This is a genomic window from Methanosarcina sp., assembly GCF_028693135.1.
Taxonomy (GTDB): domain Archaea; phylum Halobacteriota; class Methanosarcinia; order Methanosarcinales; family Methanosarcinaceae; genus Methanosarcina.
This window is the reverse complement of record NZ_JAQUVZ010000006.1, coordinates 1-115,343: the sequence shown is the minus strand read 5'-3', so window position 1 is coordinate 115,343 and position 115,343 is coordinate 1. Positions and strand designations below refer to the sequence as shown.

General features: G+C 42.9%; 87 protein-coding genes, 4 tRNA genes and 8 pseudogenes. 63 read left to right on the top strand and 36 right to left on the bottom strand.

From position 1 onward, the window contains the following. Positions 1-250 precede the first annotated feature (250 nt). From PHF18_RS04710 to PHF18_RS04700, 3 genes and pseudogenes are all read left to right on the top strand, one after another. Positions 251-1,066, top strand: a complete 816-nt coding sequence (locus PHF18_RS04710) for an IS5 family transposase (RefSeq protein WP_300099009.1) — start codon at positions 251-253, stop codon at positions 1,064-1,066. A 104-nt stretch (positions 1,067-1,170) separates the two neighbouring features. Further along, positions 1,171-1,707, top strand: a pseudogene (locus PHF18_RS04705) (transposase). Positions 1,708-1,923: 216 nt separating this feature from the next. Next, the gene (locus PHF18_RS04700) at positions 1,924-3,381 is read left to right on the top strand and encodes a UDP-N-acetylglucosamine 2-epimerase (RefSeq protein ID WP_300099006.1); all 1,458 of its coding nucleotides are present in this window, start codon (positions 1,924-1,926) and stop codon (positions 3,379-3,381) included. A 33-nt stretch (positions 3,382-3,414) separates the two neighbouring features. Here the strand turns inward: PHF18_RS04700 and PHF18_RS04695 are convergent, their stop codons facing one another. From PHF18_RS04695 to PHF18_RS04630, 14 genes and pseudogenes are all read right to left on the bottom strand, one after another. Continuing rightward, complete coding sequence (locus PHF18_RS04695) at positions 3,415-4,902, bottom strand: lipopolysaccharide biosynthesis protein (RefSeq protein ID WP_300099003.1); 1,488 nt, start codon at positions 4,900-4,902, stop codon at positions 3,415-3,417. 260 nt (positions 4,903-5,162) lie between these two features. Next, complete coding sequence (locus PHF18_RS04690; RefSeq protein ID WP_300099000.1) at positions 5,163-5,906, bottom strand: TIM barrel protein; 744 nt, start codon at positions 5,904-5,906, stop codon at positions 5,163-5,165. 28 nt (positions 5,907-5,934) lie between these two features. Then, positions 5,935-6,990, bottom strand: coding sequence for a pseudaminic acid synthase (gene pseI, locus PHF18_RS04685; protein WP_300098997.1), 1,056 nt, complete (start codon positions 6,988-6,990; stop codon positions 5,935-5,937). A gap of 3 nt (positions 6,991-6,993) precedes the next feature. Then, positions 6,994-7,557, bottom strand: a complete 564-nt coding sequence (gene pseH, locus PHF18_RS04680; protein ID WP_300098994.1) for a UDP-4-amino-4,6-dideoxy-N-acetyl-beta-L-altrosamine N-acetyltransferase — start codon at positions 7,555-7,557, stop codon at positions 6,994-6,996. A gap of 460 nt (positions 7,558-8,017) precedes the next feature. Then, positions 8,018-8,743, bottom strand: coding sequence for an acylneuraminate cytidylyltransferase family protein (locus tag PHF18_RS04675; RefSeq protein ID WP_300098991.1), 726 nt, complete (start codon positions 8,741-8,743; stop codon positions 8,018-8,020). A gap of 6 nt (positions 8,744-8,749) precedes the next feature. Beyond that, positions 8,750-9,880: a UDP-4-amino-4,6-dideoxy-N-acetyl-beta-L-altrosamine transaminase gene (gene pseC, locus PHF18_RS04670; protein WP_300098988.1), complete on the bottom strand. Its 1,131-nt coding sequence runs from the start codon at positions 9,878-9,880 to the stop codon at positions 8,750-8,752. 42 nt (positions 9,881-9,922) lie between these two features. Next, positions 9,923-10,549: a pseudaminic acid biosynthesis-associated methylase gene (locus PHF18_RS04665; protein ID WP_300098985.1), complete on the bottom strand. Its 627-nt coding sequence runs from the start codon at positions 10,547-10,549 to the stop codon at positions 9,923-9,925. 39 nt (positions 10,550-10,588) lie between these two features. Then, positions 10,589-10,990 carry a WxcM-like domain-containing protein gene (locus PHF18_RS04660; RefSeq protein ID WP_300098982.1) on the bottom strand — a complete coding sequence of 134 codons (402 nt, stop codon included), beginning with the start codon at positions 10,988-10,990 and terminating at the stop codon, positions 10,589-10,591. A 5-nt stretch (positions 10,991-10,995) separates the two neighbouring features. After that, positions 10,996-11,976, bottom strand: coding sequence for a UDP-N-acetylglucosamine 4,6-dehydratase (inverting) (gene pseB / locus PHF18_RS04655; protein WP_300098978.1), 981 nt, complete (start codon positions 11,974-11,976; stop codon positions 10,996-10,998). Between the two features lie 100 nt (positions 11,977-12,076). Further along, positions 12,077-13,267 carry an N-acetyl sugar amidotransferase gene (locus PHF18_RS04650; RefSeq protein WP_300098975.1) on the bottom strand — a complete coding sequence of 397 codons (1,191 nt, stop codon included), beginning with the start codon at positions 13,265-13,267 and terminating at the stop codon, positions 12,077-12,079. Between the two features lie 1,000 nt (positions 13,268-14,267). After that, positions 14,268-14,591, bottom strand: a pseudogene (locus PHF18_RS04645) (transposase); the annotation flags it as partial. Positions 14,592-14,875: 284 nt separating this feature from the next. Then, positions 14,876-15,280: pseudogene (locus PHF18_RS04640) on the bottom strand (IS5 family transposase); the annotation flags it as partial. Between the two features lie 239 nt (positions 15,281-15,519). Further along, positions 15,520-17,053 (bottom strand): annotated as a pseudogene (locus tag PHF18_RS04635) (IS1634 family transposase). 88 nt (positions 17,054-17,141) lie between these two features. Then, positions 17,142-17,249, bottom strand: a pseudogene (locus tag PHF18_RS04630) (IS5/IS1182 family transposase); the annotation flags it as partial. Between the two features lie 608 nt (positions 17,250-17,857). On the opposite strand from PHF18_RS04630, the gene PHF18_RS04625 reads away from it, so the two are divergent. Then, positions 17,858-19,288: a flippase gene (locus PHF18_RS04625; protein ID WP_300098972.1), complete on the top strand. Its 1,431-nt coding sequence runs from the start codon at positions 17,858-17,860 to the stop codon at positions 19,286-19,288. A 205-nt stretch (positions 19,289-19,493) separates the two neighbouring features. Here the strand turns inward: PHF18_RS04625 and PHF18_RS04620 are convergent, their stop codons facing one another. The 6 genes from PHF18_RS04620 to PHF18_RS04595 all read right to left on the bottom strand — a co-directional run bounded on the left by PHF18_RS04620 (position 19,494) and on the right by PHF18_RS04595 (position 24,193). Further along, a complete protein-coding gene (locus PHF18_RS04620) occupies positions 19,494-20,861 on the bottom strand; it encodes a mannose-1-phosphate guanylyltransferase/mannose-6-phosphate isomerase (protein ID WP_300099123.1) in 1,368 nt (455 codons plus the stop codon). 344 nt (positions 20,862-21,205) lie between these two features. Continuing rightward, positions 21,206-22,261 carry a NosD domain-containing protein gene (locus PHF18_RS04615; RefSeq protein ID WP_300098969.1) on the bottom strand — a complete coding sequence of 352 codons (1,056 nt, stop codon included), beginning with the start codon at positions 22,259-22,261 and terminating at the stop codon, positions 21,206-21,208. A 209-nt stretch (positions 22,262-22,470) separates the two neighbouring features. Further along, positions 22,471-23,220 (bottom strand): arsenite methyltransferase, encoded by a 750-nt coding sequence (locus PHF18_RS04610; protein ID WP_300098966.1) that lies wholly within the window; start codon positions 23,218-23,220, stop codon positions 22,471-22,473. Between the two features lie 9 nt (positions 23,221-23,229). After that, positions 23,230-23,595 carry a helix-turn-helix transcriptional regulator gene (locus PHF18_RS04605; protein WP_300098964.1) on the bottom strand — a complete coding sequence of 122 codons (366 nt, stop codon included), beginning with the start codon at positions 23,593-23,595 and terminating at the stop codon, positions 23,230-23,232. Between the two features lie 100 nt (positions 23,596-23,695). After that, entirely contained in the window at positions 23,696-23,917 is a 222-nt protein-coding gene (locus PHF18_RS04600; protein ID WP_300098962.1) for a hypothetical protein, read from the bottom strand. 102 nt (positions 23,918-24,019) lie between these two features. Beyond that, positions 24,020-24,193 carry a hypothetical protein gene (locus PHF18_RS04595; RefSeq protein ID WP_300098960.1) on the bottom strand — a complete coding sequence of 58 codons (174 nt, stop codon included), beginning with the start codon at positions 24,191-24,193 and terminating at the stop codon, positions 24,020-24,022. Between the two features lie 638 nt (positions 24,194-24,831). Between PHF18_RS04595 and PHF18_RS04590 the strand changes: the two genes are divergently transcribed. Together PHF18_RS04590 and gltA are read left to right on the top strand one after the other, a co-directional pair. Continuing rightward, positions 24,832-25,677, top strand: a complete 846-nt coding sequence (locus PHF18_RS04590) for a sulfide/dihydroorotate dehydrogenase-like FAD/NAD-binding protein (RefSeq protein ID WP_300098958.1) — start codon at positions 24,832-24,834, stop codon at positions 25,675-25,677. A gap of 17 nt (positions 25,678-25,694) precedes the next feature. Then, on the top strand, positions 25,695-27,104 hold the full coding sequence (gene gltA / locus PHF18_RS04585; RefSeq protein WP_300098956.1) for an NADPH-dependent glutamate synthase: 1,410 nt from the start codon (positions 25,695-25,697) through the stop codon (positions 27,102-27,104). Between the two features lie 160 nt (positions 27,105-27,264). Here gltA and PHF18_RS04580 read toward each other — a convergent pair. Continuing rightward, a pseudogene (locus tag PHF18_RS04580) lies at positions 27,265-27,461 on the bottom strand (hypothetical protein); the annotation flags it as partial. 227 nt (positions 27,462-27,688) lie between these two features. On the opposite strand from PHF18_RS04580, the gene PHF18_RS04575 reads away from it, so the two are divergent. Both PHF18_RS04575 and PHF18_RS04570 read left to right on the top strand, forming a co-directional pair. Beyond that, positions 27,689-28,426, top strand: a complete 738-nt coding sequence (locus PHF18_RS04575) for a hypothetical protein (protein WP_300098954.1) — start codon at positions 27,689-27,691, stop codon at positions 28,424-28,426. 5 nt (positions 28,427-28,431) lie between these two features. Next, complete coding sequence (locus PHF18_RS04570; protein ID WP_300098952.1) at positions 28,432-29,358, top strand: hypothetical protein; 927 nt, start codon at positions 28,432-28,434, stop codon at positions 29,356-29,358. A gap of 510 nt (positions 29,359-29,868) precedes the next feature. On the opposite strand, the gene PHF18_RS04565 is transcribed toward PHF18_RS04570, so the two are convergent. The 7 genes from PHF18_RS04565 to PHF18_RS04535 all read right to left on the bottom strand — a co-directional run bounded on the left by PHF18_RS04565 (position 29,869) and on the right by PHF18_RS04535 (position 38,321). Beyond that, positions 29,869-29,940 (bottom strand) — tRNA-Arg (locus PHF18_RS04565). Positions 29,941-30,178: 238 nt separating this feature from the next. Beyond that, the gene (locus PHF18_RS04560; protein WP_300098949.1) at positions 30,179-30,721 is read right to left on the bottom strand and encodes a nitroreductase; all 543 of its coding nucleotides are present in this window, start codon (positions 30,719-30,721) and stop codon (positions 30,179-30,181) included. A 599-nt stretch (positions 30,722-31,320) separates the two neighbouring features. After that, positions 31,321-32,328 carry a ketol-acid reductoisomerase gene (gene ilvC, locus PHF18_RS04555; protein WP_300098947.1) on the bottom strand — a complete coding sequence of 336 codons (1,008 nt, stop codon included), beginning with the start codon at positions 32,326-32,328 and terminating at the stop codon, positions 31,321-31,323. Between the two features lie 453 nt (positions 32,329-32,781). Further along, on the bottom strand, positions 32,782-33,270 hold the full coding sequence (gene ilvN / locus PHF18_RS04550; protein WP_367279142.1) for an acetolactate synthase small subunit: 489 nt from the start codon (positions 33,268-33,270) through the stop codon (positions 32,782-32,784). Continuing rightward, complete coding sequence (locus PHF18_RS04545) at positions 33,267-34,961, bottom strand: acetolactate synthase large subunit (RefSeq protein ID WP_300098944.1); 1,695 nt, start codon at positions 34,959-34,961, stop codon at positions 33,267-33,269. Before PHF18_RS04545 ends, ilvN begins: the two co-directional genes overlap by 4 nt. Before the next feature lie 301 nt (positions 34,962-35,262). Further along, entirely contained in the window at positions 35,263-36,753 is a 1,491-nt protein-coding gene (locus PHF18_RS04540) for a (R)-citramalate synthase (protein ID WP_300099119.1), read from the bottom strand. 482 nt (positions 36,754-37,235) lie between these two features. After that, positions 37,236-38,321 (bottom strand): M42 family metallopeptidase, encoded by a 1,086-nt coding sequence (locus PHF18_RS04535; protein WP_300098941.1) that lies wholly within the window; start codon positions 38,319-38,321, stop codon positions 37,236-37,238. Positions 38,322-38,745: 424 nt separating this feature from the next. On the opposite strand from PHF18_RS04535, the gene PHF18_RS04530 reads away from it, so the two are divergent. The 6 genes from PHF18_RS04530 to PHF18_RS04505 all read left to right on the top strand — a co-directional run bounded on the left by PHF18_RS04530 (position 38,746) and on the right by PHF18_RS04505 (position 44,539). Further along, positions 38,746-39,099 carry a prefoldin subunit beta gene (locus tag PHF18_RS04530; RefSeq protein WP_300098938.1) on the top strand — a complete coding sequence of 118 codons (354 nt, stop codon included), beginning with the start codon at positions 38,746-38,748 and terminating at the stop codon, positions 39,097-39,099. A gap of 179 nt (positions 39,100-39,278) precedes the next feature. Further along, positions 39,279-40,286, top strand: coding sequence for a bifunctional oligoribonuclease/PAP phosphatase NrnA (locus PHF18_RS04525; protein WP_300098935.1), 1,008 nt, complete (start codon positions 39,279-39,281; stop codon positions 40,284-40,286). A 457-nt stretch (positions 40,287-40,743) separates the two neighbouring features. Then, positions 40,744-42,048 (top strand): phenylacetate--CoA ligase family protein, encoded by a 1,305-nt coding sequence (locus PHF18_RS04520; protein ID WP_300098932.1) that lies wholly within the window; start codon positions 40,744-40,746, stop codon positions 42,046-42,048. 85 nt (positions 42,049-42,133) lie between these two features. Continuing rightward, the gene (locus PHF18_RS04515) at positions 42,134-42,571 is read left to right on the top strand and encodes an ACT domain-containing protein (RefSeq protein ID WP_300099117.1); all 438 of its coding nucleotides are present in this window, start codon (positions 42,134-42,136) and stop codon (positions 42,569-42,571) included. A 613-nt stretch (positions 42,572-43,184) separates the two neighbouring features. Continuing rightward, positions 43,185-43,538, top strand: coding sequence for a DUF2103 domain-containing protein (locus PHF18_RS04510; protein ID WP_300098929.1), 354 nt, complete (start codon positions 43,185-43,187; stop codon positions 43,536-43,538). Positions 43,539-43,561: 23 nt separating this feature from the next. Continuing rightward, the gene (locus tag PHF18_RS04505) at positions 43,562-44,539 is read left to right on the top strand and encodes a methanogenesis marker 12 protein (RefSeq protein WP_300098926.1); all 978 of its coding nucleotides are present in this window, start codon (positions 43,562-43,564) and stop codon (positions 44,537-44,539) included. 31 nt (positions 44,540-44,570) lie between these two features. Here the strand turns inward: PHF18_RS04505 and PHF18_RS04500 are convergent, their stop codons facing one another. From PHF18_RS04500 to PHF18_RS04490, 3 genes are all read right to left on the bottom strand, one after another. Beyond that, positions 44,571-45,152 carry a TIGR00288 family NYN domain-containing protein gene (locus PHF18_RS04500; protein ID WP_300098923.1) on the bottom strand — a complete coding sequence of 194 codons (582 nt, stop codon included), beginning with the start codon at positions 45,150-45,152 and terminating at the stop codon, positions 44,571-44,573. Between the two features lie 584 nt (positions 45,153-45,736). After that, the gene (locus tag PHF18_RS04495; protein WP_300098920.1) at positions 45,737-46,165 is read right to left on the bottom strand and encodes a hypothetical protein; all 429 of its coding nucleotides are present in this window, start codon (positions 46,163-46,165) and stop codon (positions 45,737-45,739) included. Next, positions 46,162-46,749 carry a rhomboid family intramembrane serine protease gene (locus PHF18_RS04490; RefSeq protein WP_300098917.1) on the bottom strand — a complete coding sequence of 196 codons (588 nt, stop codon included), beginning with the start codon at positions 46,747-46,749 and terminating at the stop codon, positions 46,162-46,164. Before PHF18_RS04490 ends, PHF18_RS04495 begins: the two co-directional genes overlap by 4 nt. A 1,483-nt stretch (positions 46,750-48,232) precedes the next feature. Here PHF18_RS04490 and cdhA (PHF18_RS04485) point away from each other — a divergent pair. The 7 genes from cdhA (PHF18_RS04485) to PHF18_RS04455 all read left to right on the top strand — a co-directional run bounded on the left by cdhA (PHF18_RS04485) (position 48,233) and on the right by PHF18_RS04455 (position 56,860). Then, the gene (cdhA, locus tag PHF18_RS04485) at positions 48,233-50,650 is read left to right on the top strand and encodes a CO dehydrogenase/acetyl-CoA synthase complex subunit alpha (RefSeq protein ID WP_300098914.1); all 2,418 of its coding nucleotides are present in this window, start codon (positions 48,233-48,235) and stop codon (positions 50,648-50,650) included. Positions 50,651-50,652: 2 nt separating this feature from the next. After that, positions 50,653-51,165: a CO dehydrogenase/acetyl-CoA synthase complex subunit epsilon gene (cdhB, locus tag PHF18_RS04480; protein ID WP_300098911.1), complete on the top strand. Its 513-nt coding sequence runs from the start codon at positions 50,653-50,655 to the stop codon at positions 51,163-51,165. Positions 51,166-51,189: 24 nt separating this feature from the next. Further along, entirely contained in the window at positions 51,190-52,599 is a 1,410-nt protein-coding gene (gene cdhC / locus PHF18_RS04475; RefSeq protein WP_300098908.1) for a CO dehydrogenase/CO-methylating acetyl-CoA synthase complex subunit beta, read from the top strand. A 55-nt stretch (positions 52,600-52,654) separates the two neighbouring features. Beyond that, entirely contained in the window at positions 52,655-53,416 is a 762-nt protein-coding gene (locus PHF18_RS04470; protein ID WP_300098905.1) for a carbon monoxide dehydrogenase accessory protein CooC, read from the top strand. Between the two features lie 247 nt (positions 53,417-53,663). Next, positions 53,664-54,977 carry a CO dehydrogenase/acetyl-CoA synthase subunit delta gene (cdhD, locus tag PHF18_RS04465; protein WP_300098888.1) on the top strand — a complete coding sequence of 438 codons (1,314 nt, stop codon included), beginning with the start codon at positions 53,664-53,666 and terminating at the stop codon, positions 54,975-54,977. 3 nt (positions 54,978-54,980) lie between these two features. Then, positions 54,981-56,390 carry an acetyl-CoA decarbonylase/synthase complex subunit gamma gene (acsC, locus tag PHF18_RS04460; protein ID WP_300098885.1) on the top strand — a complete coding sequence of 470 codons (1,410 nt, stop codon included), beginning with the start codon at positions 54,981-54,983 and terminating at the stop codon, positions 56,388-56,390. A gap of 278 nt (positions 56,391-56,668) precedes the next feature. Further along, positions 56,669-56,860 (top strand): hypothetical protein, encoded by a 192-nt coding sequence (locus PHF18_RS04455; RefSeq protein ID WP_300098902.1) that lies wholly within the window; start codon positions 56,669-56,671, stop codon positions 56,858-56,860. A 612-nt stretch (positions 56,861-57,472) separates the two neighbouring features. Here the strand turns inward: PHF18_RS04455 and PHF18_RS04450 are convergent. Beyond that, positions 57,473-57,754, bottom strand: a pseudogene (locus PHF18_RS04450) (DUF134 domain-containing protein); the annotation flags it as partial. A 2,523-nt stretch (positions 57,755-60,277) separates the two neighbouring features. On the opposite strand from PHF18_RS04450, the gene cdhA (PHF18_RS04445) reads away from it, so the two are divergent. From cdhA (PHF18_RS04445) to PHF18_RS04390, 12 genes are all read left to right on the top strand, one after another. Then, entirely contained in the window at positions 60,278-62,698 is a 2,421-nt protein-coding gene (gene cdhA, locus PHF18_RS04445) for a CO dehydrogenase/acetyl-CoA synthase complex subunit alpha (RefSeq protein ID WP_300098899.1), read from the top strand. 2 nt (positions 62,699-62,700) lie between these two features. Then, entirely contained in the window at positions 62,701-63,213 is a 513-nt protein-coding gene (gene cdhB / locus PHF18_RS04440) for a CO dehydrogenase/acetyl-CoA synthase complex subunit epsilon (RefSeq protein ID WP_300098896.1), read from the top strand. Between the two features lie 24 nt (positions 63,214-63,237). Beyond that, the gene (gene cdhC, locus PHF18_RS04435; protein ID WP_300098893.1) at positions 63,238-64,647 is read left to right on the top strand and encodes a CO dehydrogenase/CO-methylating acetyl-CoA synthase complex subunit beta; all 1,410 of its coding nucleotides are present in this window, start codon (positions 63,238-63,240) and stop codon (positions 64,645-64,647) included. A 55-nt stretch (positions 64,648-64,702) separates the two neighbouring features. Next, positions 64,703-65,464 (top strand): carbon monoxide dehydrogenase accessory protein CooC, encoded by a 762-nt coding sequence (locus tag PHF18_RS04430; protein ID WP_300098890.1) that lies wholly within the window; start codon positions 64,703-64,705, stop codon positions 65,462-65,464. 247 nt (positions 65,465-65,711) lie between these two features. Next, positions 65,712-67,025, top strand: a complete 1,314-nt coding sequence (gene cdhD, locus PHF18_RS04425) for a CO dehydrogenase/acetyl-CoA synthase subunit delta (RefSeq protein ID WP_300098888.1) — start codon at positions 65,712-65,714, stop codon at positions 67,023-67,025. 3 nt (positions 67,026-67,028) lie between these two features. After that, on the top strand, positions 67,029-68,438 hold the full coding sequence (gene acsC, locus PHF18_RS04420; protein WP_300098885.1) for an acetyl-CoA decarbonylase/synthase complex subunit gamma: 1,410 nt from the start codon (positions 67,029-67,031) through the stop codon (positions 68,436-68,438). An 835-nt stretch (positions 68,439-69,273) separates the two neighbouring features. Further along, positions 69,274-70,338, top strand: a complete 1,065-nt coding sequence (locus tag PHF18_RS04415; protein ID WP_300098882.1) for a 60S ribosomal export protein NMD3 — start codon at positions 69,274-69,276, stop codon at positions 70,336-70,338. Next, positions 70,292-71,560 carry an ATP-grasp domain-containing protein gene (locus tag PHF18_RS04410; protein ID WP_300098879.1) on the top strand — a complete coding sequence of 423 codons (1,269 nt, stop codon included), beginning with the start codon at positions 70,292-70,294 and terminating at the stop codon, positions 71,558-71,560. The genes PHF18_RS04415 and PHF18_RS04410 overlap by 47 nt, the downstream gene beginning before the upstream one ends. A 119-nt stretch (positions 71,561-71,679) precedes the next feature. Next, positions 71,680-72,174: a transcription factor gene (locus PHF18_RS04405; RefSeq protein WP_300098875.1), complete on the top strand. Its 495-nt coding sequence runs from the start codon at positions 71,680-71,682 to the stop codon at positions 72,172-72,174. Between the two features lie 10 nt (positions 72,175-72,184). Next, positions 72,185-72,697 carry a TIGR00295 family protein gene (locus PHF18_RS04400; RefSeq protein WP_300099115.1) on the top strand — a complete coding sequence of 171 codons (513 nt, stop codon included), beginning with the start codon at positions 72,185-72,187 and terminating at the stop codon, positions 72,695-72,697. Between the two features lie 254 nt (positions 72,698-72,951). Further along, a complete protein-coding gene (gene psmB, locus PHF18_RS04395) occupies positions 72,952-73,584 on the top strand; it encodes an archaeal proteasome endopeptidase complex subunit beta (RefSeq protein ID WP_300098872.1) in 633 nt (210 codons plus the stop codon). A 112-nt stretch (positions 73,585-73,696) separates the two neighbouring features. Next, positions 73,697-75,610 carry a beta-CASP ribonuclease aCPSF1 gene (locus PHF18_RS04390; protein WP_300098869.1) on the top strand — a complete coding sequence of 638 codons (1,914 nt, stop codon included), beginning with the start codon at positions 73,697-73,699 and terminating at the stop codon, positions 75,608-75,610. 146 nt (positions 75,611-75,756) lie between these two features. Here the strand turns inward: PHF18_RS04390 and PHF18_RS04385 are convergent, their stop codons facing one another. After that, positions 75,757-76,398, bottom strand: a complete 642-nt coding sequence (locus PHF18_RS04385; RefSeq protein ID WP_300098866.1) for an HAD family phosphatase — start codon at positions 76,396-76,398, stop codon at positions 75,757-75,759. 1,016 nt (positions 76,399-77,414) lie between these two features. Between PHF18_RS04385 and ftsZ the strand changes: the two genes are divergently transcribed. After that, entirely contained in the window at positions 77,415-78,596 is a 1,182-nt protein-coding gene (gene ftsZ, locus PHF18_RS04380; protein WP_300098863.1) for a cell division protein FtsZ, read from the top strand. Here ftsZ and PHF18_RS04375 read toward each other — a convergent pair. After that, positions 78,593-78,742: a hypothetical protein gene (locus PHF18_RS04375; protein ID WP_300098860.1), complete on the bottom strand. Its 150-nt coding sequence runs from the start codon at positions 78,740-78,742 to the stop codon at positions 78,593-78,595. The two genes, ftsZ and PHF18_RS04375, sit on opposite strands and share 4 nt — an antisense overlap. Positions 78,743-78,800: 58 nt before the next feature. On the opposite strand from PHF18_RS04375, the gene PHF18_RS04370 reads away from it, so the two are divergent. The 3 genes from PHF18_RS04370 to PHF18_RS04360 all read left to right on the top strand — a co-directional run bounded on the left by PHF18_RS04370 (position 78,801) and on the right by PHF18_RS04360 (position 81,412). Continuing rightward, on the top strand, positions 78,801-80,282 hold the full coding sequence (locus PHF18_RS04370; RefSeq protein ID WP_300098857.1) for a dihydropteroate synthase-like protein: 1,482 nt from the start codon (positions 78,801-78,803) through the stop codon (positions 80,280-80,282). Positions 80,283-80,319: 37 nt separating this feature from the next. Next, on the top strand, positions 80,320-80,778 hold the full coding sequence (locus tag PHF18_RS04365) for a hypothetical protein (RefSeq protein WP_300098854.1): 459 nt from the start codon (positions 80,320-80,322) through the stop codon (positions 80,776-80,778). Positions 80,779-81,283: 505 nt separating this feature from the next. Beyond that, positions 81,284-81,412 (top strand): hypothetical protein, encoded by a 129-nt coding sequence (locus PHF18_RS04360; protein ID WP_300098851.1) that lies wholly within the window; start codon positions 81,284-81,286, stop codon positions 81,410-81,412. A gap of 96 nt (positions 81,413-81,508) precedes the next feature. On the opposite strand, the gene PHF18_RS04355 is transcribed toward PHF18_RS04360, so the two are convergent. Beyond that, positions 81,509-83,539 (bottom strand): sodium-translocating pyrophosphatase, encoded by a 2,031-nt coding sequence (locus PHF18_RS04355; protein ID WP_300099112.1) that lies wholly within the window; start codon positions 83,537-83,539, stop codon positions 81,509-81,511. Between the two features lie 620 nt (positions 83,540-84,159). On the opposite strand from PHF18_RS04355, the pseudogene PHF18_RS04350 reads away from it, so the two are divergent. The 16 genes and pseudogenes from PHF18_RS04350 to PHF18_RS04275 form a co-directional block, all read left to right on the top strand. Next, a pseudogene (locus tag PHF18_RS04350) lies at positions 84,160-84,594 on the top strand (sodium/proton-translocating pyrophosphatase); the annotation flags it as partial. 1,443 nt (positions 84,595-86,037) lie between these two features. Beyond that, positions 86,038-87,171: an MFS transporter gene (locus tag PHF18_RS04345; protein ID WP_300098848.1), complete on the top strand. Its 1,134-nt coding sequence runs from the start codon at positions 86,038-86,040 to the stop codon at positions 87,169-87,171. A gap of 226 nt (positions 87,172-87,397) precedes the next feature. After that, entirely contained in the window at positions 87,398-88,561 is a 1,164-nt protein-coding gene (locus PHF18_RS04340; protein ID WP_300098845.1) for an MFS transporter, read from the top strand. 174 nt (positions 88,562-88,735) lie between these two features. Beyond that, positions 88,736-89,221 (top strand): RNA-binding protein, encoded by a 486-nt coding sequence (locus tag PHF18_RS04335; RefSeq protein WP_300098842.1) that lies wholly within the window; start codon positions 88,736-88,738, stop codon positions 89,219-89,221. A 172-nt stretch (positions 89,222-89,393) separates the two neighbouring features. Continuing rightward, positions 89,394-89,774, top strand: coding sequence for a cell division protein SepF (sepF, locus tag PHF18_RS04330; protein WP_300098839.1), 381 nt, complete (start codon positions 89,394-89,396; stop codon positions 89,772-89,774). Beyond that, positions 89,771-90,421: a ZPR1 zinc finger domain-containing protein gene (locus PHF18_RS04325; protein WP_300098836.1), complete on the top strand. Its 651-nt coding sequence runs from the start codon at positions 89,771-89,773 to the stop codon at positions 90,419-90,421. Before sepF ends, PHF18_RS04325 begins: the two co-directional genes overlap by 4 nt. A gap of 414 nt (positions 90,422-90,835) precedes the next feature. After that, positions 90,836-92,278 carry a proline--tRNA ligase gene (gene proS, locus PHF18_RS04320; protein WP_300098833.1) on the top strand — a complete coding sequence of 481 codons (1,443 nt, stop codon included), beginning with the start codon at positions 90,836-90,838 and terminating at the stop codon, positions 92,276-92,278. A 627-nt stretch (positions 92,279-92,905) separates the two neighbouring features. After that, the gene (cobT, locus tag PHF18_RS04315) at positions 92,906-93,955 is read left to right on the top strand and encodes a nicotinate mononucleotide-dependent phosphoribosyltransferase CobT (RefSeq protein WP_300098828.1); all 1,050 of its coding nucleotides are present in this window, start codon (positions 92,906-92,908) and stop codon (positions 93,953-93,955) included. 1,541 nt (positions 93,956-95,496) lie between these two features. Further along, a tRNA-Asn gene (locus PHF18_RS04310) sits at positions 95,497-95,569 on the top strand. Positions 95,570-95,720: 151 nt separating this feature from the next. Then, positions 95,721-95,795, top strand: a tRNA-Ile gene (locus PHF18_RS04305). A gap of 76 nt (positions 95,796-95,871) precedes the next feature. Then, a tRNA-Asn gene (locus tag PHF18_RS04300) sits at positions 95,872-95,944 on the top strand. A gap of 387 nt (positions 95,945-96,331) precedes the next feature. Next, positions 96,332-97,255 (top strand): aldolase, encoded by a 924-nt coding sequence (locus PHF18_RS04295; RefSeq protein WP_300098825.1) that lies wholly within the window; start codon positions 96,332-96,334, stop codon positions 97,253-97,255. Between the two features lie 232 nt (positions 97,256-97,487). Continuing rightward, positions 97,488-98,921, top strand: a complete 1,434-nt coding sequence (pyk, locus tag PHF18_RS04290) for a pyruvate kinase (protein ID WP_300099109.1) — start codon at positions 97,488-97,490, stop codon at positions 98,919-98,921. 180 nt (positions 98,922-99,101) lie between these two features. Next, positions 99,102-100,013 carry a hypothetical protein gene (locus PHF18_RS04285; RefSeq protein ID WP_300098822.1) on the top strand — a complete coding sequence of 304 codons (912 nt, stop codon included), beginning with the start codon at positions 99,102-99,104 and terminating at the stop codon, positions 100,011-100,013. 944 nt (positions 100,014-100,957) lie between these two features. Further along, the gene (locus PHF18_RS04280; protein WP_300098819.1) at positions 100,958-101,116 is read left to right on the top strand and encodes a tetratricopeptide repeat protein; all 159 of its coding nucleotides are present in this window, start codon (positions 100,958-100,960) and stop codon (positions 101,114-101,116) included. A gap of 185 nt (positions 101,117-101,301) precedes the next feature. Next, positions 101,302-101,649 carry a tetratricopeptide repeat protein gene (locus PHF18_RS04275; RefSeq protein ID WP_300098816.1) on the top strand — a complete coding sequence of 116 codons (348 nt, stop codon included), beginning with the start codon at positions 101,302-101,304 and terminating at the stop codon, positions 101,647-101,649. A gap of 124 nt (positions 101,650-101,773) precedes the next feature. Here PHF18_RS04275 and PHF18_RS04270 read toward each other — a convergent pair whose 3' ends face one another. Continuing rightward, a complete protein-coding gene (locus PHF18_RS04270; protein WP_300098813.1) occupies positions 101,774-102,964 on the bottom strand; it encodes a geranylgeranyl reductase family protein in 1,191 nt (396 codons plus the stop codon). Between the two features lie 448 nt (positions 102,965-103,412). On the opposite strand from PHF18_RS04270, the gene nifH reads away from it, so the two are divergent. The 10 genes from nifH (at position 103,413) to PHF18_RS04220 (ending at position 113,866) form a co-directional block, all read left to right on the top strand. After that, positions 103,413-104,234 (top strand): nitrogenase iron protein, encoded by an 822-nt coding sequence (nifH, locus tag PHF18_RS04265; RefSeq protein ID WP_300098810.1) that lies wholly within the window; start codon positions 103,413-103,415, stop codon positions 104,232-104,234. 26 nt (positions 104,235-104,260) lie between these two features. After that, positions 104,261-104,578, top strand: coding sequence for a P-II family nitrogen regulator (locus PHF18_RS04260; RefSeq protein WP_300098806.1), 318 nt, complete (start codon positions 104,261-104,263; stop codon positions 104,576-104,578). A 24-nt stretch (positions 104,579-104,602) separates the two neighbouring features. Then, positions 104,603-104,980, top strand: coding sequence for a P-II family nitrogen regulator (locus PHF18_RS04255; RefSeq protein WP_300098804.1), 378 nt, complete (start codon positions 104,603-104,605; stop codon positions 104,978-104,980). Then, positions 104,952-106,583: a nitrogenase molybdenum-iron protein alpha chain gene (gene nifD, locus PHF18_RS04250; RefSeq protein WP_300098802.1), complete on the top strand. Its 1,632-nt coding sequence runs from the start codon at positions 104,952-104,954 to the stop codon at positions 106,581-106,583. Before PHF18_RS04255 ends, nifD begins: the two co-directional genes overlap by 29 nt. A gap of 12 nt (positions 106,584-106,595) precedes the next feature. Then, positions 106,596-107,966 (top strand): nitrogenase molybdenum-iron protein subunit beta, encoded by a 1,371-nt coding sequence (nifK, locus tag PHF18_RS04245; RefSeq protein WP_300098800.1) that lies wholly within the window; start codon positions 106,596-106,598, stop codon positions 107,964-107,966. 122 nt (positions 107,967-108,088) lie between these two features. After that, complete coding sequence (gene nifE / locus PHF18_RS04240; protein WP_300098797.1) at positions 108,089-109,633, top strand: nitrogenase iron-molybdenum cofactor biosynthesis protein NifE; 1,545 nt, start codon at positions 108,089-108,091, stop codon at positions 109,631-109,633. Positions 109,634-109,645: 12 nt separating this feature from the next. Beyond that, positions 109,646-111,196 carry a nitrogenase component 1 gene (locus PHF18_RS04235; RefSeq protein WP_300098794.1) on the top strand — a complete coding sequence of 517 codons (1,551 nt, stop codon included), beginning with the start codon at positions 109,646-109,648 and terminating at the stop codon, positions 111,194-111,196. Next, positions 111,193-111,993 (top strand): molybdate ABC transporter substrate-binding protein, encoded by an 801-nt coding sequence (gene modA / locus PHF18_RS04230; RefSeq protein WP_300098792.1) that lies wholly within the window; start codon positions 111,193-111,195, stop codon positions 111,991-111,993. The genes PHF18_RS04235 and modA overlap by 4 nt, the downstream gene beginning before the upstream one ends. A 56-nt stretch (positions 111,994-112,049) precedes the next feature. Beyond that, positions 112,050-112,715: a molybdate ABC transporter permease subunit gene (modB, locus tag PHF18_RS04225; protein WP_300098789.1), complete on the top strand. Its 666-nt coding sequence runs from the start codon at positions 112,050-112,052 to the stop codon at positions 112,713-112,715. Between the two features lie 20 nt (positions 112,716-112,735). Beyond that, positions 112,736-113,866, top strand: coding sequence for an ABC transporter ATP-binding protein (locus PHF18_RS04220; RefSeq protein ID WP_300098786.1), 1,131 nt, complete (start codon positions 112,736-112,738; stop codon positions 113,864-113,866). The last annotated feature ends 1,477 nt before the right edge of the window (positions 113,867-115,343 follow it).

Genomic DNA, 115,343 nt, shown 5'->3' with positions numbered 1-115,343 from the left:
AGAGAGAATACTGAATGGGTTGAAACCGTAGAAGATGGATGGAATGTTCTTGCAGGGGCAGATTATGGAAAGATTGTAAATTCGATTCATGGATTTGATGGGGCTAAAAGGAGAAATAATGCGTTTGGAAATAGGAAAGGCGCTGAGGAGATAAACAACATACTTACCTGAAAGCGCCTTGTATTCTTTGAGGCTGTCTAAGAGCCTATCCGAAAAGTAAAAGAACTGCTATGTATGGTAATTTGTAGTAGTGACAAAACGAAAAACGGGACACGACTACGAGATCTCAGATGGATTCTGGAATATAATCAAATCTTTACTACCACTCCCAAAGCCGAAAAAGAAGCCTGGAAGACCGCGAGAGGATGATAGGAAAATAATTAACGGTATTTATTATCTCCTTCGTACTGGCTGTCAATGGAAAGCCTTGCCAAGATGTTATGGTGCTCCAAGCACTGTACATGATAGATTTCAGGAATGGCAAAGGGCAGGATTATTTGAGACAATATGGCAAGCTGGTCTAATGGAATATGATAATAAAAAAGGGTTAGAGTGGGAGTGGCAATCAATTGATGGAGCTATGACAAAAGCACCATTGGGTGGAGATGGAACCGGAGCTAACCCTACTGACCGTGGCAAAAAAGGAACAAAAAGGAGTATGTTAACTGAGGGTAAAGGCATACCACTTTCTGTTGCCGTGGATGGAGCCAATAGGCACGATAAAATGCTTGTAAAAGAGACTCTTGATGACATAATTATTGAAAGACCTTCACATAAAGTAATTCAGAATATATGCATGGATAAGGGATATGATTATCCTGATATCAGAAAATTGGTTGAAGAATATGGATATACTGCCCATATCCCGAGACGTGGAGAAGAAAAAATAGTAAAAAAGATACCGGGTCATAAGGCAAGAAGGTGGGTTGTAGAAAGGACGCATTCTTGGCTGAATAGATTCAGAAGACTGCTTATTCGATGGGAAAAGAAGCTTGAGAATTACTTTGCTATGCTTCATTTCGCATGCGCATGGATTACTTTCAGAGCTGCGGGACTTTTCGGATAGGCTCTTAAAATTAAATAATCCTGTAACCAGATTGTTCGTTAATGTTGTCAAAACGAAATTGAAGACTTCCTTATCCTAGGGATTTATCTGATAAAGAATGGGAACTGCTTAAGCCTCATATCCCACATCTCCGAACTAATCGAGGTAGAAAACGCGTTCAGTCCTTTCGAGAAATACAGAAACACCAAGAGTACGCGGATATGATGCTGGCAAGAAAGTCAAAGGGAGAAAGTGCCACATTCTAGTGGATACAACAGGGCTACTGTTGATGGATGTAGTTCATGCGGCGAATATTAGGATAGAGATGGTGCTAAACTTGTTCTGGAACAAGTTTAAGGAACATTTTCTCGATTACAGCTTATCTGGGCTGATGCGGGTTATGCCGGTCAACTGGTTGATTGAGTCAAAGTAATGTGTGGTTGGGTATTGGAAATCGTAAAGCGTGATGATGACGTCAAAGGTTTTAAAGTACTTCCTCACAGATGGGGGGGGTAGAACGTACATTTGGATAGCTGGGTCGCTATCGACGTTTGAGCAAAGATTACGAAGGATTTACGAAGTCCAGTCAAGCCTTCATCTATGCTGCTATGATCCGTATAATGAGCAAACGACTGGCTAAGATCAAACCTTTATGTGAATAAGAAACACTTTTAAGACAGGCTCTAAATAATTTAATAATTTGAGTGTAAATTAAATGATATAAAAATCAAAGCTTTTTAGAGAACTATCCTCCGATAAATATAATAGAATAATCATACAAATTTTATCCTGTAACATTTAAATAAAAAATAGATAAAGTAATTTTCAAATTTCAACTGACGCCGATCGAAACCTCACATCCTTTATGGAGTAGCCTTATGTATTTCAATCATACTTTAGAGATTTTAAAAAAATATATGGAAATTGCAAAGAATCTGATATTTCAAAAAAAGGATACGAATTATTTGTTAATGTCCATTGCAATCTCTTGTTATTATATATTAAAATATATCCAATTTAATGTTTTTTTCAATCAGCTTAAAAAAAAGATAATATCTAGAGAGATTGAAATTCTCTTTTCCAGTTCTTTAAATAATTGGAGGGATTATAAACATAAAGATGGTAAAAATTATGAATATGATCTGATGATAGGAGATGTGCTCGAGCAAAGCAAAAAAATGTTTTCTATCAAATGCATTGATAGGGACCCAACAAATAAGTTTAGGAGTAAGAGCGCAACTCTTAATAAATATAGAAATTCTGATGATTGGATATGCATTGAACAATATATAACAATTAAAGATGTTTTCAAGGCTTTCACATATTCCATTCAGTCATTGGTAGGAATGAAAATCGACGACGAATTCAAAAAATATTTTTGCATCATTGGAAGTAAAATTAATGTAAATAGTTATATGAAATTATTAATTTGTAAAAACATACTCCACGAGATACAGCCTAACATTTTGTTGTTAACATGTGAATACTGTCCCTTTCATAAGGAAATGGTATACACTGCTCACCAATATAAAATCCCTACAATTGCCCTTCAACATGGGATAATTACGGATCAACATCCAGGATATATGTATGATGATAAAAGTTTCCGGGCTATCTTACCTGATGTTACGTGTGTTTTTGGGGAGGAACACTACAAATTGCTTGTGGAAAAAAGCATATATGAACCTCAAAAAGTAGTCGTCACAGGCAATCCAAGATATGATATATTGAATTACGCAAAAAAATTGTATTCTAGAGAAGATTTTTTCAAAAGATATAGCCTAAATCCAGATAATAAAATCGTCCTTTGGACAACCCAATGCCACGGTATATCTGATAAAGAAAATAAAAACAATTTCAAAGCAATGTTTAAAACGTTACAAAATCTAAAAGATGTAACCTTGATCATTAAACAGCATCCAGGAGAAGGTGAAAAATATACAAAAATGATCAAAGATGCTTTGAAAAATCATAACTTAAATATTGTAATCACTCCCAAAAATTCAGACACCTATGAACAGCTCTATATGTGTGATATCTTGGTCATAAAAGACTCTACAACTGCAATGGAAGCAGTAGCTCTGAATAAACCTGTGATCGTCTTAAACCTCAGTGGAGAGCCAGATGTCGAAAGATATGTGACAGAGGGTGTAGCATTGGGCGTTTATAATGAAAAAGATCTAAAACCTACTATAGAGGAATTACTGAGAGACGACTTCGAGTTGGCTGAAAATAGAGATAAATACATTGAACAATATTTGTATAAAATTGATGGTAAATCAACAGAAAGAGTCGTACAGCTCATTGAAAAAACCCTTGATGAGTGGGATGGGTAAAAAATATTTAAAGATCTCTGTAATAGAGATATTTCAAACATTCTTTTTTTTGAAACGTCCCCTCATTATTTCTCCAGTGTATATCTTTCCCTGTGTAATCTCTTCGTCTGTAAAAACATGAATCAGCAATAATCCTGTGGGGTATACAAGTATTACTAGACATCTCAATGCGATATCGCACAGGATATCATATTCTGGTAAGAAAAGGGATATTGCATATACAGATATTCCTACAAATAATATCTTGCTAATTCTAAGGTATTCATATTTTATGGGAAAAAGCCTATTGGATAGTAAAAATACTCCAATAAAAGTGAATAAATATGTCATTGCGGTTGCAGCGGCGGCACCAATCATTCCATATTCAGGAATAAGCAGGAAATTTAGACCTATGTTAATTAAGGCCCCTAAAAAAGTAGTAATTGCAAGATATTTTGTTTTTTTCAGAAGGAATATTTGATTTACTACCATGTAATACATGCCATTCAGGACAAATGCCAGAACAATGAAAGGAACAACCTGGGAAGCTTCATAATATGCGGGGACTGTCATGAGATGTATAACATCTTTTGCAAACAATGCGATGCCTACTCCGATGAATCCAATTAAAGCCATATAATATGTGGTTAGAATTGAGAACGTATGTTTTGCCTTTTCACCTTCATCTGTTGCTTTTGACAGAAAAAAAGGAACCCAGGCAAAATTAATGGCTGTAGTAATAAGACTCAGTATTGATCCGATCTGATATCCAAGGGAATAGAGGCCGACTATAGAGAGATTCCAGTACCAGCTTAGGAATAACCTGTCAATAAGGCTGGTGATCCACCCAGCGAGCATATGTGGAATCAATGGTAACCCAAAATAGAATGATTCTTTGAATTTATTTCTATCAAATTTTATTGTAATATCTTTTTTTAGATAACTTAGTGCCACAAAAAAGAAGATTATGCTACATACGAATTGACCTTTCAAACTTCCAAGTGCGCCTTCTCTTTGCATCACAACGAAAAAGATTATTAGTATAGTGGAAATCAGAAATTTTGCTACATTAATTACACTGTAAGTGTGGGCTCTTTCTCTCACCTGCAGAAGAATTAAAGCAAAATTTAAGGGAACACCAAGAAATGCACTCCATATAACTAAGATAAGATATGGATTAAATGGAATGTCAGAGAGAACTATTGAGAAGAAGGAATCTCCCAATAAACAAAGTATGACACATATTGCAAAAGATATCAAACAAACCGAGAGGCAGATAGTACTGAGGTAATCTCTTAATTTAGTTGAATCATGATGATAATCATAATAGAAACGGCCGATTGCCCCCCCTTGTCCAAAAATTAAAAATATTACTAAAACACTACTTACAACCGATGCAATTGATAAGATTCCGTAATCTGCAGGAGTGAGATATCTTGTATATATAGGGAGAAGAAAAAACCCTATTGCCTGAGTTAAAATCGTCCCGATGGCAAATCCAAGGGAATTTTTTGCAAGACGTTTAATATCATTGATAATCATAATAAATCCCGTTTTCTCGATCATTTTTAAATAAATCGTAGGTTCGTCCCTATTTATGGCTTATATATTTTATTTATTGAAGCCAGTTGATTGATATTCATTTTACTTGCAATATGATCTTGTTCATCAGTTTATCTTATAAGCTCTGTATTTAAAAGGATTCAATAAAAGTGAATTGAAGTTACCATCTAATAATATTAAATGTTGGGAGAGTGTCTATTAAATATGGATATTTACCCTTCTCTTTTGATGGGAATAATCTACTTGATAAACGCTTTAATTTTTGTCAAGTTGGCAAGATCCTCATTAAAGGATTCAAGGTTGCTTCTTGGTGTTTCCAAAGTTATGTATTTAGAAAATATGGATGAGACATATTGCATTAAAAACTCGAAGTCATAATTTCCTTCTCCTATCGATAGGTGCTCATCTTTTTCGTTAGCCAAGTTTCCATCTGAAATATGAAAGTAAGAGGGGTTTAATTTTAAAAAATCTTTGATGTATTCTTTGTAGTCTCCGTTTAAACTAACAGCAGCTTTAATTGCATGATTCATATCAAAACAAAACCCAAATTTTGACCCCATAAGTTCCGAAATTTGCTCTGGCGAATAACCTACCATTGCTTCGTCAAACAGTCCAACTTTTGGCATGTTTTCAATTAAAGTCCGTTTGTCGTCGATACATTCCAAAAACTCTCTCGATGAAGCCATAGAACCGAATCCGGGATGAAGAATAATATATCTGGCATTAAGTTGGTCGGCCCACTCAATGCAGTTCTGAATTGTTTTAATGTTATAATCCCTTTTTTCTCTGTCAGCAATGTTCACACCGTGCCTTTCTGTCGTTATGTGAATTGTATAGGGCAGGTCGTAAGAAAGAAATGTATCTATCTCTGTGCCGGGAATTGGAGTCAATTCAATGTATTGAAATACATCATCCTTGATTAGTTGCTCTGCTTGTGGGAGCGTGTCCTGATTGGTGGACCAGAGTTTTAAGCCGAAGTTCATTTATATTCCCCCAAAAAGATTTAAATATTCATCCTATAAGGTCCCAGTTAAGAGGAGTCCCTTTAGTAACAGACTTTGCAGCCTTTTTCCCCAGAACATCATACAGATATTTGGGGTGGAGTCCAAAACCAGGTCTAATGGATCTTATATTTTTCTCAGAAAACACTTCTCCTTCTTCCATATCTTCTACGACAAAAAGGGATCGAGAAAACTCACGGCTTTTCGTCATTTTGTCCGTCAGTTCATAACTGACTTCACCGAGAGCTTTTTCAACTTCCCTTACCGCCTTGACCATTGCCTTAAACTCTTGGGGTTCAAGAGAAAACTCAGCATCTGGCCCGCCTAAACCCCGGTCAAGTATGAAGTGCTTCTCAATTATTTTTGCTCCAAGAACTACAGCTGCAATCGGTACTGATATTCCTAAGGTATGATCTGATAAACCGACAACAACCTTAAAAGTGTCCTTAAGGTTTGGGATTGTGTTTAAGTTTACATCTTCAAGAGGGGATGGATATGCAGATGTGCATTTTAAAAGTGCAACCTGTTTATTTCCCATCCGTTTGCAGGCGTTTACAGCTTCTTCAATATCAGTTAGCGTGGCGATGCCTGTAGAAATAATTACTGGTTTTCCCTTTGAGGCGATGTATTCTATGAGAGGTATGTCAGTAATTTCAAAAGAAGCGACCTTGTAGGCAGGGACGTTCATTTTTTCCAAAAAATCTACGGCAGTTTTGTCAAAAGGAGAGGAGAAACATAAGAGTCCTAAGTCTTCAGCTATCTTTTTTAACTCCGGCTGCCATTCCCACGGAGTGTAGGCTTCCTGATATAGCTTGTAAAGGGTTCTGCCATCCCACAAAGTTCCTTGCTTTATCCTGAAATATTCATTCTCTGAGTCAATAGTTATTGTGTCTGCTGTATAGGTCTGGAGCTTGACAGCATCAGCTCCGGTTTCCTTTATGGATTTTATGGTTTTTACAGCAAGATCAAAATCATGGAGATGATTAGCAGATAATTCTGCGATTATAAATGTATGTTTACTGTTTCCAATTAACTTGTTCCCAATTTTGATTTCCATCTCTTTCATTCCTCATTTATTTATTATCCCCATAATTATGACGTTAAGCCAGTTCCCATCTTTACATACAAATTCCTTAAGTATCCCTTCTTCTTCAAAACCCATTTTTTTGTAAAAATCTATTGCTCTTTCATTATTCTCTATAACTTCGAGCTTCAATGAATGCAGTTCAAAGATATCGAAGGCCACTTTTTTTAGACAATTGCTAAGTAAACTGCCTTTATTCTTCATTTCACAAAATGGATTTGAATATATGCCCAAGTAGGCATTTTTATTTTTTATGTTTATATTGTTTAAGGAAATAACACCTATAAATCCTTCATCTTTATAGACAATCCAGTAAAAATTCTTATTGTCTTTTTGTAAATTTTCTAAGAAATTAAAATGTTCTTCCTGAGAAATAATTTCATCTGAGTACATCCATTTTCTGATACTCTCATCGTTTCTGCATTCTCTTACCATTTCTTTTTCTTCTATTGAAGCATTGATAAAGTTTTTTAAGAGAATCCCTTTAAAAGCAAAGTTTTCTTTTAGATTAATCATTCGTGATCCTTTGTCTAAGAAGTTGATGTACATGAGCTTGTGCCATTTTCTTTAAAATTACTTATTTTTCAATAATATTCATTAATAAGTCTTATTTTGTCAAAAATTTATTTTTAATCAACTATTAGCCCATTTAAAGCTACAATATTTTCTTATTTCTAATTATATTTGTTTTTATTCCTTAAATAATAGAATAATGGGTTTATAGATTTTTAATATTTTCTGAGAAATAATACACTGATCAATTTATAAGTTAAAATTCAAATTATATCATATATTTTTTAATAAATATCTTATTTATTATGTATTTTAGTGAAATTATACTTAATAATTCGTGGAGTAGTGTTTTTTAAAGGCTCTAAACGTAATTTTTAGACTAAATAAGTATTTATAGGTCATTTTTTGGGTTTTAAAGCATTTTTGAAGTTTTTGGTATAAGCTCACATAAGTAAATTTTTGATTTTTTTTCATATTTATATATGCTTTCAATAATCTACTGTAAAATTTGTTGTACCAATGCCCTTTTATTCATCATAATTTCAACAATCTCGAAATCAAATGGCTCATCGATGTCGACTGTCTCTTTCTCTTCCATCACCAAAAAACCAACATTTCCGTCGACGATTTTATTTTTTTCCATTAAAATATCTCTTTTGGTAATATATATAGCCCCATTTTCCTTGAACAAAGGTTTTGTAAATTGTCGGTTTTTCGGGTTTTTTGGATAAAATCTTTCATATTTGCCTTGATTTTCTATCCAGTAGTGCCCCCTGTCTTCTACAACACTTAACACGGAGTCAAGATTTTTATCTTTGATAAGCCTTGCTGCTTCTGATATCCTTGACTGGGACAACATTGGTGATGTGGCATATAACAAAACAACTATATCTGGTTTATAGTCCTCTTTTTTCTCTAGGTAGCTAACTGCATGCTGCAAAACTGGTAAAGTCCCGATTTCATCACCAGCAAGTTCTGGTGGTCTTACAAAAGGAACTTCTGCACCAAACTCTTTTGCAACGGTGGCAATCTCCGGATCTTCAGTGGAAACAATAACCCGGTCAATTTCGTCTACACCAAGGGCGGTTTCAATAATATATCCTATTAAGGGCTTGCCATTTAATTCTTTAACATTCTTTCTTGGAATACCCTTTGATCCTCCTCTAGCCGGAATTATTGCAACTGTTTTGATAACATTCACCTTCTTAAAATGGATTTTCACTACATATTATTCGAATGGATTCCCATCTTTGATAGTTTTCACCACTAACTCAACGTCCTCATTACACATCTTTGGGTAGATGGGAAGGGTGATGATCCTTTTAAAAACGTCCTCAGTTATGGGATAATCATTTTCATCAAAATCAAAATGTTTGCGATAGTAACTAAAATGGTAAGTCGGGATATAATGTACATTCACACCGATGCCGCTTTTCCGCATATATGTGAAGAATTTATCACGATTAACGTCTTTTAACAAAATTGTATAAATATGCCACCCGTGTTTTATACCTTCTTTTGTAACAGGGATTTCCACAAATTCACAGTCTCTCAGTAACTCATTGTAAAGCTCTGCGATCTCCTGGCGCTTTTCTATGAACATGTCCAGCTTCTTCAGCTGAGAGATCCCCAGAGCTGCCTGGATATCCGTCATCCGGTAATTCCGTCCAAGCATTTTCATATCATAGGCCCAGCCCGCATCAGGCCCATATCTCTCAGTTGCACTTTTGTCAATACCATGACTGTGGAGTAGACGAGCTCTTTCTGCGAGTTCGGAATTATTTGTAACAACAGCGCCTCCTTCTCCCGTGGTAATCGGCTTAACCGGATGAAAGCTGAAAACCGTCAGGTCGGCAAAATTCCCTATCTTTTTCCCGTAATAACTGGCTCCGAGAGCATGACAGGCGTCTTCAATGAGATAAAGGTTATATTCTTCTGCTATTTCCTTAATTTCTTTGATATCACAAGGGTGCCCTGCATAATCAACGTAACTTATAGCCCTTGTTTTTGGGGTGATTTTGCGTCGGATATCTTCGGGATCGATATTTCGGGTATCTTTTTGTATGTCTGCAAATACAGGCTTGAGACGATTATAGAGAAGTGCGTTACTGGTAGCTGCGAAGGTAAAAGGTGTGGTAATTACTTCAGATCCTTCTGGAAGATCCAGTGCTCCTACGGCGACATCCAGGGCACTTGTTCCGCTGTTTACTGCCACAGAGTGCTTGCATCCCACGTATTTGCAGAGGGCGTTCTCAAACTCCCCAACTTTCGGACCTGTGGTCAGCCAATCACTACCCAGCACTTTCATGACTTCTTCTTTATCTTCGTTATCAATCCATTGACGTCCATAGGGAATCATTTGCTTACCTCGTAAGAGATGATGTCTTTTTGTCCGGTGCTATTAAAGATTGGATTTTTCTAATAAGAACCACGAAATATCGTCCTGTGGAAAAGTTAAATCACGATGATAAATGAATCCGTAATTGACCAATTTGAGATCTGAAAATTGATCTAACATTTCACCAGCAAAATCTCTTTTAAAGAGCTTTTTTTCATGACCACGGTATGTTATTTTGATAGGAGTCGGATTATAGTATTCAATTATGCAAATGTATTTTTTACTCGTAGTATATAGCAAATTATATACAAAGGTAAGCTGTTCAGGATCTATGTGTATAAGGACACCTTTCACAAAAGTAAAATCCCGTTTGTAATCTGGATTAAAATCTAGTATCGACTGATTGTAAATATTGATATCACTCATCTTTTCAAGAATTGATACAGCCTTTTTGTTAATTTCGATCGCAGATAATTCTACCTCAGGAATCAATTGTTTTATTGCATGAAGATTTAGACCAATGTTGGGACCAAATTCTATAACTGACTTCACACTATCCACATTTTTGAAAATTTGTGAGAATAACGAAATATTGCTTGCCAATATTTTAGCAGTTTGATTTCTCTCAACGTACTCATCTCCAAATTTTCCTGCCCAAAACATTTCTTGTTCAGTTTTATACGATTTCATAAAAATCCTCTAACTACGATTTCATGACAGTTCAAGGAATCATATAGTAACCTTATAGGAAACGGTGTCTTCCTTATCCTCTGGGTTTTTACTGAAAACTATCAAGCTCGCTTCGTGTCCCCAGTTATTTTTTACTGCATGAGCTACAAAAGGTGGAATGTATATCATTTCGTATCCTTTGGCATGTGTATCCAGAATTAGTTTATCTTTTTCTCCGGAAATTACATTCTCCAGACATAGCTCCAGCTTTCCGGAAGCCGGTGCAATCCATTCCTCCTTTATTTTGTGGTAGTGGTTGGCTCTGACCATCCCAGGATTTATCGACACAAGATAAGTGTGTACACAGTTGAAAGGTTCATCGTCATAATTCATTGAGACCAGTTCTGTGAGCCAACCATCTTCTCTCTCATGTTTAACTCTTAATAATTTCGTGAAGAGCATGCTAATCAGCACATATTTTTGAGTTCCTCTTTGGTAAGCCATCTATCGTTGATATCACTTGAATATCTGTACCCTTCTGGGAGCGATTTACCATCAACATGTTTTTCCTTATTCCAGAATGGAAACTCCGGCGCAATTATGAAATAATCAGAGAATTCTTTTGCATGCCTTGCTTCATCTTCGGTAATCATAATTTCATGAAGCTTTTCACCGGGCCTTATACCAACAATTTCTTTCTTTGCTTCAGGAGCAATCGTTTCCGCAAGATCCATCATCCTCATGCTGGGAATTTTGGGAATGAATATTTCTCCACCTTGCATTCTTTCTATTGAATTAAGGACGAAGTTAACTCCCTGATCTAGAGTTAACCAGAAACGTGTCATTCTCTCATCTGTGATAGTCAAAACACCTTTTTTCTTCTGCTCTTGGAAAAGAGGAATAACACTACCTCTGCTACCAATGACGTTTCCATATCTTATACAACTGAACCTTGTTTTTCTTTTTCCTGTGTATGTATTCCCTTGAATAAACAGTTTTTCTGCTACCATCTTGGTAGCTCCATAAAGGTTGACAGGATGAACTGCCTTGTCCGTGCTGATGGCCATCACATCCCCTACCGAGTTATCGATGGCAGCATCAATCACATTCACAGCCCCGTCAATATTTGTCCTTATAGCTTCGATCGGGTTGTATTCACAAGCAGGAACCTGTTTTAAAGCCGCGGCATGTACTACAAGGTCAACACCATTCATCGCACGGTAGAGACGGTCTCGGTCTCTCACATCTCCTATTAAAAAACGAATCCTGTTATCTTTGAATTTTTGTTCCATTATGTACTGGTTATACTCCCCTCTTGAATAGATTCTAAGGCTCTTTGGATTATGCTCTCTAAGAAGGATCTCTGTAAATTTATTTCCAAAAGAACCAGTACCTCCTGTAAGTAATATCGTTTTCCCGTCGAATGCAGATTCTGTATTTTTTTCCATATGTTCACTACCAAACAACAACTATTTTGTATCCTCTTCAAATTGTATGGGCAAAAGTAAATTTCACATATTTGCCGAAAATTTAAGAATTTAACCAAGTCTAAAAAACATCCTCAAGCGACGCATCCAACTTTGGAACTGTATGACAAAAATGTTGTATATTTTCCTGGTTGGAAAATTCTCCCTCGAATTTGAAGAGGATACCTTTTTTAAGTTGCCATCTCTCATCGATGTTTTCAAAAATATCGCGATTCCAAAATTTCTCAACAATATTCCAAAATTGCAGTGGTGTGTATCCTAAAAAGGTTATAAAATCATCCATCGCACGCTGATCCAATTTAGGATCATGCTCTGCAATTAATTTTTTAGCTTCAGGTAAACTAATCAGCCCTTCTCGAACACGTCTACTTACAATATCAGACGTTCGCTGAAATCCAAACTTAGGATATTTCAACCAGAGATGAACCATATATGCTACAGAATCGATCTGTTCAAAATCTTCGATGCAACCTTCACGTTTCCATTCATGAGACAAATCATGGAATCCGTATCTTTTCGCAATATCAAGGTTTTTCACACTACTCCACGGAGTGAAATAGCTCATAAAAATTACTTCAGGATTCACATTCTTTTGTTCTTCAGATGTGGGAACAATAGCATTTACTTCTTTTCTAGAGATGCCTCTCTGTAGCCAAAAATCCATATCAATATTTTCAAATATCTGCGAGATTGTTTCATTTGCTGAATAATTATCCTGATCAGTAGTACCATATTCATACGCTGAATTCTCACCATACACAACAAACGGTATTCCAAATTTCATAGCCATTTTTAGTGGAACTGTATATATAGCAGCTTCTACAAACTTTAAAGGAATACCCATTTCTTCAAATCCAATTTTAGTAACTCTTCTAAATAGGTCGATACTCAAATCAAACTGAATATGATCGCAACCAAATGTATCACCTAAATTTCTGTAATTTTTCAAGCCAGCTTCTGTCTTTGTGAATGGATCACCAACAGTTATCAAAAGAGGGTTCATATCCATTTTAACTTTCATTTCATAAACAAGACGATGGCTATCTTTTCCACCACTTACAGGAATTACACAATCATAATACCCATCAGATCTTCTATATTTATTGCAAAGTTTTCTTAGTTCTTCGAGTCTTTGATCCCAATTGATCATTTTCCTTTTTTCATAGTTTATGCAAGCTTGGCAAACTCCCTCATCATTAAATATAGACCCTGGTCTTGTATCCGGCATCATGCATTTTTTACAATATCGCATTTCTAAGTCCTCATTGGAATTTTATTACATCGGGAGTGCGGAGGGTCACGAATACCTCGCCCTTAACAGGCTGTCCGACAATTACTGGTGATAATATTCAAAATTCTTCTTTTTCGATTTAAAGGCTTTATATGCCTTATTTTTTGCATGTTTTTGCCCTGAAATTGAATTGTCGGACAGCCTCTTTAGGTCGGGGATGAAGTGAACCCTCGCCTCTTTTTGTTTTTGATTTAAATATCTAAATCGTCGCTTCTTTGTAAAATTATCGGAAATCGGACAGGGGCTCGATAGCAGAGTTTCAATAACTTAGATCAAGGAAACCTTGTTAAAGGACACTGTGAATCATTTCCGAGTAACCGGGCGTGCGGCCCATCAGCATACCCCATCCTTTACAGGCTGTCCGACAATTACTGGTGGTAATATTCAAAATCATTCTTTTTCGATTTAAAGGCTTTATATGCCTTATTTTTTGCATGTTTTTGCCCTGAAATTGAATTGTCGGACAGCCTGTTTAGGTTGGGGTGGCTGCACGCAGTTTGATTTTAATAATATTTATTTGACTTGTTTATAACTTACAGCAAAACAACATATAGATTCTGAATTTTTGCCTTATTCACAAACTTCACTTTACAAGTCCCTTAACATTTTTAAATATTGGAGATAAACTTTCGACCAAGATATAGACTGTTTTTTGGGATTAAGAGATTATATATTAGGATTTGTGCACTTGAGGTACATCAAACATATTCAAGTATATTCAAGCACATCAGGCTTTATGATTTTAATTTATAGTTTGAACAATTAAAAGTTTAATGCTATTAAGTTCTCATTTCAACCACGCAAGTCCTATATATTAATGCCTTTTTAGAGTAATATAGGGTAGAAAGTAAATAAATAAGTTTTGCCTCTAACAGTAGTTCCGATTTATTATAGTTCCGAATGACTACTCTCATGATTTTATAGTTTTGTACTTAGAGACCGTCTGAATATTATATATTTCTCATTCGCTTAACGTTTTGATACGACCCAGTCGTCTAATCATTATGTGTATCATCGCAGCATATACCAATGCTTGACTTGATTCTGTCAATCCTTCGTAATCTGTACTCAAACGTCGATAGCGACCTAGCCATGCAAATGTACGCTTTACTATCCATCTGTGAGGAAGTACTTTAAAGCCTTTGATATCGTCGCTACGCTTAACTATTTCCAATACCCATCCACACATTACATTGACCCAATCAACCAATTTACCCGAATAACCAGCATCAGTCCAAATAAGATGCAATCGTGAAAATGTCCCTTTAACTTGTTCCAGAACAAGTTAAGGAATGATAAAAATATAACTTCTAAATTTCAGTGTGGGAATTGATCTATACAGGCTGTCTCAAAACTCAAACCATTTCTACAATTGGATTATGGGCAATGTTGAGTTTAAATCAAATAGGGTATTTTTCCGGAATTCAGATGGTAATTAACCTTATTGTCGGATATTTTAGCCCAATTGTAGAATCAAGTTTACTTTTGATACAGCCTGTATAGTTCCATTTCCCCCAATAACCATTCTTGGCAACAAAATCCCTTGATATTATATTTGAATCATTCCTAAGCCCCATCTCGATCCTGAATATTTGCTGCATGAACTACAACTATTACCAGTAGACCTATTGTGTCCACCAGAATGTGGCGCTTTCTCCCTTTTACTTTCTTTCCAGCATCATAACCGCGCACTCCAGGCGTTTCTGTAGTTTTAACTGACTGGCTATCTAAAATCGCTGCACTCGGTTCTGGTTCTCTGCCATTTGCAATTCTCAGTTCAGTCCTCAGTATAGCATTTATACGTTCCCAAATCCCTTCTAAACGCCACAGGCAGAAATAATGTTAGACAGTTTTCCAATGTGGGAATTCGTGCGGTAACATTCGTCATGCACAACCAGAACGTAGCAAATAGAATATGGCATTCAATATTTCTCGATTGGAATGAACGCGTTTTCGACCTCGATTTGTTCTTGGACCCTAACTTTGACAGATTTCGATAACTAAGACAGTGCAAAGTCACAAGAAACGTCTTGCTGAGATACAATCTAATTTGAAAAAATGAAAATTCATAACTAACATCGAAATCTGTATAAAATTTTAAATTGTATCTACAATTTTGATAGTATCCACTAATTCTCAGAGAATAATCTCTTGATTTTAAGCCAAAATGAGTTTGACAGATAGCATCAATATAAAAAATATTATTATAAATTCTACGAAATCTCACTCATTCTTGTTACAATCAAGCTATTTATCTTGTCAAAATTAGCGAAAATATACTGTTTGACCCCATTTTTCAAGAAATTGACTGTAAGTGTCAAATTCTTCAAGCTTTTTTTGATGAATTTTGTAGACCTATGTTTCAGGTCCTCAAATTCATATCGCATCAGCGATATGAATAACTGGGCAATAAATCCCAGGATAATAGCTCCATAAATGCTATCATCTGACCACACTCTTAACGGCTTAATTTGAATTTCATTTTTTAACGAGTGGAATATTTTTTCAATGGAATCCTTTCTTCGGTATATTTTCAATGCTTCTTCAAGTGTCAAATCCTTGCTTGATTTAAGGCAAAAAAATCCTTCTCTTCCATTAATCAGTGAAGCTTTTAGAAGTTCTATTGCTTCTTCATCACTAAGCTCTTCGAGCTTAGTCCTAAAAGAGTAATCAATCTCAATCAACTCATTATCTATTCTGAACTTCTTAGGAAGCTTTTTCTTGTTTACTATGGCCTTCTGAATCTCTTTTGCTTCCTTTAATTTCGGCTCTTCACCATTTCCCGTGGGTAAGATCAGTTTTAATTCAAGACCGTATGTGTTTTTGTGAGGGTTAAACACACAAAAAAACGAGGAGCCTTAATTTCTTCATAACAGCTCTTGCTTTTGATTCTAACTGTCTTTTCTGTAAAGATTCAGAGAAATAGAAATATTTAATGCTGCTTGGCTTGACTATTTTTATTCCATATAAACCTTCTTCAGGGTTTCTTAGTTCCGCTTTTTCCGGGTCAAATTTCTCAATTATTTTGTCGTCACTTGTGTTCAGTTTCATGGAGGTGAGATACTCCATCTCATCTTCCTGTATTATCTTGATATTTTCTATGGTATTAGCGCCTTTATCAAAAACAATAAGAGAGCCTTTTTTGAGTTTACTTTTCACTTGATTATATGTATCAGAAAAGTGTTCCAGATCAAGAACATTTCCTTTATTCACTGTAAATCCAATAGGTATGTTAATAGGGTCGGAAAGTTCACTAATTCCAACTGTTATTTGCAGCTTATCAGGTCTGTGGTCTCTACTATATCCATATTTACCAAGTTTGGATTTAATCCCGTAAATGACTATACTTGTCCAGTCCAGATTTACGTCTGTGTGTTCAAAATCATATTCCGAAAATAGACAGTTCAAGATATCATAGAGAATTTCCTCTTTGTGACTTCCAATGGTTTCAAGGGTTCTGTAAAGGACTCTTTCGTTGAAGGACTTAAGGTTTAAGAGGTCGAGAACTTCAGCTTGATTCATCCAGTTACTTGCTTCCTTAATACTGAAATTCTCGGTGAGCTTATAGCTCACCAATCCAATCAGTAAACTATTGATGTCGAGGCCTTTACTTTTATACTTGCTAAAAATGCCGAAAAAATTGAGCTTTTCAAAAAAGTATTGAACGGCCATTGTTGTTCCAATAGGAAGACATATATTCTTGTTAGGAATTGTAGGAAATGCTCTTAGTTTTATGTTATTATTCATTGGATCGAATAATACAAAACAAAGAGCACTTATTTTTATTTATCTACCAAAATGAAGTTCAAAATAGTGGAAACTGTCAAAGTTAGGTTGGACTCGGGAAATGAGGTTTAATTAGTCCCCATTCTTTATCAGAGAAATCACTAGGATAAGGAGATCTTTAAGATTGTTTTAGCATTGACGAACAATTTAGGTACAAGGATTATTTAACTTTAAGACACGCTCTTAGAGCCTATCCGAAAAGTCAGTAATGCATGTTGAAAAGTCAAATGATTCTATGATATCACTTACTTTCGGTAGGTCGACATTAGAAATTAGAATATTTTTCTCGATACCGTTTTAGAACATTAGATGACTATTTATTAGGTTTAAAGATGGTTAACGTGTGACCAAACTCTCACGACCTATATAAGCACTGAACCATTTTTTCATTAAAGTTTAGTATGATAGATTAATAATTGGTCATATGTAAACCTAACAAATACACACAATTACGGAGCATCATTTCAAAATCACCATCATCAAAAATCATCAAAAATTATATGTCGACCTGCCGAAGGTAAGAAGTAAGAGCGAGTGTATGAAATTACACATATTTGATGTAATTTCCAAAATATGGCAAAAAACGGTATCATTAAAAATTATTTAGAAAATACAAAACACCTGCCGAATGTAGGCAATAAGATAATAGATAAGCATAAATTCGGGACACTATCAACAATTTAATTATGCAACAACACAGAAATATATTTTTTTACAAAAACAGGCAAAATCATGATTAACCGTAGTACTCTACTTTCTCGAATTATGCGAATAGAACAATTGCGTCGCCAGAGTCTTATAACCCTTTCCACAACAATAATACTCACTGCAATTGGTTTTTTAAGTACGATGTATTTTGCCCATGCTGTTGGAGAATCGGTATTAGGAGCATACTTTCTTTTTTTAGCTTACTTTAACACCTTAACCCTGATCCTGGATGGTGGTTTGGGAGGAGCAGCAGTTAAAAGGATCAGCGAAGGAAGAGAAAAAAACGAATATTTCACGGCTGTTTTTGTATTAAGGATCTTTCTTGTAGGAGTTTCTATAATTGTACTCCTTTTTGCCAGGTCATTCCTTGAGAACATTGATCAATCTGAAACGTATTTATGGCTATTCATAGCTTTAATTATCGGGATTTTCTGGAATAGTGTTTCAAATGGGAACTACGGCTCCGGGAAAGTGGGATTAAATCAAACATGTGGGTTCATAAACAGTACATTATGCGTGGTTTTTCAGGTGATTGCCGTATACCTGGGCTTCGGGGCAAATGGGCTTGCCGGGGGCTTTATTTTTGGGATGATCGCAGCCACTATAATAGGATTTCATTTTTTGGACCTCAGATTTAAAAGATTTAATACCGGGCATTTGAAAAGCATATTTTCATATTCATTCTGGATTTTTTTAGCTTCAAGCGGAAGCCTCGTATTCAGCTATGCCGACACAATAATAATTGGGCAGTTCCTTGAAACGGCCGATGTCGGGATATACAGGGTAGCATTCCAATGTACAACAGCAGCAACCTTTACAACACTCGCAATGAAAACGGTACTCTTCCCAAAAGTGAGTAACTGGAATGCAAACGGAGAATTAAAAATGGCAGAGAATGCCTTTGCAAAAGGCATAACATATTCTTTGCTGCTTGCAGTGCCTGTTTTTGTAGGAGGAATTATACTCGGGGATAAAATGCTCTACTTCTTTTATGGAGAAGGTTTTGCACGGGGAACACAGACATTTTATGTGCTGCTGGCAGTGCAACTTGTAAATGTGTTTATGTTTCTGCAAACCATGTATCTGAATGCTCTAAACCGCCCGAAAGAATCATTTAAAGTAACCGCAATCGCAGCAACCGCAAATATAATCCTTGATTTCATGTTGATTCCGGTCCTTGGGATCCTCGGAGCAGCTGTTGCAACTCTTATTACCATGATCCTGAACTCTTTGCTTGCACACCTGGCATTGAAACGTATGATTCACGTCAGACTTGAATACCAGGAAATAAAAAATATCGTTATAGCGACTATAGCAATGGGACTGGGGGTGGGATGTTATCGGATTTTAGTGCCTCTATCAAACATATGGCTTACACTAATCCCAGTAATACTGGGGGCTATTTTGTACGTTCTCCTGCTCTTAAAACTTGACACCAATATCCGGAGTGAAATAATACAGATCGGAAAGCAAATGGGATTGCAGTAACCCCGTAAAATAAAAATGTTAAGAATACATTCCCCGTCTGCGAAGTAAAGCTTCCGAAAAGAGCAAAAAGATCTCACACAATTACATATCATAAAAAGTTTAGTTAGAGGACGGAACACACGATTCCAGGCTCGTGCAATTCACCTCCCTTTCAACCAGTCCATCTCTCCGGAAACTTACGTTTATGCCAATAGCCTCATCTTTCTCATTTCCTCCCATACTCATCATCAAACCTGACAATGTCCCCTTCGTCCACAAGCTCTCCCAGCTGCACCTCAATAATCTCCAGCGGCACCTTCCCAGGATTTGACAGCCTGTGCTTTTCTCCAGCCCTGATAAACGTACTTTCCCCGGGCCTCAAAAAACATTTGTTACCATTCACTTCCACACAGGCCATGCCCTTTACAACCACCCAGTGTTCACTCCTGTGGTAGTGCAGTTGCAGGCTTAACTTATGGTCAGAAAGCACAGTAATATTCTTTATCTTATGGCCGGGAGAGGAGTCAAGTAGCGTATATGAACCCCAGGGCCGGTAGACTGTTTGCCCGATAAATGCTCTTTCATCGTTCCTGCTTTTCAGATCGGAGACTATTTCCTTTACTTTCTGACTGCTGGATTTAGGGCATATTAACAGGGCATCGCTTGTGTCAACAATAACCATGTCCTTAACATCAATAAGGGAAACGATTTTACCGCATTTTGAATACACCAGATTTCCGTTGGAGTTTAGAAGCATGGGATCGCATTCATGGACCACATTTTCATTGACATCCTTTTCCAGCTCATCATAAATTGCCGCAAAGTTTCCAAGGTCGCTCCATTTCTGGCCCAGTTTTACAACAGCGACTATATCGGACTTTTCCATTATGCCATAATCAATAGAAACCTTATCCACACCCGCATAAATATCATTAATATTGCCCTCTTTCTCAAAGCAGGCAAAAACCGAAGGCGCGTGTTTTTTGACTTCTTCAAAGAAGAGCTGCGTTTCAAAGAGGAACATCCCGCTATTCCAGAGGCAGCCTTCTTCAATGTATTTTTGTGCAGTTTCGAAATCCGGCTTTTCTCTGAATTCCGAAACCCTGTACCCAGGCTCGCAGGACTCTGAGGCTTTAATGTAGCCGTATCCGGTATGAGGGGACGTAGGAACAACCCCGAAAGTGACCAGATAATCCGAAGCCAGTTTTTCAGCTGAAGAAATCGTTGCCATTGCAGATCTATCAAGCACATGGTCGGAGGAAAATACTCCTACGATTGAATTCCCGAATTTTTGTTCAATCTCTTTCATTCCAAAGAAGATTGCAGGAAGTGTGTTCTTGCCTTCAGGCTCAATCAGGACATTCTCAGGAAGAATTGAGTATCCGATTTCTTTGATCTGTCCGATCACGAAAAATTTCTGGGCTTCGTTTGTTACCACAAAAATCTCAGAAATATCTGAAACCTCAAGACATCGAAGCACTGTCTCCTGAAAAAGTGAGGTCTCTCCAAATTTTAAAAACTGTTTGGGATACATTTCCCGGCTGAGAGGCCAGAGTCTCGTCCCTGAGCCGCCTGCAAGAATTATCGACTTAATCCTGTCATCTCCTTTAGGTGTTAGTAAAATACATCTAATCTAAGTAGGCCACACTCTATATAAATACATAGATTGTTTTGAAGTTGAGAAGTTTTTGAAATAATTTTTTGAAATAACCAGATCAAACCAGATCATACCTATTTAAAAACGTGATTATTCAAGCAATATATTAAAAACAGTTGTTAAATAAGCTTTGCCCGGGGAAGCTGATTGAGTAAAAAAGTGAGAACTTGCAGTTTTCCGGGTTCAATGAGTTCGGTTCAATGAGTTCGGTTCAATGAGTCCGATTCACGGAGTCCGGTTCACTGGAGCCATTTGTGACCCATTTAAAAGTTCACTGTAGTTCATTGATCTTCTTTAAAATCGCTTCCTACCCAACCCATTACCCTTTTTATGATAAATATTCCGAGAGCGAATACAAATAAGGCAAATCCCAACAGAGAAACCGTAAGGGAACGTTCATTGTTTTGGAAAAGTGGAGGACGGAGTATAAGAGGCATATAATCGATATTGCCTTCCCCCAGATCATAGGATGCATCGCATAAGCCATCATTATCCAGATCTTCAATAACGCACATGGAAGTGCTTTCAGAGTCTGCCCAGTAATTTCCGCCGATAAATGGGCCTCCTACAATATTGATCTCCCTCATCAGAGTCATATTCCAGACGTTTTCTAAGTTGCTCCCCTCATAGCCAACATTTTCGGAGTTCTGAAAATAGTTATCGTAAATAAGGTTTTTACTGCTGTTTGAGAGCATAAGACCATACTCTGTGTTAAAATGCAACAGGTTTTCCTTTAAGTGGTTTCCATCAGACGCTTCAAGAAAAATTCCTCCCAGGCTGTTCATTTTTACCCTGTTATTGATAATCCAGTTGTCCTTTGAAGCATTGAGAAAAATGCCGACCTCATTATTAGAAACATCATTTAGATTCAGCATATTGGTAGTAGAAGAGTCCAGATAGATTCCCAGGCGATTACTGGAAAGATTGTTGTTGCTTATCATAACTCCCTGTGTATTCTCCAGATAAATACCAGCTTTCTGAGTATCATTAGCGCCATTTATTGAAAAACCACTTATAGTTACGTTATTTGCAATTACATGAAATACATGGTCATGAGGGTTTTTTGCCGTTACAATGTTTATTTCAGGCTTTCCGGAGATTGAACGAACGGTAATTTCTTTGTCAAGATATATGTTCTCCATATAAAGCCCATTATACACATAAACCGTATCTCCGGGCTCGGCAGCGTTTACAGCTCCCTGAATTGAAGAAAAATCTTTATTCTCACTCCCCACAGTGATTCTTCTGGCAGCCGCAGAGCCTGAGCTGAGCAACAAAAGTAAAAAACCTATTGCAAAAACGATTTTTACGGATCTTATGGTTTTCAGTAATGTCACCTCAAAGAGACCGACCCCTGTTACCCCACATTCAGGAGAGTCCCTGCATTCAGAAGATCAGACCTAGAGTCCCGGATCTGGAGTACCAGATCATTAAAAATAATAATTGAATAGTAATATAAATAGATTGAGGGATATATTTATTGAAGCATAGTTTCTGAGGAATCCTGCTGATTTGTCCTGAAAATATCACTTCTCGTACCTTCTTCTCATACCCGAGCTTTTAATTTTAGGCTTTCAACTGGCAGACCTCCGTACTGCCTTTTACTTATATCCGAATCTTCAGCCAGGATTTCAACCGAAAACCCTGCATTTTTTAAAAGCCCCAGATACTCCTCTTTTAACACAGCGCCGGCGACGCAGCCTGCAAGCAGGTCTTTGTCGTTTTTAAGCTCTTCGGGTAGCTCAGCCAGGAGGACCATATCCGAAACATACATCCTGCCTTCTGGCTTCAGCACCCGAAAGGCCTCCCTGAAAACCTTTTCTTTATCCGGCGCCAGGTTAATCACGCAATTGCTGATAATAACATCCACCGAACTATCATCAACCGGAAGAGCTTCAATATCCCCATGGCGGAACTCAACATTTAAATAGCCATAGTTTTGAGCATTAACCTGCGCTTTTTCAACCATTTCAGGAGTCATATCAACTCCAATAACCTTTCCTGAGCTTCCGACTCTCTGTGCAGCAAGAAAACAATCAAATCCCGCACCTGAACCCAGATCAAGGACAATGTCCCCTGGTTTCAGTTCCGCAAAAGCTGTAGGATTGCCACAGCCAAGCCCCAGGTTTGCGTCCGGGACAGCCTGAACATCAGCTTCCGAATAGCCAAGAGATTTAGAAAGGTCTACTGAGCTCGAATCGCCGCAGCACCCACCGCCAGAACAGCAGGAGCCCCCTAAAGTTGCAATTTCCTGATACTTCTTTTTGATAACTTCTTTTTTTTCGCTGGAGTCCATTCTTTCACCTTAACTTCTTTTTTTCCTTGTCTTATTTTTGTCCTCAGTTTCCTCCTTGCAACAAACCCGGCAATTTTCCGGACTACTGCAGCAGGGCTTTACCTCTCCGATTCCAAGGACAAGCAGCATTTCCCTTGTTTCCTCGTCCTTGATGCTGTAGATTACGTTTCGACCTTTCTTTTCAAACTTTAAAATCTCGGCCTCGAAAAGCACTTTAAGGTGCTTTGAAACCGTTGTCTGATCCTTTTCCGTAAGGGGAGTAAAATCACAGGCACAGTAGCTGTGCTCGAGCAGGTAGGAGAGAATGGTAAGTCGGGTTTCGTCCCCGAGGGCTCTGAAAAATTTCGCTTTATTTTCAAGCATATACGTATGCATATATGCGCATATATACATATAAAAGTTGTGAAAAATCTCTATAATCCATCATGAGAATAAATAAAAAATCTGTAGTAAAAAAGAAAAAAGAAAAGCCTGCTTACTTGCAGGTGTCCAGAAGACTTTTCTTTTTGCCTCCTCTATCATGTTCAGAGGGGTGTATAGGCTCAACTTTAGCTTCTTCGACTTCTGTCTTTTCTTCCTCAACAAACTCCGTTCTCACTTCTTCATCATATTTTTCGCCGCTCACCAGAGGTTTTTTCCTGCCCCCACGCTCTTTTTCCATCGGATCTATAGGTTCAACATTCGCTTTCTCTGCCATAATTAACCCCCTGTATTATACTGTAGTATGAACTCACTGTATATTGCCTCATTCCAATCAGAAAAATTATTCCAGCTCAAAAAAATGGAAATAAAAACCTGCTTACTTGCAGGTGTCAAGAAGGCCTTTCTTTTTCCCGCCTCTCTGTTCAGATGGGTGTATAGGCTCAACTTTAGCTTCTTCGACTTCTGTCTTTTCTTCCTCAACAAGCGCTTTTTTCTCTTCTTCATCGTATTTTTCGCAACTTACTATAGGTTTTTTATGATGTTCCGGCATATATTCAACTCCCTTAATCAGCTTATACCTCTAAAAAACAGTATTAATTTCCCAAGATTCACTCTCAGGTTCCAGGATCCAATCAACCTCTGAAAAGTTCCCGGTTTTCAGGCTTCATCAGGATTACCTTTTCAACAACCCCCAGTTTACCATATCTTAAGAGGGACCCTTTGATCCTGTCGCAGCCAGCAAGCGATCTCATTGTTAATACTTTTCCACATGGGTTCTTGAACCTCACAGGTTCGACTCTGAGACCTATTGATCAGCTTCTCTCTTCGATCCCTCCTTTCTACCCAACCTCCGGATTAAACCGGTTTGGAAATTTATCCCTAAATTTATTATATTCACTAGATTTATTAAATTTTTGTGACAACAATAAAAAAATAAGAAAATGTCTCGTTTTGTTTCTAATAGATCTATTGAAAAAGAAAACGTTTATAATTTAACAAAAAAGATAGTGCAAAACATGTAGAATCATTAAAATTATTTGGGAGAATATATATCCCATTAATCAATATAAGGAGAACGTCCAGGCGGAAAGTCACAAAGCTGAGAAACCTTTGTGAAGCTCCGCTATAGTTAAATTTATCGATTCATTTGTTCAGAAAATATGCTTCTATTCAGGAAAATGTGATCTCATGGCATATAGAATACTGGAAAAGGAAGAAATCGCCCCGTCGGTGCACAGAATGGTTATTGATGCCCCGGACGTGGCAAAAGCCGCAAAAGCCGGACAGTTCATAATCCTCCGGATTGATGAAAGGGGGGAAAGAGTTCCTCTTACAATTGCGGATTTTGAGAGAGAAACAGGCATCGTTACTGTAATTTTTCAGGAGATGGGCAAGACCACAAAACAACTTGCAAAACTTTCTACAGGCGATTCCCTTGAAGATTTTGTAGGTCCCCTCGGGACCCCAGCCGACATAAGAAAACTCGGCACTGTAATTCTAGTAGGAGGAGGAGTAGGAGTTGCCCCTATATACCCCCAGGCAAAGGCTTATACAAATGCAGGCAACAGGGTAATTTCAATAATCGGAGCCCGAAACGAGGATCTCCTGATCCTTGAAGACGAAATGGAAAAAGCCAGTTCCGAACTGTACATAGCAACCGATGACGGGTCAAAAGGGCACCACGGGTTTGTGACCGATATCATGAAAAGGATCCTGGACAGCGGCGAAAAGGTTGCAAGGGTTGTAATTATAGGCCCACCAATCATGATGAAAGTGGGGGCAGGGGTTGCTTCCCCCTATGATGTGGAAATCCTTGTCAGCCTTAATTCCATAATGGTAGACGGAACCGGGATGTGCGGAGGCTGCAGGGTTACTGTCGGCGGAGAAACGAAGTTTACGTGCGTTGACGGACCTGAATTTGACGCCCGAAAGGTCGATTTTGTCCAGCTCATGAACAGGCTTGCAATGTACCGCGGCGAAGAGACAGAAGCTGTGGAAAAATACGAAGAGAAATGCAGGTGCGGACTGCACTGAGAAGGAGGGGACGAAACATGTGTGGATTACAGGAAGAAAAGACAGAAAAAGCAAAGAAAGAAAGGACCCCGATGCCAGAGCAGCCTGCTGACGAGCGCAGAAAGAACTTTAATGAAGTAACCCTCGGCTACACGAAAGAAGATGCTCTTGCCGAAGCTTCCAGATGCCTCGCCTGCAAGGACCCAAAATGTGTTGAAGGCTGCCCTGTGAATGTGGATATCCCTGGCTTTATCAAGCTGGTCTGTGAGGAAGATTTTGAAGGGGCAATCGAGAAAATAAAAACCACAAACACCCTCCCTGCCATCTGCGGGCGCGTCTGCCCCCAGGAGACCCAGTGTGAAGCCCTCTGTGTGCTAGGCAAGAAAGGGCAGCCCGTTGCAATCGGAAGGCTTGAGCGTTTCTGTGCAGATTATGAGCGCGAAAAAGGCGTGAAGGCTCCTGAGGCTATGCCTCCCACTGGCAAGAAGGTAGCAGTTGTGGGTTCCGGACCTGCAAGCCTGACTGCCGCAGCAGACCTTGCAAAGCTTGGCCACAAAGTCACAATCTTTGAGTCTCTGCACAAAGCCGGAGGCGTCCTGAGTTACGGCATCCCCGAGTTCAGGCTGCCAAAAGAAATTGTGCGGCAGGAAGTAGAGTACATCGAAAAGCTCGGTGTAGAGGTTAAGCCCAATTATGTCATTGGCAGGATCAAGACCTTAGACGAGCTCTGTGACGATTTCGATGCAGTCTTCCTGGGCACGGGCGCAGGGCTCCCTAACTTTATGGGAATTCCGGGCGAAAACTTCAGCGGCGTATATTCCGCAAATGAATTCCTGACCCGCGTAAACCTCATGAAAGCCTATGACCCCGAGTACGACACCAGAGTAAGGTGCGGAAAGCAGGTTGTGGTTGTAGGAGGCGGAAACGTGGCAATGGATGCCGCCCGCTCTGCTCTCCGTCTGGGCGCAGAAGAAGTAAGTATAGTCTACCGCCGTGGAGAAGACGAGATGCCCGCCCGCCGGGAAGAAGTCGAGCACGCTAAAGAAGAAGGTATAATCTTCAGGTTCCTTACAAACCCTGTCCGCATTCTCGGCGACGAAAAGTTCAATGTTACAGGCGTCGAATGCATAAAAATGGAACTTGGAGAACCCGACAAATCCGGCAGGAGAAGCCCGGTCCCTGTAGAAGGCTCGGAGTTCCTTGTCCCTGCAGACGTTGTGGTTATCGCCATAGGTACCTCTCCGAACCCGATCATTTTCAAAGGCTCAGAAGGTCTTGAACAGAACAGGCGGGGGACTGTCGTTGCTGATGAGGAAACCGGCGCAACTTCCAAATGCGGAGTCTTTGCAGGCGGAGATGTGGTAACAGGTGCAGCAACCGTAATCAGTGCAATGGGAGCAGGAAAGAAAGCTGCAAAAGCAATTGATGAGTTTTTGAAAGAAAAGTGAAGCCAGAGTAATCTGGTACCCACTTTTATTTATTAACTATGAATTAAATTTTATAATGCCCAACTTTTTTGAAACCTGTCCCGCATAAAGGGGCTTCCGGGATCCTCCTTCAAACTATTGTTTCTAAGTCCCCAGGCTAATCCCCTGCGTTCCGCATGTGTCAGGTGACTATTGTATTTTGATCCTTTAATGAGAATTTCTTAATGTTGATAGCAGCATTTATGCCCCTATAGCAGTATTTATGCCCCTATAACACTTTGTTTTACAATCAGGGTATTTTCATGTTCTATCCTTCAATCTGAGATTAGAATTGTGATATCCACAAATGTTACGGATTTTAGTTGAGGGTTCAAATTGCCTATTATTTATGATTTTTATATTCTAACTGTGAATAAAATTAGAACATATTAAATATATATATTATATGGACACATTATACAGTATTTAGAAAAGAATCCGGGCATAAAAGTGAGGGCGGAAAATATATAATTAACAATTTTAAAGATAACAACTTTAAAGAAGTTCTGTTTTGAAAATTATAATTTATTCATAGAGTAAAAAATGTTTATTATTGAGGCGATAAAATGTCTTACTGCTTTTATTGCGGAGGGGATCACCCTCCAGGTTATTGCCCCTTACAAGCACAGGATCAAAGTATTAAATCATTGAGTAACCAAACCTCAACTTTGGAAAAAATTGGCCATCTAAATGTATCAGCAATAGAAGAAAATGGAAAATTGGTATCCTCCGAAATTGAAAATATTGTGACCAATATGCGAAGTTCTGAGACAGCGATATCTGAAGGGTTTGAAAATTTACTAAATGAGATTAGCAATAATCATTATGCAATAATGCGTAAAATGGAAAGAAATATAGAAGTTTTAACAGGGATATGCGAATTATTTAAAAACTCTCTTTATATCGAATATCTCCAGCGGTACAATGAAGCAGTAAATAATTTTAGAGATGGACGATTAATGAAATGTCTTGAAACACTTGAAAAAGCAGAATATCTAAAATCAGATGATTATAGAATTTATCTATTAAGAGGGCACACATACGTTCGATTAGATAAATTAGAGAAGGCATTAGAAAGTTTTGAAGAAGCGAGCATGATAACGGTTTCAAATAAAATAGAAGTAAATGACAGCCATAAAGGGTATTGCCTTTACCTTATCAGTCGAGTTTATTTTTGCATGGAAAATATTGAAACGGCCATCAAAAAAATAAGAGAAAGTTTAAAGTTGGTTAACGATCCTGTATATAATTATCAATATGCCGCATTTCTGGCATATCGCCAGCCAAAATTATTGAAGGAATGATTTTTTTGGATAACGATGTTAAAGAGATGCTTAATCACCTCAGAATAGCCATACTACAAGACAAAAATAATTACAGTAGAGTTTTGATTGATCCCATGTACAAAAATGTTAAACCCTATGTTTCAGATTTAATTCACGATATTTTGCGGGAAACTCAATTAAAAACAGAGACAGAACTTAGTTCTTTAGAAACCAACTTTAAAGAATATACAAATTTGTTGCATACTTTAAAGCTGCCTGAGTCTACTGACAAAATAATTGAAAAAACAAAATCTGACGTCATAGAAATTAAAAGAAAAATGAAAAACAATAGTTATTTTGATTATTTGGAAAATTTAGAAATGATATCAGTCATAAATAAAAGACTAATAGAAGTTAGAGAGGAATTAATTGAATTTAAGAATTCATCTAAAAATAATTTAGAATATTTGGATACTGATTTACATAATGCGAATTTACGTTTATATAAAACATCTAAAAAATTAAATAAATTAAAATCCTTAAAGTTAATTAATAATATTATTGTGGTATTATCTTTATTTTTATTACTTGTTGCTGTAACCACAGATAACAGATCATATTTACTATTTCTTATTCTGGGATTAGGAATGGTATCATGCAAAAAAGAAGTGAGTGAGAAAGATTTTACAATCCTGAGCAGACTGTTTAAATATATATTTGTAGGGATTATATACTCCACTATTATATTTATTTCACTGGCCATAGTCAGCTTATTCTCCAGGGTATTCGCCGATGCAATAATAAATATTGTTTTTATAGCGTTTGCTATACTTCTTACTGCGACGTTTGTACCTGATCCAAATATTTCAAAGCAGGAATCATTAGTAAACGATGAAAAAAGGAACATTAATAATATGGAGTCAACTGTTACTAAAAAGAGATTAATTGTTAGTACATTGAAGAGTTTTTGAAAGAGAAAGCCCGTTTTATACAATTTGAGGTATAAATTAAATTAAAATACGCTGGAGCACTGCAAGCAACAGAGTATTTTTGCGCCACCGCAACTTTGATTAAATTTTTTCCAGCACTATCTTCAAAAGTACAACTAAAGCAACGATCAAAAAGAGAGTCCACAATACCGGCAGAAGCATCCGAAGCAGGAAATATAATAATACTGCTATGAGAATTAACTGAACTATAGATAATTTTCTTCTCCCCATACGTAAAAAACGACGATTTAATCCATGAGCCATGCTGTAAACCTTCCAGATTATTTTTGTATGTATAGTTACTTCATTTCTTTGTTTATATTTTTTGTCCGTAGATGACAATATTTCCTGAAAAGCTTCCAGAATATTAACCCTAAATGAAATCGAAATAATTAAGTGGAGAGCACAAAAGTTAGACAGGAATTAAAACCCGGATGTGTTTCAAAAAAATCCACTATAAATTTATAGAAACTCAGCAGGAAAATAAATTAACAGGTCTGCTGGGAATCGAACCCAGGTACGAAGCTCCGGAGGCTCCAATGATATCCGCTACACCACAGACCTTCATTGTGAAAAAGTTATGCTCGGTTAACTGACATATAAAGCGGTGATCAGTTAACTGGCTGTTTATAGTGCTAAATAGCTTATAAATTTAATCCTCAATTGAATTGCAAATATTTTTTGAAAGAAAGTATATCAAAATAAACTTCAGCAGGTTAACTTAAAAATTCCCGAGTTTTTTGGTGAATTCAGGAGCTTTGAATTCAGGATCTTTGAATTCAGAATCTTTGAATTCAGGAGCTTAGTCTTCCCATTTCTGCCCGTACCGGTCTTCAAACACAAGTTCCGAAAGGGCCTTGCGTGTTGAAGTCCTCTCTTTTGGGACAGGTTCCCCGATGGCAAGCACTGCCATAAGTTCGAGTTTTGAGGAGCATTCGAGAATTGAATTGACCTTCTCGTTCTGTTTTAATATCTCACCGAGCCAGACCGCGCCCAGACCGAGTTCACAGCAGGCAAGAAGCATGTTCTGGATGGCGGCGCCGATTGCCTGGACGTCTTTAGTGTGGGAATAGGAATTTTCCGTGTCCAGGTAGACAGAAATCAGAAGCGGTGCACCTGCAACCACTTTTGTATAATGAGTGCATTCCGAAAGCTGCATAATGGTACCCTTTTCCCGGACAACTATAAAGCGCCAGGGCTGGTTATTCAACCCGGAAGGAGCCCAGCGGCCTGCATTCAGGATTGTGTTGATTTCGTCCTTGCTGACGGGCCTATCCGTAAACTCCCGGACACTCCGTCTGTTGAGGATAGTGTCAATGACTTTGCTTTCTTCTGTTACTGGCATATTTTATCTCCGGATTGAATTTTCAATTTCAGATTTATGAACTTTCTGTTAAAAGATTGAAATTAAGTTATTAAACGTTGCCGGCAAACAGTAAAGAATTATCCTCGTGCAGCCTCAGAAAAAAGCCATAAAATAAAAAAGACTGAATGCAACTGTAAGAAACAAGCAGATCGAAATGACCGGAGAAACGAGAATTTTTGTTTCATATTACCTCTTTCTGCTTCTTTTGAAAAGCCGTCAGACAAGCTGGCGGGGGTGCTTATATTTGCCATAATTAAAAAACGGTTTCCGGGCTGAAGGTAAGTTTTCTCAGTTTCACCCTCAGTTCAGAGGGCATTTCTTCAATACATATATCTCACAATTGCAGTGTCGTTTTTTCGGGCGCTTTTTATCTGGCTGACAGGACGGCCCAGATACGGTGCGGCGCAGGAAGAAAGAACTGAAAGCTTCCAGCTCCGGGTATCAGGATAGATCAACCGGTTAATGAAGGACCATCAATAAGAAAAAAAGTTCAGAAAAACCAGAAAAAAGTCCAGAAAAAATAAGTTGCCAGACCATCTAACCGGCCTGGCCTGAAACAAAAAAAAGAAACTTAAGGCTCAGTCGTCATCAATCTTCTTGTTGAGCCAGGGGATGTTTGCCCGGATTTCCTTGCCGACAATCTCAAGCGGGTGTTCCTGTTCCTGGCGTTCCATGGCTTTGAGCACAGGGTGGTTGACCATGCCTTCAAGGATGAATTCCTTTGCAAATTCCCCGTTCTGGATCCTTTCAAGGGCCTCGTACATGGCTTCGCGGGATTCTTCATTGATGACCCTCGGGCCAACGGTCATGCCACCGTATTCAGCAGTGTTGGAGACGGAGTGCCACATTCTCTCTAGCCCGCCTTCGTAGATAAGGTCCACAATGAGTTTGACTTCGTGGCAGGTTTCGAAGTATGCCATCTCAGGCTGGTACCCTGCTTCCACAAGCACTTCAAAAGCTGTCTTGATAAGCGCGGAAAGCCCTCCACAGAGGTCAACCTGTTCTCCGAAAAGGTCGGTTTCGGTTTCTTCACGGAAGGTGGTCTCGTAAACTCCTGCCCTGGTTGCACCAATACCCTTGGCATAAGAGATAGCAAGGTCCCTTGCTTTTCCGGTTGCGTCCTGGTAGACTGCAATCAGGCCCGGCACTCCGATGCCTTCTGTGTAGGTTCTCCTGACAATGTGTCCGGGACCTTTGGGGGCGACCATGAAGACGTCCACATCTTTTGGAGGCACTATCTGGTTGTAGTGGATATTGAAGCCGTGGGCAAAAACAAGGGCATTGCCGGCTTTCAGGTTGGGTTCAATCTGAGAATAGTAAGTAGCTGCCTGCTTTTCATCCGGAAGGAGGATCATGATAACGTCTGCAGCTTTTGCAGCGTCTTCTACAGTCATGACCTTCAGACCATCAGACTCAGCTTTTGCCCAGCTGGAACTGCTTTTCCTTAGCCCGACTACAACATTGAGCCCGGACTCGTGCAGGTTTCTGGCATGTGCATGGCCCTGGCTTCCGTAGCCCATTACTGCGATTGTTTTATCTTTAAGTGCATCAAAAGTGGTTTCGTCATCATAAATTATCGTTGCCATTACTTAATTCTCCTGATTGATTTTACGGATTAATTCTTCGGATTGATTTTACTGATTAATTCTTCGGATTGGTATTACTGATTAATTCTTCGGATTGATATTACTGATTAATTCTTCGGATTGGTATTACTGATTAATTCTTCGGATTGATATTACTGATTAATTCTTCGGATTGATTTTACTGATTAATTCTTAGATTCCTTAATTATTCAATGAAAATTTCCTGCAATATTCGGGGAAGTGTATTAATTTAAACACGCACTTTTCCCTGAGAATTAAACTGATTTTCGAAAAGTTACCGTTTCTGGGCCCGGACAGCCTTCTGAAATGTAAAGAGAGGTCGGAAACCCAAACTGTTTTTTAGAAGACCTTTTTAATTAAAAAAGGCTTCCGGTTGCCCCAATCTGTGAAAAAATAATTGAGCAGCCACCTCTCTTTACCTGCCCTTAATATTTAAACCTTCTTTGACCCGCGCACAATTGCAATCTTGCCTGTCCTGACCAGTTCCTTGATCCCGAACTGGCGGAGAAGTTTTTCAATTGCCTGGACCTTGCCTTCATCCCCTGTTATCTCAACAGTCATGGACTTAGGGGCAACATCCACTATCCTGGCTCTGAAGATATTTGCAATCTGGATTATCTCTGCCCTTGTGTTCGCATCGGCTGCGACCTTAATAAGGGCAAGTTCCCGCTCGACCGCTTCTTCGCCTCCGATATCCGAGACCTTGATAACGTCTATGAGCTTGTTGAGCTGTTTTGTTACCTGTTCGACCACATGATCATCCCCATGAACCACAATAGTTATTCTCGAAATATCAGGGTCTTCAGTAACTCCCACAGCCAGGCTGTCGATATTATATCCGCGCCTTGAAAACAGCGAAGACACTCTGGAGAGCACACCTGCCTTATTTTCCACAAGGACTGCAAGCGTGTGTTTCATCATTGTTCCTCCTGGTCAAGGATCTCATTAATTGCAGCTCCTGCCGGCACCATAGGGTAGACATTTGCTTCACATTCAACAATCACGTCAACAATAGCCGGCCTGCCGGACCTGACAGCCTCTTCGATTGCAGGCCTGACTTCGGAAGGCTTTTCTGCGCGCAGCCCGAGAGCTCCATAGGCTTCAGCAAGCTTTACGAAGTCAACACTGCCCTTGATACAGGTGCAGGAATACCTCCGGTCGTAGAAGAGTTCCTGCCACTGCCTGACCATGCCCAGATAACCGTTGTTCAGGATCACGGTAACAACCGGGATATCGTTCTGGACCACAGTTGCAAGCTCCTGAGAGTTCATCTGGAAAGAGCCGTCACCTGAGATATTGATAACAGTCTTATCCGGCCTTCCGACCTTGGCTCCCATGGCTGCAGGGAACCCGTATCCCATAGTGCCAAGCCCACCTGATGTAAGGAAGGTCCGAGGCGTGATGTATTTGAAGTACTGAGCCGCCCACATCTGGTGCTGTCCAACTTCCGTAACTATGATTGCGTCCTTGCAGGCTTCGGCTATCTGCTCGATAACAAACTGAGGCATTACCACATCAGGAGACATCTGACTGTAGCCAAGAGGATATTCCTTCTTCCACTGATTTATCTTTTCAATCCATTCCGCGGAATTGCAGCGCTTGATATATTTAATAAGGGATTTGAGTACCTGTTTTGCGTCCCCGACAATAGGGACATGCACCTTTATATTCTTGGAGATCTCGGCAGGATCAACATCAATATGGATAATCCTGGCATTGGGGGCAAAAGACTCGAGTTTACCGGTAACCCGGTCGTCAAACCTTGCTCCCACGGCAATGATAAGATCGGACTCCTGAATTGCATAGTTTGCGTATTTGCAACCGTGCATGCCCAGCATTCCGACATAGAGAGGATGTTCAGTCGGGATAGAGCTTATGCCCATAAGAGTTGTAGTAACCGGAGCCAGGATAGTCTCGGCAAGCTCGACGAGTTCTGCACTCGCGTTTGAGCTTATAACTCCCCCTCCTGCGTAGATTATAGGTCTGCAGGATTTTGCAATTTCTTCGGCGGCTCTTTTTATCTGCTGAGTATTGCCCTTGAAAGTGGGCTTATAGCCTCTAAGCTCCACCTTGTCAGGATAGTGCAGGTCAAACTCTACATTCTGGATATCCTTCGGAAGGTCAATTAATACCGGGCCAGGCCTTCCGGTGGAAGCTATATGGAAGGCTTCTTTTACAATCCTCGGGATTTCTTCTGCATCCTGTACGAGATAGTTGTGCTTGGTAATTGGCAGAGTGATGCCTGTAATATCTGCTTCCTGGAAAGCATCGTTTCCGATAAGGAATTTGGGTACCTGGCCGGTTAAGGCTACAATTGGCACTGAGTCCATATATGCAGTAGCAATGCCTGTTACCAGGTTGGTTGCTCCGGGACCGGAAGTAGAAACGCAGACCCCGGTCTTTCCAGTAGCACGGGCGTACCCGTCCGCAGCATGAGCTGCTGCCTGTTCATGGCGTACAAGTATGTGGCGCAGATCTGAATCATAGAGTTCGTTGTAGAACGGAATGATCTGCCCTCCCGGATACCCGAAGAGAGTGTCAACTCCTTCTTTTTCAAGGCACTTTATTACAGCCCTTGCGCCGTTAACTTTTTCTGTTGACCCGGTTGTCATAATTTATCTCCTTATTTATTTCTTGAGATGTTGGTCTAACTGGATACTCACATTCCAGGTGAGTACCTTTCCAGTTAGGGTGTGTTTATAAGAAATACTTTTTTATCTCTCACACTCAAAATTTTTCATAAAGAATTTCACAAATATATCATAATCAATCATGTTATATAGGGATAAGGGTTTCTCCGGGTTTTAAGAGTGTCAAAGATCCCCTATTTCAAAAATTTCTTCAAACAGGAAAAGAAGGGAGGACAGAAAAGTCCTCCTGAGAAACCTTTGAAGTTCCGCATCCTTTTGTGACTTACTCTACCCGGATAAGGCGGTTCATCCCGTTCATTACGGCTTCTACAGAGGCCATGATAATGTCCGTTCTTGCTCCGCTTGCGGTAATTGACTTTCCGTTCTTGGAGAGTTTTACCCTTACCTCTACAAGAGCGTCAGTTCCGCCGGTAATTGAGTCTACATGGTACTCTTCAAGGATAATGTCTTCGGCACAGGAACTTACAGCCCTTCGGATAGCATTGATCACAGCGTCCACAGGTCCGTTTCCGATTCCAGCCTGTACGATAACTTTGTCTTTTACATTGAGCTTTATGGAAGCGGTTGGAGTTACCCGATTTCCGGATACAATGGTGAATTCTTCTAATTTTACCAGAGGTTCCTTGTAAATATCAAGCACGGTTTCTGCGATGGTCAGCAGGTCAGCATCAGTTATATGTTTACCCTGGTCGCCCATCTGCTTGACTCTGTTGAAGATTTCTTCAGTCTGAGCCTCATCAGCCTCAAGCCCCGTTTCCTTTAAAGCAAGAGTAATAGAACTCCGTCCTGCATGTTTACCCAGCACGATCTGGCGCTGCCGTCCGATATATTCGGGACTCATCGGCTCATAGGTTGACTTGTCAGCAAGAAGCCCGTGCACATGAATTCCTGCTTCGTGAGTGAACGCATTTCCCCCTACAAGGGCTTTGTTAGGGGACACGGGAATTCCGGTCAGCCGGCTTACAAGCCTCGAAGTCCGGTATATCTGCTCATGCTTGATACCAGTATCATATTTATAGAGCCACTCCAGGTTCATTACAACTTCTTCAAGAGCAGCATTTCCAGCTCTTTCCCCTAAACCATTAATTGTCACATGTGCCTGCTTCGCTCCTGCCGCAAGTGCAGCAATCGTATTTGCAGTTGCTAAACCAAAGTCGTTGTGGCAGTGAATGCTGATCGGGGCTTTTAAGGAGGAAGACAGGTCCCGGAAAATCTCGGTGGTCTTTTCAGGCACCAGAAGCCCTACAGTATCGCAGAAGCATAACCTGTCAGCTCCGGTGGCTATTCCGTCAGCATAAATGGCTTTTAAGAACTCAAGGTCTGCCCGCGAGGCATCTTCCCCGCTCAGTTCCACAATCAAGCCGTGGTCTTTAGCATACTCAGTGACATCTGCTGCGATCTGCCTTACTGCATCCCGGTCCTTTTTGAGTTTCGTCCTGATATGCAGGTCCGAAACCGGAGCTACAAGGTGAATTGAATCAACGTCGCATTCAAGAGCATGGTCAACATCCGATTTTACAATCCGGCAGTAGCTGCAGATTTCGGCATTGAGCCCTGCGTTCGCTACAGCCTTGATGGCTTCCCGTTCACCTTCGGAAGTAATTGCAGAGCCTGCCTCGATTACAGAGACTTTCATCTCATCAAGAGCCCGGGCAATTAAGAGTTTCTTCTCTCTGGTCAGAGCTACGCCAGGTGTCTGTTCACCATCTCTTAAAGTAGTATCAAGAAAGCGAATATTTTCGAATAATACAATCCCTCAGTTTTGGTGTTTATTACAATAGATTAGTTCTGCACGACAGGATATGATATAACCACTATTTTATATTATTTTTATCCTATTTTGCAAACCCATTTTACTATTATATTACAGATATTTTATCTCAGAAGCTTCGTTTTATCCGGGAATGTCCCCGAATTTATTCTCGGGCTCTCTGAAACTTCTCTTCAATAGGTAGACCATAGTATTTTTAGTTTCCAGTTAACAATATATTTTACTTTTTAAAAAAAAGTAAAGATAAAAGCTGGTCAGAAGCCTTGCAGTCCGAAAACTGAAAAAAGATAAAAATGGGATCCAAAGGGTTTCTCACAAATCAGCAGGAACAGCTAATAGCGGGTACCCTTGTGGAAAAGCCTGTGTAGGGCACCTTTAAGGAAACTGCCCGTACAGCTCACACTGCAGGAAAATGGTCCTGCTATGCTCTTGCGAATCCCCCGTAAAAAATTAAGAATAAAGTTTTAGAAATATTTTTTGACATTTTCGATTGCCTTTACAATGAGGGAAACGCAAGCTTCTATATCTGCCGTATCCAGAACTTCCACTGGAGAATGAATATAGCGTGTAGCTATGCTAACTGTACCCGTAGGAATACCTTCCTTTGTGAGGTGTATTGACGTTGCATCGGTGGTGCCACCAGAACCTACGCCCAGCTGATAGGGGATTTCGTTTTCACCTGCGGTTTCCCGAAGCCATCTGAGAATCTGAGGATGAGCTATAAGACCCCTTCCCGACGCGTCTGCCACAGTTATTACGGGCCCTTTTCCCAGTTCCATGGCGGAATCGGTCTTGCTGATACCCGGATGGTCTCCCGGGATAGTGGTGTCAAGGGCAAGGGCGACGTCCGGACAGAGCCCGAAAGCAGAGGTTTTTGCTCCTTTGAGCCCTACTTCTTCCTGAACCGTGCCCACAGCATAGACATTTGCGTCAATTTTGCGTTCGTGGAGCTGTTTCATGACCTCAAGGAGAATTACAACTCCTGCGCGGTTATCAAAAGCCTTGGAGGTAACCTTCCCGTTTGCCAGGGGTACGAATTCCTGGTCAATTGAAACCGGGGTACCTATCTCGAGTCCCAGATTCCCGGCATCCTCCATGTCTTTTGCCCCTACATCAATAAACATATCCTCAAGTTTCACGGGTTTTTTCCTGTCCTCATCTTTCATCACATGAGGGGGTTTGGAACCTATAACTCCGTAAATAGAGCCCTTTTTGCCGTGGACAATAACTCTCTGGTTCAAGAGAGTCTGGTCAAACCATCCCCCTATCCCGACAAAACGCAGGAATCCATTATCGTCTATATATCTGACCATTAACCCTATTTCATCCATATGGGCAGCCAGCATTACAGAAGGTCCGTTTCCCTCTTTAACAGCAATAAGGTTCCCCATGACATCTTTACGCATACTGTCAACATAGGGTTCGAGCTCTTTTTCAAGCAGTTTCCGGACGTCACCTTCAAAGCCGGAAATTCCGTGGGCGTTTGTAAACTTTTCAAGAAGAGATTCAATTTCTTCAAGGTTTCCGCCTTTTTCCATATTTTTTTCCATTTAAAAAATCTCCTGAATATTGGTTTAATCTAAATGTCAATCTGAGTGTGCACAGGTAAATTCTGGTGGATGCCTGTTCGGTTTGACATGCACCTGATTGATTTGCTAAAGAATCTGTTTAATATGACATATTATAAATGTCCATTTATGATTATCCTTTGCTGAAAACCTTTTAAGGCTTTTGAGCCCCCGAGGGTTTAATATGTGTCTCATGGCTGCGAACATATTCATCCATAACGTTTCTTCAGCATCTTTATCATATTAATTTAATTGTTTGGGGGTATTTACTTAGTTGAACATGTTTTTTAAGTTTTTGGAAGAGGCTTTTAATCTATTTTCTGGTGGTGAAGATTATTTTCGGATGCTGTAAGGACAGAAACATTAAAATCATTTCAGGTTTATTGAAGACTCAGGTGAAAATAATATGACTTCAGAATTACCTCCTCAAATCCAGAACCAGATAGCACAGCTTCAGCAGGTACAGCAGCAGGTTCAGGCTATTACCATGCAGAAATCTCAGATTGAAGCTATGCAAAAAGAGTCCAAGATGGCTCTTGACGAATTAGAAAGACTGGCTGACGATGCGGTGGTCTACCGTAATGTCGGAGAACTGGTAATAAAAACAAACAAAGAGGAGTCCGTTTCAAAACTTAAAGATAGGGAAGAAACCCTCTCACTCAGGCTTCAGTCTATTTCCAGGCAGGAAGAAAGGCTTACTACCCGCTTCAAACAACTTCAGGAGCAGATCCAGCAGGCTCTTGGGCCCAGAGCACAATAACCTTTTAATTACTTTTACAAAAATAGAATGCAGGACATAACTATAGCTCTAAGGTTATAGCTCTAAGGTTATAGCTCTAAGGTTATGGCTCTAAGGCTATAGCTGTAATGGAGATTGTGCCGAAATCCCGGAACTCCGGGAATTTTGAAACCTATAAAAAACGGTAGCCAGAGTGGACAATGCAAGTTGATGAAGCGGAGTTTTACAACCGGCTCCTAGACTATCGAAACATTTTATACCTGTGTCACCGGAATGCAGATCCGGATGCTGTTAGCAGTGCTTTTGCCCTTTCTGAGGCACTTGGAGGCACAGTAGGACTCGTAGACGGCTGCAACCGTGTGGCGTCCGTCCTTATCGACAGGCTCGGAATAAATGTAGTAGATAAGCCAGACCCTGCAAATTACGGTTTTGTTGTCGTGGTTGACACTTCGACAAAAGCGCAGCTAAACGACATCGAGCTGACCAGTTACTGTGTAATTGATCACCATACAACCACCGCCCTTACCGAGAATGCAGAATTTTACCTGCACAGGAACACGACCTCAACTGTAGAGATAATTTATGATATTTTAAAAGCAATGGGAGCTCCGATTAACCGGAGGGTGGGAATCAGCATGCTCACAGGAATCGTAACAGACACCGGGCATTTCAAGCACGCATCTGTTGATACTTTCCGAACAGTGGCAAAAATCATTGAGGCTAGTGGAGTTGAGTACGGGGAAGTGCTTGACCTGATGGCTGCAACCCCTCAGGATATCTCAATGCGTATAGCTATCCTGAAAGCAGCAAGCAGGGTTGAACTCGAGAGGGTAGGAAATATGCTTATAGCTACTTCTCATGTGAGTTCTTTTGGAGGCTCGGCATCTTCCATGCTTATCAACATAGGAGCTGATGTGGCTTTTGTTGGCACTACCAAAGGAGAAAGCGTCAGGGTAAGTGCAAGGGCGAAACGTGATGCTGTAAATATAGGGGTCAACCTTGGCCAGCTGATGGAAGATATCAGTAATGAATATAATGGTACAGGAGGCGGACATTCAGGAGCTGCTGGAATAGATATAATCGCAAATATAGATGAAGTACTGCATAAATGCAGGGAAATGACAAAGAAAATCCTTGAAAATACCCTTGGAACGACCTCAATAGAGATTTCTGAGGCTGAAATTGAAGTCAATGAAGATGATGAATAGATAATGAAAAGTGTTAGAATAACTATAATTTATCCCATTGCCTGAAAGTTATTATTTTTCAGTATATTTTTCCAATTCAGTATATTTTTCCAATTCAGTATATTTTTCCAATTCAGTATATTTTTCCAATTACTTTTATAACGTAATCTGAAAAATATCTTTTTTTGATTCGATAACAACAACTATTATTAATATGAGAATCCAACTTAATCTTCACATTGCTACATCTACCGGAAGTTTGTATCCGCCCGGAAGTGCCTCGATCTTCCGGAACGAAAAGCCGGTCTAAAACAGGAAATATCATCGGAAAGCATGGCCTTAAAGGGACGTCAACTACCCGCTAAAGACTCAGGGGTTTCCTGCTGAGATTTTATGAGAAATATACGCACGAGAAGGTCTAAAGAGATGCGACCTGAAAATAAAAGGTCTCAATATAAAGAACACAGAGAGTGAAAAAATGCCAGAATACTGGGATCCTGAAATCGAAACAATGCCTGTAGATGACTTGAAAAAGTTGCAGGAAGAAAAACTGAAAACCCTCGTACATTACGTTTATGAGAACTCTCCTTTTTACAGAAAAAGGTTTGACGAACACGGCGTTCGCCCGGAAGACATCCGGACTCTTGAAGATGTCAGAAAGTTACCTTTTACTTTTAAGCAGGATCTCAGAGATACATACCCTACCGGAATGTTTTGCGTCCCTAACTCAAAGCTCGCCCGCTTCCACGCTTCTTCGGGCACCACGGGTAAACCGACGGTAGTCGGATACACCCACAAGGACATTGATGATTGGGCAGAATCCCTGGCCAGGGCTTTCACATCCGTAGGGGTGGGAAAAGATGATATCCTCCAGGTAAGCTACGGGTACGGACTTTTTACAGGTGGGCTCGGCGCCCACTATGGAAGTGAAAAAGTAGGAGCAACCGTCCTCCCCACAAGTTCGGGAAACACCGAACGCCAGCTTGAACTCATGAAAGACCTTGGCACGACAACTATAGCCTGCACTCCTTCTTACTTTTTATACATGATTGAAGTCGCAAGGAAAGAAGGCATCAATATCAGGGATGACACAAAATTAAGGAAGGGATTTTTCGGGGCTGAGCCCTGGTCCGAGGAACTTAAGAAACGAATAGAAGATGAGTCAGGGATTAAAGCCTACGATATCTATGGGACTTCGGAACTCAGCGGTCCCCTCTTCACAGAATGCTATGAACAGTGCGGCATCCATATCTGGGCAGACCTGTTCCTGGTAGAGATTCTGGACCCAGAAACAGGAGAAACTGTACCTGATGGAGAAACAGGGGAACTCGTAATCACCACCCTTGCAAAAGAAGCAAATCCCCTTATCCGCTACAAGATCAAGGACCTGACCAAAAAACTCTCGGAACCCTGCAAATGCGGCAGAACCCATCCAAGGATCACACGTATCAGCGGGCGCTCGGATGATATGATTATCGTGCGCGGAATTAATGTCTTCCCAGGACAGGTCGAGTCGGTTTTGATGAATATCCCTGAAGTTGGGAACCATTTCATGATCATAGTGGACAGGATAGGGCCCCTCGACTCAATGAAGGTCCAGATTGAAATGAATGAATCTGCCTTCAGCGACCGGATGTCGGACATGATGGCCCTCAAAAAGAAAATTGCAGGCGCTTTAAAGAGCGTACTGAACCTTGCAGTAGAGGTAGAGCTTGTGGAACACGGCTATCTGCCGCGTTCGGAAGGAAAATCAAAGAAAGTCATCGATAAGCGAAAGATCTGAAGTTAATCAAAGTATCTTAATTAATTTGATAGAATAAAAATAAAATATGTAACAGAATACGTGATAAAAGGACATGGGTGCTGGAATGGAAGACAAAATTATAAAACAAATTTCCCTTTTTGCGGAAAACAAACCTGGCAGACTTGCAAGCGTGGCAAATAAATTGAAAAGCGCCGGTATAAATATCAGGGCATTTACCATTGCCGAATCCGGAGACTTCGGGATCATTCGCATGGTTGTGGACAGGTCAGACTATGCCCACAGTGTACTCCATGATGCCGGGTTCACAGTGTCAGAAACCAGCGTTCTGGGAATCGAAATGGATGACGTCCCTGGCAGCATGTCCCGAATTGCGGAAGTTTTCGGAGAAGCTAATATCAACCTTGATTACGCCTATGCTTTTGTCACCCGGGAACAGAAAGCCCTTCTTATAGTCCGGGTAAACGAGCTCGAAAAGGCGGTAAAAAAGCTGGAAGAGAACAATATAAAGCTAATCGGCATGAAGGACCTTGAAAAGATCTGATTTTGATCGAGCACCGGATTTTCCGGGAAGGAAGTTTAAAAAAGCCAGAAAATAATCCAGAGCCTAGCACATTAATATTGATGTGCCTGAGCAATCTGGAAGTTCTCTTTTTACAAACACTTGCCTGAGTGGTAATTATTTCATATAAAAAGTTTGCATCCAGTATATGCCTGTAGCCGGAAGCATTTAGCAGAGATTTTAGCAGAGATTTTAGCAGAGATTTTCTGAGCCTCCACTGCGTATAATTGATATACATCTTATACTCGCCAGTTCGACACAAAAATTAGAACACTTTTTCCAGGCACTGTTTTTGAAAAAACAATATCTACCTTAAAATTGATAATGCCTGCATAGATTCGACATGCCGGTTAAGATATATGTAAACTGCGTGTTTGGAATTACAGATATTGGGTGATAGTTAGAAAATATGACAAAAAACAGTATCGGATAAAATATTCAGAAAATATAAAACACCTTCCTAATGCAGGATATATTATAAATATAAAAAGAGCAAACAGAGAAAGACTTTTCTGAGAACTAAGAAGAGGCAATCCATATAACAGTAAACAGGGATTTGACCGACAAAAAAGTAAAGTCAGCCGGTTTGACTAAAATGACAGTGAATAAAAATAGCTTACAGGAAACAGCTCAAAACCTTTCAAAGAATAAACTTGGCGGATCTCATACTACAATTATTGGAGGGAGAGCTGGAAAAAAACTCATAAAGCTTGTAAGCCAGCACCCAGAAATAAAAAAAGTAATTCCGTCCGTAATTTCCGTAAAAGGTGTTGCAGGAGGAAAACTGGCTGGAAAAGTCCTGCGCTCTGACGCCAGAGGAAACCTCAGGCTATTGTTATCTGAAGGTAGAAGTTTCCAGGAAGTCAGGCTGGTAACAAAGGTTGGCACAGCTGATGAAGGGGACAGAATCATGAACGAATTAAATGAGATGTTAAAAAATGCCCTCTGAGGCGTTGAAGGAGAGGTTACTGCTTGGCATTCATAGGGGTTGACCACGGAACAACAGCAATGCGTTTTGCACTTATTGAGGGTGAAAAGGTTCTGACCTTTGAACTCGGAAGGGCTGAAGCGGCTGCAATGTCAGAAAAAGAAATTCTGGTATCCATTGAAAAAGAGTTTGAGATCAAGATTGGAGACATCGACCTTATCGCTCTGACCTACTCTATGGGAGACGGCTTTTCTGCAATCAAAGACGTAAGGAAACTTGAAGGAAGAGGGCTTCAGAGTACAGAAGGTGCAGGAAAAAAGACCGGAGGAGGCACACGAGTATTTGATGCAGTCAGAAACTCGGGAATTCCGGCAATAGCAATTCCGGGCCTTCATGTGGGAAGTAAAGTAGATCCGAGAATGAAGGTATTTTCCCATCTCACAAGCCCGGAAAAGCTGGGGATTGCATATCACATCCAGTGTCTTGGCTACGAAGACTTTGTAGTTTCCGATATAAGTTCTAACACTGTGACCCTTGCAGTTGCTTCGGGAAAGGTAATTGGTGCAATTGACGCCTGCATCTTTGCTCCGGGAGTTCACCACGGACCTCTAGACCTGCAGGCAATCAGAAACGTAGATGATGGGCTCCAGACAGCAAACCAGGCTTTTATAGAAGCCGGGGTCCTGAAGACGACTCCATATAAAGACAGGGAAGAACTGCTCAACGCAGCCGAGAAGGGAGAAAAACCTGCCCTGTTTGCCCTTGATACAATAGCCCTTTTTGCAGCCATGGAAATCGTGTCGATGCAGCTTCTCCTGAAAGACTATGGGGTTACCGGAGCGGTCTTTCTGGCAGGCTCTGTAGGGGAAGTAGAGTACGTGCAGAAAAAGATCTGTGCACACCTGGACCAGGAGTGCAGGAGCCTAGGAAAGTGGCACGCTGCAATCGGCTGTGCCGAGATAGCAAGAGATGTCTCTGCCGGAAAAAAACAGATCCTTGGGGTAGATGTTAATTATCCTTAAAGAGTAGAGAGGCGACCCTTAAAGAGAAGAATCAGGTCTTTTCCACAGATTCTTCACACTCGTCTTCCTTATATTCGTCTAACTCCGAGGCATCAGGTTTTTTCTCTTTTCCTTCATCATCATAACCACTCATGCGGTTTTTGTCCATGAGAATGACATAATCCGCAGAGTTCTTGAGCGCTGTGGAAAATCCGGGCTCAACTCCGAAGATAATGGTTTCTTTCCCGTGTTCGTTTGCTTTGTTCAGGAGCGGTTTGAAATCCGCATCTCGGGTCACGATTGCAAGAGTATCTATGTTGGGATTGTAGACCAGTTCCATGCCCTCCACTGCGAGGCGCACATCCACATCACTTGAACAGATAATGGGCTCAAGGCCATGGTTTTCAATAGCCTCTACAAGCTTGTCAGAGGCATATTGGTTCAGGAAAACACGTCCGATCTTGATATTTCCGTAGTCCTTCAGAACGTCCCTTATTTCCTCAAGATTTACATCAAACTCTTTTCTGAGGATATTCGGCCCATCCACCAGAAGGCCTATCTTCCTCCGACCAACTTCTTTCTTAGTACGGAGGTATCTAGAAATGGAATCAAGTCCGCTTTTTACAGGCTTCATTATTAATGTCCTCTGTGATCCTTACAGTTTTACTCGACCTGCATATTTTACATTTAATGCCCCGGTCATCGGGGAAAATTGACCTGTGAGGGCAGTAGAGATGTCCAGCCGCCCCTTCGTGTCTATCGGTACTGATATTATACTTTAACCTATGGAAAACCGCAGCTTTAGAATTCATAGCCATGAGTTTGTAGCCAAGGTTTTTCAGGTTTAAAGTATGATACCCGGCAGTTCGGGAAATAATTTGATTATATCTGAATATTTGCTTTTCTGTAGTAAAACATTTGCATACTTTGACAATTAAAGGTCCTAATTTTGCCTGATCTGAGAGATTTGACTGAAAACCTGATTTGCCCTGGAAAAGGGAAGTCCTGAGATATAAATTAAACCTCTCAAAATTAAATGATTTTAACTAATGATTTTAACTAATGATTTTAACTAATGATTTTAACTAATGATTTTAACTAATGATTTGAACAAATGATTTGAACAAATGATTTGAACAAATGATTTGAACAAATGATTTGAACAAATTATTTGAACAAATTATTTTAACTATATAACACGATATATAATTTATATAATTATAATTTATCGGAAAAAGGGCCTTTTTTGACTTCCCGAATTAGGTAAGGGAACTCCTGAAGTTCAAAGAGATTTTCGGTTTTTCGCCCTTTCTTATGCCTGCTATACCGGATTTCTCCGGATTGTTGGAGAAAAGCTTCATAGACACTCGTAAACTGCTCGAACTCCGGCTCCGTAAGCTCTATTAAACCTTCTCTCCCCGCTAACCAGTCATAGACTTGCAGAAGGACAATTTCCCTTACTCTTTTTAGACCTTCTTCTTCAGGCTCTTCAGGTGCTTTTTCAAAGTAGAGAGTATTTTTCAGCTTTGGAGACCAGGCTGCAACAACCCGCCTGAAATTTAAAACCTGGATTGGAACTTTTCCCCCAGGGTCAGGCCTCGGATGATAATACCTGTCCTGAGAAAAAATCTCTCCTTCCAGACTCACCACCTGCCGTCATACCTCGATTTCATATATTTTTCATGGATTTTTTTCATACGAAAACCCATATAGAGCCCTACGAAGAGTCCGCTCAGGTGAGCGGTGTGGGCTATCATATCCGACGAATTGACCATTAGAAAATCAAAAACAGCAAACAGCAATAAGGCATACTTTAAACGCATCGGGATAAAATAAACATACACCTTTATATTCGGCTCAAGTACGGCAAGGGCTGCAAAAACCCCATAAATCGCTCCACTAGCCCCAATCATAGGACCGGGGGAAATGTTGAAAATAGGCTGGCTTAAGAAAGTGTACCCTATTGCAGATAGAATTCCTGCAGTGAAAAAGACTCCCAGGAGTTGCTTATTCCCTATCCTTCGTTCAAGTGCAGTCCCGAAGAAGTACAGGACAAGCATATTGAAAAAAAGATGCGATAATCCGTTGTGCAGGAAAATGTATGTGACAAGAGTCCATGGTCTTGTCATTATAGAACCAGGGTCAAACTGAAAAGCACTTATATAGTTAAACCCCGGGAACGGAACCATTTCCAGAAAGAAAGAAATAACACATAGGAGAATAATTGCCATCGATGGGCTTGCAGAAACAGAATTTTTGATTCTGTCGGTTGTTCCGCCTCGAGACTTATATGGTGTATCACGGTTAAACATGTTCCAGGTACTCTCTGTTTTAATCCGGTATAAAATTATTGAATAAATCACCTGAATAATAAGGCAAGTTATAAAAGGCAACTTAGAATGTCTCAAAATGAATCCGGAAATATTATTCAAACACCAGACGTTGTCCAAACACAAGAATATTGCCCAAACATAAGCTCAGGAACAAATAACAGGCATGCAAATGGATCCACGGCAAGGCCCATGTCCTGAAAAAGGCTGGCGTAAAATAATCCTGTACATTAATATACCCCAATAACCCATGTCATAAATAGTCAAATTTTGACATGTATAATTCAGTCCATCAAATCTCACATATTGAAAACCCCGATCAACAAAGTGATTACCTGCAAATATTAGTAAATCAAATTGATAGTTTTAACCCCCACTTTTGGAAACAAGCAATCTTGAATCTCTAATCCATTTAATGTCATGGCATAATTTCATGATATTAATAGTACCAGGCTTCCAGAAGCAAATCTAAACCTCTTTTAAATTAGAACGAATAATATAGAAACCAGATAATTTATTTAAATAATATTCAAGTAAAAAAATTATATTTACTCCTTTCCAAAAAAAATCATGAAAACGGCTTACAGCGTTTACTGTGCAAATAGATTTAGAGAACGTACCGATATAAATAAGTTTTGATATTTTTATAAGAAAGAGAAATATAAAAATTTCAATAATTATTATAAAAAATATATTAAACGTTGATATGGAATTATTTGAATTTTATTTGTGCGAAATTTGATATTCAGGTAAGAATAATCTTTAAAATTATTTGTGACTAGTATGAAAAAAATAACTAAATAATAACAAATATTAAAATCAATGGAAAAAATTACTGAAGCTCAATAATACGCAATCAAAAAACAAGTATCATCCGGCATGTTATACTTTTTTTACATATGTGATCATTAAAGATTTTCTTGTGAAGAGTGGGTCTCTACATTCCATTTTACCCTACTCGAAATTGGGTGTTACAAATTAGAAAATGTTATATAGATTTGGTACATTTAGACTTTTAATTAGTGTCCATTATCCATCGGTAGGACCTCTGCTCAAGATTTAGGTCTCAATCGTTGGTAAAAACGGTTTTTTTGAGATATAGGGCGTAAAAAAGTGTTTTGAAGAGAGATGATGCCCTAAAAACGACTTTTGAAAAGGAAATATTCCCTACAAAAACAGTCTTATTTGAAAAAAATTTGGTAAGGCGTTTAATACTCAAATAGAGAGTTAAAAATGTTTTTCCAGAAAACGTCATTTCAACGATTGCAGATTTAGAGCATACGGCACGGTATATAATGAATAATCATAGAGGATATGCCGCATACCAGAATTGCAATCGTCTTGGCGAAGTCGACTTGAAACAAATTTAGGAGGTAAAGCTCACATGAGCAAACTAACTACCGGGAGTTTTTCTATAGAAGATCTGGAATCCGTTCAGATCACTATTAACAACATCGTAGGGGCAGCAAAGGAGGCTGCGGAAGATAAAGCAAAAGAGTTAGGCCCGATGGGACCCACTGCTCTTGCCAGCATAGCATCCTACAGAAGCTGGAACTTGCTTCTTCTTGACCGCTATGAGCCTGTTTTGACCCCTATGTGTGACCAGTGCTGCTACTGTACATATGGACCCTGTGACCTTTCCGGAAACAAAAGAGGAGCTTGCGGAATTGACATGGCTGGCCAGACAGGAAGGGAATTCTTCCTTCGTGTAATTACAGGTACTGCATGCCATGCTGCCCACGGGCGCCACCTGCTTGACCATGTGATAGAGGTCTTTGGTGAAGATCTTCCCCTCAACCTTGGAGAATCAAATGTCCTGACCCCCAATGTCACGATCTGTACAGGGCTCAGCCCAAAGACCCTCGGAGAATGCAGGGCTCCAATGGAGTATGTTGAAGAACAGCTCACCCAGCTCCTTGCAACTATCCACGCAGGTCAGGAAAGCGCAGAAATTGACTACGACTCAAAGTCCCTATTTAGCGGCAGCCTGGACCACGTCGGCATGGAAATATCCGATATCGCCCAGATCTCGGCATATGACTTCCCGAAAGCTGATCCAGAAGCCCCGCTCATTGAAATCGGTATGGGAACCCTTGACAAGTCCAAGCCACTCATTGTTGTTATCGGGCACAATGTAGCCGGTGTAACCTACATCATGGACTACATGGAAGACAAAAATCTGGTCGACAAAATGGAAATTGCCGGGCTTTGCTGTACCGCATTCGACATGAGCAGGTACAAGGAAGCTGACAGGAGACTCCCATATGCCAAGATAGTAGGATCCCTGGCTAAAGAACTGAAGGTCATCCGTTCCGGAATGCCTGATGTCATTGTTGTGGATGAACAGTGCGTCCGCGGCGATGTCCTGTCAGAATCCCAGAAGCTCAAGATCCCTGTGATCGCTTCCAACGAAAAGATCATGATGGGGCTGCCAGACCGTACCGACGCCGATGTGGATTCAATAATCGAGGAACTCAAGTCCGGAGCAATTCCGGGTTGTGTAATGCTGGACTATGAAAAGCTCGGAGAACTTGTCCCGAGGCTTGCCGAAATAATGGCTCCGATCCGCGATGCAGAAGGCATCACAGCAATTCCAACTGACGAGGAATTCAAGGTATACGTAGACAAGTGCGTCCAGTGCGGAGAATGCCTGCTAGCCTGCCCTGAAGAACTGGAGATTCCGGAAGCCATGGAATATGCAGCCAAGGGAAGCTACGAGTACCTCGAAGCCATCCACGATGTCTGTATCGGATGCCGCCGCTGCGAACAGGTCTGTAAGAAGGAAATCCCAATCCTGAACGTAATTGAGAAGGCTGCACAAAAAGCCATCGGCGAAGAGAAAGGATGGGTCAGAGCCGGCAGAGGACAGGTAAGTGACGCTGAGATAAGGAAAGAAGGCCTGAACCTCGTTATGGGAACTACCCCCGGTATCATCGCAATCATCGGATGCCCGAACTACCCGGCCGGTACCAAAGACGTCTACCTCATCGCCGAAGAGTTCCTTAAGAGAAACTACCTCCTGGCCGTGACCGGATGTTCTGCAATGGACATTGGTATGTTCAAGGACGAAGAAGGCAAGACCCTTTACGAAAGGTATCCGGGTACATTCGCAGGTGGCGGACTGCTTAACAATGGTTCCTGTGTGTCCAACGCACACATCACTGGAGCCGCTGAGAAAGTTGCCGGAATCTTTGCCCAGAGGACCATGGCAGGAAACCTTGCCGAAATTGCAGACTACACTCTCAACCGTGTTGGTGCATGCGGACTTGCCTGGGGAGCATACTCCCAGAAAGCTGCTTCAATCGGTACCGGATGTAACATCTATGGTATCCCGGCAGTGCTCGGCCCACACAGTTCCAAGTACAGGAGAGCCCTGATTGCCAAGAACTATGATGAGTCCAAGTGGAAAGCCTTTGACGCCAGAGATGGCTCAGTGATGAATATCCCACCAGCCCCGGAATTCCTGTTGACAACCGCAGAAACCTGGCAGGAAGCAATTCCGATGATGGCAAAAGCCTGCATCCGCCCGTCCGACAACAACATGGGCAGGTCCATAAAACTGACCCACTGGATGGAGCTTTCCCTGAAGTACCTCGGTATAGAACCGGATGACTGGTGGAAATTCGTCAGAAACGAAGCCGACCTCCCACTTGCCAAGCGTGCAGAACTCCTTAAGAGACTGGAAACAGAGCACGGCTGGGAAATCGACTGGAAGAGGAAGAAAATCATCTCCGGCCCGATAATCAAGTTCGATGTCTCCGCACAGCCCACCAACCTCAAGAGACTCTGCAAGGAGGCCTGAAAATGGTTGACACTACAAAGAACACCAAGCTCTTTACCACTTACGGAGTGACAACTTCCAAAGCTACTACCCCTGAGGTCGCAGCCAAGTTGATTTCAAAGGCAAAGAGACCGCTTATTGTAGTAGGGACAAAGATCCTTGATCCAGAACTCCTGGCCAGGGTAGTGAAGATTTCACAGAAAACAAAGATTCCTATTGCAGCTACCGGAAGTTCCATGCCTGGTTTTGTTGACAAGGATGTGGATGCCAAGTACATCAACCTGCACCAGCTAGGCTTTTATGTAACAGACGAAGCATGGCCGGGACTTGACGGCAAGGGTACATATGACACCCTCATTGTCCTTGGGCACATAAAATACTACATCAACCAGGTACTGTCCGGAACAAAAAACTTCAGTAAGGTAAAAGCAATCGCAATTGACAGAAACTACATCCAGAACGCAACAATGTCCTTCGGGAACCTTAGCAAGGCAGACCACTATGCTGCCCTGGATGAACTAATTGAGGCATTATAATTTGATTTAGGAGGCGAAAACACAATGGCAGATTTCCCATTCGAGATTTCCCCGATGTTTGAAGGAGAAAGAGTAAGAAAGGAAGGAATGTTTGTCGAACTCGGTGGCCCAAAATCCCTTGGTCTCGAACTCGTAAGGGCAGCAGATATGGATGCAATTGTAGACGACCAGGTCACAATTGTCGGTCCAGATCTCAAGGACATGGAAGAGGGCAAGACCTACCCCTGGGCAATGATCTTCAACATCGGTGGAGAACTTGTCGAGGCTGACCTTGAATCTGTGGTCGAAAGGCGTGTCCACGACTTCATCAACTACTGCCAGGGCATTATGCACCTGAACCAGAGGTACGATGTCTGGATGAGAGTTTCCAAGGACACAGCTGGGAAGATGGACTCCTTCGAGCCCTTCGGAAGAGCTGTCATGATGCTCTTCAAGACAGAACTGCCCTTTATCGAGAAGATGCAGGTCACCTTCTACACCGAACAGGCTGAAGTTGAAAAGCAGATGACAGAAGCAAAGGAGATTTTCAAAGCAAGAGACGCCAGGACAAAGGACCTGCACGATGAAGATGTTGATGTCTTCTACGGATGCACTCTCTGCCAGTCCTTTGCTCCGACCAATGTCTGTGTAGTTTCCCCTGACAGAGTTTCCCTTTGTGGTGCAATCAACTGGTTCGACGGCCGTGCAGCAGCAAAAGTCGACCCTGAAGGCCCACAGTTTGAAATTGCCAAAGGTGAACTTCTCGATGCTGTTACAGGTGAATACACCGGTGTCAACGATATTGCCAAGAAACTCTCCGCCGGTGAATTCGACAAGATCAAACTCCACTCCTTCTTTGACTCCCCGCACACATCCTGCGGTTGCTTCGAAGTAGTCGGGTTCTATATCCCTGAAGTCGACGGTATTGGCTGGGTTAACAGAGAATACCAGGGAATGTCCCCTAACGGTATTGGTTTCTCGACAATGGCCGGTCAGACCGGTGGCGGAAAGCAGATCGTAGGTTTCCTTGGAATTGGGGTCAACTACTTCTACTCCCCGAAGTTCATCCAGGCTGACGGTGGCTGGAACAGAGTAGTCTGGCTCCCCTCCATACTCAAAGAGAAGATCGATGAAACCATCCCTGCAGACATTAAGGACAAGATCGCAACCGAGAACGATGCAACTGACATCGCATCTCTGAAAGCCTTCCTCGAGGCAAAGAACCACCCCGTAGTTGCCACCTGGGTAGCTGCAGAAGAAGAGGAAGAAGAAGAGGAAGAAGAAGAGGAAGTAGCTGTTGCAGCATCCCCAATGATGATGCCTGCAGCCGGTTTCCAGATGCCTGCAATGCCAATGATGTCCGGCGGTTCTGGCGGCGGAATAAAGCTGACCTTCAAGAACGCAAAGATCACCATTGACAAAATGATCATCAGCCAGAAGAAAGAAAAGAAATAATTGAGTGACGAAAGGCAATAGCCTAAAACCGAAAAACAATCAAAAGGGGTATTCTGTGACAAAAGTAATTGCAATAACGGGAAAAGGTGGGACTGGTAAAACAGCGGTAGCGGCTCTTATGATCCGCTACCTTTCCAAAAAAGGGAAATTTTTACTGGCAGTTGATGCAGATGCAGATACTAACCTGCCCGAAACCCTTGGCTGTGAGAACGTAAAAACAGTCGGGGACGCAAAGGAGTCCTTGCAGGTTGAAATCAAAAAACCAAGGCCTGACAACCCCGATATGAACAAAGAATCCATTCTCAAAAGTAAAGTATATGAGATCATTGAAGAAATGCCGGGATATGACCTGCTGGTAATGGGCAGGCCCGAAGGTACAGGCTGTTACTGTTACGTAAACAACCTCCTACGCGGCATCATGGACAAACTGATCGTGAATTATGATATAGTTGTCATTGATGCGGAAGCCGGGCTTGAGCATTTCAGTAGAAAGATTCTCCGGGATATTGATGATCTTATTGTTGTAACTGACGCCTCAAGAAGGGGGTTCCAGACTGCCGAAAGGATTCGTGAACTTGTGAGTGAACTGGATTCAAATGTTGGCAGAATTCACGTTATTGCAAACAAAGTTACAGATGCAAACCGTCAAGAGATTGTCAAACTGGCCGGGGACCTGAAACTGAACCTGATAGGTGTGATCCCTCTCGATCCGAAAATCGAGGAAATGGACATAAAAGGTATACCTCTCTTTGAAATCCCGGATGATTCGGTTGCTGCAGTAGAAATCGAAAAAATAGTACAAAAACTGGGGCTCTGACCCCAGCTTTCTTTTGAACCTGTGGATTATGCAGAAAACCGACCGGAAAAAGAGAACAGGAACCCAGATCCGGTTTGAGAGCTTGAAACGGCATTTAAAATAAACAGAATAACGGAGCAGGATTCGTTCCTGCCCCGGTCCCTGTTCTTATATCAGGGTAAAAGATCTGGAAACACGTTCTGTATTATATTCCTTATTATACAGTCACTCACAAAAATGGAAAAATTACGGAAACGGTGAGGTTTACATGGCAAAGAAAATGAAGTTATCAGATATAACAAACATGTTCGCGGGAATGGATGTAGAATCCCTCGAAGGTGTGACTATAGAAGGGGACATTGAGCTTGACCTCGGTGGACTCGGAGGGGGATTTGACCCAATGCTTGCCGCAGCCCTCGGGCAGGAAAGTGCGGTACTTGCACAGCACTTTGCAAGACTTGCAGGCATGTTTGGGTACCCCGTAGGCTTTGGAGCTTCAGCAGCTGCTCCCGCAATTGCTCCTGCTCTGGCAGCCCCGAAACTTAAGGATCTCATTCCTGCAAAGTTCGATGTTGCAAACATAGCAGAATGGGCAACCCAGATTCAGGAAGTTCCAATCGGAAACACCTCTGCAGACGGCGGAAGCCGTGGAAAGAGGGTAATGGTAGGTGGCGAAAAAGCCCTTCCATTCTACTTTGATGCTCCAATGCCGAACAGGAACCAGGTCACAATAGACGTGTTCGACATGAGAATAGGGCTTGCAAAAGCTGTCAAGGAGAACTACGACGAGGTCATGGACAGCCCTGGAGAATGGGCAAAGAAGAACGTTGACAAGTTCAACGCCGACATGATCACCATCCACCTGATTTCAACCGACCCACTCATTAAGGACACATCCCCCAAGGACGCAGCCAAGACCGTTGAGGAAGTCCTGCAGGCCGTTGATGTGCCAATAGCCATTGGTGGATCAGGGAACCCACAGAAGGATCCCGAAGTCCTGGCAAAAGCCGCAGAAGTTGCGGAAGGCGAACGCTGCCTCCTTGCATCTGCCAGCCTGAACCTGGACTATGCAGCAATCGCAGAAGCTGCATTAAAGTATGACCACGACGTGCTTTCCTGGACCCAGCTGGACATGAACGCCCAGAAGGAACTTAACAGGAAACTAATGAAGCAGTGCAAAGTGCCCAGAGACAGAATCATCATGGACCCAACAACTGCCGCCCTCGGGTATGGTCTCGACTACGCTTACACCAACATGGAGCGCATCAGACTTGCAGCCCTTATGGGTGATGACGAACTGACCTTCCCGATGTCTTCAGGGACCACCAATGCATGGGGTGCCCGTGAATCATGGATGGTTGGATCTCCATTGGGTCAGGACACTGACTGGGGCCCAAGAGAGTACAGAGGACCTATCTGGGAAATCGTAACAGGTCTCTCCCTTGCCCTTGCAGGAAACGATCTATTCATGATGATGCACCCAACATCGGTGGCAGTCCTGAAGCAGATCACACAGACCCTCTTTGGCTCAATTGAGGCAGAGCCTGTTGACATCAGCAACTGGATCGGAACGGAGGTGTAAAACATGAAAATAAACAGCCCATTAGAAGCCTACAAGTACCTGCCCCAGACAAACTGTGGAGAATGTGGTGAACCTACATGTATGGCCTTTGCCTCCAAACTGATTGACAGGTCCGGCAAGACATCAGAATGCCCACCCCTGGTCAAGGAAAAGAAGTACGCAAAGAAGCTTAAAGAACTCGATATTATCCTTGCCCCGGAGATCCGCCAGGTTACCATAGGAGTAGGCGAAAAGGCAGCAAACATCGGTGGAGACGATGTCTTGTACCGCCACAAACTTACCTTCTTCAATAAGACAAAGCTGTTCTTCGATGTTTCAGACAACCTCGAAGAAGCTGCCCTTATTGAGAGAGTAAACAAAATCGCTGACTTCAAGAAGTTCTATGTAGGACGAAACCTGCTTCTCGACGGTGTGGCAATAAAAGCCACTTCCAACGACCCTGCAAAGTTCGCAGCAGCCGTCAAGAAGGTAGCGGAAATAGGCCTGCCTATGATCTTCTGTTCCTTCAATCCCGCTGTCCTGAAGGCAGGACTTGAGGTTGCAAAGGATAAAAACCCACTGCTCTACGCTGCAAACAAGGACAACTGGAAAGAAGTAGGAGAACTCGCCCTTGAATACAAGGTGCCTGTTGTAGTTTCAGCCTTCAATGACCTCGATGCCCTTAAGACCCTTGCAAAGACCTTTGCAGAGTCAGGAATTAAGGACATTGTGCTCGACCCGGGGACCTACCCAAGCGGCAAAGGCCTGAAGGATTCCTTCACAAACTTCCTGAAAATCAGGAGAGCAGGCATTATGGGAGACACCGAGATCGCATACCCGATCATGGCTCTCCCGCTCACAGCCTGGATGGCAGGAATTGCAGACCCTGTCAGCGCATCCTACTGGGAAACCGTTATTGCTTCAGTCTTCACAATCAGGTACGGCGACATTATGATACTCCACAGCCTGGAGCCATATGCAGCACTGCCTGAAATGCACCTGGCTGAAACAATCTACACCGACCCAAGGACTCCTGTCTCCGTGGACGGAGGGATGTATAAGGTTGGAGCCCCGGACAAAGACTCTCCGGTATTCTTCACCACCAACTTCGCCCTTACCTACTACACGGTAGAAAGCGATATCTCAGCAAATGGCATCGTATGCTGGCTGCTTGCAGTTGACACCGATGGTATTGGTGTGGAAGCTGCAGTTGCCGGTGGTCAGCTGACTTCCGCAAAGGTAAAGGACGCCTTCGACAAGGCTGGTTTCGATCTAAAGACCGACACAAACCACAACACCCTTATCATTCCAGGTCTATCAGCCCGTCTGCAGGGTGACCTCGAAGATACACTAGGTGCAAATGTAAAGGTTGGTCCAATGGACTCAGGCCGTATACCTGGCTGGATCGAGAAGAACTGGCCCCCAAAACAATAAGTCCAAATGTAAATTGAATAATAATTATTGAGGTAGCCCTATGGAGGCTACCCCATTTTTCCTTTTTTCGAGAAAAAAATTGGATATAAAATGATTTCTTTTTTAATTTGTGAAACGTGAAGAGATTCTTGCTTTGTGTGCTTCACACCCTGAAGTTACTGCTTACTGTAAGTCTTGAATCTCAAATTAAAGAACTCACTGAACGGTTGATATCCATAGAATCCCGTTTAAGAGCCTATCCGAAAAGTTCCGTGCATGTTGAAAAGTCAAATAAGTCTATGATATCCAGAGCATCCGTTCCGGTTTTGCATATGCATATTGTAAAAGTTGCAGCAGGCAACCACTTTTCGGATAGGCCCTTAGAATATGGAAATTATTACGGAACTATAAAAATGATTCTTGGATTTGGAAAAAAGAACGATTATCCGAATCCGATCCAGTTCTCCAAAACTCATAATTATTGTGAATGACTTACTTTTTGTATGTTTTTCAAAAGAAACTACCAAAAATTCACTATTTAGCCGAGCTAATTCGCACAAAAGTCCACAATAATTTAAGACACCGTCTAATTCTAAGATTGCTTCTTTTTGTATACATTTCATTCCAGTTGAAGGAAATATATAGAAAAAAGTTATCTTCTAGCTTTTAAATTATAAACCTTAGTTTTAAACTCTTCTGCTTTTTTTATATTTATAGTGCGCAACGAATCACATGTTATGTTTATGATTTTATCATGTGTGTATTTGGTCCAAACAGGGTTCCGAATGTTACAATGTCAAAATCCTTGCCTGTGTTAGTTTTTTGCCACTGAGTGTCATAAGAACTAAACATGCCTTCGCATGGTATAGCTATTATTGTCACTTTTTTTTGCTTCCTTCACTAGTATTCCTGCTGCTTCCCTTTTCTTTAGGGCAACAATAATCATTATCAATAAACCTCTTTCCTCTTCCATCGCCACCGCGTCGGAAAATTAAATTGGAATTACAATTAGGACAGCTTGTGGGACGATTCTGGTCGTACTTTGGTTCCCACACATGATCGCATTCTTTGCAGAGATAATCGACCTTGCATTCACCAGTATTAACGTATTCTCCTCCAGAGATCTCGATAGCTTTTCCGTTTACAAGAGCATCAGCTACCTTCTGCCGGGCCTTTTGGAGGTCGTTCCAGAAAGTTTTCCTGGATATTCCCATTCTTTCAGCAGCTTCGTTCTGCTCTATCTGGAGAAGGTCGCAAAGACGAATAGCTTCAAGCTCTTCTATGGATAGGTTGGCAATTTCCAAACAGCAAAGAGGGATTTCTCTGGGCTTGTAATAGGTGGCCTTCGGAAAGCAAGAGACCCTGCGTTTAACTCTATTGACCATCAAATTACACAAACTAGAGGTAGTATAAATAACCAGTGCTAAAACAATTTAACTATTGATTTAATTAATAAGCTTTGAATCCATTTTTAGATTCTGTATTTTACCCAAATTTGACAGAAGTATACATTATACAATGTCTAAATGGGCTTCATGGTTCTGTATTTATCTGCAATTCAAAGTTTTGTCTAGCAGCTTATGAGTTTTGACATTTTTTATTTTACCAAAATGTAATGTGTCGAAACAACTTGTTTTGTGTAAGAAATTACTGAATTAATTAACAGGATCTGTCAAATAGAGGTTTTAAATACAAAACCAATCGCAATAAACCCCTAATGGTATAAACTACGATTATAACTATAACGTTTACTTCATAATTTTGCACCATATATCAGGTAGTCCTGTGACCATTTTCTGCCTTTTAAACCTGATTTAACATAAAAATTCTGCTAATCACTGGTACTTTCGTTTTTTTGTGCCTGTTATTCGAAGAATTTCATGTTCTTTTCCTATGAAAAACTGAGTATAAGATGCTGTTTTTCATGCTTCATCATGAGTCAACGACTCATAGAGTTTAGATAGGATTCATACTACTCTTTTCTTATTTTGTATCCAAACCAAACCGAAAAGAAAGGTATTTATAACATATCTCATATGTGTAATTTAAAGAGATATTCGAAAAGTACTGTGACCTACGTATTTTTACTACCGGTATCATGCACAAATGAACGGATTCCGGATAATGGACACTAATTGTAATTTTACAACATGCACGGAACTTTTTGAATAGTCTCTTATATCTCTTTTAGTATTCTGAGATCACAACATTTACTGGTAAAGGACTTACCCACTTGAGGTTTAAACAAAAGTAGTGAACGTTCAACTCTCGAAAATACAAGTTAAATTCAAGATAGAACCGTTTAATTCACTGTACTTGATTTTGTATAGTAAGTGTGTAACCTCTATATAAAGTTAAAAACGACCTGTGAAAACTATATTTAAACAGTTGGAACATCATGAGTCAACGACTCATAGAGTTTAGATAGGATTTATACTACTCTTTTCTTATTTTGTATCCAAACCAAACCGAAAAGAAAGGTATTTATAACATATCTCATATGTGTAATTTAAAGAGATATTCGAAAAGTACTGTGACCTACGTATTTTTACTACCGGTATCATGCACAAATGAACGGATTCCGGATAATGGACACTAATTGTAATTTTACAACATGCACGGAACTTTTCGGATAGTCTCTTATCTCTTTTAGTATTCTGAGATCACAACATTTACTGATACAGGACTTACCCACTTGAAGTTTAAACAAAAAAGTAGTGAACGTCCAACTCTCGAAAATACAAGTTAAATTCAAGTTAAGTCAAATTCAAGTTATAACTGTTTAATTTACTGCACTTAATTTTGTATAGTAAGTGTGTAACCTCTTATATAATGTTAAAAACGACCTGTAAAAACTATATTTAAACAGTTGGAACATCGTGAGTCAACGACTCATAGAGTTTAGATAGGATTTATACTACGCTTTTCTTATTATGTATCTAAACCGAACAAAAATGAAAATTATTTATAACATGTCGCTTATGAGTAATTTAAGAGCGTGTTCGAAAAGGGCTGTGACCTACTGTAACTTTTACTACCGGCATCATGCACAAACGAACGGATTCCGGATAATGGACACTAATTGTAATTTTACAACATGCATGGAACTTTTTGGATAATCTCTTAGATCTCTTTTAGTATTCAGAGATCACAACATTTACTGATATAGGACTTACCCACTTGAGGCATAAAACAAGAGCATTGGACCCCCAATCTTCTAAAAAAAGTTTTAACTGCTTAATTTACTGTACTTGATTTTGTAGTGTAAGTGAGTAACTTATATAAAAAGTCAAAAATTATCTACTAAAAATGTCTTGAAACAGTGGGACGTCATGAGTCAACGACTCATAAGAGTTTAGATAAGATTTATACCAAGCTTTTCTTATTTTGTATCTAAACCGAACAAAAATGAAAGTTATTTATAACACGTCGCTTATGTGTAATTTAAGGATTTATTCGAAAAGTGCTGTGACTTACTGTAACTTATACAATCGGCATCATGTACAAACGAACGGATTCCGGATACTTGACACTAATTGTAATTTTACAACATGCATAGAACTTTTCGGATAGTCTCTCAGATCTCTTTTATTATTCTGAGATCGCAACATTTATAGGACTTACACATTTGAGGTCTAAAACAAGAACAGTAAACCCCCGACCCTCTAAAATTAAAGTTTTAACTGTTTAATTTACTGTACTTGATTTTGTATTGTAAGTGAGTAATTCCTATAAAAAGTTAAAAACGATCTACTAAAAATGTCTTTAAATAGTGGAACTTTTAATCAGACGTCAATATAAATTGCATAATCGTTGTCGGTATGCCAAATATCGTAAATACAATCGTCTGGCAAAGTGACTTTAAGCATATAAAGTGACTTTAAGCATATTTAGGAGGTAAAGCTAAAATGAGCAACCTAACTACCGGGAGTTTTTCTATAGAAGATCTGGAGTCCGTTCAGATCACTATAAATAATATTGTAGGGGCAGCAAAGGAGGCCGCGGACGAGAAAGCAAAAGATCTCGGCCCCTTGGGCCCATCCACATGGCCTGGTCTTGCAACCTACAGGGATGACTGGAACCTGAAATTACTCGCCCGTTATGAGCCTGTAATCACCCCTATGTGTGACCAGTGCTGCTACTGCACATACGGCCCATGTGACCTCTCCAACAACAAGAGAGGCGCCTGTGGTATTGACATGCTAGGCCACAACGGCAGGGAATTCTTCCTCCGTGTGATCACCGGTACTGCCTGCCACGCAGCCCATGGCCGCCACCTGCTTGACCACCTGATTGAGGTCTTCGGAGAAGACTTACCCCTCAAGCTTGGGCAATCCGACGTCCTGACCCCTAACATCACGATTACCACCGGGCAGAGACCAATGACCCTCGGAGAAATCAAACCTGCAATGGAGTTCACAGAGGAACAGCTTACCCAGCTCCTTGCAACCGTCCATGCCGGGCAGGAATCCGCAGAGATCGACTACGACTCAAAGGCTCTCTTCAGCGGCAGCCTGGACCACGTTGGAATGGAAATATCCGATATAGTCCAGATCGCAGCCCTCGACTTCCCGAAAGCCGATCCCGAAGCCCCACTCATTGAGATGGGTGTCGGAACCATTGACAAGGAAAAACCGTTCCTCTGTGTTATCGGACACAACGTGGGCGGTGTCACCTACATGATGGACTACATGGAAGAGCACGACCTGACCGACAAGATGGAACTCGGTGGGCTCTGCTGTACCGCAATCGACCTGACCAGATACAAGGAAGCCGACAGGAGAGCTCCCTACACCAAGGTCATCGGTTCCATGTCCCAGGAACTCAAGATCATCCGTACAGGACTGCCTGACGTCATTGTTGTTGATGAACAGTGTGTCCGTGGAGACATCGTACCCGAAGCCCAGAAGCTTGGGATTCCCGTTATTGCGTCCAACGCCAAGATCATGTATGGCCTGCCCAGCAGGGACGATCAGGACGTCGATGCGACAATTGAGGAACTCAAGTCCGGAGCGATTCCGGGTGCTGTGATCCTTGACTACGATAAGCTTGGAGAAATCGCCGTAAGGCTCACCCAGGTAATGCACCCGATTCGCCAAGCAGCAGGATTCAGGACAATCGCATCTGATGAGCAGATGAAGGAATGGGTCGACAAGTGTGCTGACTGTGGCTCCTGCTACCTGGTCTGCCCTGAAGAACTGGAGATTCCGGAAGCTATGAAGCATGCCAAGGAAGGCGACTACAGCTACCTTGTAGATCTCCACGACCAGTGTATCGGATGCCGCCGCTGTGAACAGGTCTGTAAGAAGGAAATCCCAATCCTTAGCGTCATCGAAAAAGCCTCTCAGAAGGTTATCGCAGAAGAGAAAGGCTGGATGAGAGCCGGCAGAGGTCAGGTATCTGATGCGGAAATCCGTTCAGAAGGTCTGAACCTGGTCATGGGTACCACCCCCGGTATCATCGCAATCATCGGATGTCCTAACTACGGTGATGGAGCCAAATCCGTGTACTACATCGCAGAAGAATTCCTTAAGAGGAACTATATCGTTGTCGGTACCGGATGTGGGTCCATGGACATGGGTATGTACAAGGACGAGAACGGCCAGACTCTCTATGAGAGGTTCCCCGGTGGATTCCAGTCTGGTGGACTGGTTAACATTGGGTCCTGCGTCTCGAATGCTCACATTACCGGAGCCGCCCAGAAAGTCGCCGCTATCTTTGGTGGCAGAACCATGGGAGGCAACCTCGCGGAAATCGCAGACTATGTCCTGAACCGTGTTGGTGCCTGTGGTCTTGCATGGGGTGCGTTCTCTCAGAAAGCAGCTTCAATAGGAACCGGATGTAACATCTATGGTATCCCGGCAGTGCTTGGTCCCCACAGTTCTAAGTACAGGAGAGCCCTGATCGCAAAGAACTATGATGATGAGAAGTGGAAGGTCTACGACGCCAGAAACGGCGAAGAGATGGCAATCCCTCCAGCACCGGAATTCCTCCTGATCACCGCAGAGACCTGGCAGGAAGCAATCCCAATGATGGCAAAAGCCTGCATCCGCCCATCCGACAACAGTATGGGTAGGTCTATTAAGCTGACCCACTGGATGGAACTCCACGCAAAGTATATCGGCGGAATGCCCGATGACTGGTGGAAGTTCATCAGGACCGAAGCCGACCTGCCACTCGCCAAGCGTGCGGACCTCATGAAGAAACTCGAAGAAGAGAAAGGCTGGGAAATCGATTGGAAGAGGAAAAAGATCATCTCCGGTCCGAAGATTAAGTTCGACGTCTCGGCACAGCCCACCAACCTCAAGAGACTCTGCAAGGAGGCCTGAAAATGGTTGACACTACAAAGAACACAAAGCTCTTTACCAGCTACGGGGTAACCACCTCAAAGGCAATCAACCCTGACATGGCAGCCAAGATGATCTCCAAGGCAAAGAGACCACTTCTTGTGGTCGGAACCGGAGTTCTTAGACCAGAAATTCTGGACCGTGCAGTTAAGATTGCCAAAAAGGCAAACATTCCAATTGCAGCTACCGGAAGCTCCCTCAATGGATTCTTAGACAAGGACGTAGATGCCAAGTACATCAATGTGCACCAGCTCGGATTCTACTTAACCGACCCCGCATGGCCCGGACTTGACGGAAAAGGTAACTACGACACCATAATAGTCCTGGAATTCAAGAAGTACTATATTAACCAGGTACTGTCCGGAACCAGGAACTTTTCCAAAGTAAAATCAATTTCAATTGGTAAAGACTACGTCCAGAACGCAACAATGTCCTTCGGGACCATAAGCAGGGAAGAACACTTTGTTGCCCTGGATGAATTGATTGACTTACTATAATTTGATTTAGGAGGCGAAAACACAATGGCAGATTACCCATTCGAGATTTCCCCGATGTTTGAAGGAGAAAGAGTAAGAAAGGAAGGAATGTTCGTTGAACTTGGTGGCCCAAAATCCCTTGGTCTCGAACTCGTCAGAGCAGCAGATATGGATGCAATTGTAGACGACCAGGTCACAATTGTCGGTCCAGATCTCAAGGACATGGAAGAGGGCAAGACCTACCCCTGGGCAATGATCTTCAACATCGGTGGAGAACTTGTCGAGGCTGACCTTGAATCTGTGGTCGAAAGGCGTGTCCACGACTTCATCAACTACTGCCAGGGCATTATGCACCTGAACCAGAGGTACGATGTCTGGATGAGAGTTTCCAAGGACACAGCTGGGAAGATGGACTCCTTCGAGCCCTTCGGAAGAGCTGTCATGATGCTCTTCAAGACAGAACTGCCCTTTATCGAGAAGATGCAGGTCACCTTCTACACCGAACAGGCTGAAGTTGAAAAGCAGATGACAGAAGCAAAGGAGATTTTCAAAGCAAGAGACGCCAGGACAAAGGACCTGCACGATGAAGATGTTGATGTCTTCTACGGATGCACTCTCTGCCAGTCCTTTGCTCCGACCAATGTCTGTGTAGTTTCCCCTGACAGAGTTTCCCTTTGTGGTGCAATCAACTGGTTCGACGGCCGTGCAGCAGCAAAAGTCGACCCTGAAGGCCCACAGTTTGAAATTGCCAAAGGTGAACTTCTCGATGCTGTTACAGGTGAATACACCGGTGTCAACGATATTGCCAAGAAACTCTCCGCCGGTGAATTCGACAAGATCAAACTCCACTCCTTCTTTGACTCCCCGCACACATCCTGCGGTTGCTTCGAAGTAGTCGGGTTCTATATCCCTGAAGTCGACGGTATTGGCTGGGTTAACAGAGAATACCAGGGAATGTCCCCTAACGGTATTGGTTTCTCGACAATGGCCGGTCAGACCGGTGGCGGAAAGCAGATCGTAGGTTTCCTTGGAATTGGGGTCAACTACTTCTACTCCCCGAAGTTCATCCAGGCTGACGGTGGCTGGAACAGAGTAGTCTGGCTCCCCTCCATACTCAAAGAGAAGATCGATGAAACCATCCCTGCAGATCTGAAGGACAAGATCGCAACAGAGAACGATGCAACTGATATCGCATCTCTGAAAGCCTTCCTCGAGGAAAAGAAACACCCCATAGTTGCCACCTGGGTAGCTGCGGAAGAAGAGGAAGAAGAAGAGGAAGAAGAAGAGGAAGTAGCTGTTGCAGCATCCCCAATGATGATGCCTGCATCCGGATTCCAGATGCCTGCAATGCCAATGATGTCCGGCGGTTCAGGCGGCGGAATAAAGCTGACCTTCAAGAACGCAAAGATCACCATTGACAAAATGGTCATCAGCCAGAAGAAAGAAAAGAAATAACTGAGTGACGAAAGGCAATAGCCTAAAACCGAAAAACAATCCAAAGGGGTATTCTGTGACAAAAGTAATTGCAATAACGGGAAAAGGTGGGACTGGCAAAACAGCGGTAGCGGCTCTTATGATCCGCTACCTTTCCAAAAAAGGGAAATTTTTACTGGCAGTTGATGCAGACGCAGATACTAACCTGCCAGAAACCCTTGGCTGTGAGAACGTAAAAACCGTAGGGGATGCAAAGGAATCCTTGCAGACTGAAATCAAAAAACCAAGGCCTGACAACCCCGATATGAACAAGGAATCCATTCTTAAAAGTAAAGTCTATGAGATCATTGAAGAAATGCCGGGATATGACCTGCTGGTAATGGGCAGGCCCGAAGGTACAGGTTGTTACTGTTACGTAAACAACCTCCTACGCGGCATCATGGACAAACTGATCGTGAATTATGAGATAGTTGTCATTGATGCGGAAGCCGGGCTTGAGCATTTCAGTAGAAAGATTCTCCGGGATATTGATGATCTTATTGTTGTAACTGACGCCTCAAGAAGGGGGTTCCAGACTGCCGAAAGGATTCGTGAACTTGTGAGTGAACTGGATTCAAATGTTGGCAGAATTCACGTTATTGCAAACAAAGTTACAGATGCAAACCGTCAAGAGATTGTCAAACTGGCCGGGGACCTGAAACTGAACCTGATAGGTGTGATCCCTCTCGATCCGAAAATCGAGGAAATGGACATAAAAGGTATACCTCTCTTTGAAATCCCGGATGATTCGGTTGCTGCAGTAGAAATCGAAAAAATAGTACAAAAACTGGGGCTCTGACCCCAGCTTTCTTTTGAACCTGTGGATTATGCAGAAAACCGACCGGAAAAAGAGAACAGGAACCCAGATCCGGTTTGAGAGCTTGAAACGGCATTTAAAATAAACAGAATAACGGAGCAGGATTCGTTCCTGCCCCGGTCCCTGTTCTTATATCAGGGTAAAAGATCTGGAAACACGTTCTGTATTATATTCCTTATTATACAGTCACTCACAAAAATGGAAAAATTACGGAAACGGTGAGGTTTACATGGCAAAGAAAATGAAGTTATCAGATATAACAAACATGTTCGCGGGAATGGATGTAGAATCCCTCGAAGGTGTGACTATAGAAGGGGACATTGAGCTTGACCTCGGTGGACTCGGAGGGGGATTTGACCCAATGCTTGCCGCAGCCCTCGGGCAGGAAAGTGCGGTACTTGCACAGCACTTTGCAAGACTTGCAGGCATGTTTGGGTACCCCGTAGGCTTTGGAGCTTCAGCAGCTGCTCCCGCAATTGCTCCTGCTCTGGCAGCCCCGAAACTTAAGGATCTCATTCCTGCAAAGTTCGATGTTGCAAACATAGCAGAATGGGCAACCCAGATTCAGGAAGTTCCAATCGGAAACACCTCTGCAGACGGCGGAAGCCGTGGAAAGAGGGTAATGGTAGGTGGCGAAAAAGCCCTTCCATTCTACTTTGATGCTCCAATGCCGAACAGGAACCAGGTCACAATAGACGTGTTCGACATGAGAATAGGGCTTGCAAAAGCTGTCAAGGAGAACTACGACGAGGTCATGGACAGCCCTGGAGAATGGGCAAAGAAGAACGTTGACAAGTTCAACGCCGACATGATCACCATCCACCTGATTTCAACCGACCCACTCATTAAGGACACATCCCCCAAGGACGCAGCCAAGACCGTTGAGGAAGTCCTGCAGGCCGTTGATGTGCCAATAGCCATTGGTGGATCAGGGAACCCACAGAAGGATCCCGAAGTCCTGGCAAAAGCCGCAGAAGTTGCGGAAGGCGAACGCTGCCTCCTTGCATCTGCCAGCCTGAACCTGGACTATGCAGCAATCGCAGAAGCTGCATTAAAGTATGACCACGACGTGCTTTCCTGGACCCAGCTGGACATGAACGCCCAGAAGGAACTTAACAGGAAACTAATGAAGCAGTGCAAAGTGCCCAGAGACAGAATCATCATGGACCCAACAACTGCCGCCCTCGGGTATGGTCTCGACTACGCTTACACCAACATGGAGCGCATCAGACTTGCAGCCCTTATGGGTGATGACGAACTGACCTTCCCGATGTCTTCAGGGACCACCAATGCATGGGGTGCCCGTGAATCATGGATGGTTGGATCTCCATTGGGTCAGGACACTGACTGGGGCCCAAGAGAGTACAGAGGACCTATCTGGGAAATCGTAACAGGTCTCTCCCTTGCCCTTGCAGGAAACGATCTATTCATGATGATGCACCCAACATCGGTGGCAGTCCTGAAGCAGATCACACAGACCCTCTTTGGCTCAATTGAGGCAGAGCCTGTTGACATCAGCAACTGGATCGGAACGGAGGTGTAAAACATGAAAATAAACAGCCCATTAGAAGCCTACAAGTACCTGCCCCAGACAAACTGTGGAGAATGTGGTGAACCTACATGTATGGCCTTTGCCTCCAAACTGATTGACAGGTCCGGCAAGACATCAGAATGCCCACCCCTGGTCAAGGAAAAGAAGTACGCAAAGAAGCTTAAAGAACTCGATATTATCCTTGCCCCGGAGATCCGCCAGGTTACCATAGGAGTAGGCGAAAAGGCAGCAAACATCGGTGGAGACGATGTCTTGTACCGCCACAAACTTACCTTCTTCAATAAGACAAAGCTGTTCTTCGATGTTTCAGACAACCTCGAAGAAGCTGCCCTTATTGAGAGAGTAAACAAAATCGCTGACTTCAAGAAGTTCTATGTAGGACGAAACCTGCTTCTCGACGGTGTGGCAATAAAAGCCACTTCCAACGACCCTGCAAAGTTCGCAGCAGCCGTCAAGAAGGTAGCGGAAATAGGCCTGCCTATGATCTTCTGTTCCTTCAATCCCGCTGTCCTGAAGGCAGGACTTGAGGTTGCAAAGGATAAAAACCCACTGCTCTACGCTGCAAACAAGGACAACTGGAAAGAAGTAGGAGAACTCGCCCTTGAATACAAGGTGCCTGTTGTAGTTTCAGCCTTCAATGACCTCGATGCCCTTAAGACCCTTGCAAAGACCTTTGCAGAGTCAGGAATTAAGGACATTGTGCTCGACCCGGGGACCTACCCAAGCGGCAAAGGCCTGAAGGATTCCTTCACAAACTTCCTGAAAATCAGGAGAGCAGGCATTATGGGAGACACCGAGATCGCATACCCGATCATGGCTCTCCCGCTCACAGCCTGGATGGCAGGAATTGCAGACCCTGTCAGCGCATCCTACTGGGAAACCGTTATTGCTTCAGTCTTCACAATCAGGTACGGCGACATTATGATACTCCACAGCCTGGAGCCATATGCAGCACTGCCTGAAATGCACCTGGCTGAAACAATCTACACCGACCCAAGGACTCCTGTCTCCGTGGACGGAGGGATGTATAAGGTTGGAGCCCCGGACAAAGACTCTCCGGTATTCTTCACCACCAACTTCGCCCTTACCTACTACACGGTAGAAAGCGATATCTCAGCAAATGGCATCGTATGCTGGCTGCTTGCAGTTGACACCGATGGTATTGGTGTGGAAGCTGCAGTTGCCGGTGGTCAGCTGACTTCCGCAAAGGTAAAGGACGCCTTCGACAAGGCTGGTTTCGATCTAAAGACCGACACAAACCACAACACCCTTATCATTCCAGGTCTATCAGCCCGTCTGCAGGGTGACCTCGAAGATACACTAGGTGCAAATGTAAAGGTTGGTCCAATGGACTCAGGCCGTATACCTGGCTGGATCGAGAAGAACTGGCCCCCAAAACAATAAGTCCAAATGTAAATTGAAAACCTTACAGATCCGTGTCTTTCTGACACGGAACTTTCTTCTTTTTTAAAAAATACAAGCTCAGTCCCTTATTATGAAAGTAGCTGCTAGCTTTTCAGAAAACTCTGGTTCTTTAATAGACTTAGTTTTCTTGAATTTTCTGGAGCATTTGAGTTTCATTCTCAGTAAAAAATCCGCCCTCAATAGCAAAACTCAGCATCTGTTTATACAGATCTGTTTAACAGATTAGTCCACTTGAGCGCAGCTTGCTACTATAAACCATCATTAGCCCTCTTGAGCGAAGCAAAGTTCACTACTATAAACCTATACAGATCTGTTTAACAGATTAGTCCACTTGAGCGTAGCTTGCTACTATAAACCATCATTAGCCCTCTTGAGCGCAACGAAGTTCACTACAATAAACCATAAAATAGTCCTCTTGAGCGCAGCGAAAAGGACCGCGTACTCCCGAGGCGCAATTCGGGTGGCGCAACTAGGGTGGCTTAACGAGGGCGGGAAATATTTATATAAGACAAATACTTATTTGATTAAAGTTTAAACTATATATTTTTCAAAATCAATTTGTAACTATGTTGTACCTTTTTGCGGGTTTTGCATTCCAGAAAATTCGGGGAGCCTGGATGCTTACAGGTAAAATCAGTGAATCCAGCTATTCTTAAATAACATGAGAGTACTTAACAGGAGAACTGTCCATTATTACTGTAGAGACGTTACTTTCTGAACAATCTGACACCCACTATTCCAAGAAGACGACCAGTAAGGATTATAGGTCAATGACTCATGAGCTAAAAACTCAGGGGTTTCCTGCTGAGGTTTTATGAATTCCATCACATGCCCGAAATGCGGCAAAGAATGCGATAAACTTTTTGATTCCGTTTGCAGGGACTGTTTCTTTGAAACCTTCAAACCAATTGAGCTGCCTCTTGTACTCCACATAAGGATCTGTTCCAGCTGCGGAGCGTATTTCCACAGGAGCCGCTGGGAAAATATCGGCAATGTCGAAGAAGTGGTGCTGAAAGCCGTAGAAAATGCCCTTTTTATCCACGATGAAGCCAGCGATGTGGAACTCTGTATGGAACCAAAAGAAATGACGCCTTATATATACAAGGTGAGAGCCGAAATAGATGCAATCGTAAAAGAAGAGTCAGTCCATGCCGAAGCTGAGACAGAAGTAAGGGTTCAGCGGACAGCCTGCGATATGTGTAGCCGTGAATCCGGAGGATACTTTGAAGCAATCATCCAGATAAGGGCTGCAGGCAGGTTCCCTACTGAAGAGGAAAGGAGGCGCTGCTCTGCCATTGCCAGGGACTCCATGGAAAGCATGAGAAAGAAAGGCGACCGCCTTGCCTTTATAAGCGAAGCCCTTGAACTGAAGGAGGGAATTGACCTCTACATGGGTTCCATGAACGCCAGCAGGCAGGTCTGCCGGCTGATCATTAACGAACTCGGAGGCAGTTTTTCCGAGTCTCCTACCCTTGTTGGGATGAAAGACGGGAAAAACCTCTACAGGATTACTTTTGCCATGCGCCTTCCGGAGTTCAGGCCAGGGGACGTGATAAGGTTCAGGGGAAGGATTATCCAGATAAGAAGCTCAGGCAAGAAGGTCAACGGAATAAGCCTTGAAGACGGCTCCAGGTTTATTTCAACTCCTGAAGACCTCAAAGGCGCAGAAAAAATTGCAAATCTTGGGGATGCAGTTTTTACAGTTCTGGTTTCAATCGAAGAAAATGCAATTCTGGTGCTTGACCCTGAGACCTATGAAACTGTTGCAATAAAAAAGCCAATGTCCTTTAGTGCAGAAGCAGGAAGTGAAATCCCGGTTCTGAAAACAGAATATGGAATCTTTGCGCTGGCACACTCCGATGTTCCGCAGGAAAAATGAGATTCCGGAAAAACGAGGGAACATGCAGAATATCCTTGCAATTGGATTTGATACACGAAACATTGTCTGCTCCGCGAGCAGGGCAGGTTACACTGTCTGCTCTATAGATGCTTTTCGTGACCTTGACCTGCAGAAATGTGCATATGCATCAGCGCTCCTTGAGTGCAGGACTTCAAGTGAACTCCATCAGCTTGATCCTCGCTGGATAATAGCTCAAATGAACGCCTTCGGACTTGACTTTGATGCCATCGTGCCAGGCTCGGGAATGGAGATGCTGGACTCATGCAGTTTCTCCTGTCCGGTACTTGCCAGCTGTCCCGACGCAGTTAAGGAAGCTTCAAACAAATTGCACCTTGCAAAAAAACTTGAAGCCCTTGGGATGCCACATCCCCACTGTTACTCTCCAGAGGAGCTGGACGCTATCGAATACCCTGTTATTCTAAAACCTGCCTCAGGAGGAGGGGGGATCTTTAACAGGGTTGCAAAGAACAGGCAAGAACTGCTATCAGCTTTAGAAGAATTATCCAGGCTGGACCCGGAATTTATAGAAAAGGAGGTTGTAATCCAGGAGTTTCTGGAAGGAATTCCTTCAAGCGTTTCTTTACTTTCCACAAAAAATCAAGCTCTGGCAGTTGCTATAAATGAGCAATTGATAGGGACGCCCTGGCTTTCGAGGCTGCCGTTTGCCTACTGCGGAAACGTAACTCCTTTCAGGACAGCGCACGCAGAGGAAATGGAAGCCCTTGCTGAAGAACTGGTGCTCAAACTCGGGCTCCTGGGCTCAAATGGTGTAGATTTCCTGGCCACGGAAAAGGGGCCTGTAGTGCTGGAAGTAAACCCAAGGTTCCAGGGCAGCCTGGATACCATAGAGATGTCAACGGGAATTAACCTTTTTGAAGCCCATATTGGATGCTTCGGAGGAGAACTTCCGGAAAAACCGGAAGCAAAAACTTTTGCTGCACGGGGGGTTCTGTACTCAGATAGAGAACTTTTTATAGACAGAAAGCTCATGAACGTCATTCTCAGGGAAAAAAGCGCTGATATTCCTTCCATGGGAACTGTTACTGAGCCTGACTGGCCTCTTACCTCCCTGTTTGCATGCGCCTCAACAAAAGACGAGGCAATCCTATCTCTTGAAAGAGGGGCAGAAAGGATAAAGACTTTTATTGCAAACCGAACGAAAGAAGAAAGAAAGCCTCTGAACCCTGCCGGAAAAGCATGAGGTTCGGTTTCAAAAGTGCAGCTTTTTCCAGAAATGAAAGATCTATTTGAGAAAAAGCTTAATGTAAACTTTAATACTGGTATGTCCAATTTATATAAGGGATTTGCGAGGTGAACACTTTGGTCGATTTAAATGACAAGGTAATTAGAGGATATCTCATGAGCCTTGTAGGGGAAGACGGGCTTAAAATGATAGGAGATATGCCCGAAGGCGAGGTCACGGATGAAGAAATTGCGGGAAAAACCGGAGTTCTGCTGAATACAGTGAGAAGAACTCTCTTCATACTTTATGAGAATAAATTTGCAATCGTTGTAAGAGAGAGGGATTCAAACAGCGGATGGTTAACATATCTCTGGCACCTGGACTTTTCCGGCATAGAGCATCAGCTTATGAGAGAAAAGAAAAAACTGCTCAGGAACCTGAAGACTCGCCTGGAGTTTGAAGAAAACAATGTTTTCTATACGTGCCCGCAGGGCTGTGTTCGCCTTCTTTTTGACGAGGCAACTGAAACAGAATTTCTCTGCCCCATGTGCGGAGAAGACCTGGCCTATTACGATAACTCCCTTTTTGTAGGAGTCCTGAAAAAGCGCGTTGATGCCTTGAATATTGTATAAAGGATCGGCCTTGACTACCCGGACCCAGGCAATAAGGCTGCTTGAAGAATCAGGCTGCGCCCCTAATGTAATCGAACACTGCAAGGAGGTCGCCTCACTGGCAGTCGAGATCGCAGAAAAGGCGAAAGCAGCCGGAAATAACGTAAATTCGGAGCTTGTAGAAGTAGGGGCTCTTTTGCACGACTTTGGAAGGTGCCGGACTCATGGGATTGCTCATGCGGTTGAAGGATTAAAACTGGCTAAAAACAAAGGAGTCGAACCTGAAATTGCCGAAATAATAAAGCGACATATCGGAGCCGGAATTTCAAAAGAAGAAGCAAAGGAGCTGGGACTTCCCGAAGATGATTATTTTCCCCGGAGTCTGGAAGAAAAAATCGTTGCACATGCCGACAACCTTGTAAAAGGAACGAAGAGAATAACAATAAACGAAAGATTGAAGCTTATGAGTAAAAAGGATATATCTGAACATATAGTTCAGAGAGTAAAGACCCTCGCTGAAGAAGTAGAGGGACTTTCCCACTAAATTCAGAATTTTCCGGAAAGAGAATAATTCGGACATCCGGTATATAGAAAAACAGAAAAATTATTTTGTAAAATAATTCTCCGGTTTTAAATGCGAACGCATTTAGAAAAAAGGAGGAAAACTTATATATAACGATATTAATAATGAGATAATGGATTGCTAAATCCTGCGATTTAAGCTAAAAATGCTCACCTCAAATAAAACATTTTTTTTAGCAACATTTCTCATTTTTAACTTATTATGAGGGTATGTTTATGGATAATGACAAATATCTAAAAGGCACAACTACCGTAGGAGTAGTTTGTACTGACGGAATCGTGCTCGCAAGTGAACAGCGAGCCACAATGGGGCATTTCATCGCAAGCAAAACTGCAAAGAAAGTCTACCAGATCGATGACCTGGTAGGAATGACCACTGCCGGTTCGGTAGGGGACGCTCAGCAGCTTGTGCGATTGGTAAGTGTAGAGTCACAACTTTACAAAATGCGCAGGAATGAATCCATGACTATCAAAGGAGTTACCACTTTACTATCCAACTTCTTGAATGCTAACCGCTACTACCCCATGATGGTCCAGCTCCTTATCGGAGGGGTTGACAAAAACGGACCTGGAATATACTCACTGGATGCAATGGGAGGGAGTATTGAAGAGACAAGGATCTCGTCAACAGGTTCAGGTTCTCCCATGGCTTACGGAGTACTGGAAGACCAGTACAGGGAGGATATGACTGTGAAAGAAGGTCTCGATCTTGCGATTCGGGCAATTCACAATGCAACGAAAAGAGACTCAGCTTCCGGAGAAAATATCGATGTAGTCGTAATTACAAAGGAGGCATTCAAAAGGCTGGATCCTGAAGAAGTAAAATCCAGAAGGGCTTCATTAAACTAAATAATTTAACTGTTGGTTTTTTATTTCAAAATATAAACTAACACCTTTTTCAAATATTATTTTTTTAACATCCAGATACTTTTTGATTTTTTGACTAAAAGGAAGATTCTTAATGCCTATTGAAGACGTGCTATTAGACCTCAAAAATAAAATTGAGAAAAATCTACCCGCGGGAGTTACCATTACCGACGTCGAATTCGAAGGCCCTCAGCTTGTCCTGTACACTGAAGAGCCCCGTAAATTCGCAGACGACGGGAATATCATCCGCAACCTGGCAAAAGAACTCAGGACACGGATTGCTATGCGTCCTGATCCCAGAGTGCTTGCAACTCCTGAAGACTCTATTTCTATAATTGAAGAAGTTGTTCCAAAAGAATCCGTCATCTCGAGCTACTATTTTGACCCCGATTCCGGAGAAGTGATCATCGAAGCCGAAAAACCCGGGCTTGTAATAGGAAAACATGGCGCAACCCTGAGAGAGATTACAAAGCAGATCGGCTGGATTCCCAAAGTTGTCCGGACTCCTCCTATTAAGTCCCGTACAGTGAAAAACATCCGGGAATTCATGAGAAACAACCTCAAAGAAAGAAAGGAAATCCTGAAAACCGTGGGGAGGAAAATTCACAGGGAGTGTACCTCAAAAGACCAGTGGGTGAGGGTTACAGCCCTCGGGGGATGCAAAGAAGTAGGTCGAAGCTGTTTTTTGCTTTCTACTCCTGAATCCAGAATCCTGATTGACTGCGGAGTCAATGTAGGTTCTGACGAAAACATGACGCCTTACCTCTATGTTCCTGAAGTTTTTCCATTAAGCCATATAGATGCTGTAATAGTTACCCATGCACACCTGGACCATCAGGGACTTGTTCCCCTGCTTTTCAAGTATGGGTACGAAGGGCCTGTCTACTGTACGCCCCCCACAAGAGACCTTATGGTGCTGCTCCAGCTCGACTACATCGACGTGGCGGCTAAAGAAGGGAAGAAGAGCCCTTACGAATCAGGGATGATAACTAAGACCCTCAAACACACCATACCTCTGGACTATGAGGAAGTAACAGACATCGCCCCTGACATTAAACTGACTTTCCACAATGCAGGCCATATCCTGGGCTCGGCAATTTCCCACTTCCATATCGGAGATGGGCTCCATAATGTAGTCTTTACGGGAGACTACAAATATGAGAAAACCAGGCTTTTTGACCCTGCTGTCAACAAGTTCCCAAGAGTTGAAACAGTCATTACTGAAGCTACTTATGGGAATTCTAACGCCTTCCAGCCTGCAATTAAGGACGCTGAAAAGCACCTGCAGATGGTAGTTAAGAATACAGTTGAACGTGGAGGAATTGCACTTATCCCTGCTTTTGCTGTGGGCAGAAGCCAGGAAGTTATGATCGTGCTCGAAGAGTCCATAAGGAAAGGTATAATTCCTGATGTCCCGATCTACCTTGACGGGATGATCTGGGAAGCTACTGCAATCCATGCGACTCATCCTGAATACCTCAACAATGATCTGAGGAAACTGATCTTCCAGAAAGGCCAGAACCCCTTCCTCTCTGAATGCTTCAAACCGGTTGACTCCCATGAGGCACGCCAGAAGATAATTCAGAACCCACATCCCTGTGTGGTTATTTCAACCTCGGGCATGATGAACGGAGGACCTGTTATGGACTATTTCAGGGCCTTTGCCGATGACCCACGCAATACGCTTGTCTTTGTAGGTTACCAGGCTGACGGAACTGTAGGGCGCAGGATCCAGAAGGGGTGGAAGGAAATCCCCATGACAGGAAAGAACGGAAGCAACGAAATCCTGAAAATGAACATGGAAGTGCAGGTAGTAGACGGCTTCTCAGGCCACTCGGACAGGAGACAGCTTATGGATTATATAAAAAGAATGCAGCCCCGTCCAGAGAGAGTGTTCACCGAACACGGAGATGAAAAAGCCTGCGTGGACCTGGCAAGCTCCATTTACAAGAAACTTAAGATCGAGACACGTGCTCTCACGAACCTCGAAACCGTAAGGCTACTGTGACCCCATGGGGCCACAATCCTTTTTTTAAGAAAAAATGTTTAGAATAAATAGAAGAAACATTGTCGATAAAAATTAGTAGTGAGATAAGACTTTTACAAGAACTTGTTTATTCCCTGTACCCTGGAGCAAATTCAGGACTGAGGAGATTACCCAAGGCTAAGAAGATGTTCCATTAGCTTTTTGTGGTCCCCCACCACCAGATCTGCCCTGTCAAGCTTTGAAGGCTCTACATATGTGGGAATCCCGATACAATAAAGATCAGCCTGTTTTGCAGATTCCACGCCCAGAACGGCGTTCTCGATCACAACACATTCTTTTTTCCCAACCTTAAGAAGTTCAACTGCCTTCAGGAAAGGGTCCGGATGGGGTTTGGAATTAAGCACGTCATCTCCAGTGACCACGGCATCAAATATTCCGGGAAAGAGCTGGTCAAGGATTCCGTTAACTATGAGGTGGTCCGAACCTGAGACTACCGAGAGCAGGAAACGTGCCTTAAGCAGTTCGAGACATTCTTTCATCCCATCAAAAGCCTTCAGTTCAAAAATTCGTTTGAACTCCTGCCTGTAGATTGCAGTGATAGTTTCAAAATCAAAATCCTCGGGCTCTTTTCTGGCTTTTCGGATCAGTAGGGGGAGGCCGTTCCTGGGGTTTGAACCTTCGATTGCATAGATATCCTCATCCCGGATTTCCATACCCACATCAAGAAAAGCCTTTTTCCAGGCTGCCGCATGGAAAGGCATGGAATCCACAAGAACACCATCCATATCAAAAATTAATGCTTTTAACACGCTTCTGACTCCTGAACCTAAAGAAATGGGAACTAGTTAAGAAGATTTGAAAAAGTTAATGAACAATTAATGACTCTTCCGGAGTGCTGTTTAGTGAAGAGTTGAGGTAAAGTAACTCAAAGTAAAAATGGTTTTGCAGTCTTAAAGCTTTCCCGGCATTCCAGAGGAACAATAAACTAATTAAAATTCAATCGAAGTGGTACGAAGCTTTTATAATACGATTTTGAAGAGATTTGAAATCTCCTTATTTTTCCCTGTATAAAAGAAAACCTATTATTCAGAATTTGCAAACTGAATAAAATAATTAAGCAAATTCAGAACAAATAATCTCAGGGGATACTCAGAAAATTCAGGATATTTAACTTACATTTTTATAAACACTTATGTGCAGTTATCCCTTACTACTGGAAAAAATAAGCAAGAGCCTCAAAATCTTCGAATGATACCGAAAAAGTTTTTAAGATGAGAATTCTACTTAAAGGTAATAATATAAACAGTTTCATTAAATTGAAAGTATCCCAGTTAGGAACTCTCAATAAAAATGTAGCGCAGAGGCAACATATCTAACAATTTTAGTGAAGATGGGCAGCAAAATAACAGTTAAGAAAGAAAATAAAAATTGCCCTGACATGCATGATCAGGACATCATTCCTGACAAACAAGACTTATGAAAAAATATTAAGTTTCGATATATAAACATTATGTAAGTTTCCTGCCTCTTCACCCTGAGAATTCAGGAGTAAAGGCAAAAAAAGTAAAATATATGAAATTTATGGGGGACATATTTAAACTTCATATACAATTTAAGAATACTGTTTAAATAAGTCCAAAATGTTTAAATGTAGTAGAGTGTCAACTTATTAAAGATAACGGATGAAAATCTTTTATTAGATTTTTACGGGTTATCCCCAATTAAACCTGAATATAATCAGAAATTTACCCCCCGATATGAGGGTGGGGAGTCAAAAGAAAAAATAAAGATAACATGATAAACGAAATCCAGCCGAGGGGATAAATTGCAATCTATAGTACAGGAAGCAATGAGATTCAGCGAAAAAGAGAAGGAATACCGAAAAACTTCCTCCTCCGAAGAAGACTTTGAAGACTTCGGGCAGCCGAGAATTATGATTGTAGGATGCGGGGGCGCAGGAAACAATACCGTAAACCGGCTCTACAACATAGGAATCGAAGGCGCAGAAACCGTATGCATCAATACAGATAAGCAGCACCTTGACAATGTAAGGGCTGACAAGAAGATCCTTGTAGGAAAAACTCTCACAAGAGGCCTGGGAGCAGGCGGCTATCCTGAAACGGGAAAGAAAGCCGCAGAACTTGCCAGAGGTACTCTTGAAGAAGTTTTAAAGAATGTAGACCTTGTTTTCATCACAGCAGGCCTTGGAGGAGGCACGGGAACAGGAGTGGCTCCCGTAGTTGCTGAGGTTGCAAAAGAACAGGGAGCAATCGTCGTAGGGATGGTTTCAAGCCCCTTCAGGGTCGAAAGAGCCCGCATCTTCAAAGCCGAAGAAGGGCTTGAAGAACTGCGCAGGGCAGCAGACACAGTAATTGTCCTGGACAACAACAGGCTGCTGAACTACGTACCTAACCTTCCGATTGACCAGGCTTTCTCAGTAATGGACCAGTTAATTGCCGAAACCGTAAAAGGAATAACTGAAACCATTACAGTGCCCTCTCTGATCAACCTTGACTACGCCGATATCAGGACCATCATGAGCTGCGGCGGAGTTGCCGTAATGCTTGTTGGAGAATCCAAGAACCAGGACAAGAGTACGGAAGTCGTGCGGACTGCCCTGAACCACCCCCTACTTGATGTTGACTACAAGGGTGCAACCGGAAGCCTCGTCCACGTAACAGGCGGACCTGACCTGAGCCTGAAGGAAGCCGAGGAAATTGCCTCTATGCTTACCTATGAACTTTCCCCGAGTGCCAATGTAATATGGGGCGCAAGGATCAGAGACGATTATGAAGGCAAGGTTCGGGTAATGGCAATCATGACAGGCGTCCAATCTGCCCAGATCCTGGGCCCTCAGGCGGGAGCTGGAATCCTGGAGTCCAGAGCCGAAGCTGAGCTTTTCCAGGACAAGAAATTCGGAAGAATGCCCTATGCGGGCAAAAGAGGAGAGACTGCAGGGCCTCTCAGAAAAAAGATGGACGAATCAATTATTGATTTCATAAATTAAACCAGGCTCAGGAAAAAGCCCGAATCCACAGGTTTCCGGGCTCTCCTCAGGTTATTTTTCGGATTTTTCCGGAGAACAATCAGAGATTTATAGCAGGAAGCTTCCTCAGGGCAGGAAGTTCGGGTTTTTCCTGAGCGAGCACTCATTTTTTCAAGTGGTTATCGAACAGATACTCTTTTTTATTAGCGATTCTATTTAAAAAATATGGAAATTTTGATTGCAACAGGGCGGCTTGCGGAAAATACTGTGAGGAAAGCAGCTGGAGAAAAAGCAGATGTCCTGGTAGCAGATATCGATATTGCCGCATTTATAACCCCTAAAAAGCTCATTAAATCATTTTTAGAAGCAAAATTTTCAAACAGGTACGACCTGATTCTACTTCCCGGGCTTGTAGCAGGGGACTTTTCAAAGGCTTCGGAAGAGCTGGGCTGCAGAATCCGGCTGGGCCCAAAACACGCCTATGACCTCAGCTTCGTGCTCCTTTTTGCAGAGGAGGTGGAGTTTTCCGAAAAAGTTCCGGCCTGTGAACTTCTCGCAGATGTGAGAAAAGAGATGGCTCTTGAGCTTGTCAGGAAAGCCGAAGAGGAAGCCGTCCCTCCCCTTACCCTCAGCGGAGTAAAGCTAGGAGGAGATTCCCGCATGAAGGTCATGGGAGAGATTGTAGGAGCAGCAGAAATGAACCCTGCAGACCTGGAGATAAGAATCGAAGCTTTTATCGCCCGTGGAGCAGATATTATCGACTTAGGAGCTACACTTAACACCCTTCCGGAACAAGTTAAAAAAACAGTATCCCTTGCAAAAGCCCTCACATGCACCCCGATAAGTATTGATACTCTTGACCCTGAGCTGATAAAGGAAGGAATAAAAGCAGGAGCAGACCTTGTTCTGAGCCTTAATGGCACGAACATGGAAACTGCAGGGCCGGAGGTTGCGGGAGCAGGCGTTGCAGCAGTTGTAATTCCCGATGAAGGAAACAGTCTGGAAAGCCTGGTAAGAAACATCGAAGCTGCCCGCAGGCTTGGGATTGAAAAAATCATAGCTGATCCTGTCCTTGACCCTGTAGGCCATAATATAACCGAATCTATTGTACGCTACCATGAGTTTCACAGGCTATATCCTGAGGTCCCTTTATTCTTCGGAGCTGGCAATGTAACGGAACTCATGGACGTGGACACCATAGGAGTAAATGCCACACTCTGCGGAATAGGAGCTGAAACAGGGGCAAGCATCCTATTTACCCCAGAATACAGCGACAAAGCCCGGGGCTCCATAAGAGAGCTGAAAAAAGCCTCTGAGATGATGCAGCTTTGCAGGATAAGGGAAAGCTCCCCAAAGGATCTTGGCATTGATCTTCTCTGCATAAAGGAAAAACGAAGGCGTCCTGACGGCCCCTTCCCTGAAAAAGTAATCATGGCCAGAGCTTCGAAAAACTGGCGTGTAGACCCGGCAGGTCCCATTCGCGTCCGGATTGTGCCGGACAGAATAAGCGGAAACGGCGGATTGATTGTAGCTGAGCACGAGAAAGCTGCGGTTGCAGGAGAGAATGCCAGGGAAGTTATGGACACACTGCTTGAACTTGAGCTGGTTTCACGCCTGGACCATGCTGCATACCTTGGAAGAGAACTGGAAAAAGCCGAACTTGCCCTGCGCTTTAACCGGAGTTATGCTCAGGATGATATATTCTGAGCACACTGGAAAGCAAGAAAAATAGCGATGTGAGAAAATGAAACTCGAAAATGAAGATAAGCAATCAATCTTTGAGATAGTGGCAGCCCGCTATTTCACAACACAGAACTGGAAATGGGTAAACCTGAGGAAAGACCTCAATAAGATCATCAAATCCTATGAGGAATTGAACGAACAGTATGCTTCTTACTCTTACGTGAGCCGGGACTGGTATGTGGAAAATATGGGATCAAGGAACATCCACATGTGCAATACATGGAATGAGCTTAAGGCCCTGGTCACCTTCCTCAACACCAATGGGCAGACCTTTAACTTCCTTGTGAACACGGGAAATCGGAAGTCATTCTGTATCGTAAGTGACTCCAGAGACCTGAATGAGGCCCAGGCGTATGCAATCAAAGAAGTACAGAAACTGGGGTACAACACCTTTGTATTCCTTGCGACAGTTCCTGATGAGATAGAATTCCAGCTGCTTCAGGTAAGGGGAATTAACTGAACCCCCCTACCGACAAATAACCGGTGCTTCAAAAAGACAGATTTTTTTTCCTTTACAAAAGGTCTTTTTTCTTTCATATTTAAAATAAAGTAAACTACCCCATCTGCCAGGCTAAAGCCTGTAGAGGAAAGGGTCTTCCCGCCTTATTCTTAAATCCTTATTGTTAAAATTTGAAGAAATAGCTGAATTTACATCCAGGGAAATTATTTTTGATAAAAGGCAGAGAATTCACCTACAACATTGAATAAGATAGAAAAGTTTTTATTATATTATTTGCAAATAGGAAACTGCATTCCTTTTTGACTATTCAAGATATAAGTACTCATCGCGTATGAACATCCTATCGTGTGTGAATAATATCGAATGTGAATAACTCATCATAGTGTAAACAAGAAGCTATCCTATAGGATAGAAAGAATTGAAGAGTTGATACTATGCTGTTTTTGTTCCTGAGGACATTTATTCCCTGGCACATAAAAGAGTTTAAACTGTGGATAATAGATTCATGAGATCATCAAACCTCATGAGCCATCAAACCGGAAAACTTGAGACACTGGAAGAAAGGGCACATTCTTCAGATACTCAAAAAAGGGCAACACGAGAAACAGGAAATAAACAACTTGCCACAGATTAAGCAAAAGAAACACTGGAAAGGAAGCCCAGAGTAAACTAAGTTAAAAAGACCAGAGTAAACCAAAAAAAAGAAAAAAAAGGGAAAAAGTTAAGGAAATCACAGAAACAGGGGTGCAAATACAACAGCCACGATGCTCATGAGCTTAATGAGGATGTTGATTGCAGGACCTGCTGTATCCTTGAAAGGATCGCCTACCGTATCGCCGGTTACACCTGCTTTGTGGGCATCAGAACCCTTTCCACCGAAGTTTCCGAGTTCAATGTATTTCTTTGCATTGTCCCACGAACCTCCTGCATTAGACATTGTGATTGCAAGCATGAAACCTGAAACCACGGAACCTGCAAGGAGTCCGCCAAGTGCACCGGGACCGAGTACCAGTCCGACTAAAAGGGGTGAAACAACGGCCAGCACACCGGGTGCAACCATCTCTTTAAGAGCAGAGTGTGTTGAGATTGCAATACATTTGCTGTAATCCGGATCCGCTTTGCCTTCCATCAAACCTTTAATCTCTTTAAACTGCCTCCTCACTTCAACAACCACTTCACCTGCAGCGTTTCCGACAGCCAGAATGGTCATTGATGAGAAGAGGAAAGGAAGCATTGCACCAATAGTAAGCCCGATGAATACATTCGGATTCATAACATCGATAGCATCGAGACCTACTGCAATACCATATGAAGCAAAGAGGGCAAGTGCAGTAAGAGCTGCTGACCCGATTGCGAAACCCTTTCCCATAGCGGCCGTAGTGTTTCCTACCGCATCAAGCGTATCGGTAATCTGGCGCACCTCTTTCTTCTGGTGGGACATCTCTGCAATACCTCCTGCGTTGTCAGCTACTGGACCGTATGCATCAACTGAGAGTGAGATCCCGAGAGTCGCAAGCATTCCGACAGCTGCAATGGCTATACCGTAAAGGCCAGTGAGCTGGAACGAAATATAGATTGCACCACAGATGATAATTACAGGCCAGAGAGTTGATTCCATCCCTTTTGCAAAACCTGTGATGATGTTTGTAGCTGAACCTGTCTGGCAGGAATATGCAACCCCGAGAGTCGGCTTTTTATCATATGATGTGTAGTGCTCCGTGATCTGCCCGATGAGGAAACCTGCAACAAGCCCTGCAACGGTTGCAAAGAATACGTTCAGCCCGTACTCTCCAAGAAGCTGGCTTGTAACGAAGTATGAAGCAATGACAGTAAGAACGATTGCAACAATCAACCCCATATTAAATGCCATGTGGATTGCTGAAGACTCAGTCTTGTTTGTGCGGACAAAAAAGGTGCCGATAATAGATGCAAGAATTCCAACAGCTGAAATAACCAGCGGAACCAGAACAACATTCTGAACCGGGATTCCAGGGAAAGTAGTTGCTGCTGTTGCTGCTGCAAGAAGCATCGTTGCAAGGATTGAACCTACATATGATTCATAGAGGTCAGCCCCCATTCCGGCAATGTCTCCAACATTATCTCCGACGTTGTCAGCGATTACAGCAGGGTTTCTCGGGTCATCTTCGGGAATCCCGGCTTCGACCTTGCCCACGAGATCTGCACCGACATCAGCAGCTTTGGTGAATATTCCGCCGCCTACGCGAGCAAAGAGAGCGATAGACGAAGCTCCGAGGGAAAAGCCCGCAACAATGTTCACGGTGGTGAGCAGAGGGATATCTGTAAAGATATTTGAAATAACTAAAAATGAAACAGACAGCCCAAAAAGACCGAGACCTACAACACTCATGCCCATAACGGTACCAGATGCAAATGAAACTTTGAAAGCAGGACCAATGCCCCTTGTGGCAGCATGTGTGGTCCGCCCATTCGCAATAGTAGCCGTAAGCATCCCTGCATATCCAGCTGTTGCGGAAAGCACTGCACCAAAAACAAAACATGCTGCAGTGAGAACTCCATTAGGCAGAATTAACGCAATTACAATTGCAAGGAAAACGACAAAAACAGCAATTGCACGATATTGCTTGTTAAGATAGACCATGGCTCCGTTGTGAATTAACGCCGTGATTTTTTTAATAAGATCATTACCCTCGCCTTCTTTTTGGACGTTTTTGTAGGATATACCCGCAAAAATCAGACCAATAAGGGCACATATTGGTGCAAGGTAGATTAACATATTCATAATTTCAACCATCCTACCGGAAAACACATAAAAAACATTTTAAGATCGTAATCCTCTGAAGTATTTTTTGTGCTAATAACTAATTCTTTGTATTTAAATTGAACTTGATTTTTCGCTGAAGATAGGAAGAACTGAGAATTTCATCCCAAAGCCCCTAAACAACAAAAATATTTCATTGTAAACAGACACGTTGTTACAATATCATATAAATCCATTGGTCATCGGTTGAGGAATTTTTTACCTGATCGCTATCGATTTTGTACCAGATGTCTGCCTCAAATTTTGTCCTCTTTACCTATAATTTATGCCCTGCTCCACTCCCGATTATATAAAAATTTTGGAAAACTGTTGTGGAAATGGATGCAATTTATCATGTTTTCTCACTTAACCGAAGACGCATGCATATAAATCTACTCGAGAGAATATGCCGCCGGTCTCATAGATTGAGATTTTACCTTCTTTTTTAATAGGTTTGCGTTTTTAGACAACCCTGAATTTAAACGACTTTTGATGGTTAATCAATCCTATTATTCAGGTGATTCATCTTGATTAGACAACTATTGCTGATATAGAAAAACCCTGATGATTAAACAGTCCCTGCTCATATATGTTTCCGATCAATTGCAGGCGTTATATGTTTCCGATCAATTGCAGGCGTTATATGTCTGGTCTTCGCTGCTTTTTTCGCAAAAAACGTCCTGAGAGAAGATACCGGCAATGAGAAAATGCAGGAAATTGCCGGTGCAATTCAGGAAGGAGCTAGGGCTTATCTAAATCGCCAGTACAAAACGATTGCACTAGTTTCGATCATTCTCGCGTTCCTGATGATCTTTTTCCTAGATGATGGACTGAAAATAGCTATCGGATTCCTGGCAGGTGCCATAAGTTCAGCTGCTGCCGGCTACATAGGAATGAGCGTCTCAGTCAGGGCAAATATCCGCACTGCTAATGCTGCATCAAGCGGAATTGAGAAAGCCATGTCAGTTGCATTCCGCGGGGGGGCTGTAACAAGACTTGCAGTGGTAGGGCTTGCACTTCTCGGAACAAGTGGCTTTTAAAACGGTATATTGTATAGAATTTCATGCTCTTTTTTTAAAGAAGAATAAAAAACATTCAGAGGAGTTCAGATATTAAAGACTGGAAAACATATTAAAAATATTCTAAAATAAAAAGAGTTTAAATATGCATATAAAAGGATGAATAATCATTATAAACAATAATATAGCTTTAAAATAAATTTAACATAAGTATAAAAATAGAAAAGATAATATAGTAGATAATCATATTATATTCTGAATAGAAAAAAAGAATTAAGATAAAAATATAAGATGAGTTAAAAAATTAATAGACATTTAGAGATTAAGTAAATTGTCAACCCCCTTAACTAAAACCTCATGGATTGCCTGCTGAAGGTTTAGGGATAGAGAGTCGCAGGGGAAAGTGCCAGGTAAATGTGTCCTATCATTACATATCTGAGATTTCAGCAGACGGCAAAAAATCCTCGTGAAATAATAGAAAAGGTAAACAAAAAAGGTAAACAAAGGCAAAAAGGTAAACAAAGGCAGTTAGACCTGGCTAAAAAACTCACAGAAGCATAACTGAATCTGGAAAGAAAAAACAAGAAAAAAAGAGCTACATATTAAAGTAAGTTAGAAGTAGTGTGAGCGAGCTGGGGAGTGGGGGGTCATATGGGGAGTGGGGGGTATGGTATGTGAAAAAAGTTGCCCGCTCACATTACTCACATTATCCCTATTCAAAGTAATTATATAAATAGCTATGCATTTCTTTCGAGTTTAATATAATATAAAAAAATCACGGAGATTCAGCCCATCAAAAACAATATCAATAGCCATCAACATTAAGACTAAAGGGGTAAATTTTTGTGAATTGATTTTATTCACTTCCTTCAATGGCCATTAACATTAAGAATAAAGGGGTAAATTTTTGTGAATTGATTTTATTCACTTCCTGGCTATTGGTTGTTTTGTTTCATTATTCATCAGTTAGTAATCAGATGCCTCTCTTTTATAAAAATCAACACCAATTAACCTGCGTTTACAAGTTGAGGGCCAAATATTCATCTGTTCTCTACAGAAAGTAAGCTCGTGGAAAATTGCCAGACTCTGTGAAAACAAAGCTGTAACATGTAAAATTACCGGAGAGCCGTAGAGTGAAGGATAGTAATCTAATCAATTCAAGCCAGACAATGCCATAAGTTACAAAAACAACCATTCCAGCCTGCTTTTATTTCAGGAAAATGCAGCTATAAAATTAAAGGCTGCATATTACCCCATACGAGTTACAAAATAACATACCAGAACATTACCCAGAACATTCTGCCTTTTGTACTTTCTGCATTTTGTACTTTCTGCATTTTGAATATATTTAATCGATGTTAAAAAGAAGAAACCGCAAATATTGAAAGAAAAAAAAGAAGAACAATTCTAGGAGGGTAACCAAGATAAGAAACTTATACGAGATTGCGGGTTTTAAGTTCTATGAACCCTGAGAGGCGTTTAATTTATATTGCAGTTTTTACAATTATGGGGCTTTCCAATGCTGTAATTCCCATCCTCCCAGAACTTGCAGCCCGTTATCACAGTACATTTGGAGAATTGGCATCAAGCTTGCTCTTTTCAGGGTACTTTCTGGGAGCCCTTGCAACAATGCTACCCTTTGGGATTCTGGCTGACAGGTTCGGAAACCTCAGGTTCATAGGGATCGGCATTATCCTTACAGCCATCTCAGGGCTAATTATTCTTTTCTCCGAAAACCTGTGGGTCCTTATTATTTCAAGGTTTATGGAAGGCTCTGCCTGTGGAGCTTTTTTTCCTGCAGCCTTTTCTACACTCTCAAAGTGTAAAGATCCAGGACGTTGTATGGGAGAATTCACCTTTCTCTTCAATGCAGGACTGGCTTCTGGAGCTTTATTCTCAGGCCTGCTGGCAGAGATCTACCTGAAAGGTGCCATCCTTATATTCACTTTTTTAGCTTTGCTTTCGGTTATCCCTCTTCTTCCCAGATACAGAGAACTCATTAACCCGAAAAGGATAGGAAAAGAATCAGATTTACTGCCAGGTCCAGGTTATCTCAAAGACCATTTCAAACACTCTTTCAGGAAAGTTGCAGGGCTCCTTAACCGCCATAATTCAGGGATATGGCTGAGTTCTTTTCTGCTCAACGGATCTATCGGGGTTCTTATAGCCTACTATCCTGACTATAGTCTTGGAATCCTGACAAAAGCCCAGCTTGGAAGCGCTATTGCGAGCCTCTATATCTGCGCCATGGTCACATCTCTTCTGGTTGGGCGTTTTAGAGTCAAGGAAAAAACAATCATCTGGACAGGATTATTTTTCTCTGCTCTTGGTGCTATTTTTGCTATCAAACACCCCTTTCTGGGTTTTTCAAGCCTCGGGGGAGGGTCAGGAATGGCAATGGTAGGTTTTGCCCTGGCTGTTGCAAGAATGGATGCAGATAGAGGTCTTACAATGGGGCTTTTTAACACAACCATATATGCAGGCCTTTCCTTGCTCCCGATCACTGCAGGGCTCCTTGCAGGGACCGTGAGCTTTGAACAGATATTTGTTGCAACTGGCTGTATCCTGGCAGTAACCCTTCTATTAAAAAACTAAAAGATAGTATCCACATTCAGGGGTATCCACATAAAAGAAGAAAAAATTCAGAATAAAAACCAGAAGGAAATAGATCCCAAAGAAAGCAGAAATATCTTAAACTTACAGGAAAAATTAGATTGTGGAAAGTCGACTTACCGAAAATTAAATTCGACTTACCGAAAATTAAATTTGACTTACCGAAAATTAAATTATTGATCAAAAACACAGAACAGAAAAAAAAACCATGAACCTGAAAAAACTCATACTCTACTCTTCGGTCTTTGCGATCCAGGGCCTTTCTAATGCAGCAATCCCCATCCTTCCTGAGCTTGCAGGAGAAGGCAACGCAAGCCCTGCTGTCTCAAGTTTGCTTTATTCCGGATATTTTATAGGGGCTCTTCTCACAATGCTCCCATTCGGAATTCTTGCAGACAGAATAGGAAACCTGAAGGTAGCAGGCCTGGGAATCACACTTACTGTTATTTCGGGGCTTTTTATTTCATTTTCTGACAACCTGTGGATTCTCGGCATCTCAAGGTTCGTAGAAGGCCTGGGCTGCGGGGCTTTTTTTCCTGCGGCTTATTCCATGATTTCAGAATGGAAAGACAGCCGGCGAAGTATGGGAGAATTTAATTTCCTGTTAAATGCCGGACTTGCGTCAGGAGTTTTTTTCTCAGGAATGCTTGCGGAACTGGGAATCAAAACTGCAATAAGCATCTTTACTATTCTCGCAGTTTTTTCCTTTGCTTTAATTCTTCCGGAAGCCTGGAAATTGCTATCTTCAGGCAAGTCTGGCAGGACAAAGGAAAAATCCGGCACCTCAAACAGTAAAAGATCTTCCGGAGAGCAGCTTGGAGCCTTAATGATCTTTGAACCTGCCGGACACCTTAAAAAAGTTAGGAAAGCTTTTTCCGAAAACGGCTTCTGGAAGATCTGGGGAATTTCAGTTATCCTCTACGGAGCCACAGGCCTATTGACTTCAAACTATCCGGACTACAGTGCTGACTTCCTGACAAAACCAGAGCTTGGGCTTGCAATTTCCGCCTCATATATAGCTGCAATGCTGAGTTCCCTGGCCGCAGGGAGATCAAGTGCGGATTATAAGAAGATAGTAAGGACGGGAATAATCCTGGCAGCTGCAGGCGTTCTGCTCTCTACAAAAGCACCTCTACTGGCATTCTTCCTTATTGGCGCGGGAGGAGGGGCTGCAGTTATAGGGCTTGTTACTGCCGTATCCAGGATCAGCTCAAGTGGATTTGCAATGGGGATCTTTAATACAGGAATTTATGCAGGTCTCGGGCTGGTGCCGGTTTTTGGAAGTTTATTTATAGATCCTTTAGGCTATGAAACGGTGTTTCTCGGAAGCTCCCTGGTGCTTCTTATGATACTATTTATCAAATTGGAATAAAAACCGCAAGCTTCGAGTAAAAGCCATAAGATCAGGATAAAAACTATAAAATGATATTAAATATCCTGCAGCAAATATCCTGCAACAGGAACCCCTGAGGATCCACATAAACTTTAAAAGGCTCGGAAACCCTATCCTATGAATAACTGTACCCTTTTAAAATCAGGTGATTGATTGAAAGTAAAGGCAAGAGTTCAGCTGAGGAAAAATGCAAAGAACAAGATGTTAAAAGACCTTGAGTCCGCCTTCGGGGAAGAGATGGCAGATCTGGAAAACAAAACTCTGGAAAAGGTTACTCTGGATGAATATTCCCTTATCCTTGTGGAAGGCAGGCCTCTTCTGTTTGAAATAGAGGGAACTCTTTTCCCTACAGTCCGCGGAGCTCTTGAGATGGGGCTGCAGAAACGTCTTGTTGTTGTAGACAAAGGAGCTATTCGTTTCGTTTCAAACGGAGCGGATATTATGGCCCCCGGGATCCTGGAAGCTGACCCTGAAATAAAGGAAGGAGATCTCGTAATTATAGTTGAAGAGACCCACAGAAAACCTCTTGCCATAGGGAAAGCCCTTATGGAAGGGCAACAGATGGTTGATGCAGATTCAGGAAAAGCCATAAAGTCAATAACCTATGTAGGGGACAAACTCTGGAATTTTGAGCTATGAGATAACTCATAAAAGGGACCCTGTTTGAGATAAAATCTTCCCCAGCAAACGGAAAAACTCCTGAAAAGAAGCTGGTAACCAGTGTGGCTTTATAATAGCAAAATTAATTAATATAGATCCCAATATAGGGCAATACTATCTAAATTTAAAAAAATACAAAAGGCGTGCATAAATGGCAAAATTCATGGACAAACTCCTTGGCGGCAATGTGAAAAGTTCAACCAGTGCCGAAGATTATACTGAAATTGACCTCAGCAAATATGAAGAAGTTATGGAGGCCGAGCCTGCAGAAACTTACGTAAAAATTGCAGAAGTTTCAAGCATCAACCAGGTATCTGCACTCAAGCAGGAGATTTACAACGGGAACATCCTTATGATTGACATCTCAAACATCAGGGGCGATGACCTTCTAAGGGACAGGGTTTTAAAAGAGCTGAAAGATGTTGTTGTCGATGTCCATGGAGATATCGCAGGTGTCAAAGGAAACACTGTGATTGTAACTCCTACTGGCATTAAAATAGACAGATCAAAGATTATTGGTGGAAAATATTGAATCAGGATTATTTTAAGAATGAAAACTTTGAGACAAGGACCACCTGCCCTATGTGTCAGAACGACCTTGTAATGAAGTGGCAGAAAGATAATATTCCCTATTTAGGGGAGATCATGTACATAACTGCAAACTGCCAGTGCAGCTTCCGTTTTGCAGATACTATGATCCTCTCCAGTAAAGAGCCCGTGCGCTATGAGCTGTCAGTTGAGAACCTGGAAGACCTGAATGCAAGAGTCGTCCGCTCAACCTCAGGAACAATCCGCATTCCGGAAATGGGGATCGCTGTCGAACCCGGCCCGGCTTCTGATTCGTATATAACGAACATTGAAGGTGTGCTGCAAAGGGTTCAGAATGTCCTTATGACTGCGAGCAGATGGGTACAGGAAGATGAAGATGAAGAGAAAATCGCCCGCAGTCAGGAACTCCTGTGCATGCTCAATGAAGTAATCGAAGGCAAGAGAACAATCACAGTTATCATTGAAGACCCGCTCGGAAACAGCGCAATAATTTCGAAAAAGGCTGTTGCTACCAAACTCTCAAAGGAAGAAGCTGAGGAGCTAAACACCGGTATGATAGTTTTCGATGTTGACAAATCCGAACTTGTACATGATGTTTCGGACAATGTCCAACCCCCCGGAGGAGATTAATTCTTTTTTCCGATTTTTTAACAGCCCTTACATGATTCAGGGGGCAGAGCCCCCATATAGTTATTTACTTTTATTTCAATAAAGGCAAACACGTCAAGGGCTACGCAGGCATTTTCCTGTCCAGATAAAGTAGCAGAGATGCCGCACAAGGTGCAAACTTCGGAAAAGCCATATGCAGGACCTTCCGGGTAGACAGCCTGAATGAAAAAATGACTATGTTTCTGACCATTCAGACATTTACACCACCCGGAAATCACAGTCCCCTAAGTTCAATTATTAGAGATAACAACATCTCATTATACGCAACAACACCTCATTATAAGGTAACGAATAACGCGTTGTATCTGGACTAACACGTTTCATAATATGGTTTATAATAAAAATTAACTGAGATCACAATAATACGGTGAAGGTATGGCAGAAAGCGAAAAAGAAGCAGCACTCCCTCCAAAAGAGGAATTCAGCGATTGGTATAACGAACTCCTGTGGATGGCAGAAATAATGGACGTCCGCTACCCTGTAAAGGGACTTTATGTCTGGTACCCCTTCGGTTTTGCCATCAGAAGGAACACTTACAACATTATAAGGGAAATTCTTGATAACAGCGGGCACCAGGAGGCTCTCTTCCCCCTGCTTATCCCCGAAAACGAGTTCATGAAAGAAGCCGAGCACATCAAAGGCTTTGAGGATGAGGTATACTGGGTTACCCACGGAGGAAAAGACCTTCTTGACGTGCCTCTGGCTCTCCGCCCCACAAGTGAGACTGCCATCTATCCAATGTACAAAATATGGATAAGGTCTCATGCGGATTTCCCTCTCAAGCTCTATCAGATAGTCAATACTTTCCGCTACGAGACAAAGCATACCCGCCCTCTGATAAGGCTCAGGGAGATTACTTCTTTTAAAGAAGCCCATACCGTGCACGCCACCTGGGAAGATGCAGAAGCCCAGGTAAAAGAAGCTGTTGAGCTTTATACCGAGATATACCGCAGACTGGGGGTCCCTGTGCTCCGCTCAAGGAGACCTGACTGGGATAAGTTCCCGGGCGCCGACTACACCGATGCTATTGATGCCGTGATGCCTGACGGAAAGACCCTTCAGATAGGCACTGCCCACCACCTTGGAGACAACTTCGCAAAGACTTTCGATATCAAGTACGAAGCCCCCGACGGCGAACAACGCTATGCCCACCAGACCTGTTACGGGATTTCAGAAAGGTGTATTGCAGCCACAATCTCCATCCACGGAGACGACAAAGGGCTTGTCCTGCCTCCCGAAATCGCACCTGTTCAGGCAGTTATTATCCCGATCATTTTCAAGAAGGGAGCAGCCGAAGTGCTTGCGGCCTGCAAAGATGTTCAGGAGCGCCTGAAGAAAGCAGGAATGAGAGTTGAAATCGATGCAAGCGACCTGCGCCCCGGGGCAAAGTATTACAAGTGGGAAATGAAAGGCGTACCTCTCAGGCTTGAAATCGGTCCCCGAGATCTGGAAAATAATGTTGTGGTTGCGGTCAGGAGAGATACCGGGGAAAAGGAACAGATCCCTCTACCTGAAATTGAAGCCGGAGTACTTTCGAGGTTTGAGGCAATCCATGACAGCCTCTACGAAAAAGCAAAAACTGGACTTGAAAGCCGTATCTTTGACTGCACTGAACTTGAAGAAGTAAAGGAAAAGATCCAGAAAGGGGTTGCAACAATACCCTGGTGCGGCAAGAGAGAGTGCGGACTTGCAATGGAAGAACGTATAGGAGCAGGCATCCTGGGAATTCCCCTGACCCCGCGAGGAAGAGGAAAAGAGAAATGCCCTTCCTGCGGAGAAGAAACCGAAATCCGCGTTTACGTTGCAAGAACATACTGAACCCGTTAAAAGCCTTTTCGTAAAAGTTCAGCCGGAAAAATATGGGGCAACTGCACCCCATATTCCTGGCATTTACTCCTGATACCATTTGCTTTAAAGAGTCCAAACTTACAGAAGATCCAGACTTATAGAAGATCCGGACTTGAAGAAATAAGGAGAAATGCAGCGGAAAATTATTTTCAGGCCACTCAATTCATTTTTTCAAAACAGTTGGCAACCCTTCCCGGGAAGACTCTCTTTAAACAGTAACATCCACTTTAACAGCCCGGATACAGTACCACGTTTGTATATAAAGGATGCCCATAAGCCTTTACTCAATTGATCTTTATTATAGAGTTCACAGCGACAAAGCAACAGATAACGAAATTTGAACAAAATAAAGTAAAGTTAATTTGGGTATAATCAAATTATTATTGAGTGCCGATAAATATTAAATACTAAGTAGAAGAATTCTTCACTAGACTTCGAGGAAATTTACCTCAATTTACATCAATTTACATCAATGCTGTGTACGAGACTCGCTGATTTATACGAAACCCGATCCCGGAAAAAATAACTTTAAAACGATCCAAACATTTTAAAAATTGTTACAGACTTATCGACTTAATTTCATAGAGGAGATATGATATGGCCTGGATAGAACCGGAAGTAACGAAAAAGCCTAAAAAACCGATGTTTTTGTGCGTACTTTCCAGTACAAAGACAGCACATATCCCAAAGCTCTCGGCAGCAGGGAAAACGGCTGAACTTACGGATTATACGCCTGCAGGGGATGCAGAACTTATGGAAACAGGAAACATTATCAGTGTACCGGTGCTTCCCATGACTCCTCCTTATGATACCCCTACTCCTGCGATCATGACCCGTTCGGCGCTGAAGCTTACGGACACTCCCTACCATTTCATTAATTCCGGTATGATAGTTACTCCGGATGTCCCGTGCATTGACCTTAAAGCAAAGCCCGGAGAGGATATCCGGGAGCCGATTGCAGTAAGAGATGTGCAGGGCATCTACGAGCGGGGAAAATTCCTTGCCAAGAGGCTCAGAAACCAGACAGACCATGTAATAATCGGGGAAAGTATCCCCGGAGGCACAACAACAGCGATGGGAGTTTTAACAGCACTCGGATATAACGGGAACGTCAGCAGCAGCGCAGATGAAAACCCCCTTGAGCTAAAAAAGCAGGTTGTTGAAGAAGGCATGAAAGCCTCAGGCCTGACATTTGGGTGTCTGAAAGATGACCCTATGAAAGCTATTGCCTGTATGGGAGACCCCATGATGCCTGCTGTTGTGGGCCTTGTTGCAGGTTTCCAGGGCACAGAGATCAGTGTTGTCCTCGCCGGCGGAACTCAGATGGCAGCAGTCTACGCTATTATCAAACACCTGGGTTTTAACACAGAAAAGCTCTCAATTGCAACAACCCGCTACGTAGTAGAGGATAAATCCGCACATTTTGTCGAGCTCACAAAAGCCCTGGGCGTACCGGTAGTCTATATTGCTGACCCTGGTTTTGGGAAATCATCCCTAAAAGGACTTCACAGGTACGAAACAGGTACAATCAAGGAAGGCGCAGGTGCCGGGGGTGCCATGTATCTTGCAGGCCTTTTCGGGATCTCCCAGGATGATTTTCGAGCCGAAGTGGAAAACGTTTGCAAATTGCTCAAAGCCGGACAGTGAAAAAGTAACCGGATTTTTTCAGCAAAATTTAACATTTCTTTTTTATACATTCCATTTCTCTTCATTTTTTTACCGTGAGATTTTCTATCGATTATCTGGACGGAATTTAATTTTTTACGCATTTTCTCCAGAAGGTTTTTCCGACAAAAACCAGTTGCATTATCCAGCGCAACCCCTGTTGAGAAAGAAGGCAACAGAACCATGAAACTTTGAAATGAATGACAATTAGGTTCCACATATCCAGAGAAAAAAAAACATTTTAACTGTTTAAATAGAAAAAAATTGAGCGCCTTTTCAGGCTCATTTTCAAAAAACTGAATTTGAATATTCTAAATTTCTTGTGCCAAAAACTTTTTTTAAATTAGGGCTCCACAATAGCGTTCGGGGCGTTTTCAGAGATATGCGGATTTGTAACAGAGATCCAGATTTGTAACAGAAGAAGCCCTTTGGGAAGACAGGGGTTCTGAACATAAGTTATGCCACTACCCCGGAGAAACAGCCCTCATAACTCATGCGTCTGCGGCTCCTGCAGCAGTGGGAAACATTATAAATTATAACATAGCGTTTCGAAAACCCTGAGTCTTTCGCTCAGGTAGTTGACCTAGATCTTGCATTCACTGCAAAAATTAGGAACACTGAAATTTTCCATGCAAACTCCTCAGGTATATATCATGATTGAGTCGAGCCTTGCAGTGCCTGTTTTTGTCCAGTACTTGCAAATAACACAGTACTGCATCTCACCATCTGCACTCAATTTAAGCTCAGCGTGGCATTTTGGACATATTTTAAGATGATCCGTGAATAAGCCCCCTTAGTTTACATTATTAACTGTCAGGTTAAGAGACCAGAAGCACTATAGGAACCGAAGAGTGTCTTTATACAGAAAAAAAACCTGAAAAGATACCCAACAGTACAGAGAGAAACTGACCTTAAACCCCTGATGCTGACATTTATATAAAGCTTGAAGCAGCTTTTATAATGCTTGAAATCCCCTGAACAGGCCTTTAAACACAGGAATTTTAAGCGAAAATAAATTTGCATTGCTTAAAACAATGCCCATCCTACTTTGCTACCTTAAGTTGTAAAAAGCCAATCAATATATTATTCATTATAGGATATAAGGTTTATCTCGCAAACAAGCGAGGAGATGTTATAATAAAAGGAAAAGGGAAGCCCTGGAAATACTATATAAGAATAGCATAAACTTTGAGAAAAAAGAAGGGAAGTATTAAATAAAGATATTAGTTGAATAGATAGTAAAATGAATGTTAATCAAATAAAGATAACGGGCAAATGAATATTAAATTCAAAAATATAAAATAAAGAGCTAAAATGAATGAAAATAGATTGAAAGGAAATCAAATAAAGGCATTGGTAAAATGACATAACGGAAAATAGAGTGGGCTTACTATCTGTAGATTACTTCTAAGTCCCCCCCGGCCACAGTTTGGGAGAAAGGCTTCAAGCGAAATATATAAATAATATAATCACTGTAGGAGTGTTCGCGAAAGGTGGGCAAAAAAGCACACCCGATACCATAAGCCGCTTTAACTCAGTTGGTAGAGTGTCTGGCTGTTAACCAGAATGTCGTAGGTTCGAGCCCTGCAAGCGGCGTAAAAATTTTGCATATATTAAGCCTTTTTCTAGAAAAGAGAAACACATGCAAAAAGCTTATCATTAAAGCCTTACTAGAAAGAGAAACACATGCAAAAAGTTTATTATAAAAACCTTACTAACAACTACTAAAGTGCCGTAGAAACAATTCGGGCCTGTAGCTCAGTCAGGTTAGAGCGCTCGGCTCATAACCGAGCGGTCACCGGTTCAAATCCGGTCAGGCCCATAAACTTTATATCCGAAGAATCTCCTGTATAAGAAGATTTGAGGGTAAACAAATAGAACAGCTTCCCCATCAGAAAGCCGCTTTAACTCAGTTGGTAGAGTGTCTGGCTGTTAACCAGAATGTCGTAGGTTCGAGCCCTGCAAGCGGCGTAAAAAATCATACTTTTTTGCTTAAATTTGCTTTCTCACTTGTATTTCTCAGTTCCTTATTTATTATTCAGGAATTCTATGCTTTACTCTTTTCATTGCTTGAACCCTGTAATTGATCCGGTTTTAAATTTCCGAAACGCTTAATAATTCTTGATCGAATAGTTTTTTAGTAAAAACAGGAAGAGATTTGAAAGCTTCAGGAAGTTTGAAGCAGGGAGATCCTGATGCAATGTTCAAGCAGTTCAACTGAGACAATTATTAAATATAGTTGAGAAGAATAAACTAGATAAATCATTTCTCGTATTACTACCTACCTTTTAACTAAATCATCTGGCATACCACTCATCATCCAACTACTGCTACTCGATCAGACTGAGGTTTATACACATGGTTTCAATTAACAAAGAAGAAGTAATCGTACCTTTAGATGTCCCGAAAGCAATGCGTGAGACATACGTGAAAAACTACATGGAGATTACAAAAGGAACCGGCAGGCTCATGCTTTTTGCCGGAGACCAGAAAGTAGAACACCTGAATGATGACTTTTTTGGAGAGGGGATCCCTGAAGACGATGCTGACCCGGAACACCTTTTCAGGATTGCATCCCATAGCAAGATAGGGGTTTTTGCAACCCAAATCGGGCTAATTGCCCACTACGGCATGGACTACAGGGATATCCCCTATCTTGTAAAGGTAAACTCCAAGACCCATCTCGTGGAAACTTCCCAGGCTGACCCTTTTAGCAACCTCTGGTATGACATTGACCAGGTGGCCGAATTTAAGGAAAACAGCGGGCTCAATATCCTTGGGGTTGGGTATACGATCTATCTTGGCAGCGAATTTGAAGCCGAGATGCTTGTGCAGGCCGCCCAGGTAGTTTATGATGCCCATCAGCATGGAATGTTGTCCGTACTCTGGATCTACCCCCGCGGAACTGCCGTAAAAGACGAAAAGGACCCTCACCTGATCGCAGGGGCAACAGGAGTAGGAGCCTGCCTCGGGACTGACTTTGTAAAGGTCAACTATCCGAAAAAGGAAGGGGCAAAATCTGAAGAGGTTTTCAAGGAAGCCGTAAAAGCTGCAGGGCGCACCAAAGTCGTTTGCGCTGGCGGCTCAAGCGACGAAGCAGAAGCTTTCCTTAAAAAGCTTCACGACCAGATCCACATCTCAGGAGCCCAGGGAAATGCAACCGGCAGAAATATCCACCAGAAATCCCTGGATGAAGCTGTCCGCATGTGCAACGCTGTCTACGCCATAACCGTGGAAGAAGCAAGCGTTGAGGAAGCCCTGAAGATCTACAGGGGAAAATAAGCAGATAGCAATAAAACAGATAACAATAAAGCAGATAACAATAAAGCAGATAACAATAAAGCAGATAACAATAAAGCAGATAACAATAAAGCAGATAACAATAAAGCAGATAGCAATAAAGCAGATAACAATAAAACAGATAGCAATAAGCAGCATAAGTTCTGATGCTGCTAAAAGTAACAATCCAAAAACGGCATTGAATATCAAATTGAATATCAACGACCGTGAAAATATGCAAATCCCTGACCATAAGACAAAGATCGTCTGCACCATAGGGCCTGCTTCTTCTTCTGAGAAAGTGCTCAGGGAGCTGGTGCTTGCAGGCATGAACGTGGCAAGGATTAACTTTTCCCATGGGGACTTCGAGAGCCACGGAAAAGTAATCCAGCTGGTCCGAAAAGTTGCAGAAGAACTTGACAGGACAATTGCCATCCTTGCCGACCTGCCCGGCCCGAAAATTCGCATAGGCAAGCTCATAAAAGAGTCGCTTATGCTCCATAAAGGGAACCGGATAACCCTTACTGTGGATGAAACATCCGGAAGCGAGGATCGCATCCCGGTCAGCTACAAACAGCTCCCGGAAAGCGTATCTCCGGGAAGCCTCATCTACTTGAGTGATGGGTTTATCCAGCTCCGTTGCCTGGAAATCTCGGGAAAAGATGTACTTTGCGAAGTTATGATAGGAGGCCAGCTCTATTCCCATAAAGGGCTGAACCTTCCCGGGGCAAAGATTTTCCTGGACCCTGTAACGGAACATGACTTAAAAATCCTTGAGTTTGCCCTTAATGAGGAAGTTGATGCTGTTAGCATCTCTTTTGTGGAAAATGCAGAAGATATTCGTAAGGTCCGAAATTTTGCTTCAGCCAGGGGAAAGTCCGTATATGTTGTCTCTAAAATCGAACGGAGACAGGCTGTCCAGAATATTGTAGAGATTCTGGAGGAAACCGACGCCCTGATGATTGCCAGAGGAGACCTCGGAGTCGAGATCCCTATCCAGGAAGTCCCCTCGGTCCAGAAAGAACTAATCTGGAGTGCAAAGCTCCTGAGCATCCCTGTGATCACAGCCACCCAGATGTTGATCTCCATGACCGACAACATAAGGCCCACAAGGGCTGAAGCCACAGACGTTGCCAACGCCATTCTGGACGGGACGGATGCGGTCATGCTCTCGGAGGAAACCGCAGTTGGGAACTACCCGGTAGAAACCGTGGAGATGATGGCAAAAATTGCAAAAACCACCGAAAACTGGCGCTCCAGGACGAAATGGGGGCTTGATACAATGATCAAGGGCATCACGGATCAGGAAATGTCAGTGGACGAGGTAATCGCCCTCCAGGTGCACGAAGCCCTGCAGAAGCTCCCGGTGGCAGCCGTGCTGACCCCAACCCGGAGCGGAGCGACCCCGCGCCGGCTGTCCCGCTTCAAGCCCGAGCCCTGGATCCTGGCTTTCACCCGTTTCCCTGATACCGGCAGCCGCCTTGCCCTGTCTTACGGAGTCTACCCGGTAATCGTAAAAGAAACAATTGAAAACTGGGAACTGGAAACCACAAAAAAAGCAAAAGAGCTGGGATTTGCAAACAGCGGAGACATCGTAGTTTTCACCCAGGGCCCTGCTTCCGGAAAACCCGGTGGTACAAACATGCTCAAGATCCTGACTCTGGACTGAACCAAATATCGAGCAGAAGCTTTCAAAAACAGAAATTGAGACTTAAAATTCCGAATTTATCCCGGAAACTCTTTTTTTGTCAAAAAATGGATGCGAAAACTTTTTCAAGACAATAGATTTAGATACGATGTATGTTTTTAACACTCAGAATAATTTGCATTCTGTTATGAGGTTTCATTTATGAAACAAAAGAATTCAGCAACAAAGAACCAGAAGTATCTGGCTATCTTCCTGGCCGTAACAATGTTTCTCTCGGCCTTTTTGATATATTTCACGGCCACAGGTAATGATAAAGATAATGATGTCCCTGCTCCCGAAGTTGGGAATGAGTCAATGATTTTCTTTTCCCAGATACCGGGTAAACACGTTCAGCATGAGTTTAACTCTATTATCAATGGATTAGAAATGTCACCTGAAGGAGTAACGAATGCGGTGTATGTTGACTTTCAAAAAACAAAGGGAACGCCCTTAGAAACTATCTTTGGAAACGGGCAAACTATGAGTACCTCATTCTCTTACGGTGCTGATGTTACGAAGAGATATGGTGCAAGTTATGCCAATGAAAGTGGCTTTGAGCTGCACCAGATTCCTGAGCAGCAGATTAGCGTGCCTGCGGAAACAAGAGTGATGCCATATGAAGGATATCAACTCCTTGACAGGACAAACGGCACCTACAACATATGGAACGCTGTTGGTAGCCCTTCAATTATAGGTCCCATCCAGAATGTAGCGGGTGTCATCGATATCCTTGAAGGAAATGCAACAGCTACTACCGAATACGACCAGATTTTGAGCCAGGCAGAGCCGGAAGGAAGCATCTACCAGGAAGTTGTCAAAAGAACAAACTCCTCCGATATTCCCGCCGAACAATACTACAGAGATCTCAAAAAGCTGGATGACGGAAGTTACACGCAGACCTCCATCTACCTTGACCCTGAGCCTGAACTAAATGAAAAGATCAAAGCTTACCAGGCAAACTCAAGCGAACGTAGAGTGGCCTACAACGTAACTACTCTGGATAATATTACTAAACTGGTAATAAGTTCAGACTTTGAGAGCCTGTACAACGAAAGTGCCCTGCTTTCAATATAAGCAGGCAAACTTTCTTTTTTAAATTTTTTTTGTTTTTTTTGACTTTGTTTTTTTGGTTTTTTTGGTTTTATTGTTTTTATGTTTATTTTTACCTTCTACTTTTGTTCTTCTGGCATCTTCAGGTTTCCTCTTCTGCTCTTCACAGAGCTGAAGCCAAACTGCCCCCCAGAAAAAAAACCAGACAATACCGCCTATTTTCTCAATACCGCAGTAGTTTAAACCGACTTTCCGCAGAGATCTTCAAAAAAATAACATTTATATTGCTATCGTTTTTGGAGAATTATTCGAAAATCTACAGTCATTATCTCAACTGAAGCTTTGGGAAATGGGTAATGGAAATTTTCAATGAAGGCAAAAGGTCGAAAATTGTGGGATATTTTAAAAACACATGTTTGAGCAATCACAGCAGTTTTCAGAAAAAACGATAGCAGGAAAAATTGTGAAAATTGACAGGACATCTGCGGAAAGTGGGTTTAAATCTTCATCCCACCTTTAAGAATAATATTGGACAAATCGGTAAATAAATATATACATCTGTGTTCTGCGGAATGCAAGATTAATCTCGACTAAGAGATGAGACACGGGAAAATACGGAAAAAATACGGAAAGACACAGGAAGACACAGAAAAGCTCTATCAATCTTTATATATAGTCCTCTTGAGAGCAGCGAAAAGGACCGCAGGCTCCCGAATTGCAATTCGGGAAGTACAGCCCAGATAGGTTGAATAAATAAAGAAAGAGAACGTGATGAAATAAAATTAAAAAAATGAGGTGAGGCTCTGGGACTTTCCAGCGTATTCGAAAGGATATTCCTGAAAAAGATTAACGGCAAGAACTCCCATGACTGGCTTGAACTGGGAGCAAAAGAAAAAGACCCTGCAAAAAAGGTAGAGTACTTAAGAAATACCGTAAAGTTAAAACCGGGGTTCGTAGGCGGCTGGACTGTGCTTGGGAATGCTTATGCCGATATGGGAGCGTATGAAAAAGCCATGGAATGCTACGACCAGGCTCTTTCGATATGCCCAATGTATAAGGAAGCAAAGAATAACAGGAGAAATCTTGAGAAAAAGATGAGAGAAGCCGAATTAAAAACAGGAACGTAAAGAAACACTAATCCATCAAACTCACCTGCGGAGGGAAAATAAACATTTATTCATTTTCACAAAAAACCAGCAGGAGAAAATTCTCTTTTCAGCATGATCACATCTGTTTTTAAAAACAAGGACATCAATAGGCATCACCAGCTATTTCTTCCAACCCCGCGTATATTCAATCGGAAGTGATGCTATTGGGATTTCTGGACAAACTTTTCAAGAAGAAAATCGAAGGAAAAACCGTAGAAGAGTGGTATGGGATTGCTGTGGGTGAAACAGACCCGGAAAAGAAGATTGAGTCTTTTGATAAGGTTCTGACGTTAAAGCCTGATTTTGCAGGAGCCTGGAACCTGAGAGGACTCGAATTTGTGGTCCTGAAGCGGTATGAAGAAGCCATTGCCTCTTTTGACAAAGCACTTGAAATAAGACCCAGCTATCCGGAAGCAAGGTACAATAAAGAAGATGCTGAAACTGAATTAAGAAAGATCAGTACAGCAGAAAATCCGGTTGAAGAGAAGAAAGAAGGACCAGTGGAAGTATAAGAGAGAACAGAAGAAGGAATAAAAGGATAGGGAAGAAGAAAAAAGAAAGGAAATGTGACCGAAGGTTAAAAAACAGAAACCGGATGGGGACAGGTAGATTTTACCAAACTGCCGAGAACATCATTTATTTTTTCCCGCGGTTCAGTGCATGAAGCCCGAGTTTTACAGGCCCCGGAAGTTTCCCGCACTGCATGACTTTCATCTGTTCAGGGGAAATAAACTTGAAAGCCGCGTTCATGAGGGCATCAGATTTCATGATCCCGTCCATTATCTGTCTCGCCTGTACCGAAGTTTCAAGCGCGGGTCCGAACTGAGCCCTCCAGCGCCTGTCGTATTCTTCAAGCCTGCAGTTTCCGGCTGCAAATTCAGCTGCAGTTTCCCCGGCTATTTTTCCTGCGATCATTGCAGGAGGGATTCCACCCCCGTTTGTTGCGATGATATGCCCGGCGGCATCCCCCACAATAAGGGAATCTTCAGTTGCAGTGTTTGCAGGGGCTCCGTTTACAGGAATAATGCCTGCGATAACATTCATAATGATGGCGTTTTTCAGCTTAGGGGCGGCTAGAGGGTGATCCCGCATGAAACGGTGCAGGTACTCTTTTGCAGAAACCCCTTTTTCAGCCATACCGCTTCGGATTCCAATTCCTACATTTGCCCGCCCCTCGCCTTCGGGAAAAATCCACGCATAACCCCCGGGGACATAATCTTTTCCGAAATACATTTCAAGGGCATCAGGGTCAATATCAACGTTCCTGACCTGATATTCAATGGCAACAGAAGTTTCCTTTGACTCCGGTTTCCAGGCGAGAACTTTTGATTTTGCAACCAGGGAATTTGGGCCGTCAGCTCCGATAATCGCTTTTGCTTTGATCGTATGTTTCCCAAAAATTCCTGAAGCCTCAACAATTGTGCCCTCCACTTTTGTCACACGCGTTTTTACCATCAGTTCGGCTCCTGCCATGGCGGCCTGCTCAGCCAGGAACTGGTCATAGCGGCGGCGGTCGAGGACAGCACCCCTCACGGAAAATTCTTTTGTATTGCAATTAGGGGGAATGATCCGCTGGGTTTTGATATGCTGCAGCACGCAGGAATCAGGATAGCTTTTCAGGGTCTCCGGCAATTCGGCATCAGGCATCAGAGCCTGAACTTCCGAGGCATCGGGGAGAAAACCTGCACACTGAATAGGGCTTCCGATCTCCCTTTTTTTATCAAGAATAAGTACAGTGGCTCCGTTCCTTGCGGCATAAAGGGCAGCAGTGGAACCCGCAGGGCCTGCACCCACAACGATGACATCGTAAGAGGCTTTTGGAATCATGAAAGGGTCTTCCTGTTGTTTATTTTTGCCTCTGCAATTTACTGAGGAATTGTTTATAAATACTTTCCTGAAGCCAGAAATAGAGATTCAATCAGTGAACTACCCTCACCTGCCGCTTCGCTCCGAGGAGGGGGACTTCCCGCCTTATTTTTGAAAAAAATGTTTGTAAGAACATAAGCAGTGAAAAAGATACTCAGGTAATAGAAAAGATTAAATAATATTAAATAGTACAAAGGTTGCCGGTTTCCGCCAATGACGGGTTGCGAAGGAGTTATTGTTCTTATTATCTACTGAACAGGTTTTATTGTAAGCCTTCCCTGGAAAAAAAAGCAGTGAAGACGAATAAAAAATAGTTTTAAATTGGTAGATATATTTAAATAATAGCAAGTAGTACAAAGGTTACCGGCTTCCGGTTGCCTAGTAAATTAATTAAAAGGAGTTTGACACAATGAGACAGATAGCAATCTACGGAAAAGGCGGTATTGGAAAATCCACTACCACGCAAAATCTGACTGCGGCCCTTTCAACTATGGGAAACAAAATTCTTCTTGTAGGGTGCGACCCTAAAGCAGACTCTACCAGAATGCTGCTTGGCGGCCTGAACCAGAAGACTGTACTTGACACTCTCAGGAGTGAAGGGGACGAAGGGGTCAACCTTGACATCGTTGTACAGCCAGGCTTCGGGGACATCAAATGTGTGGAATCCGGAGGTCCCGAACCAGGCGTAGGCTGTGCAGGCAGAGGGATTATCACTGCCATAGGGCTGCTCGAGAATCTGGGAGCATACACTGAAGATCTTGATTATGTATTCTACGACGTGCTTGGTGACGTCGTATGCGGAGGTTTTGCCATGCCTATCCGTGAAGGAAAAGCCAAGGAAATCTACATCGTGGCCAGTGGGGAACTAATGGCCATCTATGCAGCAAACAACATCTGCAAAGGAATTGCCAAATTTGCCAAAGGTGGAGCCCGTCTTGGAGGCATCATCTGCAACAGCAGAAATGTAGATGGAGAGCGCGAACTCCTTGATGCTTTCGCAAAGAAACTGGGAAGCCATCTAATTCACTTCGTGCCCAGAGATAACATTGTCCAGAGGGCAGAGATCAACAGAAAAACCGTAATTCACTTCGACTCTGAATGTAACCAGGCAAAGGAGTACCTTGCCCTTGCCAACAACGTCCAGAACAACACCAAATTCGTTGTTCCGACTCCTATTCCCATGGAAGAGCTGGAATCCATGATGGTGGAATTCGGAATTGTAGCGATATAATTAAAGATGCATAGGAGATGAAAACGATGCAAATGATACGCGCAATCATCAGGCCGGGAATTGAGTCAAAAGTCATCGAGAGCCTGGAAAAAGAGGGCTGCATTTCCCTTACAAAAATGGAAGTCTTCGGAAGGGGGAAGCAGAAAGGAATTCATATCGCAGACATCCACTACGACGAACTTCAAAAGACCATGCTCCTGATGGTAGTCGAAGACGAATATAAGGACAAAGTTATTCAGACCATAATGGATTCTGCAAGAACCGGAAAATATGGGGATGGAAGGATCTTCGTAAACCCCGTAGAAGAAGCCTATACCATAAGGACTGGGAAAGCCGGACTTTAAACCGGCTTTTCGGAGGAAATCCCCATGAAAGAGATAACGGCAATAATCAGGATGAACAAGGTCCAGAAAACCAAGGATGCCCTGCTGGAATGCGGCTTTCCTTCTTTTACCGTAAGAAGGGTCATGGGCCGCGGGAAACAAAGAGGGCTCTGCTTTGAGTTTAACCCACCCCTGCCCGAACCGGAAAAGGAAGCTGAAACCTGCATCCGTTTCATTCCAAAACGCATGTTCACCATCGTGGTAGACGACTCAAGTGTAAACGAAGTGGTCCAGAAAATCATTGAGGTAAACCAGACCGGGAATGTAGGAGACGGAAAAATTTTCGTGTCAAACATCAGCGAAGCACTCCGTATCCGGACCGGAGAAAGCGGAGATGCAACCGTTAACAAGGAGCTGGTATAAAATGGGAGCAGAAATTGGTTCGGGAATTGAAGACAAACAAAAAATTGTCGATGACATGCTGAAGGCGTTCCCGGAAAAAGCTGCCAGGAACCGGAGAAAACACATCGTTGTCAGGGACTGTTCCACCGAACAGCACATCGAAGCCGACGACAAGGTAATCCCGGGCATCCTCACAAACCGCGGATGTGCTTTTGCAGGTACCAAGGGTGTGGTCTTCGGGCCCATCAAGGATATGGTACACCTGGTCCATGGCCCCATAGGCTGTGCTTACTTCACCTGGGGAACCAGGCGAAACCTTGCAAAAGCCGAAGAAGGAGGGGATAACTTCAGCAACTACTGTGTATGCACGGACATGAAGGAAACCGACATCGTCTTTGGTGGAGAGAAGAAGCTCAAGAAGGCCATTGATGAAGTTGTGAAAATCTTCAATCCCGGAGCCATCACCATCTGCGCAACCTGTCCTGTAGGGCTTATCGGAGACGATATCGAAGCCGTTGCCCGCGAAGCTGAGAAAGAGCACGGGGTAAAGATCGTTCCCGCCCGCTGTGAAGGGTACAGGGGAGTCAGCCAGTCGGCAGGCCACCACATTGCAAGCAATGCCCTGATGGAACACCTGATAGGGACCGAGGATATCAAAAACCCCACTCCCTTTGACATAAACATCTTCGGGGAGTACAACATCGGAGGAGACCTCTGGGAAATCCAGCCGATCCTTGAAAAAATCGGGTACAGGATAGTCTCAAGTTTGACCGGGGACGGATCATTCCACAAGATATCACAGGCACACCAGGCAAAACTCAGCATCCTGCTCTGCCACCGTTCAATCAACTACACTAACCGGATGATGGAAGAAAAATACGGGGTCCCCTGGCTGAAAGTCAATTACATCGGCACAAAAGGAACCGAAAAGTCCCTCCGGAAAATGGCAGAGTTCTTTGAAGACCCGGAAATTACCCGGAAGACTGAAGAAATCATTGCTGAAGAAAAAGCGAAGTACATGGATGAAATCGAAAAGTACAGGAGGAAACTCAAGGGAAAAACCGCCTTCATCTATTCAGGAGGTTCCAGGAGCCACCACTATACAAACCTCTTCGAAGAGCTCGGCATGAAAATAGTTGTTGCAGGCTACCAGTTTGCCCACAGGGACGACTACGAGGGCAGACAGATCATCCCTCAGATCAAAGGAAGTGCTCTTGGATCAATGCTGGAGGATGTGCACTACGAAAGGGACGAAAATATCACCCCCGCAGTCAGCCCGGAAAGGATTGAAGAGCTGAAAAAGAAAATCGGACTCATGGAATATGAAGGTATGTTCCCCGAAATGGAAGACGGGACCATTGTCATTGATGACCTGAACCACCACGAGACCGAAGCCCTTGTAAAAGCCCTTAAACCTGACATCTTCTGTTCGGGGATCAAGGATAAGTACTGGGCTCAGAAGCTCGGGGTCCCTTCAAGGCAGATTCACTCCTACGACTACAGCGGACGTTACACTGGCTTTTCCGGGGTCCTGAATTTCGCACGGGACATCGACATGGCACTTCATAGCCCCACCTGGAAGTTCATACGCCCGCCATGGAAAGGAGAAGGAGCAGAGGAGTAAGGAGAGAGATAAATGTTAGACTACACCCCATATGAAGAAGTTGAACGCTCAGCCATCACAATCAACCCTGCAAAAATCTGCCAGCCAATAGGCGCAGTCTATGCTGCCCTTGGTGTCCACAACTGCATGCCGCACAGCCACGGCTCACAGGGCTGCCTCTCATACCTGCGCATGTGCCTGAGCAGGCACTACCGGGAAGCTGCAATTGCAACGACCAGCAGTTTCTCCGAAGGAACCGCCGTCTTCGGAGGTGCAGCAAATCTCAAGGAGGCCCTCGAAAACCTGACTGAAGTCTACAAACCCGAAGTAATTGCCATCCACACCACCTGCGTGGCAGAAACCATAGGTGATGACGTGGGATCCATTGTAGAAGATATAAGGGCCGAAGAGCTTATAGACCCCTCAATCAAGATCTGTGCAGCCTCCACCCCGAGTTATGTGGGATCCCACATCACCGGTTATGACAACATGGTAAAGGCCTTCGTGACCACTTTTGCCAGCAAAAGCAAGCCAAACGGGAAACTCAACCTCATTCCGGGCTTTGTGGAACCTGCCGATATCCGGGAAATGAAACGCATTCTCTCAATCATGGGAATCTCAAGTATCGTCTTTCCGGATACCACGGACGTCTTTGACGCCCCCCTTACGGGAGAATACAACATGTACCCCAAAGGCGGGACCCCGATCGGAGACATCGAAGATTCCGCAAACTCCCTGGGGACCATTGCGGCCTGCAAGATGGCAGGAGGTTCTGCAGCAAAGATCCTTGAAAGCCGTTTCAAGATCCCTGCCAGAGTAGGGCCCACCCCCATAGGAATCAGAAACACTGACCGTTTCGTCATGAACGCGGCAAAACTTGCCAACGTGGCGATTCCCCCCGAAATCGAAGACGAAAGGGGAAGACTTGTTGACATGATGACTGACGCCCACCCCCACTACCATGGAAAGAAGGTAGCCATTTACGGGGATCCGGACATACTCTCAGGGCTTACGAGCCTTGTGCTGGAAATGGGCATGGAACCGAGTGTTGTCCTCACCGGAACCCAGAACTCAGAGTTTGAGAAAGAAGTAGAAGGACTCATAGGTTCCGAATACCCGGACGCCGATATAATCTCGGGTGGGGACCTCTTCATGCTCCACCAGATCATCAAGCGAAAGCCCGTGGACCTCCTTGTCGGCAACACATACGGGAAATTCATATCAAGGGCAGAGGATGTGCCCCTGATAAGGGTAGGCTTCCCGATCATGGACCGGGCAAATCTGCACTACTTCCCTATCATGGGGTACGCCGGAGCTGCACGACTGGTGGAGCGCATAGGAAACACCCTGCTTGACAGGAAAGACAGAGATGCGCCAGACTGGCTGCTTGAAACCATCCAGTGAGGGGTCTGACTTCAAGATAACTAATTTCAAACTAATTTCCAGAAGAGAACTGAGGAAATCAGAAAAACTGGAAAACCAGCCGCTGCAAATCTGAAAAGCAGAAGCAGAGGGGAGTGAAAGAGATGAAAGAGAAAACCGGGATAGTGGATACTCTCGAAGAAAGGCAACCATACATCATCAGAAAGCAGGAAAGGGGACAGGTAATCCCCCTTGCCTGCGACAACAATTCTCTGGCAGGAGCCATCAGCCAGCGGGCCTGTGTCTATTCGGGAGCCAGGGTTGTCTTAAACCCAGTAACCGATGCCGTTCACCTGGTCCACGGCCCAATTGGCTGTGCAGGCTATACCTGGGACATCAGAGGCGCAAAGTCCAGTGGGATTGAAACAAACCGCAGCAGTTTCAGCACGGACATGAAAGAAATCGATATCGTCTTCGGAGGAGAAAAAAAGCTCTCAAACGCGATCGACGAACTGGTAGGCATCTACCGCCCTCCGGTGGTCTTCGTGTATTCCACATGCATTGTAGGAATTATTGGGGATGACCTTGATTCCGTATGCAAAACAGCAAGTCAGAAGCACAATATCCCGGTACTCCCTATAAAGTCCGAAGGTTTCAAAGGTAACAAATCCGACGGGTACAAGGCTGCTTGTGATGCCTTAAAGCAGCTTATCAAAAGACCGGAAGAAGAAACTGTAGAAAAGAAGCCCGAGGTAAGTCAGAAAGCCAGAAAGCCAAAGATTAACATCCTCGGGGATTTCAACGTTGCAGGAGATGTATGGCTTGTAAAACCCCTCTTTGAGCAGATGGGAATCGAAGTCATAGTTTCCATGACCGGGGATTCAACTGCCAAAACAATTTCAAGGGCAGCGGAAGCCGACCTCAACCTCGTCCAGTGCAGTGGGTCCATGAACTACCTGGCAAAGTGGATGCAGCAAGAGTACGGAATTCCATACTTAAACGTGAGCTTCTTCGGAATCGAAGATATCTCCATTGCGCTTCGGAAGACTGCAGAATACTTTGGTTCTGAAGAGATGAAAAAGCAGGCAGAAGAAATCCTGGAAACCGAAACAAACCGGATAATGCCCGAAATTTCCCGGGTCCGGGAGAGAGTCGAAGGGAAAAAAGCAGCCATTTACATGGGAGGGGCAGCCAAAGCTCTTACGCTCATCAAAGGCTTTTCAGAACTTGGAATGGAAGTGGTCATCATCGGGACCCAGACCGGGAAAAAGGAAGACTACGAGCAGATCAGTTATTCAGTCCGGAATGGAACGGTCATTGTAGACGATGCAAACCCCCTTGAACTTGCCGATTTGCTTGTGAAACAGAAAGCCGACCTGATGGTTGCAGGCGTTAAGGAGAGGTTTATCGCGTACAAACTGGGTGTTGCTTTCTGTGACTTCAACCATGATAGGGTGGTGGAGTTCGAAGGCTTTGACGGCTTTGTAAATTTCACCAGGGAAGTGGACGCCTCGATCAACAGCCCTGTCTGGAAAGCTGTAAAGCAGAGGATCCTGAAACCCGAAGGTGTGGAATCAGAAAGGACAGCAGTAAAAGAAAATGGAGAAAATATTTCCGAAAAACCCTGCGCAAAAAAATATAAAGAAATGCACATGGATCCGGAGTTTTTGCGCCAGAATCAGGATGATGCAGTTGAGAGCCAGGTATGAGGAGGCATTGAGATGACTAAAAGAAACTATGCAACCGTGAACCCATGTGTTATGTGCCAGCCCATGGGAAGTGCCCTTGCCTTTAAAGGAATTGAAAATACCATGGTTCTCTTCCACGGCTCCCAGGGCTGCAGCACCTATATGCGCCTGCACCTTGCCCACCACTTCAGGGAACCCGTAGACATCGCATCAAGTTCCCTCAGCGAAAAAGGAGCGATCTACGGAGGCAGGGAAAACCTGAAAAAGGGACTGAAAAACGTCATCAACAGGTATAACCCGAAGGTAATAGGCGTTGCAACCACCTGCCTTGCCGAAACAATAGGAGACGATGTCTCTGCAATAATCAGAGAATTCAAAGAAGAGGAAGGGATCGGAGACGACCCCGAAAAAGATATCATAATTATTTCCGTTTCCACCCCCAGCTACGGGGAGAGCCATGTAAGCGGGTACATAAAAGCCCTGGATGCGGTTGTCAGGAAATTTGCGGAAAACTCGGAAAAACCGAAAATTCCGGAAGACATTGAGATCATGGATTACATGGAAAATATGGAAATTATGGGATATACGGAAATCATAGAAAAAGAGAAGGTAGCGGAAACTTTACAGGAAGCAAAAAGTCCTGATATAAAAGAAACCACAAATGGCAAACTTAACCTCCTCCCGACTGAAAGCCTTTCCCCTGCTGATGTGCGGGAACTCAAGGAGATTCTGGAAGCTACGGCCGGAGATTACATCTTCCTGCCTGACATTTCCGAAACCTTTGACGCCCCCCTGGGAAACGAGCTTCCAAAAATTGCCCCTGGCGGCACCAGACTTTCCGAAATAGCAGATATGCCAAACAGCCGGGCAAGCCTGGGCCTGGGCATAGTCAGCAAGAACCTGGCACTGGCATACCTGGAAGAATCCCACGGCGTGCCCGGGCACAGCGTCCCAATCCCAATAGGGCTTTCAAACACGGACAGTTTCTTTACGGAACTGGTCAACACCATCGGCTGTCCGATCCCTGAGGAATACCAGAAAGAAAGGGGAAGGCTCCTCGATGCCATGGTGGACGTGCACAAGTACCTTTACGGCGTAAAAGTGGCTGTTTACGGAGACCCGGACACTGTATTTAGCCTGACGGCCTTCATGCTGGAACTCGGAATGAACCCCGTGCTGGTAGCAACAGGAAGCAAAAGCCGGGACTTTGGAAAGAGAATAAAGCAAATCTTCGAAGAGATCAGGCCGGAACTGGAACCTGTGGTTCTGGACGGGATCGACTTTGACAGCCTCAACGACGCGGTCAGCGAATGCAACCCCGAAATTCTGATTGGAAACTCAAACGGGAGATACATTGCCAAAGCCCGTGATATTCCTCTTGTAAGGGTTGGCCTTCCAATCCACGACCGAGTAGGTGCACAGCGCATCCTTACCGTCGGATACAGGGGAGCCCTGGAACTGCTGGACAGGATCACAAACACAATTCTTGAAGCTACTGATACTTTCACCGCACCTGTACAGGTGGAACCGGCAGCATATGCCGGTCAGGGAGCAGAAAAAGAATTCATGGAAGGAGCGCAATGAGTGAAAGTAAAGCAAAAAAGCTGATACTTCCAGTCCTTGCAGCTGTCCTTTGCCTTGGGATAGTCGCCTTCCTTGCAGCGTCCCCGGGAGCAGGCGAACAGCCGACCCCCATCACTGTTTCGGCTGCAGCAAGCCTGACCGAGGCTTTTACTGACATTGCCAGAGAGTTTGAAGTTGCCCATCCGGACACAAAGGTGGAACTGAACCTCGCAGGTTCGGGTACCCTGAGGATGCAGATTGAAGGGGGAGCACCTATTGATGTGTTCGCTTCGGCTTCCCAGGCCCATATGGACCTCCTCTCCGAGGAAAAACTGATCGAAAACAGCTCGAGAAAGGACTTTGCTACCAACACCCTCGTAATGGTTGTGCCTGAGAAGAATGGGTCCGAATCCCCGAAGTCTTTAGAAGACCTGACTGCAGACAACGTGGAAAAGATCGCAATTGGGGACCCGGAAAGCGCACCTGTGGGTAAGTATACGAAGCAGGCAATGGAGAGAGCCGGGATCTGGGACAAACTTGCAGGCAAAATCATCCTTGCAGAAAATGTTAAACAGGTACTCACTTATGTGGAAACAGGAGAAGTCGATGCAGGTTTCGTATACATGACGGATGCCGAAAGTGGCCGGAAAGACCTGTATGAAATAACGTACACGGTCCCTGTTAATGAATCGATTTCCTACCCCATAGCAGTGGTAAATTCATCAAAAAATAAGGAGGAAGCACAGGAATTCGTGGATTTCGTAACCGGAACCAGAGGACAGGAGATCCTGGCAGAATACGGCTTCAGCGCAGCATAATATTCCCCGGAATCAAGAAACTCCGAATCAAAACAGCATAAAATAGAAGGGATTTGATGGAAACCTTTCAACTAATCGCGACCCCACTTCTACTTACCCTCAAAATTTCCATCATTGCAACCCTTTTTGTTACGGGGTTTGGGATTATAATTGCTTATATACTGGCAAAAAGGGAGTTTCCCGGGAAATGGATAGCTGACACGATGATTACCCTGCCCATGATTCTTCCCCCAACGGTAACCGGGTATATCCTTGTTATCCTGCTGGGAAAAAACGGAATATTAGGAAGCATCTTCACCAAAATTACGGGGAGCAGCATCCTCTTTACCTGGCAGGCAGCAGCCATTGCAGCTTTTGTAGTATCTTTGCCCCTGATGGTAAAGACCACCACCTCAGCCATCGGGGCAGTAGACAGGAGTGTTGAGGAAGCTGCCTGTATTCTGGGGAGAAGCGAGTTCGAAACTGCGCTTTTCATAACCCTGCCCCTTGCAAAGAAAGGCATTATCGCAGGTTGCGTCCTGAGTTTTGCAAGGGCTGTCGGAGAGTTCGGAGCAACCCTGATGGTCGCAGGAAATATCCCGGGAAAGACCAGCACCATGCCTCTTTCCATTTACGGAGCATACCAGTCAGGAAATAATGAACTTGCGAACCTGCTTGTGATTATCCTGGTTGTCATCTCCCTCATAACGATTGCAGCCACCAGTAAACTGGGAGAACGATAAAAAGAAAGGGGAGAGTAGGGATGACTGTTGAAGTTGACATTGAAAAGGAATTTTACGGAAGGAAAAACAGGAAAAAGAAGGGGAAAAACCCCAGCTTTTCAATGCACTGCAGCTTTGATGCAGATTCCGATTTTGTGGTCCTGTTCGGCTGTTCAGGTTCAGGAAAAACCACAGCTCTCCGCTGTATTGCAGGGCTTGAGAAGCCGGACGCAGGGACTATAAAGATAAACGGCACCGTGTACTTTGACAGCAGGAAAAAAATAAACCTGCCCCCCCAGAAGCGGAAAATCGGGTATATGTTCCAGGAAAATGCCCTCTTCCCGCATATGAACGTACGGCAGAATGTCGAGTTCGGGTTAAAAGGCCTGAGTTCCATGGAAAAAACGGATCGGGTGAACGAGATGTTGGGCCTTGTGGGGATAGAAGAACTTGAGTTTGCATACCCGGACGAACTTTCAGGCGGCCAGAAACAGAAAGTTGCACTTGCCCGTGCCCTTGCCCCGGACCCCGAAGTCCTGCTCCTGGACGAGCCATTTTCAGCCCTGGACACCGTAGTCCGCCTGAAATTGAGAAAAGAACTGCGGATGATCCAGAAAAGGCTCGGGATTCCTGTGATCTTCATTACCCATGATCCTGTCGAAGCCTTTACCATGGCAGACCGGATGGCAGTCTTTGACGACGGCAGGGTGCAGCAGATCGGTTCCCCTGAGGATGTATTCTACCACCCGAAAACTCGCTATGTGGCTGAACTTGTGGGTTTCCTGAACCTCTTTGATAATGCCGTGGTCGGAGGCCATGGGGAAGGAGACGAGTGCACCTTCCTGTGGTCTCTTGGGACGGAAATTACCGCTCCCTACATAGAACGCAAGGCAGGAGACAGGGTCAGCTGGGGCATTCGACCTGAGAATGTCGAACTTGTGGACAGGAGGAATATGCATGTTATCCGACAGGAAGAGAGGAAAAACCTGTTCGACGGCGTAATAATGAACGTGGTGAACAAAGGCACCAGCCGGATCATGTCCCTGATACTTAAAGAAAGCGAGGATGTCCTGAAGGTGGAAGTCGCAAACCATGTCTTTGACTCATTAAAAATAGGGACTGGAGATGAATGCATGGTCGGGCTCAGAGCATCGGATATGATTGTCTTCTGACGCCCGAATTGCGATTCGGGAGCCCGCGGTCTTTTTCGCTGCCCGAATTGCGATTCGGGAGCCCGCGGTCTTTTTCGCTGCCCGAATTGCGCCTCGGGAGTACGCGGTCTTTTTCGCTGCCCGAATTGCGCCTCGGGAGTACGCGGTCTTTTTCGCTGCCCGAATTGCGCCTCGGGAGTACGCGGTCTTTTTCGCTGCCCGAATTGCGCCTCGGGAGTACGCGGTCCTTTTCGCTGCGCTCAAGAAGACTACTTGATGGATTTTAGCAGTGAACTTTGCTCAGGGGACTAAATTATGGATGTTGGATGTTAATACTGAACTGCGCTCAAGAGGACGAAATTAGATCTTTCTGACCCGTACAGCATTATTTGCTCTACCACCCGAATTGCGAGTCGGGAGCCCGCGGTCCTTTTCACTGCACTCAAGAGGACTTGTATTATTAGCACAGAAAGGAAGGATATAATCAATCCTCGCCTTCCGTATCTTCCAATTATATGAAATCTTTTGTTATATAGTCACGGGCTAGATAAGAACAGCATAATCCTACCCGCCTTATAATTCCGATTTTCAAGCATTCAGGCTGTTTTTAGATTTTTCTGTTCACATTTCAGACATACCACTTTAGGGGCTACATCCTGCTTTCCCTGAAAACAGTCTTATGTGATGCACTATGAGGGGATACAGGGGGACAGATATAAATATATTAAAAGAGTACATCGACATATGAAACTATTGGACACAGTTTTTGAAAAAATGAATATCTTTGACACCAGATGTGAATACATCTCGGAATGTGCTTTGTATAAAGAGGATTCATTTATGTGTACAAAAGAATTGGATAAGTATTATTGTGGGGTATATAAGCAGTTTTTACAGAAAGACTAAAATATTATACACAGATGCCTGAATATAAAATACGACACATCAATAGTACAAATTGTTAAGTGAGGAATCATGACAAATTGCGTCCATCCCCCAATAGATTTTCAAAATATTAACAGATTAGAGGGTTGAGCAAGGTGTCGATTATCGGTAAATAGGGCAACATATGAGGCAGTCTTCGGGTACAAAATCGATAGCTTGCGGGCAAGAAAATTCCTTAACCGATGACCAATGGATATTTTTTGCATTTACTCTTTCCAGTAATCAAAAGAAAACTCGTCTATTCCTGTATTTCCAGGACACTCGAATGAACAAAATGTACTCTCTAAAAATTAGATTTGTATTCACTTATATTTATTCACAGAGCGGCGGCAGAGATGCGACAGGAGCCCGAGAAGTATGAGAATGGATTGAAAGATAACAGGAGATACATTCATGTGCCTGACAGTCTTTCGATCCATTTTTGAGATTATTTGGCATGAAAGTACCTCTGATTTCGCACTCCGGACCCTCATTCTGAATTTATGATTATGTTGGAAGCAAATATAGCATTTTTGTCCTGTTAAATTGAAGTCAGGGTCCGGAATGTGGACGT

Coding starts and splice junctions, on each gene's coding strand:
- PHF18_RS04575 (WP_300098954.1), top strand. CDS start 27,689: ATGTCTTACTGCTTTTATTGCGGAGGGGATCACCCTCCAGGTTATTGC.
- PHF18_RS04370 (WP_300098857.1), top strand. CDS start 78,801: ATGGAAATTTTGATTGCAACAGGGCGGCTTGCGGAAAATACTGTGAGG.
- sepF (WP_300098839.1), top strand. CDS start 89,394: ATGGCAAAATTCATGGACAAACTCCTTGGCGGCAATGTGAAAAGTTCA.
- cdhD (WP_300098888.1), top strand. CDS start 53,664: ATGGCAAAGAAAATGAAGTTATCAGATATAACAAACATGTTCGCGGGA.
- PHF18_RS04220 (WP_300098786.1), top strand. CDS start 112,736: ATGACTGTTGAAGTTGACATTGAAAAGGAATTTTACGGAAGGAAAAAC.
- PHF18_RS04410 (WP_300098879.1), top strand. CDS start 70,292: ATGGAATCTTTGCGCTGGCACACTCCGATGTTCCGCAGGAAAAATGAG.
- cdhB (WP_300098911.1), top strand. CDS start 50,653: ATGGTTGACACTACAAAGAACACCAAGCTCTTTACCACTTACGGAGTG.
- pseH (WP_300098994.1), bottom strand. CDS start 7,557: ATGTACATCAACTTCTTAGACAAAGGATCACGAATGATTAATCTAAAA.
- PHF18_RS04295 (WP_300098825.1), top strand. CDS start 96,332: ATGGTTTCAATTAACAAAGAAGAAGTAATCGTACCTTTAGATGTCCCG.
- PHF18_RS04270 (WP_300098813.1), bottom strand. CDS start 102,964: ATGATTCCAAAAGCCTCTTACGATGTCATCGTTGTGGGTGCAGGCCCT.
- acsC (WP_300098885.1), top strand. CDS start 54,981: ATGAAAATAAACAGCCCATTAGAAGCCTACAAGTACCTGCCCCAGACA.
- PHF18_RS04375 (WP_300098860.1), bottom strand. CDS start 78,742: ATGAGTGCTCGCTCAGGAAAAACCCGAACTTCCTGCCCTGAGGAAGCT.
- nifH (WP_300098810.1), top strand. CDS start 103,413: ATGAGACAGATAGCAATCTACGGAAAAGGCGGTATTGGAAAATCCACT.
- PHF18_RS04455 (WP_300098902.1), top strand. CDS start 56,669: ATGATATCCAGAGCATCCGTTCCGGTTTTGCATATGCATATTGTAAAA.
- nifE (WP_300098797.1), top strand. CDS start 108,089: ATGAAAGAGAAAACCGGGATAGTGGATACTCTCGAAGAAAGGCAACCA.
- PHF18_RS04595 (WP_300098960.1), bottom strand. CDS start 24,193: ATGCCGGAACATCATAAAAAACCTATAGTAAGTTGCGAAAAATACGAT.
- nifK (WP_300098800.1), top strand. CDS start 106,596: ATGTTAGACTACACCCCATATGAAGAAGTTGAACGCTCAGCCATCACA.
- cdhA (WP_300098899.1), top strand. CDS start 60,278: ATGAGCAACCTAACTACCGGGAGTTTTTCTATAGAAGATCTGGAGTCC.
- cdhD (WP_300098888.1), top strand. CDS start 65,712: ATGGCAAAGAAAATGAAGTTATCAGATATAACAAACATGTTCGCGGGA.
- PHF18_RS04500 (WP_300098923.1), bottom strand. CDS start 45,152: ATGAAGCCTGTAAAAAGCGGACTTGATTCCATTTCTAGATACCTCCGT.
- PHF18_RS04525 (WP_300098935.1), top strand. CDS start 39,279: ATGCAAGTTGATGAAGCGGAGTTTTACAACCGGCTCCTAGACTATCGA.
- PHF18_RS04340 (WP_300098845.1), top strand. CDS start 87,398: ATGAACCTGAAAAAACTCATACTCTACTCTTCGGTCTTTGCGATCCAG.
- PHF18_RS04665 (WP_300098985.1), bottom strand. CDS start 10,549: ATGAAATCGTATAAAACTGAACAAGAAATGTTTTGGGCAGGAAAATTT.
- PHF18_RS04535 (WP_300098941.1), bottom strand. CDS start 38,321: ATGGAAAAAAATATGGAAAAAGGCGGAAACCTTGAAGAAATTGAATCT.
- PHF18_RS04360 (WP_300098851.1), top strand. CDS start 81,284: ATGAGATCATCAAACCTCATGAGCCATCAAACCGGAAAACTTGAGACA.
- PHF18_RS04520 (WP_300098932.1), top strand. CDS start 40,744: ATGCCAGAATACTGGGATCCTGAAATCGAAACAATGCCTGTAGATGAC.
- PHF18_RS04560 (WP_300098949.1), bottom strand. CDS start 30,721: ATGCCAGTAACAGAAGAAAGCAAAGTCATTGACACTATCCTCAACAGA.
- pseI (WP_300098997.1), bottom strand. CDS start 6,990: ATGAAAGAGATGGAAATCAAAATTGGGAACAAGTTAATTGGAAACAGT.
- PHF18_RS04260 (WP_300098806.1), top strand. CDS start 104,261: ATGCAAATGATACGCGCAATCATCAGGCCGGGAATTGAGTCAAAAGTC.
- cobT (WP_300098828.1), top strand. CDS start 92,906: ATGGCCTGGATAGAACCGGAAGTAACGAAAAAGCCTAAAAAACCGATG.
- cdhA (WP_300098914.1), top strand. CDS start 48,233: ATGAGCAAACTAACTACCGGGAGTTTTTCTATAGAAGATCTGGAATCC.
- PHF18_RS04285 (WP_300098822.1), top strand. CDS start 99,102: ATGAAACAAAAGAATTCAGCAACAAAGAACCAGAAGTATCTGGCTATC.
- PHF18_RS04660 (WP_300098982.1), bottom strand. CDS start 10,990: ATGCTCTTCACGAAATTATTAAGAGTTAAACATGAGAGAGAAGATGGT.
- PHF18_RS04490 (WP_300098917.1), bottom strand. CDS start 46,749: ATGGCAATTATTCTCCTATGTGTTATTTCTTTCTTTCTGGAAATGGTT.
- pseB (WP_300098978.1), bottom strand. CDS start 11,976: ATGGAAAAAAATACAGAATCTGCATTCGACGGGAAAACGATATTACTT.
- PHF18_RS04650 (WP_300098975.1), bottom strand. CDS start 13,267: ATGCGATATTGTAAAAAATGCATGATGCCGGATACAAGACCAGGGTCT.
- PHF18_RS04390 (WP_300098869.1), top strand. CDS start 73,697: ATGCCTATTGAAGACGTGCTATTAGACCTCAAAAATAAAATTGAGAAA.
- PHF18_RS04415 (WP_300098882.1), top strand. CDS start 69,274: ATGAATTCCATCACATGCCCGAAATGCGGCAAAGAATGCGATAAACTT.
- PHF18_RS04510 (WP_300098929.1), top strand. CDS start 43,185: ATGACAGTGAATAAAAATAGCTTACAGGAAACAGCTCAAAACCTTTCA.
- PHF18_RS04255 (WP_300098804.1), top strand. CDS start 104,603: ATGAAAGAGATAACGGCAATAATCAGGATGAACAAGGTCCAGAAAACC.
- PHF18_RS04355 (WP_300099112.1), bottom strand. CDS start 83,539: ATGAATATGTTAATCTACCTTGCACCAATATGTGCCCTTATTGGTCTG.
- PHF18_RS04625 (WP_300098972.1), top strand. CDS start 17,858: ATGCGAATAGAACAATTGCGTCGCCAGAGTCTTATAACCCTTTCCACA.
- acsC (WP_300098885.1), top strand. CDS start 67,029: ATGAAAATAAACAGCCCATTAGAAGCCTACAAGTACCTGCCCCAGACA.
- PHF18_RS04600 (WP_300098962.1), bottom strand. CDS start 23,917: ATGGCAGAGAAAGCGAATGTTGAACCTATAGATCCGATGGAAAAAGAG.
- psmB (WP_300098872.1), top strand. CDS start 72,952: ATGGATAATGACAAATATCTAAAAGGCACAACTACCGTAGGAGTAGTT.
- ilvC (WP_300098947.1), bottom strand. CDS start 32,328: ATGGCAACGATAATTTATGATGACGAAACCACTTTTGATGCACTTAAA.
- pseC (WP_300098988.1), bottom strand. CDS start 9,880: ATGATTCCCTATGGACGTCAATGGATTGATAACGAAGATAAAGAAGAA.
- PHF18_RS04530 (WP_300098938.1), top strand. CDS start 38,746: ATGACTTCAGAATTACCTCCTCAAATCCAGAACCAGATAGCACAGCTT.
- cdhC (WP_300098908.1), top strand. CDS start 51,190: ATGGCAGATTTCCCATTCGAGATTTCCCCGATGTTTGAAGGAGAAAGA.
- PHF18_RS04690 (WP_300099000.1), bottom strand. CDS start 5,906: ATGAACTTCGGCTTAAAACTCTGGTCCACCAATCAGGACACGCTCCCA.
- modA (WP_300098792.1), top strand. CDS start 111,193: ATGAGTGAAAGTAAAGCAAAAAAGCTGATACTTCCAGTCCTTGCAGCT.
- proS (WP_300098833.1), top strand. CDS start 90,836: ATGGCAGAAAGCGAAAAAGAAGCAGCACTCCCTCCAAAAGAGGAATTC.
- ilvN (WP_367279142.1), bottom strand. CDS start 33,270: ATGATGAAACACACGCTTGCAGTCCTTGTGGAAAATAAGGCAGGTGTG.
- PHF18_RS04345 (WP_300098848.1), top strand. CDS start 86,038: ATGAACCCTGAGAGGCGTTTAATTTATATTGCAGTTTTTACAATTATG.
- PHF18_RS04365 (WP_300098854.1), top strand. CDS start 80,320: ATGAAACTCGAAAATGAAGATAAGCAATCAATCTTTGAGATAGTGGCA.
- modB (WP_300098789.1), top strand. CDS start 112,050: ATGGAAACCTTTCAACTAATCGCGACCCCACTTCTACTTACCCTCAAA.
- gltA (WP_300098956.1), top strand. CDS start 25,695: ATGTGTGGATTACAGGAAGAAAAGACAGAAAAAGCAAAGAAAGAAAGG.
- PHF18_RS04610 (WP_300098966.1), bottom strand. CDS start 23,220: ATGGACTCCAGCGAAAAAAAAGAAGTTATCAAAAAGAAGTATCAGGAA.
- PHF18_RS04700 (WP_300099006.1), top strand. CDS start 1,924: ATGTATTTCAATCATACTTTAGAGATTTTAAAAAAATATATGGAAATT.
- PHF18_RS04545 (WP_300098944.1), bottom strand. CDS start 34,961: ATGACAACCGGGTCAACAGAAAAAGTTAACGGCGCAAGGGCTGTAATA.
- pyk (WP_300099109.1), top strand. CDS start 97,488: ATGCAAATCCCTGACCATAAGACAAAGATCGTCTGCACCATAGGGCCT.
- cdhB (WP_300098896.1), top strand. CDS start 62,701: ATGGTTGACACTACAAAGAACACAAAGCTCTTTACCAGCTACGGGGTA.
- PHF18_RS04590 (WP_300098958.1), top strand. CDS start 24,832: ATGGCATATAGAATACTGGAAAAGGAAGAAATCGCCCCGTCGGTGCAC.
- PHF18_RS04605 (WP_300098964.1), bottom strand. CDS start 23,595: ATGCATACGTATATGCTTGAAAATAAAGCGAAATTTTTCAGAGCCCTC.
- PHF18_RS04235 (WP_300098794.1), top strand. CDS start 109,646: ATGACTAAAAGAAACTATGCAACCGTGAACCCATGTGTTATGTGCCAG.
- nifD (WP_300098802.1), top strand. CDS start 104,952: ATGCAACCGTTAACAAGGAGCTGGTATAAAATGGGAGCAGAAATTGGT.
- PHF18_RS04695 (WP_300099003.1), bottom strand. CDS start 4,902: ATGATTATCAATGATATTAAACGTCTTGCAAAAAATTCCCTTGGATTT.
- cdhC (WP_300098893.1), top strand. CDS start 63,238: ATGGCAGATTACCCATTCGAGATTTCCCCGATGTTTGAAGGAGAAAGA.
- PHF18_RS04515 (WP_300099117.1), top strand. CDS start 42,134: ATGGAAGACAAAATTATAAAACAAATTTCCCTTTTTGCGGAAAACAAA.